Source organism: Massilia sp. CT11-137 (genome assembly GCF_047302885.1).
Taxonomy (GTDB): Bacteria; Pseudomonadota; Gammaproteobacteria; order Burkholderiales; family Burkholderiaceae_D; genus Telluria; species Telluria orientalis.
Window position 1 is genome coordinate 3,080,703 of record NZ_JBKYMP010000001.1, and the last position, 113,889, is coordinate 3,194,591.

Below are 113,889 nucleotides of genomic sequence, written 5' to 3' on the forward strand. Positions count from 1 at the left end.
ATCAAGCTGCGTAACCTGATCAAGTTCCTGGAAGAGGGCGACAAGACCAAGATCACGCTGCGCTTCCGTGGCCGCGAGATGGCCCACCAGGACATCGGCCAGCGCATGCTGGAGCGTCTGCGCGGCGACCTCGAGCCGTATGGCCAGGTCGAGCAGTTTCCGAAGCTGGAAGGTCGCCAGATGATCATGGTGGTCGCGCCGAAGAAGAAGAAGTAATTCTTCGTGCAGTCAAGCCGGGCCAGGCCCGGGCCCGGGGTCGTCCCGTGGCTCGGGCCTGGCCTATTCCGTTTTCGATAACGCGAATGTTTGATGGGCGGGAGAGTCCACCCCTACGGCAAATCCAGCGTAGGGTGAGCACCCCGTGCCCACGTGGCCAAAACTGTGCTAGAATCTGCGGTTCCCATGTTTGCAAGAACGGGGATGCAAGACTGTAGTGGACCCGCTTCCGCTGCAGAGACAAGTGAAAGCAGGCATCCAAGAGCAGCGTTGCTGCCACCTGCAATCCTGTCACATATGAGGCTGCCTGTAAGAGGGCAGAAGACTATGCCGAAAATGAAAACCAAAAGCTCCGCGAAGAAGCGTTTTCGCGTGCGCCCGGGTGGTACCGTCAAATCGGGTATGGCGTTCAAGCGTCACATCCTGACCAAGAAGACCACCAAGAACAAGCGTCAGCTGCGTGGCACCCGTAACATCAATGCGTCCGACGTCCAAAGCGTCTACCGCATGATGCCGTCGGCCGTTTAATCTCACATCAAACTAAGGAGCTACTATGCCTCGAGTAAAACGTGGGGTTACTGCACGTGCCCGTCACAAGAAGGTTCTTGCGCTTGCCAAAGGTTATCGTGGCCGCCGCAGCAAAGTATTCCGTATTGCCAAGCAAGCAGTCATGCGCGCTGGCCAGTACGCATACCGCGACCGCCGCAACAAGAAGCGCGTTTTCCGCGCACTGTGGATCACCCGTATCAACGCGGCTTCGCGTTCGCACGGCATGACCTACAGCGCATTCATGAACGGCCTGAAGAAAGCCGCGATTGAACTGGACCGTAAAGTCCTGGCCGACATGGCTGTCAACGACAAGCCGGCTTTTGCCGCTATCGTGAACACCGTCAAGGCAAAGCTGGCTGCTTAATCAGCGACAGCAAGAAGTACAGCATCGCGCCGCTCCAGGCGGCCGGTGCGCAAAGGACGGGGCAAAGGTTGAAGGACCGATGCCCTGTTTTTGTTTCTGGCGTCTCCCGCCATCAATAGGAAAAGAACACGCATGAACTCGCTGGAAGAACTCGTCGTCTCGGCCCAGTCTGACTTTGGCGCCGCACAAGACGCTGCCGCGCTGGAAAACGCAAAAGCGAAATACCTGGGCAAGACCGGCCAGGTGACCGATCTGATGAAGGGCCTCGGCAAGCTCGACCCCGAACAGCGCAAGGCGCAGGGCGCCCTGATCAACGCCGCCAAAGAAAAAATCGAACAGGCGTTGACGGCTCGCCGCGAGGATCTCGCCAACGCGCAACTGATGGCGCGCCTGAACGCCGAAGCGATCGACGTCACCCTGCCGGGCCGCGGCCGCGCCAAGGGCGGCATCCACCCTGTCATGCGGACCTGGGAACGGGTCGAACAGATTTTCCGCTCGATCGGTTTCGACGTGGCCGACGGCCCCGAGATCGAGACCGACTGGACCAATTTCACCGCGCTGAACAGCCCGGAAAACCACCCGGCGCGCTCGATGCAGGATACGTTCTACATCGAAGGCAACGACAGCACGGGCAAGCCGCTGCTGCTGCGCACCCACACGAGCCCGATGCAGGTGCGCTATGCCCGCACGCACACGCCGCCGATCAAGGTGATCGCGCCGGGCCGCACGTACCGCGTCGACAGCGACGCCACGCACTCGCCGATGTTCCACCAGGTCGAAGGCCTGTGGATCGGCGAAGACATCAGCTTTGCCGACCTGAAGGGCGTCTACCTGAACTTCGTGAAGGCGTTCTTCGAGACGGACGACCTGCAAGTCCGCTTCCGCCCGTCGTACTTCCCGTTCACGGAACCGTCGGCCGAGATCGACATCGCGTTCGGCTCCGGTCCGCTGAAGGGCCGCTGGCTGGAGGTGTCGGGCGCCGGCCAGGTGCATCCGACGGTCGTCCGCAATTTCGGACTGGATCCGGAAAAATTCATCGGTTTCGCGTTCGGTTCGGGCCTGGAGCGCCTGACCATGCTGCGCTACGGGATCAACGACCTGCGCCTGTTCTACGAAGGCGATTTGCGTTTCCTGAAGCAGTTCAACTAAGAACACGTCCGATAAATACCAAGGCAAACGAATATGCAATTCTCTGAAAACTGGCTCCGTTCCATGGTCGATCCGAAGTTGAATTCGGACGAACTCGCGCACCTGCTCACGATGTCCGGCCTCGAAGTGGAAGAGGTCGAACCGGTCGCGCCGCCGTTCTCGAATGTCGTCGTGGCGGAAGTCAAGGAAGTGGCCAAGCACCCGAACGCGGACCGCCTGAACGTGTGCCAGGTCGACGTCGGCACCGGCACGCTGCTGAACATCGTCTGCGGCGCGCCGAACGTGCGCGCGGGCATGAAGGCGATCTGCGCCATGGCCGGCGCCGTGCTGCCGCCGGGTCCGGACGGCAAGCCGTTCGAAATCAAGGTCGGCAAGCTGCGCGGGGTGGAATCGCAGGGCATGATGTGCTCGGCAAAAGAACTGAAGATCTCGGAAGAGAGCAGCGGCCTGATGGAGCTGCCGGAAGACGCGCCCATCGGCCAGAACATCCGCGACTACCTCGGCCTGAACGACCTGAAATTCACGATCAAGCTCACGCCGAACAAGGCGGATTGCCTGTCCGTGCTGGGCGTGGCGCGCGAAGTGTCGGCGCTGACCGGCGCGCCGCTGGCGCTGCCGGCCTTCCGCCCGGCGACCGTGAACACGGACGAAGTGCTGCCCGTTAAAATTTCCGCGACCGACCTGTGCGGCCGTTTCGCCGGCCGCGTCATCCGCGGCCTGAACGCGAAGGCGGCGACGCCGGAATGGATGAAGCGCCGCCTCGAGCGCAGCGGCCAGCGTTCCGTGTCGGCCCTCGTCGACATCTCGAACTACGTCATGCTGGAAGTGGGCCGTCCGTCGCACGTGTTTGACCTGGACAAGATCCACGGCGGCATGGACGTGCGCTGGGGCCGCAAGGGCGAAACGCTGAAGCTCCTGAACGGCAACACGGTCGACATCGACGAGTGGGTCGGCGTGATCGCCGACGAGAAAGAGCTCGAATCGCTGGCCGGCATCATGGGCGGCGATGCCACGGCCGTCTCGCTAGCCACCACCGACATCTACCTGGAAGCCGCATTCTGGTGGCCGAACGCCATCCAGGGCCGTGCCCGTCGCTACAATTTCTCGACGGATGCTGCGCATCGCTTCGAGCGCGGCGTCGACTACGCGACCATCCCCGAGCACCTCGAACGCATCACGTCGCTGATCGTCGAGATCTGCGGCACGGCCGACACGAAGGTCGGCCCGATCGACGACCAGGCCCCGAACCTGCCGCAGCGCAAGCCGGTCACCTTGCGTACCGCGCGCGCCGCGAAGGTCATCGGCGTGCCCGTCACGGACGACATGGTTGCCGACATCTTCACGCGCCTGCACCTGCCGTTCGAACGTGAAGCGGGCCTGTTCCACGTGACCGCGCCGTCGTACCGTTTCGACATCGAGATCGAGGAAGACCTGATCGAGGAAGTGGCGCGCGTGTATGGCTTCGAAAACATTCCCACGCTGCCGCCGGTGGCCCCGTCGGCGATGCTGATCGAGCCGGAGAATACCCGCTCGCTGTTTGCGATCCGCCACGAACTGGCCGACCTGGGCTACCAGGAAGTCGTGAACATGAGCTTCGTCGAGCAGCAGTGGGAAACGGATTTCGCGAACAATACTGACCCGATCCGCCTGCAGAACCCGATCGCCAGCCAGCTGAGCGTGATGCGTTCGTCGCTGATCGGCAGCCTCGTCGCCAACGTCCGCTACAACCTGAACCGCAAGGCCGGGCGCGTGCGCGTGTTCGAAGTGGGCGGCGTGTTCCTGCGCAATGCGGAAGCGCAGGACGGGCCGCTGGCCGTCGCCGGCTTCGACCAGCCCAAGCGCGTTGCCGCCATCGCCTACGGCCCGGCCGCGGACGAGCAGTGGGGCCAGCCGACCCGTGCCGTCGATTACTTCGACGTCAAGGGCGACCTGGAAGCGCTGTTCGCACCGCGCGCCGTACGTTTCAGCAAGACCGAACACCCGGCACTGCACCCGGGCCGCTCGGCCACGGTGGAAGTGGACGGCAAGGTCGTCGGCGTGATCGGCGAGCTGCATCCGCGCTGGCTGCAACAGTACGACCTGCCGCAGGCCCCGGTGCTGTTCGAGGTGGATGCCGACGCGCTGCGCGCGCGCGACGTGCCGCGCTACGCCGAGATTTCCAAGTTCCCGGGCGCCACGCGCGACCTCGCACTGGTGGTGAAACAGGACGTGCCGGCCCAGGCGCTGCTCGACGCTTTCCAGTCGGAACTGGAGTCGAACGCGCTTGGCAAACTCGTGCAAGCCGTTGTTTTGTTTGATGAATACCGCGGCAAAGGTTTGGAACAAGATGAAAAAAGTCTTGCTTTCCGCTTTGGCTTGCAAGATACTCAATCGACGCTGCAGGACGATGCGGTCGAGGCCATCATGGCCGCGCTGGCATCCGCGGCGCAACAAAAACACGGCGCAAAACTGCGCGGTTGATAACGAAGGCCACGTGCCTCGAAGGGGTATCGAGCAACCGTCGCGCAGCAGGTTGATCGAGCCCCCACCAAATCCAGAACTTGAAGGTAGGGCTTAAAATTAACAACAACGACGTTGATTCCGCCGTGCTCCAGGAAGCGCTGGCCGCCGACCTGCATCGTGCGATGCTGGTGGCCCGGGTACGGAAGGAAGCGGAAAAGGAGTTGCCGACCCTGACCAAGGCGGAGCTGGCCGAACTGCTGTTCGAGCAGGTCGGTCTGAACAAACGCGAGGCCAAGGACATGGTCGAGACGTTCTTCGACGAGATCCGCAATGCGCTCGAGCGCGGCGAGGCGGTAAAGCTGTCCGGCTTCGGCAACTTCCAGTTGCGCGACAAGCCGCAGCGGCCCGGCCGCAATCCGAAAACCGGGGAAGAAATCCCCATCACGGCGCGCCGCGTCGTGACGTTTCACGCCAGCCAGAAGCTGAAGGCGATGGTCGAAGAGGCCAATCCGGGCAGCCCGCGCAATCCGGACAGCCCCGACGGACCCGATCATCCTTCCCTGGCGCGTGCAGCCTGATAAAGCCGACACGGCTTGTGAGCGATGAACGACCGACCGAACAAGATGGAACCGACCGTGCTGCCGCCGATCCCGGCGAAGCGCTATTTCACGATTGGCGAAGTCAGCGACTTGTGCGGGGTCAAGCCGCATGTGCTCCGCTACTGGGAGCAGGAATTCACCCAGCTTAAACCGGTCAAACGCCGTGGAAATCGCCGTTATTACCAGCACCACGAAGTGCTGTTGATCCGCCGTATCCGCGAACTGCTGTACGAGCAGGGTTTCACCATCAGCGGGGCACGCAACCGCCTCGATGGGCGCGGCCAGCACGAGGCCGACGCGTTGCCGGAAACGCCACCACCACCGGCCACGCCGACCATCGAGCCGGAAGCATTGCGTGCCGAGCTGCACGCGATTCTCGCACTGCTCAAGCACGGTTCGCCGGCAGTCTGAAGCCCCGCCGAGGGCGCAACGGCCGACGCAGCCAGCTCAGGCGTGCGCGCCTGTTGTTCTGCACCCCGGAGGTGCTAAAATGTCACTTGCAGTTTGCTGACTCAAACGCATGACCTGACCGGAGGCGTGAGGGGCCAGCCTCGGCTCTTTCCTGTATCGGGAAAACTTAAGGGAAGACAATGATACGCGTTGCCATTTGTGACGATCACCAGATAGTTCGAGCAGGTTTCAAACAGATTTTTTCGTCGTCGGGCGAGTTCGAAGTCGTGGCCGAAGGCGCGACGGGACGCGAGGCCCTCGACATCGCACGCCGCGAGATCTGCGACGTGCTGTTGCTGGATATCGCCATGCCGGACCAGAGCGGCATCGATATCCTGCGCACCATTCGACAGGGCCAGCCCAATCTGCCGGTCCTGATCCTGTCCGGCTATCCGGCCCAGCAGTATGCGCTGAACCTGTTCAAGATGGGTGCCAACGGCTACCTGAACAAGGAATGCGACGCGGACGAACTCAAGACGGCCGTCCGCACCGTGTACCAGGGGCGCCGCTACGTCAGCTCGCAGGTCGGCGAATTGCTGGCCCAGAGTTTCGATCGCGATCCGAACACCGCGCTGCATACGGAATTGTCGGACCGCGAATTCCAGGTGTTCCTTCGCCTGGCCAAGGGCGCGACCGTGTCCGACATCGGCAATGCCCTGTCGCTGTCGATCAAGACGGTCTCGACTTACCGTACTCGCATCATGGAAAAGATGGGTCTGCAGTCGAACAGCGACCTGACGTACTACGCCATGAAGAACAACCTGCTCGACTGAGCAGGGTAGGCCGAAAGCCGCGGGGATTCCGCGTCGTTCGGCCTGCAACTGTTTTAGCAATTTGTCATTTGCTATGCAGAATTGTTAATTGCGCGTCGTCATCGCGCCACATTTCCTCGTCCGCAAGCCTAATCGAGCTCCATGGCAACTTTTCCCGGTCTATAATGACTCGGACAGGCCAAGCTGCGAAAGGAACGACCGAGGATGTTTTTCACCACCGACCCCAAGTTCAGGCCGGTTCGCAGCCTTCCGTTGTACCAGACCCTGCTGTGTGTCGTGTGCGTCCTGATCCTGGTCCTCAACGGCGTAAGCCTGGTCCGCAACCTGGACGGGCTCAAGACTGCCAACGCGCGCCAGGCGCAGGCCGATCGTGTGACGGCCAAACTGCAATACCTGAACCTGCTCGTGACCGATGCGGAAAGCGGTCTGCGCGGCTATTACCTGTCCGGTTCCGATACCTACCTGGGCCCGCTGCGCACGGCGGAGCGTGAACTGGACGGCCAGTTCAACAGCCTCAAGACGCTGCTGGCCGACAATCCCTCCCAGCTGAAGAATCTCGCCCAGCTGCAGAATCTCGTCGTCCGCCGCATCAATCTGATGAACCAGGGCCTGGAAGTCTATCGCCACGGCGGCCTCGCGGACATCGTCTCCATCGCGCAGACACAGGAAGACAAGACCCACATGGACGAGATCCGCCTGCAGGTGGTGATCATGACGGGCGAACAGAACGAGACGCTGGCCGCGCGCAGCGCCGTCTTCTACGACCGCTACCGCCTGGCCGCGCTGCGCGGCCTCGGCATCAACGTGGCGGCACTCGTCACCCTCGTCCTGTTCTACAACCTGATCCGCCGCAGCTTCCGCGCGCGCCTGAATGCCGAGCGGGCCTTGCAGCAAACCAATGACCACCTGGAATCGCTCGTCGCGGAACGCACGGAGCAATTGTCCGTACTGTCGCGCCATTTGATCCGCGTGTCGGAAGAAGAAAAGGCGAAGCTGGCGCGCGAACTGCATGACGAGATGGGCGCCAACCTGACGGCCATCGGCATGCACCTCGCGTCGGTCACGGACCGGATCAAGACCACGCACCCGGACCATGCGGAGACGCTGGGCCGCGCCCGTGGCGTGCTCGTCGAGACGGTCGAACTGAAGCGGCGCATCGTGGAAGACCTGCGTCCGAGCCTGCTCGACAACCTCGGCCTGTCCGCTGCCCTGGAGAGTTATTGCGAAGATTTCGGCCGCACGACGGGCGTGGATTGCGAGGCGCTCATCGAGGGCGACATCGACAGTGCCGGTTCCGCGCAGTCGATCGCGCTGTTCCGCATCGCACAGGAGTCGCTGAACAACGTCGCCAAATACGCCCAGGCGCGCCACGTCATCGTGCACCTGGCGCGCGAAGGCGAGGCGTACACGCTCGAGGTCAGCGACGACGGTGTCGGGATTCCGCCCGACGCGATGCGCCGTCCGAAATCGCACGGGCTCCTGGGGATGCGCGAACGGGCGTTGCTGCTGGGAGGGACATTGCGGGTGGATCGCGGCGTGAACGGGATCGGGACCTCGGTTCACGCCATCGTTCCGGTGACGGCGCCAGGGGAGACCGACGCCGGCGGGACCGCGTCAGGCGGTGCCCTGGATATCTCGGCGCTGGCCGTGGCGCCTTCGGCAGATCCGACTGGCGCAGTGCCAGCGGAGGCGGCCGACCTGGCCGAACATCAATTACACAATCATCTACGTGCTGCCCAGTCCCAGTCGCCGCTGGCGACGGCGGGCCGGGACGCGGTGCCGCTCATGCGCGCGACACGTCCATCAGCAGACGGTCATACTCGCTTTTAGCGACCTTGTAGCACTCGCCGGCGTAGTCTTCCAGGCCCTGGCGGTTCAGCACCGTGATGTTGCCGCGACGGTACTGGATCAGGCCTTCGTCCTGCAGCTTGCCGGCGGCAGCGGTGATGCTTTCGCGGCGCACGCCCAACATGATCGAGATGAGTTCCTGGGTGACCTTCAGTTCATTGCTCGGCGAACGGTCGAGGCGGTCCAGCAGCCAGCGGCACAGTTTCTGTTCGATCGAGCTGTGGCGGCCGCCAACGGCGTTCTGGGCCATCTGGGCGAACAGCGCGTTCGTGTAGCGCATCAGCAGCTGGGGCAGGGCGCCGCCCTTGTTGAAGGCGTCGCGCAGGAATTGGGTTTTCAGGCGGTAGCCGTAGCCGGCGCTCTGGACGACGGCGCTGCAGGTGGCGCGCTCGCCCATGAACAGCGACACGCCGACGGCACCTTCATGGCCGACCACGGCGATTTCCGTCGTGGCGCCGTCTTCCATCACGTACAGGAGGGAGACGATGGCGGTGGTGGGGAAGTACACGTATTCCAGCTTGCTGCCGTATTCGAACAGTTCCTTGCCGAAGGGCAGCGGAACCAGTTCCAGGTGCTCGAACAGGGCTTCCAGGTCTTGGCGCGGCAGGGCCGCGAGCAACTCGTTTTGTTGGGTGCCGCTGTAGCTGACAACCGGGCGGGCGGCCAGTTTGATTTCTTCGCTGGTCGAGGGAATCTGATTCACCGATTGCGCCTTTTTCTGGGCGGCATTACCGAGTTGGGCGTTATTCATTTTGTCCTCGTTATCTCTGACATACTTCACTGGGGCGATTGCTTGGATGGGTTTCCTCATCGCGATGTGTGTACATTAATGCCATAGTCTCTTGCCGAACATAAGACTAGCTGTCGCCCCCATGTAGGCTCTATGCATGATGTTATGTAAGCCCAGTCCTACTAGAGAGAAACTTTCAGTAGAGGGCTTTTTTTGTAACTTCGACAATGGTTTGGCGGCATTAAAACGTTTCGACGGCCAGCCTTTTTGCCATTCCGGCCACATCCATACGCCCGTCGGGGCCGCCAAGATTGCTGGCCATTACATGCCGCGCCCGACTGTTCCTACATGGGGCGCGTGCGGCGCGCCGGGAATTGGTTCACACAAGGTACGCTGGACCCGGTAAAATCGAGAGTTTTGCAAGCGCCCCAGGGCGAGACCATGTCCAACGAAATCGACGCAACCACCACCGACATCCAGGAAGCCGCGCTAACCGGCAAGCCCGCCGCCACGATCGCGCGCGAAGTCGCGCGCCGCCGCACCTTCGGCATCATTTCCCACCCCGACGCCGGTAAAACGACGCTCACCGAAAAGCTGCTGCTGTTCTCGGGCGCGATCCAGCTCGCAGGCACCGTCAAGGGCCGCAAGAGCGGCCGCCATGCGACGTCGGACTGGATGGACATCGAAAAGCAGCGCGGCATCTCGGTCGCGTCGTCGGTGATGCAGTTCGAGTTCCGCGACCACGTCATCAACCTCCTCGACACCCCGGGCCACCAGGACTTTTCGGAAGACACCTACCGCGTGCTGACGGCCGTCGACTCGGCGCTGATGGTGATCGACGCCGCGAAGGGCGTGGAAGAACAGACGATCAAGCTGCTGGACGTCTGCCGCATGCGCGACACGCCGATCGTCACCTTCATGAACAAGCTCGACCGCGAGACCCGCGACCCGCTCGAGCTGCTCGACGAAGTGGAATCGGTGCTGAAGATCGAATGCGCACCGGTGACCTGGCCGATCGGCATGGGCAAGAACTTCCGCGGCGTGTACCACCTGCTGAACGACGAAGTCATGCTGTTCAAGGCGGGCGAAGAGAAGGCCGACGGCGCCTACGAGATCATCAAGGGCATCGACAACCCGCGCCTCACCGAGATGTTCCCGCTCGAGATGGAACAGCTCAAGATGGAAGTGGAGCTGGTGCACGGCGCCTCGCATCCGTTCGACCTGGAGCGCTTCCTGTCCGGCGTGCAGACCCCCGTGTTCTTCGGCTCCGCCATCAACAACTTCGGCGTGCGCGAGATCCTGTCGGCCCTCGTCGAATGGGCGCCGGGCCCGCGCGAGCGCGATGCGACCGTGCGCGCCGTACGTCCGGACGAGCAGCCGTTCTCCGGCTTCGTCTTCAAGATCCAGGCCAACATGGACCCGGCACACCGCGACCGCATCGCGTTCCTGCGCGTGTGTTCCGGCCGTTTCGAGAAGGGCATGAAGGTCAAGCACCTGCGCCTGGGCCGCGAAGTGAAACTGTCGTCCGTCGTGACGTTCATGGCCTCGAGCCGCGAACAGGTCGAAGAGGCTTACGCGGGCGACATCATCGGCCTGCCGAACCACGGCAACATGCAGATCGGCGACAGCTTCTCGGAAGGCGAGCTGCTGACGTTCACCGGCATCCCGTACTTCGCGCCGGAGCTGTTCCGCACGGTGCGTATCCGCAATCCGCTCAAGACCAAGCAGCTCCACAAGGGCCTGCAGCAGCTGGGCGAAGAGGGCGCCGTGCAGGTGTTCAAGCCGGTGATGGGCAGCGACCTGATTCTCGGCGCCGTCGGCGTGCTGCAGTTCGAGGTCGTCGCGAGCCGCCTGCTGAACGAATACGGCGTCGACGCCGTGTTCGAGGGCGCGAGCATCAGCAGCGCGCGCTGGGTGTCGAGCGACGACAAGAAGGCCCTGTCCGACTTCGAGACGCAGCTGGCGCACAACGTCGCCTACGACGCCGCCGGCAACCTCGCCTATCTCGCCACGTCCGGCGTCAACCTGCGCCTCACGCAGGAGCGCTGGCCGAAGCTGCAGTTCCACGCGACGCGCGAGCACGCCGCCAAGCTGGATTAACGTAACGATATGCCTCGTGGGCACGGGGTGCCCACCCTGCGAACGCCTCCATTGCCGATTGGTGGGCTCCCCGGGCCCACCAAACGCCCGCGTTCACGCCTCCGGCCTGGCGATCAACGCTTCCACGATACTCCCCACGTAGCACACGGCGAACACGATCCCGGCCAGCGTCACGCTGAACGGCGTGGGCGCATTCGCCAGCTGCGCCTCGATCGCCGCCGGATCCATCGCCATCTTCCCGCTCAACAGCTGGTCGGCGACCGTGTTCGCCTGGTCCAGCGCAAAACTGAAATACAGGATCGCGGCGATGGCGGCCGGCGCCAGGAACAGCAGGGCACGCGTGCGCCGCCCCAGGTAGTACTGGCCCACGCCGGGAAACACCAGGGCCGACAGCAATGCGCCCACACTCTTACGTCTCATCCTGTTCCTCTCACGTTGGCGGGCTTGAGCCAACACAATGGCCAACCCCGGGGGCGGCGTACATTCATTTAATGCACGCCGGAAATACTGCCAGCCAGGAGGAGACCATGACCCATTCATTCCCCCTCGAACTCGTCAATCGGACGACGTCCTGACATGCTGGCCCGTCTGCGCATCGGTCCCAAGCTGCTGCTGGCGCCCGGCGTCGTGCTGCTGCTGCTCGTGCTGCTGTCCTGCGGCAGCTACTACGCGATGGTACGCCAGAATGCGTCGCTCGACAGCATCGTGCAGCGCCGGGCGGCGAACATGCGCGCGGCGGCGGAGCTGTCCGCGGCGGCGCGCAGCGCGCATGCCCAGGCGTACCAGGTCCTGACCTGGATCAGCGGCAGCTTTCCGCACTTCCGCGTCGACCCGCTCGCACTCGACCTGCGGGCCCGGCACGGCGGGGTCGAGCGCGACCTCGCCCAGCTGGCGCGCCTGACGGCCGACAGCCCGGAAGAACAGCGCTACGTCGAACAGGCCCGTGCCGCCTGGGCGCAATACGTGCCGGCCGTGCGCGACGTGATCGAGATCGCGCGCATCGACCAGTCGATCAGCGCCAATGCGATGGTCAAGGCTGAGCGTGCGTTCGCCGTCGTCGCCCAGCGCCTGGCGGAGCTGTCGCGGCGCGAGCAGGCCCTGTCCGAGCAGGCGTCGCGCGATGCGGCCGACGATTTTCGCCTGATCGCGGTGCTGATGCCGGTGGTGATCGTCCTGTCGATCGCCGCCTCGCTGGCGATCACGATGGCGGTGCGGCGCGCGCTGCTGGCCGATATCGGTGCGATCGGCGCGGCCGCCCACGGCCTCGCCAGCGGCGACCTGACGATCCGCGCGCGGACCTATGCGGACGACGAAATCGGCCAGACGGCAAGGCTGCTCGACGCCGGCATCCGCGGCCTGAACCGCCAGTTGCGCACCGTGCTCGAGTCGGCCCGCGCGATCGGCGAGGCGTCGCGCGAGATCACGCTGGGCCGTGCCGGCATGCCGCCGCGCGCGCACGTGCGCGACGCGCTGGACCGCACGACGGCGTCGATGCAGGCGCTGGCGGCGGCGCTCGACGACAGCGCCGCCGGCGCGCACGCCGCGGGCGACCTGGCGGCGCGTGCAGGTGTCGCGGCGGACGAGGGCGGCGTGCTCGCGCACCGCCTGGTGACGACGATGGAACAGGTGCGGCGCGCGGCCGTGCGCATGGACCGCATCGGCGCGGCCATCGAGACCACGCTGGCACGCACGGGCGACGCCGACGGCGGTGCCCGCGAAGCACGCGTCCTGGCCCGGCGCGCCCAGCGCGCGGTACGCGAGGCGCGCACGCTCGCGCGCGAGACCGTGGCCGCGCTCGACGATGGCGGCACCTGCGCGGTCGAAGCCGGCGCGACGATGGCGAGCCTGGCGGGCGCCGTGGAAGACATGGCCGGCATCGTCGACACGATCGGCAGCACGGGCACGGAACGGGCGCGCGAGCTGGCCGGCGCGGCCCAGGCGATCGTGCGCATGGACGAACTCACGCAACAAGGGTCGCGCATGGTGGAAGAAGCGGCGCTGGCCGCGCGCGCGCTGCAGCAGCAGGCGCTGGCACTGGCGCGCACGGTGGCCGTGTTCCGGCTCGACGAGGCCGTACAGGGCTCCAATGAAACGGCCCCGCCGGGGGCGCATCTGCTGCGTCCCGGCAGGGCCGGGCGTTCTTACCTCCGGCTGGCGAGCAGCCGGGGGAAGAATCGCTGACTACTCGGGCGTCGCACGTGGGCACGGGGTGCCCACTCTACGGCTGTGGTCGCACGTGGGCACGGGGTGCCCACTCTACGGCTGTAGTCGCACGTGGGCACGGGGTGCCCACTCTACGGCTGTAGGGTGGGCGGCCCGCCGCCCACGCGTAGCGTCTCACTCGTAGTCTTCGATGGGGGCGCAGCCGCAGAACAGGTTACGGTCGCCATACGCGTTATCCGCGCGGCCGACCGGCGGCCAGTACTTCTTCTTGCGCAGCGACGGCACGGGGAAGGCGGCCACTTCGCGCGAATAGGTGTGCTGCCAGTCGTCCGACGTGACGACTTCCGCGGTGTGCGGCGCGCCCTTCAGCGGGTTGTCCATGCGGTCGTACTCGCCGCGCTCCACTTTCACGATCTCCGCGTGGATGCAGATCATCGCTTCGATGAAGCGGTCCAGCTCCGCCTTCGATTCCGACTCGGTCGGCTCGATCATCAGCGTGCCCGGCACCGGGAAGCTCATGGTCGGCGCGTGGAAGCCGAAGTCCATCAGGCGCTTGGCCACGTCTTCGTTGCTGATGCCGGTGGCATCCTGCAGCGGACGCAGGTCGATGATGCACTCGTGCGCGACGAGGCCGTCGTGGCCCGTGTACAGCACCGGGTAGTGCGGCGCCAGGCGGCGCGCGATGTAGTTGGCGTTCAGGATCGCCGTCTCCGTCGCCGCCGTCAGGCCTTCCGCGCCCATCATCGCGATGTACATCCACGAGATCGGCAGGATCGATGCCGAGCCGTAGGCGGCCGAGCTGACGGCGCCGATGCCGGCTTCGTTCCGCTGGTAACCCGTCGAGGCCTGGTTCGGCAGGAACGGCACGAGGTGTTCGGCCACGGCCACCGGACCGACGCCTGGGCCGCCGCCGCCGTGCGGGATGCAGAAGGTCTTGTGCAGGTTCAGGTGGCTGACGTCGCCGCCGAACAGGCCCGGACCGGCGACGCCCACGAGCGCGTTCATGTTGGCGCCGTCGACATACACCTGGCCGCCGTGCGCGTGCACGATCTCGCACAGTTCCTTGATGCCTTCCTCGAACACGCCGTGCGTGGACGGGTAGGTGACCATCACGCACGCCAGGTTGGCGCTGTGTTCCTCGGCCTTCTTCTTCAGGTCGGCGAGGTCCACGTTGCCGTTGGCGTCGCACGCGGTCACGACGACCTTCATGCCCACCATGTTGGCCGACGCCGGATTGGTGCCGTGCGCCGACGAGGGGATCAGGCAGATGTTGCGGTGGCCTTCGCCGCGCGACTGGTGGTACTTCTGGATGATCAGCAGGCCCGCGTACTCGCCCTGCGAGCCGGCGTTCGGCTGCAGCGACACGCCGGCGTAGCCCGTGACGGCGCACAGCATCGCTTCCAGCTGGCCGATCATCTCGCGGTAGCCGACGGTCTGCTCATCCGGCGCGAACGGGTGGATGTTCGAGAATTCCGGCCACGTCACCGGGATCATCTCGGACGTCGCGTTCAGCTTCATCGTGCACGAACCCAGCGGGATCATCGTGCGGTCGAGCGCCAGGTCCTTGTCGGCCAGCGCGCGCAGGTAGCGCAGCATCTCGTGCTCGGCGTGGTAGCGGTTGAACGTCGGGTGCGTCAGGTAGGCGCTCGTGCGGGCCAGCGCGGCCGGGTAGGCGTCCTGCGCGTCCTTGTCCAGCGTGTCGAAATCGACGTCGGCGCCGCCGAAGATTTTCACCAGCAGGGCGATGTCGTCGCGGCCTATCGTCTCGTCCAGGGAGATGCCCACGTGGCGCGCATCGATGCGGCGCAGGTTGACGCCGTGGTCGTTGGCCACGCGGTGGATCTCGTCGGCGTTGTCGGCGATGACGGTGATCGTGTCGAAATACGATTCATTGGCCAGCTGGAAGCCGAGGCCCTTCAGCGCGGTGGCGAGGATGCCGGTGTAGCGGTGCACGCGGCGCGCGATTCCAGCCAGGCCTTGCGGGCCGTGGTAGACGGCGTACATCGAGGCCATCACGGCCAGCAGGACCTGCGCCGTGCAGATGTTCGACGTCGCTTTTTCGCGGCGGATGTGCTGTTCGCGCGTCTGCAGCGCGAGGCGGAACGCGGGGTTGCCCTGCGCGTCGATGGTGACGCCGGCGAGGCGGCCCGCCATGCTGCGCTTGTACTCGTCGCGCGTGGCCAGGTAGCCCGCGTGCGGGCCGCCGAAGCCGAGCGGCACGCCGAAGCGCTGGCTGTTGCCGACGACGACGTCGGCGCCCCATTCGCCCGGCGGCGCGAGGACGGTCAGCGCCAGCAGGTCGGCCGCGACGACGACCATGGCGCCGGCAGCATGCAGCTTCTCGACGGCGGCGCGGTAGTCGCGCACGTCGCCGTTCACGCCCGGGTATTGCAGCAGGACGCCGAAGCAGGATTCGGCGAGGTTCCCGATCTCGGCGGCGGCGACGGTGCGCACTTCGACGCCGATCGGCAGCGCGCGGGTCTGCACGACTTCCAGCGTCTGCGGCAGCACGTCGTCGGCGACGTAGAACACTTTCGATGGCGACTTGCCGACGCGCTGGATCAGCGTCATCGCTTCGGCCGCGGCCGTGCCTTCGTCCAGCATCGACGCGTTGGCGATGCCCATGCCGGTCAGGTCGGTGATGACCTGCTGGAAGTTCAGGATGGCTTCCAGGCGGCCCTGCGAGATCTCCGGCTGGTACGGCGTGTACGCGGTGTACCAGGCCGGGTTTTCGAAGATGTTGCGCAGGATGACGGGCGGCGTGTGGGTGCCGTAGTAGCCCTGGCCGATCAGCGACTTCATGACCTTGTTCTGCGCCGCGATGCCTTTCAGCTTCGCGAGTGCGGCCTGCTCGGGCAGCGGCTCGAAGAACTGGCCCAGGTCCAGCTTGTCCTTGCGGCGGATGTTGGCGGGAACGACGGCGTCGATCAGCTCGGCACGCGAGGCGTAGCCGAGGGCGGACAGCATGGCCGCCTGTTCGGATGCGGACGGGCCGATGTGGCGCGGGATGAAGCCATCGCGTGCTTCGAGTTGGGTCAGGCTGGTGCGGGTCATGATGGGGGGCGAAAAAAAAGTCGGCGCGTGAGGTACCACTCCGTCGCCCCCGCGCAGGCGGGGGCCCAAGTTCAGCGTGCGCGGCAGCTCGAACTTGGATTCCCGCCTCGGCGGGAATGACGGTCAATCAAATCAGCCTTCGGTGGCCTTGCCGTAAGCAGCCGCATCCAGCAGGCCATTGACGGCGGCCGGATCCGACGGCTGCAGCTTGAACAGCCACGCATCGTAGGCGTTCGCGTTGATCGAGTCCGGCGCGTCGGCCGTGGCCTGGTTCACCGCGGTGACGGTGCCCGAGACCGGGGCGTAGATGTCGCTGGCGGCCTTGACGGACTCGACGACGGCGGCGTCATCGCCGGCGGTGAAGGCCTTGCCGACCTGCGGCAGTTCGACGAACACGATGTCGCCCAGGGCGTCCTGCGCGTATTCGGTGATGCCCACGGTCAGGGTGCCGTCGGCCTCCTGGCGGACCCACTCGTGGGACTCGGTGTACTTCAGGTCGGCTGGGATGTTCATGTGCGTAACTCCGTAGTGATGGATGGTGCGGTAAGTATAGTGTTGTTTGTTCAGGACGCGAGGATCTTGCCGTTACGCACGAACGGCAGTTTAACGACGGATGCCGCCAGTTTCTTGTCGCGGATTTCCACGTGGACCGTGTCGCCGATGGCGACGTCGACCGGCACGCGCGCGAGCGCGATCGCCTGCTGCATCGACGGGCTGAACGTGCCGCTCGTGATTTCGCCGGCATTGCCGGATGCGGCCACGACTTTCTGGTGGGCGCGCAGGATGCCGCCTTTTTCGCGCAGGATCAGGCCGACGAATTGCTGCGTCTGGCCGTTTTTCCGTAGGGCGGATTTGCCGATGAAGTCGCGCTCGGCGTTGAGGTCGACGGTCCAGGCGAGGCCGGCGTCCAGCGGCGAGACGCTGTCGTCCATATCCTGGCCGTACAGATTCATGCCCGCTTCCAGGCGCAGCGTGTCGCGCGCGCCGAGGCCGGCCGGCTTGACGCCGGCGGCGGCGAGGGCGTTCCACAGCGCCTCGACCTGGCTGGCCGGCACGCCGATCTCGAACCCGTCTTCGCCCGTATAGCCGGTGCGCGCGACCATCAGTTCGCCGAACGGGGTGTCGTGCACGATCACGGCGTTGAACGGCTTCAGGCCTTCCGACGGGGCCTGCGTCTGCGGCACGACCTGCCACACTTTCGCGCGGGCGTTCGGGCCCTGCACGGCGACGAGGGCGATGGCGTCGGCGCTCAGGTCGGCGCGGCGCGGGGTGATCGTCAGGCCGCTATCGGTGGCGTCGTTCTGCTGGCTTATCCAGGCGATGTCCTTCTCGGCCGTGCCGGCGTTGACGACGAGGCGGAACCAGTCTTCGGCGAAGTAGTAGACGATCAGGTCGTCGATGACGCCGCCCTGCGGGTTCAGCATGCACGAGTACAGGGCCTTGCCCGGTGCCTGCAGCTTGTCGACGTTGTTGGCCAGCAGGCCGCGCAGGAAGGCGCGCACGTTCGCGCCTTTCAGGTCGACCACGCACATGTGCGACACGTCGAACATGCCGGCATCGCCGCGCACGGCATTGTGTTCTTCGATCTGGGAGCCGTAGTTGACGGGCATGTCCCAGCCGCCGAAGTCGACCATCTTGGCGCCGGCGGCACGGTGTACGGAATTGAGCGGGGTCGCTTTGAGCGTCATGGATGGTTCCTCGGCAGAAAATGGGTTCGCGCATGCGGATGCCCGCATGCTCTCGCACCCCTCTGTCCTCGGTACCTGAGAGATAGCGACAAGGTGTTGTCGCCTGCCCCTTCGGTGGGCCGGTGAAGGCCGCTCTCCAGAGTTGGTCCACTGCGCGTTGCGCAGCAGCCCCTGACCGGTCCGGTTGCCTGAGAGTTTTTGGGTAATGCCCCTTCGGCGGCAGCCTGCGCTGCGCTCTCCCGGTCAAGACTGCGAAGTCTATGTCAGTGGTGACGGGAAGTCAATCGGCCGGGGGAGGCCTCACACGATTGCCATGAGGCACCACGGACATGCGGACGTGTTTTGTTACACTTGCTCTACGACCTTTCTGACGGAAGAGACCCACTATGAGCGAAGATCCTGGAAAACAGAAAGTAGGGTGGTTCACCCTGTCCGGCGACGTGAACAGCGACATGGTGCATCGTGTCTTCGAGGCGGTGGCCGGCATGAACGACGACGGCATCGAGACGGCGCACATCCTCCTGCAGTCGAACGGGGGCTATGTCAGCGACGGCCTGTGCCTGTACAACTTCCTGGCCAATGCCCCCGTCAATTGCGTCATGTACAACGGCGGCGCCGTCGCGTCGATCGCGGTGATCCTGTTCCTGGCGGGCCAGCAGCGCTATGCGAGCGAGACGGCGCGCTTCATGATCCACAAGTCGCATGCGACAGCTTCGCCCGGCTCGCGTCCGGATGCGCTGAACATCATCGTCGAGGGCCTGCGCGCCGACGATGCGCGCACGGAATCCATCCTGCGCAAGCACATCGAGCTGACGCCCGAACAGTGGGGCATCCACCAGTACGGCGACCTGCACCTGAACGCGCGCGACGCCAAGGCGGCGGGCATGATCGACGAGGTGCGCGATTTCGCGCCGCCCAAGGGCTCGTACCTGCGCAACATCTGATAAACAAAGAGCCTGTCGCGGTCGTCCCGCGCCAGGCTCTTTCGACCTCCCGGAAAGCGCTGCAATCAGCGCTTGTTGTCGTTCTTGTGGCTTTGACGGCCAGCCTCGGCATGCTGCTCCGGGGTGCCGCCGCGGGTGCCGCCCGAGCCGCCCGAACGCGAGCCCGAACCGGAGCCCGACTGCTTGTTGCCGTCGTTCTTGTGGCTTTGCTGGCCAGCCTTGACGTGTTGTTCGTGGGAGCCGCCCTGGTTACCCGAGCGCGAAGAATTCTTGTTCGAAGCCATGATCATTCCTTTCGAGAGTGGAGATGTCCTGCTTACCGAAGCGATTTCGGTATTGCAATGATGCGAGCGCGACAATTGAACGGGTATCGGATCACCTCTTGACCACTTGTAGGACTACAGGCATTACGCTAGCAATAATTTTCTTCGCTAACACGTATTTTGCATATTCTTATTCGCCGGCAATCGTATCTTGCGACGCGGCATAGCGTTTTTTGTCGATCTATGGTCTCTTCAATAGCATAAGCATTTTCCTGGACGTGGCGCTGGCCGATCGATTTTAATTGCCACTTGGAAATTATGTGCCACAATAGAACAACCATGTCTTCCAGCCCCGTCCAGACCCCGGCCGCCCGCAAGGCCGCGTCGTCGCAGCAGGCGACGCTGGATGCGCTCGCCGGTATCGCAGACACCTGGGTCAAGGAGCAACTGACCGCGATGACGGCCCGCATGGCCGCGGCACTGGGCGACCTGACCCGTCACAACGGCGACCCGCAGGACGTCCAGCGGCGCGTGAAGGCGGCCCGCCTGCTGAAGGACAATGCGTACGCCTTCTTCCACCTGGCATCCGGCGCGACCGCCCTGGCGGTGCGGCGCGAGCTCGACCGCCTGGCGCCGCGGGCCGCGCCGATGCGCATGACGGCGGCGTCGTTGGACCTCGTGCCGCTGGAAGAGGTCGACAGCCGCCTCGCACTGGGCGCGCTGGCCCGACCCTTCGACATCCGGTACGCCGACCCGCTCGCCACGCTGGCCGTCCGCCTCGGCATGCTGCTCGGACGCGGCGTGCTGCGCGCGGACAGCAATCCCTTCCGTCCCGAGATCTTCCTCGGCGCGCTCGACGAGGCGTGGCGTGAATTCGAACCGGAAACGGATGTCCATGGCCTCATCCAGCCCCTGCTGCGGCCGGACATCGTGTTCGACCTCGCCCCGCTGTACGACTCCCTCGTCGCCGCGCTGCGCAAGGAGGGCCAGCCGGGTTCCGTGGGGGCTTACCGCATCCAGAAGACGGATGGCGGCGCCGCCGCGAAGGCGGCCCGCGCCGCCCAGCGCGCCGCCCTTGCGGAGCAGTTGCGCAAGCTGTTCGGCGACGATGGCGGCGAGGATGGCGTCCCGCTGATTCCCGACCTGCCCGCCTTGCCGTCCAGCGGCGGCGGCTGGCGGCCGAGCGGAGCGGGGACGTTCGCGGCGACGCCGGTCAAGGACCGGGCTGCACAACCGGCGGCTGGCTTCATCGCCCCGTCCGGTGCGGCAGCCCAACCCGGCGCCGGCTTCGCAGCGGGAACGGGGCAGGCCGAGTCCGGCTGGTCGGCCGCCCTGCAAGGCATGCTGGCGCAATCCGGCGGCACGGCGCCGCTGATGGACCTGCTGGCGCGCATCGAGCCGGCGCCGGCGCAAGGAACGCAAGCGGCCGCCACGCCGCATAACGTGTTCTACCTGCCGCGCCTGAAGCAGAGCCTGCCCCAGGGCAGCCTGCCGCGCCGCGACGAACGTACGCTGGACCTGCTGTCGCGTGTGTTCGAGACCGTGTTGCTGGACGATAGTATCCCGCCGCGCACGCGCGAACTGCTGCAACTCCTGCAGGTTCCCGTGCTGAAGGCCGCTCTGCTCGACAACAATTTCTTCTTCGAGCAAGACCATCCGGCGCGCCGCCTCGTCGACCTGATGTCGCGCGTCGGCTGGGAGCAGAGAGACGATGTGGACGACCCGCTGTTCCAGGCGATGCGGCGCAGCGTCGCACGCGTGGGCGAGGCGCGGCCGGAGGCGTTCGCGAATGCCGTCGCCGAGCTGGAAGCGGGCATCGCCGCCGACGAGTCGGCCCAGGTAGCCGCGCTCGCCGCACCGGTCGCCAGCGCGCTGAAACGGGAAAAGCACGAGGTCGCGGCGCGCCAGGCCCGCGACGCCATCGCCCTGCGGGTGCAGGCCGGCGACGTCGACGAGGTCGTCAGCGGCTTCCTCGAGCAGCGCTGGACGACCGTGCTGACGTTCGCGTGGACGATCGAGGATGCGCGCCCGGGCGCCGTCGACAACGCCACCCGGGCCATGGACGACCTGATCTGGAGCGTCAAGCCGAAGGCCACGCCGGAGCAGCGCAAGGCCCTGATCGCCCGGCTGCCGCGTCTGCTGCAGACGCTGAACAAGTGGCTCGATGCGATCAAGTGGCAGGACGCCGAGCGCCTGCAATTCTTCGCCCGCCTGGCCGAATACCATGCTGCCATCGTGCGCGCGCCCATCGAGCTGTCGCCGGAGCGCCAGCTGGAACTGGCCACGCAGGCGGCCCAGCAGGATGCGCTGCGCAAAATCGAGATGGAAAACGCGGCCGCGGAACAGGCGGCGGCGCGGGTGGCCAAGGTGTCCGCCGTCGACGGCCTGGAGCGCGGCATGTGGCTGGAATTCCGCACGGGCGAAGGCGTGCGCAAGGTCAAGCTGGCGTGGGTGAGCCCGCTGCGCACGCTGTTCATCTTCTCCGGCGCCGGGCGGCGCGAAGCGTTCTCGCTGCCGGCCGACAAGCTGGCCGCGGTCCTGAACGACGGCAGTGCGCGCGTGCTCGCCATCGACGGCGTCGTCGGGCAGGTGCTCTCCGACGCAATGGCCCAAGGGGCCGTCAACGATTCGAATATATCGGCCGTTGCCGTGACGTAGGGCGGGCTCCCCGAGCCCGCGCGAACGCCGGCACGCCGCATGCGTCACGCGTGGGCACGGCGTGCCCATCCAACGTGTTGGTATCGGTTACGTGACCGGGTTATAGTCGAGCGTCGTCATCCATCACCGAATCCAACATGCTCTGGTGGTCCCATCTTTCCGCGCTGGGCGGCCTCAACGTCACGGCGCTGCTCGCCGTCGGCGTGGCGGCCTGGCTCGTCGGCGCGCGCTGCTGGCGGCTGGCGCTCGTCTGGTGCGCCGTGTTCGGCGGTGCCATGCTCGTGGCGGCCGCGAGCCAGGTAGCGTTCATCGGCTGGGGCGTCGGGATCCGTTCGTTGTCGTTCACGGGCTGTTCCGGCCATGCGGCCCGGGCCGCGGCCGTGTTTCCCGTCGCCTTGTTCCTGCTGGTGGAGCGCGGTTCGCCGCGCCTGCGCCGGGGCGCCGTGGCCGTGGGCGGCCTGCTCGCCGTCGCGGTGGCGCTGGCCCGGGTGCAGGTCGGCGCCCATTCCGCCAGCGAAGCCCTGTCCGGCTGTGTACTCGGCCTGGGGGCCGCCGCGCTGTTCCTCGCGCGCGCCCGCGCCGCGCAGGACTGCTCGCCGCAGCCGCTGCTGGTGGGCCTGCTCGCGGCGACGATCCTGTTGCCGCGCGCCGATCCCGCCTACTCCCACCAATGGCTGACGGCCGTCGCGCTGAAGCTGTCCGGGCGCGACCGGGTCTACCTGCGCAACGACTGGCAGCCGGCGCAGGGGCCGTACGTCCCGCCATGCGCCCCGGACCGGCTCCGTTTTGCCGTCCTCTGCACCTGAACCTGCGCGCACGACGGCTAAAACTTGGCCGAAAAGCAAGGCGCAGATGGTATGATGCAGCCTTTATCGACTTCTCCCCCTACCGTAAGCGAACGTGCGTCTATCCTCCATCAAATTGTCGGGATTTAAGTCTTTCGTCGATCCCACCAATTTCCAGGTGCCGGGGCAGCTGGTCGGCGTGGTCGGCCCGAACGGATGCGGCAAATCGAACATCATCGATGCCGTACGGTGGGTGCTGGGCGAATCGAAAGCGTCCGAGCTGCGCGGCGAATCGATGCAGGACGTGATCTTCAACGGTTCCACCAACCGCAAGCCGGCCGGGCGCGCGTCCGTCGAACTCGTGTTCGACAACAGTGCCGGCAAGGCGGCCGGGCAGTGGAGCCAGTACGCCGAGATCGCCGTCAAGCGCACGCTCACGCGCGACGGCACGTCGACCTATTACATCAACGGCCAGCCCGTGCGCCGGCGCGACATCCAGGACATCTTCCTCGGCACGGGCTTGGGGCCCCGCGCCTACGCCATCATCGGCCAGGGCATGATCTCGCGCATCATCGAATCGCGCCCGGAAGAGCTGCGCGTGTTCCTGGAGGAAGCGGCCGGCGTCTCGAAATACAAGGAGCGCCGGCGCGAGACGGAAAACCGGCTGTCCGACACGCGCGAGAACCTGCTGCGCGTGGAAGACATCCTGCGCGAGTTGAATGCCAACCTGGAAAAGCTGGAGGCGCAGGCCGCCGTCGCCAACCGTTTCCACCAGCTGCAGGCCGACCAGGAAGAGAAGCAGAAACTGCTCTGGCTCCTGCGCCGCAACGAGGCCAGGGCCGAGCAGTTGCGCTGGTTCCAGGAGATGGAGCAGGCGCAGACCGGACTCGAATCCCAGAACGCGCAGCTGCGCAACCTGGAGCTCGAGCTGGAACGCATGCGCCAGGCGCACTACGAGACGGGCGACCGCCTGCACGTGGCGCAGGGCGCGCTGTACCAGACCAATTCCGAGATCGGCAGCCTGGAAGCGCAGATCAAGTTCGTCGTCGAGTCGCGCACGCGCCTGCAGAACCAGATCGGGACGCTCACGGCCCAGCGCGAGCAGTGGCTGAACCAGGCGGGCGAGACGCAGGAGCAGATCGAGGAAGCCGAGTTCCGCCTGGAAGAACTGGCGGCGCGCGTGGAAGGCGCGCAGATCGCGGCGGAGGCGCAGAACGAACGCCTGCCCGACCTGGAGGCCGCGTGGCGCGACGCGCAGAACAGGTCGACCGAGTCGCGCGCCCGCATCATGCAGATCCAGCAGCGCATCGAGCTGTCGTCCGCGCACCAGCGCAATGCGTCGAACATCCTCGCGAGCCTGGCCACGCGGCGCGAGCGCCTGCAGCAGGAGCGCGGCGGACTCAATCTGCCGGACGCCGGCCACCTCGACAACCTGCGCATGCAGCTGGAAGAAAAGCAGCTGCAGCTGGAAGAACAGAACCTGATGCTGGAAGAGGCGGCGAGCCGCCAGGAAGCCGTCGAGCAGGAGCGGCGCGACGCGCATGCGCAGGTCCAGCAGGAGACCGCCTCCAACGCCAGGCTGGAAGCGCGCTTGACCGCGCTGCGCCAGCTGCAGGAACGCGTGCAGACGCAAGGCAAAGTCCAGCCGTGGCTGCAGAAGCACGAACTGGATAAACTGCCGCGCCTGTGGCAGAAGCTCGACATCGAGACGGGCTGGGAGACGGCGCTGGAATCCGTGCTGCGCGAGCGCACGGGCGCGCTGGAAGTGTCGAACCTCGATTGGGCGCGCGGCTTCTTCGGCGATGCGCCGCCGGCCCGCATGGCGCTGTATTCGCCGGCACCGGGCAGCGCGGGCGCGCAGGATCATCACGGCCTGAAGCCGTTTGCGAGCCTGTTGAAACTGAACGACCCGGGCCTGCGCGGCCTGCTGGACGACTGGCTGACCGGCGTCTACGTGGCCGACGATCCGGGCACGGCGCTCGCGCAGCGTGGGAGGCTCCCACAGGGCGGCTGCTTCGTCACGCCGCAGGGCCACATGGTCACCGCGTCGAGCGTGCGCTTCTACGCGGCGGACGCCGAGCAGGACGGCGTGCTCGCGCGCCAGCACGAGATCGACAACATCGGCAAACAGTTGCGCGCGCAGGCGCTGCTGCTGGACGAGGCCCGCACGCGCGCCACCCGCGCCGACGCGGCGGTGTCCGACCTGCAGCGCCGCCTGCAGGACGGCCGCCAGAAAGTCGCGACCTTGCAGCGCGACGTGCATGCGCTGCAGATCGACGTGGTGAAACAGGCCGAGGTCGAGGCGCGCTTCAACCAGAGGAGCGGCCAGATCGCGGCGGACCTCGACGAGATCGCCGCGCAGGAAGCGGAGCAGCGCCAGGCGAAGGCCGAGGCGGAAGCGCAGTTCGAAGAGCTGGACATGGAACTCGCCGAACTGCAGGGCGCGCACGAGGATGGCCAGGTCGAGTTCCAGGAACAGGAGCGGATCCTTGCCGAAGCGCGCAACCGCCTGCGCGACCTGGAACGCGCGGCGCAGGAAGCCGTGTTCGCGGAAAAGACGCAGCGCACGCGCATCGAGGAACTCCGCCGCACGATCGCCACCGCCCAGCAGCAGGCGCAGCAAGTCCTGGAAAGCATCGCCGCCGGCAAGCTGGAACTGGAAGCGCTGGAATCCGGCGCGGCGGCCGAGGGCCTGCAAGACCTGCTGGCAAGGCGCACGGAGCAGGAACGGCTGCTTTCCGATGCGCGCCACGAACTGGACCAGCTCACGCAGCAGCTGCGTGCGGCGGAAGAAGCCCGCATGGCGGCGGAGCGCGGCCTGCAGCCGCAGCGCGAGCGCATCACCGAGATGCAGCTGAAGGAACAGGCCGCGCGCCTGAACCAGGAACAGTTCGCGGAAGCGCTGGCGGCCACGGGCGCCGACGAGGCCGCGCTGTCCGAAAAGCTCGATCCCGAGCTGAAGCCGTCGTACCTGCAGGGCGAGGTCACGCGCCTGACGAATGCCATCGCGTCGCTCGGTGCCGTCAACCTCGCGGCAGTGGAAGAGCTGGCGCAGGCGACGGAGAGAAAGCGCTTCCTCGACGCGCAGAACAACGACCTGCTGGAGGCGATTTCGACGCTGGAAGGCGCGATCTCCCGCATCGACCGCGAATCGCGCGACCTGCTGCAGGACACGTTCGACCGCGTCAACCTGCATTTCTCGGAACTGTTTCCGATTCTGTTCGGCGGCGGCCAGGCCAAGCTCGTGATGACGGGGGACGAAATCCTCGACTCGGGCGTGCAGGTGATGGCCCAGCCGCCCGGCAAGAAGAACGCGACGATCCATCTGCTGTCCGGCGGCGAGAAGGCGCTGACGGCGACGGCCCTCGTGTTCTCGATGTTCCGCCTGAACCCGGCGCCGTTCTGCCTCCTCGACGAGGTCGACGCGCCGCTGGACGACGCCAATACCGAGCGCTTCTGCCGCATGGTGAAGCGCATGTCGGACCATACCCAATTCCTCTTCATCTCGCACAACAAGATCGCGATGGAGATGGCCAACCAACTGATCGGTGTGACGATGCAGGAGCAGGGCGTGTCGCGCATCGTCGCGGTGGACATGGAGTCCGCCGCGAATTTCGCTACTGAGGCACAAGCAGCATGACAGACTTTCAAATGAGCCTGATCGCGGCCGGCGGCGTCTTCGTCGTCGGCGTCATTAGTTACAACAAGTGGCAGGAGTACAAGGCCCGCAAGAGCGTCGAGCGCGCGTTTTCGCACGACCACGACGACGTGCTGATGAAGGGCGGCTCGAGCGAGCGCGCGGAACCGCACGTCCAGCGGCACGAGCCCGTTCTGGACGGCGGCCCCGTGCCGGATCACGACGTGCTGATCGAGCCGGGCATCGTCGCCGAGCCGTTCCAGCACGCCGCGCCGGGCCCCACACCTGCGGCCGCGCCGGTGCCCGCGGCCGCGGCCGCGCTCGACCCGGCCGCCGAGCTGCCGGCCGTGAAGCCGGATACGCCGCCCGCGCAACTGGCCGAGAACCTCGTCGACCCGCTGATCGACTGCCTGATCCCGCTGAATTCGGAAGGCCCGCTGCGCGGCGACCGCATCCTGCCCGCGCTGCTGAAGTTGCGCCGCGTCGGCAACAAGCCCGTGCACTTCGTCGGCCTCGCGGTGAACGGCGACTGGGAACCGATCGTGCACGGCGGCGTGTACACGAAGCTGCAGGCCGGCGTCCAGCTGGCCACGCGCACGACGGCGCTGAATGAGCTGGAGTACTCGGAGATGGTCACGCGCCTGCGCGCCGTCGCCGACGAGATTGGCGCCGAGCCGGAAGTGCCGGACATGATCGAAGTGATGAGCGAAGCGAAGACGCTGCACCGCTTCGTCGCCGGCCACGATGCGCAACTGGGCGTGAACCTCGCGTCCAAAGGCGCGCCGTGGGCAATGGCCACGTTGATCGGCGCGCTGGAAAACGCGGGCTTCGACGTGCGCCCGGACGGCAAGTTCGTCATGCTGGACAAAGAGGAGGGCGGCGGCACCCTGTTCACGCTGTCCACGAACGTCACGCTGGGCGCCGATACGACGTCGCGCCTGACCCTGCTGCTGGACGTGCCGTGCGTGCCCCCGGTCCGCGACGGTTTCGGCAAGATGGTCGCCTGCGCGAAGGACCTCGAGCAGCGCCTGGATGCTGCCATCGTCGACGACTTCGACCAGCCGCTGACGGACGCGGCGCTGGAAGAGATCGCGGGCCAGGTGCGCGAGTTCTACCAGGAGATGGACACGGCCGACGTCGCCGCCGGTTCCACCCGCGCGCTGCGCCTGTTCAGCTGAGGTGAGCATGGCCGACCTGGAACGGATGGCGTGGCTCGTCAAGGAACTGAACCACCACATCTACAACTACCACGTGCTCGACGCGCCGACGATTCCCGACGCCGAGTACGACAAGCTGTTCCGCGAACTGCAGGCGCTGGAAGCGCAGCATCCCGAAGCCGTGTCGGTGGATTCGCCGACGTCGCGCGTGGGCGCCGCGCCGATCCCGGAATTCAGGCAGGTCACGCATGCGGTGCCCATGCTGTCGCTGAACAACGGCTTTTCCGATGAAGACATCGACAACTTCGACCGGCGCGTGCGCGATGGCCTCGGCCACGCACAGGTGCATTATGCGGCCGAGTTGAAATTCGACGGCCTCGCGATGAGCCTGCGCTACGAGAACGGCGTGTTCGTGCAGGCCGCCACGCGCGGCGACGGCTACACGGGCGAGGACGTCACCGCCAACATCCGCACGGTGAAGGTGATCCCGCTACGCCTGCGCGGCGACGATATTCCGGCGGTGCTGGAAGTGCGCGGCGAAGTCCTGATGTTCAAGGAAGACTTCGAACGCCTGAACCAGCGCCAGCGCGACGCGGGCCAGAAGGAATTCGCGAACCCGCGCAACGCGGCCGCGGGCAGCCTGCGCCAGCTCGACGCGCGCATCACGGCGCAGCGCCGCCTGCGCTTCTTCGCGTACGGCATCGGCCTGCTCGAAGGCGCGCCGCTGCCGGAATCGCATTCGAAGGCACTGGACTGGCTCGACCAGCTTGGTCTCCCCGTGTCGAAGGAACGCGCGGTGGTCACCGGATGCGAAGGCCTGCTGGGCTACTTCCACGACATCGGCGCGCGCCGCAAGTCGCTGCCGTACGAGATCGACGGCGTCGTGTACAAGGTCGACCGCTTGTCGGACCAGCGCGAGCTGGGTTTCGTCTCGCGCGCGCCCCGTTTCGCGCTTGCGCATAAATTCCCCGCCGAGGAGGCGCTGACGACGGTGTCCGCCATCGACGTGCAGGTGGGCCGCACCGGCGCGATCACGCCGGTGGCGCGCCTCGTGCCCGTCTCGGTCGGCGGCGTGACCGTCACGAATGCGACCTTGCACAACGAGGACGAGGTGCGCCGCAAGGACGTGCGCGTGGGCGACACGGTCGTCGTGCGCCGCGCGGGCGACGTCATTCCCGAGGTGCTGTCCGTCGTGCTGGAACGCCGCCCGACGCCGGTACCGCCCGTGTACGAACTGCCGAAGACGTGCCCCGTGTGCGGCTCGCACGTCGTGCGCGAAGAGGGAGAGGCCGTTGCGCGCTGCTCCGGCGGCCTGACGTGCGCCGCACAGCGCAAGGAAGCGATCCGCCATTTCGCGGGCCGCCGCATGATGGACATCGAAGGGCTGGGCGACCGCTATATCGACAGCCTCGTGGAAGCGAATTTGATCCATGGCGTGGCCGACCTGTATCGCCTCACCCTGGACGACCTGCTGAAGATGAAGCGCCTCGCGGACGAACGCGACGGTACGACGCCGGAGACGGTCAAGCAGGGCAAGGTCGCGACGAAGTGGGCGGACAACCTGCTGGCCGCCATCGCCGCCAGCAAGCATCCGCCGCTGGAGCGGCTGCTGTTCGCGCTGGGCATCCGCCACGTGGGCGAGTCGACGGCCAAGACGCTGGCCGACTGGCTCGGCAGCCTGGCGCTCGTGCGCCGTGCGCCGGCCGCGCTGCTGCGCGTACTGCCCGACATCGGCGGCACGGTCGCGGAAGCGATCGCCGACTTCTTCGCGGAAGAGAAGAACCAGCAGGCGCTGAACGATTTGCTGGCCGCCGGCGTCGCGCCGCAGGGCGAGCATCCGGCGCGCGCGCAGCTGCGCGAAAAACTCGACGACGTGGGCCTGCTGGCCGCGCTCGGGATCCCGAAACTGACGGAGCCGCGCGCGCGCCAGTTGCTGGCCGACGGCCGCACGCTGGACGACCTGGCGCACCTGAAGATATTCAGCGTGTTCGGCCTGCCGGAAGGCGTCGTCACGGCGCTGGAGCAGTGGATGGCGGTGCCGGGCAACCGCGCGATGCTGGCCGCGCTGGCGGCGCTGCGCACCGAGCTGCTGGCGCTGCTGCCGCAGGATGCCGTCGACGCGGCCGGTCCGCTGGCCGGCAAGACGTTCGTGCTGACCGGGACATTGCCGACGATGTCGCGCGATGCCGCGGGCGCGCTGATCGAACAGGCGGGCGGCAAGGTGTCCGGGTCGGTGTCGAAGAAGACGTCTTACGTCGTCGCGGGCGCGGAGGCGGGCAGCAAGCTGGAAAAGGCCGAGCAGCTCGGCGTGACCGTGCTGGACGAGGCGGGCCTGCTGGCCCTGCTGGGTGCACAGAATTCAATTCAATCATCAGACGGAGCTTCACAATGACCGCAATCAAGAAAGCCGTATTCCCGGTCGCAGGCCTCGGTAGCCGCTTCCTGCCGGCCACCAAGGCGCAGCCGAAGGAAATGCTGCCCATCGTCGACAAGCCGCTGATCCAGTACGCGGTCGAGGAAGCGGTGGCCGCCGGCATCACCGAACTCGTGTTCATCACGGGCCGCAACAAGCGCGCCATCGAAGACCATTTCGACAAGGCCTACGAGCTGGAATCGGAACTGGAAGCGGCCGGCAAGCAGGAACTGCTGAAGCTCGTGCAGCAGGTCATTCCGAAGAACGTCAACTGCATCTACATCCGCCAGCCGGCCGCGCTGGGCCTGGGCCATGCCGTGCTGTGCGCCCGTCCCGTGATCGGCAACGAGCCGTTCGCGGTGCTGCTCGCGGACGACTTCATGGACACGGCCGACGGCCACAAGCCGGTGCTCGCGCAGATGACGGACCTGTACGCGTACGAGAAGTGCAGCGTGCTCGCCGTACAGGACGTGCCGCGCGCGAACACGCGCCAGTACGGCATCGTCAGCGCGCGCGCCTACCGTCCGGACCTGGAGCTCGTGTCCGGGATCATCGAGAAACCGAAGCCCGAGGATGCGCCGTCGACCCTGGCCGTCGTGGGCCGCTACGTGCTGTCCGGCGCCATCTTCGAACACCTGGAAAACCTGGGGACCGGCGCCGGCGGCGAAATCCAGCTGACCGACGGCATCGCGTCGCTGATGTCGCGCGAACGCGTGCTCGCGTACCGCTATGCCGGCACGCGCTACGACTGCGGTTCCAAGCTGGGCTACCTGAAGGCGACGGCCGCCATCGGCATGAAGCACCCCGAGACGGCCGAAGGCTACCGCGAATTCCTCACGCACCTGTGCGCGGACCTGCCGAAATGACGATCCGCGAGATCCTCAAAATGGGCGACCCGCGCCTGCTGCGCGTGGCGGAGCCCGTGCGCGCGTTCGACACGCCCGAACTGCACGCACTCGTTGCCGACATGTTCGAGACGATGCACGCCGTCGACGGCGCTGGCCTGGCCGCGCCGCAGATCGGCGTCAACCTGCAGCTGGTGATCTTTGGCTTCGGCAAAAACCAGCGCTACCCGGACGCGCCCGCCGTGCCGGAGACGGTGCTGATCAACCCGGTGCTCAAGCCTCTGTCGGAAGAAATGGAAGAGGGCTTCGAAGGCTGTTTGTCGGTGCCGGGCCTGCGCGGCAGCGTGCCGCGCTACACGCGCCTGCATTACGAGGGCGTCGACCAGTACGGCAAGCCGATCAGCCGCGACGTGGACGGTTTTCACGCGCGCGTCGTGCAGCACGAGGTGGATCACCTGCTGGGCATCCTGTACCCGATGCGGATCCGCGACTTCACCCGCTTCGGCTTTACGGAAGTGATGTTCCCCGATCTCGATCCGAAGGCCGACGATTGAAAACGCGCGCCCTTTTCGCCTTGCTGGCGCTGCTCGGCGGCGGCGCCCATGCCGACGACCTGTTCACGAAGATCGACGCCGGTCCGAAGAGCGAACTGTGGATCGACAGCGGCTTCGCGACGTACCACTTCGACCGCGACAAGAACCTCAACGGCGGCAACCGCGGCCTCGGGTTCGAATACCGTTTCTCCGGCACGATGGCCGCGGCGGCGGGGCGCTTCGTCAACAGCGACCGCTATTATTCGAATTACGCGGGTGTGCTGTGGCAGCCGTATGCGCTGGGCCCCGTGCGCCTTGGCGCGGCGATCGCGATGTTCGACGGGTACCCGAAGATGCGCGACCGCGGCTGGTTCCCGGCCATTGTGCCCACGTTCACGTACGAGTATCAACGCGTGGGCGTGAATGTCGGCGTGATCCCGTCGTACAAGGATCGCCTGTACGGCGGTATCTCGGTGCAGTTGAAGCTGAAGTTGTTCTGACGTTCGCGTGGGCGCGGGGTGCACACCGTAACGGTATTCCGGCGTTCGCGTGGGCACGGGGTGCATACGGTAACGGTATTCCGGCATTCGCGTGGGCACGGGGTGCATACGGTAACGGTATTCCGGCGTTCGCGTGGGCACGGGGTGCATACGGTAACGGTATTCCGGCATTCGCGTGGGCACGGGGTGCCCACCCTACGGCTTTCGGGGAATCGTAGGGTGGGCTCCCCGAGCCCACGAAGCGCATCAGTTAGCGGTTATTTTGACGGTGGGTAGCGAATCGTAGGGTGGGCTCCCCGAGCCCACGAAGCGCATCAGTTAGCGGTTATTTCGACGGTGGGTAGGGCGACTTCCCGCCGTCCGCGATGAACGTATCGATCCGCGCCTTCAGCACGGGCAGCGGCACGGCCCCGAGCTGCAGCACCGTGTCGTGGAACGCGCGGATGTCGAACCTGTCGCCCAGCGCCGCCTCGGCCTTCCGGCGCGACTCGACGATCGCCATCTCGCCCAGGTAGTACGACAGCGCCTGCCCCGGCCAGGAGATGTAGCGGTCGACTTCCGTCTGGATCTCGTGGTCCGACAGCGCCGTGTTGTCGTGCAGGTAGGCCTGCGCCTGTTCGCGCGTCCAGCCCAGCGCGTGGATGCCCGTGTCGACGACGAGGCGGCTCGCGCGCCACGCCTGGTAGCTCAGCATGCCGAACGTTTCGTACGGCGTCTCGTACATCCCCATCTCGCTGCCCAGGCGCTCGCAATACAGCGCCCAGCCTTCGCCGTACGCGGAAATGTACGCGCGGCGGAATGGCGGCACGCCCTGCTGTTCCAGCGCCACCGGCATCTGGAACGCGTGGCCCGGTGCCGATTCGTGCAAGGTCAGCGCGGGGAGGCTGTACAGCGCGCGCGCCGGCAGGTTGTACGTGTTGACGAGGTAGATGCCCGGGCCGCCGCGCGCCGACGTGTAGTACGGCGCCTGGTCCGGCGGCACCGGCACGATGGCGAAGCGGCGGCGCGGCAGGTAGCCGAAGTACTGGTCGGCCTTGCCGTCGAATTTTTTGGAAATCCACGCCGCGCTTTTCAAGAGTTCTTCCGGCGTCTTTGCGTAGAACTGCGGATCGCTGCGCAGGAAGGCGAGGAAGGCGGGCAGGTCGCCCTTGAAGCCGGCCTTGACCATCGTCTCCTGCATTTCGGCGCGGATCTTCGCCATCTCGGACAGGCCGATCTCGTGGATCTGCTGCGCCGTCATGTCCGTGGTCGTGTACTCGACGATCTTCGACTGGTAGTACGCCTTCCCGTCCGGCAGGCGCTCCGCCGCCAGCGTCGTGCGCGCGTTCGGCACGTACTCGTCGCGGAAGAATTGCAGGGCTTGCGCGTACGCGGGTTTCACGGCACTGTCGATCAGCGCGATGCCCTGCGTGCGCAGGCGCGTCTGCTCGTCCATCGGGATCGTCGCCGGCATCTCCTTGAATGGCGTGTACCACACCGTCTCTTCCGGCGTCTTCGCGTTGACGATGTTCAGCAGCGGCGCATCGCGGCCGGCCAGCGTCACCCGCGGCGGCGTGAAGCCGCGCGCGAGGCCGGCCCGCATATTGTCCAGTTCTTCGCCGAAGTAGCGGGGCAGGTCGGCCAGCTGGGCGAGATAGGCGCGGTATTCCTCCGCATTTTTCAAGGGACGGCGCGCGATGTAGGCGATGTCGGACCAGAACGCGCTGTCCGCGTTCACGGGCTGCTCGTATTCGCGGAAGCGCTGCGCGGCGACGAATGCGGCGATCTGCGCGCGGTACACGGCATAGTTGATCTGCTCGGCGCGCGAGAGGTCCGCCGCGCGGATACCGTCCAGCTGGCGCAGCACGCCTTCCCACATCGCCAGGCGCGCCGCCTGCGTGCGCGCGTCGACCTTCGGCAGCGCGTCGCGGACGTCGCGCGGCTCGTCCTCGTCCCATGCGATCCGCTGCTTGATCCGCCACTGCCACTCGGCCTTGTAGATGGCCTGGAAACGCGCATCGGCTTTCGACGCCGTTTTCGTGGCGGCGGGTGCGGCGATGGCGGCGACCGGCGCGAACTGCGCGGACAGGGCGAGGGAAAGGGCGGCGGCGAGCAAGGTCTGCTTCATGGTGGTCCTGTGGTCGAGGTGTCGTGAGCGGAGGCGGGGTGTTGCCTCAACTCGCGATATTACCCGGCCATACCACGGCAGGCCAGTCGCATTTTGGTAACCCTTCAACGCTTTACCTTGCCGTACGCCTCGCCCGCCTTCCAGGTCGGCATCGTCGGCGCATTCGCGACCGCATAGCCGAGGTTCAGGGTGAACTGCGCCTGCTGCACCATGCCGGACAAGTCCCAGGCCGGATCGTACTGGTCGCTGACCTGGTGGTAGTCCTTCGTGAACGCGCGCATCTTCGCGCCTTCCGCGGACTGGTCGTGCTCGAAATCGAAATGGCCGTCGCCCGAGAACACGGCCGAGCCGACGTTGAACGCGGGGACGCCGGCCTTGGCGAAGTTGAAGTGGTCGGCGCGGAAGTAGGCGCCGCCGAGGTCCGGCACCGGTGCGGCCAGGCGCAGGCCCATCGCCTTCGCGACCGTGGCGGACGTCGCGTACAGCGAGCTGCGCTCGGCGCCGGCCACGCCCATGTCGCGCGTGCGGCCGACGAAGTTCATGCTGTCCAGGTTCAGGTCCGCCGCGGTCTTCGCCAGCGGCCACACGGGATGGCGCACGTACGCCAGGCTGCCCAGCAGGCCCTGTTCTTCCGCGCACGGCCACAGGAAGATCTGCGTGCGCCTGGCCGGACGCTTGACGGCCGCCTGCGCCATCGCGAGCAGGGCCGCGGTGCCGGAGCCGTTGTCGATGGCGCCGTTCCAGATGTGGTCCGGCTTGCCGTTGTCCGGGTCGATGCCCAGGTGGTCCCAGTGCGCGGAATAGATCACGGCCTGGTCGCGCAGCTTCGGATCGGTGCCGGGCACGATGCCGGCCACGTTGTACTCGACGACAGTGCGCACGGCACTCTTCACGTCGGCCTCGACGCTGGCCGCGAGCGGCACCGGCCTGAAGCCGCGCACTTCGGCGGCGGCGCGCAGGCGGTCGAGGTCCTGGCCGCTGGCCGCGAGCAGTGTCCGCGCCATGTCTTCGCTGATCCAGCCCTGCAGCGCGTTGCCTTTGCCCGCCAGGTGGAATTGCTCGTGCGAGAAGCTGTTGAGGGGGACGCTCCACGGATACGACGCGGACGGTGTCGTGTGGATCAGCAGGATGCCGGCCGCGCCCTGGCGCACCGCTTCCTCGAATTTATAGGTCCAGCGGCCGTACCACGTGAGCGACTTGCCGCCGAAGCGGTCCGGCTCCGCCCCGGTCGGCTGCGGATCGTTGACCATCGCGACGAGCACCTTGCCCTTCACGTCGGCGCCGAGGAAATCGTTCCAGCGTTCGTCGGGCGCGTCGATGCCGTAGCCGACGAACACGAGGGGCGCCGACACGCGCGTGGCCGCGCTGCCGTTGGCGTTGCCGAACACGACGTCATGGCCGAACGTGACGGGCAGCACCCGGCCGCCGGCCACGAAACGGAGCGTGCTGCCGGGCAGCGTCTTCTGGCCGACCAGTTCGACTTTCTGGCGGTAGCCGCCGTCCGCCAGCGGCTTCAGGCCCAGCACGGCGGCCTGGGTCTCGAGGTAGCGCACGGTGAGTTCGCCGCCGCGCTGGCCCGTGCCGCGGCCTTCCAGCAGGTCGTCGGCGAGGAAGGACAGATGGGCGCGCAGCGGTGCCTCGGCCACGGGCGGGGCGGACTGGGCGTGCGCGGCGCAGGTGGAGGCGAGGAGCAGGGAAGCGGCACAGGTACGGAAAAACATGGTGAACGGCTCATGACTGATACAAAAACGCGATGGTAGCACCGCGTGTCGCACATTGTCCGTATTGACACTCTATTAAAAAAATTGACCTTACATTCACGCTATAATCGGTAGAACGGACGTGCCAAGCCGAGGCCACGCCGCATGGCATGACAACCCCGACACCACCCCTGCATGGATAAAGACGAAAACCGAGCGCAACCGGCTCCCGCCGATCATGCCGCGCCGCTGATCCGGCCCTGGTCGCGCCTGGGCCGGCAACTGGTGCCACTGATCGGCGAAGGCGGTTTCGTCGCGTTGTTCACGCGCTCGGCGCGCCTGCTGGCGCCGCCGCGGGCGTGGCTCAGCGTCGACGCCACGCGCCGCACGAGCACGCTGCTGCTGACCGCTCTTGAGCGAGACCTGGCGGCGGCGGACCCCCAGGAAGCGGCCGCGACACACGATGAATTGATGGGTCTGTTCGTACGGCAGCTGGGGACCCTCATCGGCCCCGCGTTGACGGCACGGCTGCTGTCCGAAACCGGTGCGGACGGCACGCCGCAAAAGAATCAAGAGGAGCACAAGCAATGAGCGAAAAAGTAACCCTGGAAAAACTGAGCACCGGTGTGCCAGGGCTCGATGTGCTTCTGGGCGGCGGCCTGACCGAGTTTTCGTTCACGCTGATCGCGGGCGCGCCCGGCAGCGGCAAGACGACGCTCGCGCACCAGATCATGTTCGCGCTCGCGAGCGAACGGCGGCGCGCGCTGTTCTTCACGGTGCTGGGCGAACCGCCGCTGAAGATGCTGCGCTACCAGCAGCAGTTCTCGTTCTTCGACATGGACAAGGTCGGGCCCGCCGTCCGCTACGTCAACCTGGCCGACGACCTGCGCGCAGGCGATTTCAGCGGCGTGCTGGAACGGATCATGCGCGAAGTGGAGGACTTCGGCCCGAGCCTCGTGTTCGTCGATTCGTTCCGCTCCGTCGTGCAGACGGCGCGCAGCGGCAACGAGGGCCTGTGGGACCTGCAGCACTTCGTCCAGGAGCTGGGTTCGCGCATGGCCACGTGGCAGGCGACCACGTTCCTGATCGGCGAGTACAGCCAGGCCGACGTCGAGGCCAATCCGATCATCACGGTGGCCGACGGCATGATCGCGCTGTCGCACAACCTGGACGAGGACGCGGTGGTACGCAAGATCCGCATCGTCAAGATGCGCGGCCAGGCCCACATGGCGGGCGCGCACACCTTGCGCATCACGGACGACGGCATCCGCGTCTACCCGCGCCTGCTCACGCCGCAGCCCGAGGCCTACCTGACCATCGCCGCCGATCCGGCCCGCATTCCGACCGGCGTCGCGGGCCTGGACGACATGCTGCACGGCGGCCTGCCGCAGGGCCACACGATGCTCGTTTCCGGCCCCACGGGGATCGGCAAGACGATCCTCGGCACGCGCTTCCTGCAGGCCGGGGCGGCGCGGGGCGAGAAGGGCGTCGCCGTGTTCTTCGAAAAACACACGGCGCGCCTGCACAACGCGGAACTGATCAAGCTCGTGCAGGGCGGCCAGGTGACGGTGCTGCAATCGCTGTCGCTGTCGCTCACGGTCGAGGAATTGCTGGACCAGCTGACGGAGGCGATCGAGCGCACGGGCGCGACGCGCGTCGTGATCGATTCGCTGTCGGAGATCGGCCTGTACCTCGCGCCGGAATTCCGCTACGACCTGCGTCTGTCCGTGCTCCGCACGCTGTCGCTGCTGGCGCGGCGCGGCGTCACCGCCATCGTCACCGTCGGCTACGAGGACAATACGCCGAACTGGCGCTTCTCGATCGACAACCTGTGCTTCCTGGCCGACGCCGTGCTGTCGATGCGCTTCGCCGAAATCGAGGGACACGTCTGCAAGTTCATGACGGTGGTGAAAGTGCGCGGCACGGACCACAGCAACGAGCTGCGCGAATACCGCATCACCGACAAGGGCATCGAGGTCGATCCGCATGCGACGGAATTCGATGCCCTGATGTCCGGTTTCCCCACCCGGCGCCGGCCGCGCGACTGAGGACGACGATGGGAACGTACGAGCAACAGCCGCCTGTTTCGGAACAACGTTCCTTCGATGAGTCCGCGCTGCTGGACCGGATCCGCGCGCTCGAAGCGGACGTGGCCAGTCTGCGCGAAGCGAACGAGCACCTCGTGCTGGCCACCGTCGACGCCCAGTACCAGCGCGAGGATGCCGAGGCGGTCAATCGCCGCCAGAACGAATTCCTCGCGATGCTGGCGCACGAGCTGCGCAACCCGCTGTCGCCGCTGGCGATGGCCGCGTCGCTGCTGGAACGCGACGCGGACGCCGCGCCGCAGCAGCTCAGGCTCGCGCGCGTGATCGCGCGCCAGGTCGACCACATGGCGCGCCTGCTCGACGACCTGCTCGACGCGGCCCGGCTCAGCAGCGGCAAGATCAAGCTGACGGTCGAGACGCTGGCGCTGGCCGACGTGCTGCGCCACGCCGTCGAAACGGTGCAGCCGCGCGTCCTGGAGCGAGGCCAGGTGCTGGACGTCGAACTGCCGGCGGCGACGGTCGCGGTGGAAGGCGACAAGGTGCGCCTCGCGCAGGTGTTCACGAACCTGCTCGGCAATGCGTCGAAGTACACGGGCGACGGCGGCCGGCTGCGGCTCGCCGCCCAGGCAGGATCCGACGAAATCGTGGTGACCATCGCCGACAACGGCACCGGCATCGCGCCCGAGGTGCTGCCCTACATCTTCGACCTGTTCACGCAGGGCCCGCGCTCGCTGGCCCGGTCCGAGGGCGGGCTTGGCGTGGGCCTGAACGTCGTGCGCAACCTCGTGGGCATGCACCGCGGACGGTGGAGGCCCACAGCGACGGCCCCGGCCGCGGCAGCCGCTCCCCGGGGCGCCGGCCGCGCGCCGCCGGGCTGCCCGCGGCGCCGGTCCGGCCCGAGCCGGCCCAGGCCACGCCGCGCCGCCGCATCCTGCTCGTGGAAGACAATGCGGATGCCAGCGCCACGCTGGCCGACATCCTCGCGGCGGAAGGACATGACGTCGTCTGTGCCGGCGACGGCCGGGCAGGCCTGGCGCGCGCGCTCGCGGAGCGGTGGGACGTGATCGTGTGCGACATCGGCCTGCCGGAACTCGACGGCCTCGAGCTGATGCAGGCCCTGCGCGCGCAGCAGGAAGGCGCCCGTCCTTACGCGATCGCGCTGACGGGCTACGGCCAGCCGGACGACGAGGCACGGGGCTTCGAGGCCGGATTCGACCGCTATCTCGTCAAGCCGGTCGGCGCCGCGGCGCTGCTGGCCGTCGTCGCCGACGCGCCGGCCGACGTCAGCGCCTGATCAGTGCCGCCAGGCGGTCGACCGCCTGTTCGATCCGCTCGTACTTCGTCGCGTAGGAAAAGCGTACGTGCTGCTTCGGCGCGGCGAACCCGAAGTCGTCGCCCGGCACGAGCGCGACCAGCGCGTCGCGCAGCACGGCCATGCCGAACGCGCTGCTGTCGTGCGCCAGCGCGTGGTTCACCTGCGTGATGTCGGCGTACACGTAGAACGCGCCGTCCGGCAGCACGGGCACCTGGAACCCGAGGTCGCGCAGCGCGGGCACGAGGAAGTCGCGGCGGCGGCGGAATTCCCGGCGGCGCTCCTCGAAGATGGCGATCGCGTCGTCGTGGAAGGCGGCCAGCGCCGCGTGCTGGGCGATGGCGGGCGCGCAGATGAACAGGTTCTGCGCCAGTTTTTCGACGGCCGGCACGAGCGATTCCGGCAGCACCAGCCAGCCCAGGCGCCAGCCCGTCATGCTGAAGTATTTCGAGAAGCTGTTGACGGTGATGACGTCGTCGCCGAAGGACAGGGCGCTCGTCGCGCGGTCGCCTTCCTTGTCACCGTAATAGAGACCCTGGTAGATCTCGTCGACGATGGAGAATCCGCCGCGCGCGCGGACGGCCGCGACGACGTCGCGCGTCTGCTCCGGCGTCATCGACGTGCCGGTCGGGTTCGACGGCGACGCGACGATCACGCCGCGCGTGCGCGCCGTCCAGCGCTCGGCCACCTGGGCCGCCGTCAGCTGGTAGCGTTCGGCGGGGCCGGACGGCACGAGGACGGCCCGGCCGCCGAACGCGCTGACGAAATGGCGGTTGCACGGATAGCTCGGGTCGGGCATCAGGACTTCGTCGCCGTCCGCCACGAGCGCCGCGCAGGCCAGCAGCAGGCCGGCCGACGCGCCCGCCGTCACGACGATGCGCTGCGGGGAGATGTCGAGGCCACAGGCGCGGGCATAGTGCGCGGAGATGGCCTCGCGCAGGGCGGGAAGGCCCAGCGATTCGGTGTACTGCGTGGCGCCGCGCTGGATCGCGTCCATGGCGGCGCGGGCGACCAGGTCGGGGGCCGTGAAGTCGGGTTCGCCGACGCTCATGCTGATGACGTCCTGGCCGGCGCGCACCATGCTGGCTGCGGCCTTGACCATTTCCATCACGCGGAAGGGTTCGATGGCGTCGACGCGGCGCGCCACCTGGAGGGGATTGTGAGACATCGTGGGATAGTCGAAACGGTGGAATCCCTCCAGTTTAGCCGATCCTAGGCAATCGCGGTCCCGGCCAGCAGCGCTTCGCACGCCTGGGCCGGCACGGGTCGGCTGACGTAATAGCCCTGGATCTGGTCGCATCCGTACTGTTCCAGTTCGCGCAGCTGGTCCACGTTCTCGACGCCCTCGGCCACGACCTTCAGGCTGAGGCTGTGCGCGAGCCGGATCACGGCCTTCGTGATCGCGGCGTCGTCCGGATCGTCCGGCAGGTCGCGCACGAAGGTGCGGTCGATCTTGAGCGCGTCCAGCGGGAAGCGCTTCAGGTAGGCGAGGCTCGAATAGCCGGTGCCGAAATCGTCCACGGACAGGCGTATGCCGAGGGCCTTGATGCGCGCGAGGATCTCGACGGCGGCCTCCGGGTTCGCCATCAGCATCGATTCCGTCAATTCGAATTCCAGCAGCGCCGGGTCGACGCCGGCGCGCGCGACGATGCGCTCGACGGCGCCGGCGAGATCCGCCTGCTGCAGCTGGCGCGCGGACAGGTTGATCGCTACCGGCTGCACGGCCATGCCCTGCGCCTGCCATGCCTTCAGCTGGCGGCACACTTCGCCGATCACCCATTCGCCGACGGGCAAAATCAAGCCCGTGTCCTCGAGGATGGCGATGAATTCCAGCGGCGGCACGAGACCGCGCTGCGGATGGTTCCAGCGCAGCAGCGCCTCGAAGCCGCTGATGGTGCCGGTCGCCAGGTCGAGCTTCGGCTGGTAGTGCAGCAGGAACTCGGCGCGCTCCAGCGCCTGGCGCAACTGCGTTTCCGTCTGCAGGCGCTGCGTGGCGTTCTCGTGCATCTCCGCGACGTAGAACTGGTAGTTGTTGCGGCCGCCGTTCTTGGCCCCGTACATCGCGGTGTCGGCGTTCTTCAGCAGGGTCTCGGCGTCGCGGCCGTTCTCGGGATACGTGGCGATGCCCACGCTGGCCGACACGAACAGCTGCTGGCCTGCGAGATAGAACGGCTGCGCCAGCGCCTCGATGACGCGGGCGCCGATGCTGGCGGCGATGCCGTCGTCGTCCAGCGCGGGCAGCACGAGCGCGAATTCGTCGCCGCCCAGGCGCGCCACGACGTCGTCGGCGCGCGCGCAGGCCGACAGCCGTTTCGCCGCCTGCACGAGCAGCTGGTCGCCGACGCCGTGGCCCAGCATGTCGTTGACGTTCTTGAAGCGGTCGAGGTCGATGAACATGACGGCCGCGCGGCCCTGTGCACGCGCGGCGGCGGCGATCGCGTCTTCGAGGCTGTGCGCGAGACGGCGCCGGTTCGGCAGGCTCGTGAGCGGGTCGTACTGCGCCAGGTAAGTCAGGCGGTTGCGCGCTTCCTGGCGCTCGACGGCGGTGGCGACGATGTTGGCCACGCCGTGCAGGAAGCTGGCGTCGTCGGCCCCGAAACGGCGCGGGTGCGCGGCGTACACGCCCAGCAGGCCGAAGGTGCGCTCGCCGCACACGATGGCCGTGTCGATGCCCGTGTCGATGCCGTGCAGCGCCGCCAGCGGCGCGAACCAGGGCCGCAGCGCAGCGTCGATGCCAGGCGCGTCGCCGTGCTGGCAGGCCAGCTGGAGACCCGTCGACTGCGCCAGCCGGCCCGCGCCCGCGCGCACTCGCATGCCGTCCGGCCCCGTTTCGAACAGCGCGGCGCAGGCCGCGCCGAGGCCGCGCGCGGCGGCGTCGGCGGCGTCCGCGAACAGGTCGTCGAGGCCGTTCGCGGCCAACGCCTTGCGCCCGAGCTCCGCGATCAGGGTCTGGCGCTGCGCGTTCTCGACGATCGTGCGCTCGAATTCCTTGCGTTCCGTGATGTCGATGTCGATGCAGATGTAGCGCTCGACCGTGCCGTGCGCCGCGAACATCGGCACGATGGTGCGGTACCAGTGGCGCCGGCCGTGGCGTCCCGCGATCACGACCTCGCCGTTCCACACGCGGTCCGACGGCTGCCACGGCAGGCGCGCGCCGGCCGGGCGGCCCACGTCGCCCAGGCGCTGCCCCACGACCTCGGAGCGGGTGAAGCCGCTGCTCGTCACGAACAGGTCGTTGACGCCGGTGATCACGCCGGCCGCGTCGGCCTCGCACACGATCGCGGCCTGGTCCATCGCGCTCTTGTGCTGCATGAGGGAGTTCATCAGCGAGTCGATGCGCTGGCCGAACTGGTCGCGCAGGCTCGCCGCGCTGCGGTTCACGGCGCGGATCGCTTCCTGGATCTCGGTCGGCGCGTCGGCCAGCAGCGCCGCCTCGGCCGTGACGCGGCCCGCGGCCACGTCGTGCTCGAACGAGCGCAGCCGGCCCAGGTTGTCGAGCCAGCGGCGCACGAGGGTGCGCATGAGGACGAGGCTCGCGACGAACACGACGAACGCCACGCCGGCGGTCTCCAGCACGAGGCTCCACACCTGGGCCGCCAGCTTTTCCTCGTCGAACTGCAGGCGCACGACGCCGTAGTCCTTGCCGCCCACGTTGGCGATGCGATTGACGTCGTACAGCTTGGCGGCGATGCAGGCCGCCAGCCAGCGCGGCGCCAGCGCGCGCGTCACGCGCGGCGCGTCCACGCGGATCGTGCCGCCGCCCACGTCGATGAATTCGGCGCGCTTGAACGGCGACTGGAACAGCATCTTGCCCAGGGTGCGCTTGACCGTGTCGTAGTCGCCGATCACGACGCTGTCCTCGATCGTCTGCGTCGCCACCTCGACGAGCGTCAGCGCGGTGTCCTGCGTTTCCTCGATGTGCTGCAGGAACTGGTAGCGGTAGAACAGGCCCAGGCCCGTCCCCATCGACAGCAGCAGCGTGAGGCTGAACACGGTGAACACGCGGCCGACGAGGGAGCGGGGCAGCGCGGGAATGATGCGCATGACGCGCAGGAATGGGGAGAATGTCATCGCGTCAGCGCACGTTCGACGGCGCTTCCGCGTAGAACGCGCGGTAGCCGGCATAGTCGGCGTCGCTGGCCGCGACGAAGGCGAGCGGCACCGCGGCATGCACGAGTTCCGTGGCAGCCGCGAGGATGCGGCGGCCTTCCGGGTCCTGGTCCATGCCGATGAAGGCCTGGGCGACGGCGCGGACCTGGTCGGCCGGCACCCGCGGCGACGCCATCAGCGCGAGATCGTTGAACGGTTCCGAACTCCACAGCACGCGGAACGATTTATGTTCGCGCCGCTCGTAGTTCTGCACGAGTTGCGAATTGGCGCCGGCCGCCATCGCCTTGCCCGCGAACATCTGTGCAAAGGCGGCATCCATATTGCCCGCAAAGACGACGTCGACGGGGATGTTCCGGTGCTGCAACTGGGCATACGCCACCTTGTACGCGAGTATCGCTTCCGGCCCCGGGAAGGCGACGGACTCGCCGGCCAGTTGCGCCAGGGTCATCACGTGCGAATCGGCCGGCACGACGATCTGCGCCCGCACGGGCGGCGCGTCGCGGCGGCCGAACACCGTCCAGCCCATCCTGGCGCGGTCGGGGCTGAACAGGTGATTCGTGAACGCGAAGTCGACTTCGCGCGCGAGCACGTAGCTCGTCGTATCGGCCGACGTGCGGCCCAGCTTGAGATTCAGCCGGACGCCGCTTTTCTGCGACACGTAGCGGATGATCGGGTTCCAGAAACCGGCCGACACCTGCAGGTTGTACTGGTTGACCGGCGAAAAATTGTAGGCCGGCGGCGGCGCGGCACGCACGGCGCCGGCGGCGGACACGCAGGCCACGACGGCCAGGAGAGGGCGGACGAAGTAAGGACGATACATGGCTCGTTGACGTGGCGCCGGCGGAGTGTCGGCCGGCATGTCGCAAATATAACATATTTCCGGTTTGCAACAAGCCGAAACGTTTTGCCAAGGTTGTCGTCACGTCGTATTGATGGGTTCCTCATGAACAATGCGGTGCTTGAGATCCATGCGGTCAGTTGTGGGCGTGGTGGGTGGCCGACAGCTTGCGCATCAGGGGCAGCACGGCCAGCGCGATCGCCGTGCAGACGAGCGCGCCTATGCCCAGCCTGTTGAACAGGCTCGTGTAGATGGGCAGGGTCTGCACGGGGTCCGTCACGTCGCCCGGCACGCTGGCCAGGTTGGCGACGACGCCGCCCAGGTATTGCGAGATCCCGGTGGCGACGTAGTACGCGCCCATCATGAAGCCGCTCATGCGCACCGGCACGTAGCGCGCGACCATCGCGAGGCCGAGGCCGGAGACGAGCAGTTCGCCCAGCGAATACAGGCCGTAGCCCGCGACCATCACCCACGACGACGTCTTGCCGCCGACGGCGAACGTGCCCGCCACGCCGTACGCGAAGAAGCCGAGCGCCACGGCGAAGAAGCCCAGCGCGAACTTGCCGGCGATCGACAAGTCCCTGCCGCTGCGGCCGGCGGTACTGTAGGCCCACGCGAGCACGGGCGACAGCACCATGATCCAGATGGCGTTCAGCGCCTGGAACTGGGCCGGCGACCAGTCGAACAGGTGCGCGCCGAGCAGGTTGAATTCCAGGTCGACATTGCGCAGCGCGAACAGCGACAGCGACGTCGACATCTGCTGGTAGAAGATGAAGAAGAACACGGACTGCAAGGTGAGCACGAGCGCCGCCGTCAGGCCGGCGCGCTCGTTCGGCGCGCTCCTGCGGATCAGGTGGATGAAGATGCCCAGCACGACGAGGCCGGCCAGGTAGACGAAGATGCGGGCCAGCGTCTGGTATTCGAGGATCACGGCCGACACGCCGACCATCACGACGCCGCCCGCCAGCACGGCGGCGAGCTTGCCCACGGCGAGCGGGCGCTCGTCCGGCAGCGAGCCCACGTGGGCGATCGTCGCGCGCATGAGGAGCACGTTGAACAGGCCGACGACGAGGCCGACGCTGCACGCGCCGAACGCGATGTGCCAGCCCACCTCGCCGCCGTACGTCGCGTTGACGTAGTCCTTGATCCACGGCGTGGCCAGCATCGAGATCGTCGAGCCGACGTTCACGGCCATGTAGTACAGCGTGAACGCGCTGTCGATCTTCGAATCGTCGCCTTCGTAGATCTTGCGCACGAGGTTTGCCGTGTTCGGCTTGAACAGGCCGTTGCCGACGACGACGACGCCCAGGGCGCAGAACAGGAACCACGTGTTCTCGGTGGGGACGGCCATCAGCGCATAGCCGACCGTGAGGACGAGGGCGCCCAGCACCATCGAGCGCTTGGTGCCGAGGACCTTGTCGCCGATCCAGCCGCCGATCGCGGGCGAGACGTAGATCAGCGCCGCGGCGGCGCTCCAGACCAGGTTGGCGCGGCTGTCGTCGAAGCCGAGGCGCTGGACCATGAAGTACACGATCAGCGCCTGCATGCCGTAGTAGCCGAAGCGTTCCCACATCTCGATCAGGGCGATGGTGAGGAACGAACGGGATTGCGTGGGGAGGGGAAGGATTTCGGTTTTCATGGAAAGGGTCGGGCAAAGCGTGGATGCTACGCCAGAGACAGGCGGCATGCAACACGCATATCGCCTGTACTGACAGGCGTTATGCGCTTTTTTGCGCGTGCGCGAGCTGTTTCAAACTTGCAGAAGTCGCAATCAGAAGATTCGGATTTTCGTGATCGGAAACCATGAGAGTGTGCACGCATTTGGCCCTGCTGGCGCGCCGGCCGACCTGCACCTGAAACAGCTCGCGCGGCTGGACGAACTGGAGCGCGCGCTGTGCGAACCCGACCCGGTGCGCTGATCGTGCGCAATCATCGCGAACACAATGAAAATTTTCACGCCGCCTGTTATCGCTATCTTCTTTATATCGTGAAGCGGGAAGGTGGCCGTTCAAATACCTTGATTTGGCGGGCGGACCACCATTTCGTTCGTCGTTGCCCCGGAATTCGTTAAATATTGTTAAACATGGCGGGCACGATTGAAATTCGATTGGCACTGATCGGATTGTCAAGTAATCTGGGGTTGCAGGGTGTGGGCAACCAAGACTCGACGACTATGGCCGACTCGACATTTGATGCAGCGACCGGAGCCCGCGACGACGAGGTCGTCGAAGCGGTATTGCGCGAACGCGCGGCGCACCTGCCCGCGCGCGACGGCGCGGCGGAGAGCGTCGTGCTGGCGCGGCTGGCGCAGGCGCTGGCCGACACGCCGGAGCACGTGCTGCAGCACCTGGCCGATGCCGTGCGTGCGCTGTGCGGGGCCGATGCGGTCGTCGTGGCGGTGCGCGATGGAGCGGACGGGAGCGACGGCGGCACCGTGCGCTGGTGCGTCGTCTCCGGCGCGCTTGCCGGGCACGAGGGCGAGCGCTGGGGCCTGGACGAGTGCGCCTGCGGCACCGTCATCCGCGCCGACGGCGCGGTGCTGCTGGAGCAGCCGGCCGACACGTACCCTTCGCTGCGCGCCAGCGGGGTGCCGGTCGCCGAGTTTCTCGGCGTGCCGTGGCACCTCCACGGCGGCGCCGCCGGCGCGCTGGCGGCCGTGCTGGCCGATGACGGCGCGCATTTCGACGCCGAGGACCTGCGCCGCCTGCGCACCTGCGCGGCGTTCGCCGCGGCCGCGCACCAGGCCGGCGGCGGCGAGATCGAGCGCAAGGTCGAGGAACGCCTGCGGCCCGTCCTTGAAACCAAGGAGCACCTGGAGCGCGAGGTCGAGGAAAGCCGCGCGGCCGAGCGCCTGCTGCGCGAACACAAGGCCCTCATCGACGCCACCCTCAGCATCAGCACCGTCGGCGTGCTGTATTTCGACATCGACGGCACCGTGCGCGACGTCAACGCCGCGTTCGAGCGCATGACGGGCTACACGCGCGCCGAACTGCGCACGATGCCGAACTGGCGCGACATGACGCCGGCCGAGTTCTGGGACGTGTCGGCGCGCGCGCTGCGCGACCTCATCGACAAGGGGGTGACGCTGCCGTACACGAAGCAGATGAAGCGCAAGGACGGCAGCCGCTGGTGGGGCCTGTTCGCGCCCGCGCGCATCTCGGGCGACGGCGCGAACGCGCGCTGCGTGCTGTTCGTCATCGACGTCACCGAGAACCAGGAGACGGAGGCGCGCCTGGCCGAGAGCGAGGAACGGTTCCGCGCGATGGTCGAGGGCTTCGCGCAGACCGTATGGGAGTCGGATGCGCACGGCCGCGTCGTCACCGGTTCGCCCAGCTGGACGGCCTACACGGGCCAGGCGGAATCGGCGTCGCTGGGCGTGGGCTGGATCGAGGCCGTGCATCCGGACGACCGCGCCTACGCGCTGCGCGAATGGCGCGCGGCCGTCGGTACGCGCCGCGTCCTGAACGCCGAGTTCCGCGTGCAGATGGCGTCCGGCGGCTGGCGCTGGACCAATGCCCGCGCGGCGCCGCTGTTCAACCGCGACGGGAGCGTCCGCAAATGGGTCGGCATGCACATCGACGTCGACGAGCGCCGCCGCACCCAGGCCGCGCTGGCGGAGAGCGAGCGGCGCTACCGCATGCTGTTCGAGGCGATGGACGAAGGTTTTCTCCTCGCGACCGTCCGCTTCGACGACACGGGCCGGCCGGCGGGCCTCGATTACGCGGAAGCGAATCCGGCCGCCGTGCGCATGGCCAACATCGCCTACGTGGGGCCGGGCCAACTCCGCATGCGCCCGGAGCACGAGCCGTGCTGGCTGGACGCCTGCGCCCAGGTCGTGCGCACCGGCGTCTCCAGCCGCTCGCAATGCTTCTCGCAGCCGCTGGGCAACTGGTACGACTTCTTCGTGTACCCGGTCGGCGGGCGCCAGGTGCCGCGCGTGGCGATCCTGTTCCACGACATCACCGTGCGCAGGCGCGCCGAGGATGCGCTGCGCGAGAGCGAAGGCCGGTTCCGCGCGCTGGCCGATGCGTCGCCCGCGCTCGTGTATCAGTTCGACGTGGACGGCAACGTCATCTACCTGAACCAGCGCTGCGTGACGAACGACGTGTCTGCGGAAGACGGCAGGACCGGCTGGAAGAGCATCGCGCGGCCGGACGACATGGACGGGTACCTGCGCGACGTGTACGACGGGATCCGCACGCGCGGCGCCTACACCCAGCGTGTCCAGACGGTCGTGAAGGACGGCAGCCGGCACTGGTTCGAATCCCATGCGTCGCCCTGGCATTCGGGCGACGGCGAACACCGTGGCTATGTCGGCATCTCGCTCGACATCACGGGGGCCGTGCAGGCCGAGGAGGCCCTAAAGGAGGCCGATCGTCGCAAGGACGAGTTCCTTGCGACGCTGGCCCACGAACTGCGCAATCCCCTGGCCCCGATCAGCAACGCGGTGCAGCTGATGCGTCGTCCCGACGGCCGGCGCCAGTCCGACCGCGTGGTCGAGATGGTGGGGCGGCAGGTGAAGCAGATGGCGCGCCTCGTCGACGACCTGCTGGAAGTGTCGCGCATCACGCGCGGCAAGATCGACCTGAAGCTGGAGCGGGTGCCGTTCGCCGAGATCGTCCACGGCGCCGTCGAGACGAGCCAGCCGATGATCGACCGCGCCGGTCACCAGCTCGCCGTCGCGCTGCCGGAGCCGCCGCTCGTCCTCGAGGCCGACCGCGTGCGCCTGACGCAGGTGTTTGCGAACCTGCTCAACAACGCCGCCAAGTACACGGACACGGGCGGGCGCATCTGGTTCGACGCGCGGCGCGAGGACGGCCAGGTCGTGGCCATCGTGCGCGACACGGGCATCGGCATTCCGGCTGACGCGCTGCCCTGCGTGTTCGACATGTTCGCCCAGGTTCACCGGTCCGCTGGACGGGGGCAGGGCGGCCTCGGCATCGGCCTGACGATGGTGCGCAGCCTCGTCGAGATGCACCACGGCACCGTCGAGGCGCGCAGCGCCGGACCGGGCCAGGGCAGCGAATTCATCGTGCGGCTGCCGCTCGCGCCCGAGCGCGACGTCGACGACGACGCGCCTCCCCTGGGCCAGGCGCGTCCCGCCGCACCATTCCACGGCCAGCGCATCCTCGTCGTGGACGACAACCGCGATGCCGCCGACACGCTCGGGCTATTGCTCGAAGCGGATGGCGCCGAGGTCCGCGTCGTGTACGACGGCCGCGCCGCGCTGGCGATGGCCGAATCGTTCCAGCCGACCAGTGTCCTGCTCGACCTGGGCATGCCCGGCATGGACGGTTACGAAGTCGCGCGCCGGCTGCGCCAGGACGAACGCTTCACCGGCGTGCGGATCGCGGCGCTGACCGGCTGGGGGCAGGACGCCGACCGGCGCCAGACCCGCAACCGCGGTTTTTCCCACCATCTGACGAAACCCGTCAGTCTCGAGGAGTTGCACCAGATTCTTGTCTGAAACTGATCATACGACGTTGTTGAAACAATAAGTTACAAAATTGTGACATATGCGAACTGCATTTGGTTCCGCTATGTGCGTTAGCGAACGTCAATGTGCCTGCCGCCTAAGTAGACTGAAATCAACGTCAACCGATGTTGGGAGGCAGCGATGGCGTGGATTTCACAATTCGTCAGATACCTGGGCGTCTTCAACGACCCCCAGTTACACCCCGAAACGATTTCGGACCTCCCACCGTTTGCACTGCGCCAGACGCTCGAAGCGCTGCTGCGGACCGGCTGGATGAAGACGTTCGAATACGATGCCGAGGATGCATGGGTCGATTACGCCCGCGTGGACTTGCGCCGGGGTCGATCGAAGCTGAGGCTGGAGTGGGACCAGGACAGCGGCGGTACCGTCGAGGCGCCGCGGGCCGTGCTCGCTGAACTGCGCGTGCTCGATCCGTGGATGCAGTTGCGGCACGCGCATTGATGTTCGAGGAATGCTGCGTGGGCACGGGGTGCCCACCCTACGGCATCGACGGATCGCAGGGGGGGCTCCCCGAGCCCGCCAAATCGCACCGTTGACTCAAAACCTCTCGTCCGCGCCCAGGTAGCGCCACTGCCCGGGCGGCAGTTCGCCGAGCTTCACGCGCCCGATACGCACGCGCTTGAGGCCGATGACTTTCAGGCCGACCATGTCGCACATGCGGCGGATCTGGCGCTTGCGGCCTTCCCTCAGTGTGAAGCTGAGCTGGTCGTCGTTTTGCCAGCGCACCTTCGCGGGCAGCAGCGGTTTGCCGTCCATCCACAGGCCGTGGTTCAGCTTCTTGAGGTCGGCGTCCGGCAGGCGTCCCGGCTTCGTGTACTGCACGCGTACGAGGTATTCTTTTTCGATGGACGTGTCTTCGCCGATCAATTGTTTGGCGATGCGGCCGTCCTGCGTGAGCACGAGCAGGCCGACGGAATCGATGTCCAGTCGTCCGGCCGGCACGAGGGATTTCAGCTGCGTGGGGTGGAACTGCTCGGGCGACGGATCGTCCGCCCAGCGGTTTTCCGGCTTCACGAGCACGACGGCCGGCTTGTAGCCGTCTTCGGCCTGGCCGCTGACGTAGCCGACCGGCTTGTTCAGCAGCACGGTGACGCGCTTCGCCTGCTGGGCGGCGGCCTGGCGCTCGACGGTGATCTTCTGGTGCGGCAGCACTTTGCTGCCGAGCTCGGAGACCACCTGGCCGTCGACTCTCACCCATCCTTTTGCGATCCACTCGTCGGCCTCGCGGCGGGAGGAGAGGCCAAGTTCGGACATGCGTTTGGAGAGGCGTACGGGTTCGGTCATGGTGACTTCAGATAAATACGAAAACAAAAAACACCGTCGTTCCCGCGGAGGCGGGAACCCATGCTGAAGCGCCGAAGTCACTCCGGTGACAGGCTGCAGTCGATTCCGAATGACAGAATTCTGTGGCTCAGTATGGATTCCCCCTTTCGCGGGAATGGCGCTTTAACTTAGATTTTTACGGCATCCAGCAACTCGGTCTCGAGTTGCACCTGCACCCGCTGGTTATTGAGCGCCTGCCCGTCGATGAGGAACACGTCCTCGACGCGCTCGCCCAGGGTCATGATCTTGGCGGTGTGCAGGTTGATGCGATAACGCGCCAGCACGCTCGCGATCGAGTACAGCAGTCCGTTGCGGTCGTTGGCACCGATGGACAGCACCCAGAACTGGCCGCGCTCGTCCGGGCGCATGTCCACGGTCGGCGTGATGGGGAAGTTGCGCGACATGCGCGACAGCCGGCCCCGCAGCGGCGGGCACAAGGGTTCCTGGTGCACGAGCACCTCGCACAGCTCGTGCTCGATCAGGTTGATGATGTCGCGGTAGCTGTTGGCGAAATGCTCGTCCGTGATGAGGAACGTGTCGAGCGCGTAGCCATCCTTCGTCGTGTGGATCTTGGCGTCGAGGATGGAGAAATTCTTGCGGTCGAAATAGCTGCAGATGCGCGCGAACAGGTCGGGCTGGTCCTGCACGTACACCGTCACCTGCAGGCCTTCGCCGATCGGCGCCAGGCGCGATTTCACGACGGGCTTGTCGCGGCCCAGCTTGTCGATCAGGCAGCGCGTCTGCCAGGCGATGTCGGACGCGTCGTGGCGCAGGAAATACGCCATGTCGAGCTGCTTCCACAGCGCCTCGTGCGCATCGGACGGCAGGCCGAACAGGCGCAGCGTCGCCAGCGCTTCCTGCTGGCGCGCGCGCAGTTCGCGGTCGGCCGACGGCGGCTCGCCGCCCAGCACGCGCAGCGTCATCTTGTACAGGTCTTCCAGCAGCTTCGCCTTCCACGCATTCCACACCTTCGGGCTCGTGCCGCGGATGTCGGCCACCGTCAGCAGGTACAGCGCGGTCAGGTGGCGTTCGTCGCGCACGAGGCGGGCGAAGGACTGGATCACGTCCGGATCGGACAGGTCCTGCTTTTGCGCCACCACCGACATCGTCAGGTGGTGCTCCACGAGAAACACGACCAGTTCCGTGTCTTCCTCGGACAGTGCGTGGTCGCGGCAGAATTCGCGCGCATCGACCTTGCCCAGTTCCGAGTGGTCGCCGCCGCGGCCCTTGGCGATGTCGTGGAAGAGGGCGGCCACGTACAGCAGCCAGCGGTCGCGGAAATTCGCGATCAGCTGGCTGCAGAACGGGTATTCGTGCGCGTGCTCCGTCATCGTGAAGCGGCGCATGTTGCGCACGACCATCATGATGTGCTGGTCGACCGTGTACACGTGGAACAGGTCGTGTTGCATCTGGCCGATGATGCGGCGGAAGTTCGGCAGGTAGCGGCCGAGGATGCCCATGTCGTTCATGCGGCGCAGCGCGTGCACGAGGCCCACGGGCGCCTGCAGCACGCGCAGGAACAGGGCGCGGTGCTGCGGACTCGCGCGGAACGCGTCGTCGATCAGGGTGCGGGCGTGCCACAGGGCGCGCATCGTGCGTGCGGTCATGCCCTTGATGTCGGGGCGCTCCGTCATCAGCACGAAGATTTCCAGCACGGCGGAAGGCGTGGATTCGAACGTGTCGTCCGCGGCGATGTCGATGAAGCCGCCCACTTCGTTGAAGCGCGGGTTGATCGGCACCGGCTGCGACGGCGTGGGGAACAGGTAGGCTTCGATGTTCTGCAGCAGGATCGTGTTCAGCTGGGTCACCGTCTTCGCAGCCCAGTAATATCTCTGCATCAGGAATTCGCTGGCGCGGCGCGCATCGAGGCCTGCGCCGGTCGACGTGAGGCCGAACGTTTCCGCGATGGCCGTCTGGACGTCGAACACGAGGCGGTCTTCGCGCCGGTTCGTCTGCAGGTGCAGGCGGATGCGGATGTCCTTGAAGGCGCGCTCCTTTTCCATCAGCTGGCGCGCTTCCTCGCGCGTGATCAGGCCGCGGATCGCGAGCTGGCTCCAGGAATTCGCGAGGCCGGCCGCCTTGGCCACCCACAGGATCACCTGCAGGTCGCGCAGCGCGCCCGGGCTTTCCTTGACGTTCGGCTCCAGCGAGAACGGCGTGTATTCGTATTTCGCGTGACGCAGGCGCATCTCGGCCGTCTTGGCCTGGAAGAAGGCCTGCGGGTCCATCGCCTCGTCGTAGCGGCGCAGCAGCTCGTTGAACACGGCTTCATTGCCCGTCACGAGGCGGGCTTCCAGCAGGCTCGTCTGCACGGTGATGTCGGCGGCCGACTCCGTCATGCATTCGTCCACCGTGCGGATGCTGTGACCGATCTCCAGGCCCAGGTCCCACAGCAGCTGCACGAAGTTTTCCAGCTTCGCCTGTGCGATCGCGTCGGGCGGGTTGCCCAGCAGGATCAGCAGGTCGACGTCGGAATTCGGGAACAGCTCGCCGCGGCCGTAGCCGCCCACGCCCACGAGCGCCGCGTCAGGCGGGAGACCGGCCGCGTGCCACGCATCCGCCAGCACGCCGTCGACGCTGTGGCGCAGGCCGCGCAACAGTTTTTCCGGCTTGCCGTTCTCGCGGAACTCGGCAATGACGAGCTGGCGCTCGGCTTTCAGGCGCTGTTTCAATTGCAGCGGCTGCAGGGGTTGCGGCGGCGGGGCGATGGTGGCAGTGGACATGGTGGCGGATCAGGCGGCGACGGTGTCTTTCGGCTGGATGATGGCGGGCGGCGGCGGGGTACCGGCCGACGTCGTCAGCACTTCATAGCCCGTCTCCGTCACGAGGATCATGTGTTCCCACTGGGCCGACAGGCTGCGGTCCTTCGTCTTGATCGTCCAGCCGTCCGGCATTTCGCGGATCTCGCGGCGGCCCGCGTTGATCATCGGCTCGATCGTGAAGATCATGCCGGCTTTCAGTTCCTCGCCCGTGCCCGGGCGGCCGTAGTGCAGCACCTGCGGTTCCTCGTGGAACACCTTGCCGATGCCGTGGCCGCAGAATTCGCGCACGACGGAGTAGCCGGCGTTTTCCGCATGCTGCTGGATCACGTGGCCGATGTCGCCCAGGTGCGCGCCCGGTTTCACCTTGCTGATGCCCAGCCACATGCATTCGTAGGTGATGTCCGTCAGGCGGCGCGCCAGCTTCGACGGTTCGCCGATGAAGAACATGCGGCTGTTGTCGCCATGGTAACCGTCCTTGGTGATGACGGTGACGTCGATGTTCACCACGTCGCCATTCTTGAGCACCTTGTCGCCCGGAATGCCGTGGCAGATCACGTCGTTGACGGAGGTGCAGACGGCTTTCGGGAACGGCGGGTAGCCCGGCGGCGCATAGTTCAGCGGGGCGGGGACGGTGCCTTGCACGTTGACCATGTATTCATGGCACAGGCGGTCCAGTTCGCCGGTGGTCACGCCCGGCTTGACGAAGGGCGTGATGTAGTCGAGTACCTCGGCGCCGAGGCGGCCGGCGATGCGCATGCCCTCGATGTCTTCCGGGGTCTTGATGGAAATGGCCATATTGATCCGTTCTGCAATAAGTTCTGTGCCGGTCATTATATGTGATTCATAACGCCGCCGGGCCGGTCGCCGCCGCCACTGTTGAGAGCCGTATGCGTGCGCGAGCTTGAAATTCGTGTCGAATCCCGCTAGAATCTCGGGTTGCTCGTGTCCATATCGAGCAATTTGTGAATGTAAATCGCGAATGCGGCCGACAAGGGTGCCCGGAAACGGGTGTACCGGCCGTCATTCAAGACCCAACCCTGGAGAATACAATGTCTGTCACTATGCGCGAAATGCTGGAAGCCGGTGTTCACTTCGGCCACCAGACCCGTTTCTGGAACCCGAAAATGGCCCCGTTCATCTTCGGTCATCGCAATAAAATCCACATCATCAACCTGGAAAAAACCATGGCGATGTACCAGGATGCGATGAAGACCATCAAGCAGATCGCCGCCAACCGCGGCACGATCCTGCTGGTGGGCACGAAGCGCCAGGCCCGCGACATCATCGCCGCCGAAGCACAGCGCGCCGGCGTGCCGTACGTCGACCAGCGCTGGCTGGGCGGCATGCTGACCAACTTCAAGACCATCAAGACCTCGATCAAGCGCCTGAAGGACATGGAAGCTGCCATCGAGTCGGGCGAAGTCGAGAAGATGAGCAAGAAAGAAGCGCTGATGTTCTCGCGCGAACTGGAAAAGCTGCAGAAGTCGATCGGCGGCATCAAGGACCTGCAGGGCGTGCCGGACGCGATCTTCGTCGTGGACGTCGGCTACCACAAGGGCGCCGTCACCGAAGCCGGCAAGCTGGGCATCCCGGTCATCGGCGTGGTCGATACCAACCACTCGCCGGAAGGCGTGTCGCACGTGATCCCGGGTAACGACGACTCGTCGAAGGCCATCACCCTGTACGCACGCGGCGTCGCCGATGCGATCCTGGAAGGCCGCGCCAACGCGACCAACGAAGTCGCCGAGATGGTCAAGTCGGCTGACGACTTCGTCGAAGTTTCCGAGCAAGCTTAATTGCCCGCGGGTCACGGCCCGCTGAGCTGTAAAGGGGGCGCCGAGCCTAAGATCGAGCGCCCCTTTTTGTAAGCAATTCCTGAACAGATTAATAATATGCAAGACGCCGAAGACGGCGGCTTGCTCCTACTTTTAGGAGAATGAACATGGCAGCGATTACTGCAGCGATGGTTGGCGAACTGCGCGCCAAGACCGACGCACCGATGATGGAATGCAAGAAGGCACTGAACGAAGCCGAAGGCGACATGGCGCGTGCCGAAGAGATCCTGCGCGTCAAGCTGGGCGGCAAGGCATCGAAAGCGGCAGCCCGTATCACCGCTGAAGGTGTCGTGACGGCTTTCGTCGCCGGCAACGTCGGCGCGCTGGTCGAAATCAATAGCGAAACCGACTTCGTCGCCAAGAACGACGAGTTCATGGCCATGGCCAACCTGGCTGCCAAGCTGGTCGCCGAGAACAACCCGGCCGACGTCGCCGCCCTGGCCGCCCTGCCGGTCGACGGCAAGACGTTCGACGACGTGCGTACGGCACTGATCGGCAAAATCGGCGAGAATATGACCGTTCGCCGCTTCCAGCGCTTCGAAACCACCGGCAAGCTGGCATCGTACCTGCACGGCAACCGCATCGGCGTGATCGTCGACTACGACGGCGCCGACGAGCAGGTCGGCAAGGACGTCGCGATGCACATCGCCGCGATGAAGCCGGTCTCCCTGTCGGCAGAGCAAGTGCCGGCCGAGCTGATCGAGAAAGAGCGTTCGGTTGCTCAGCTGAAAGCCAAGGAAGACGCCGACAAGGCCGTCGCCGAAGGCAAGCAGCCGCAATCGGCCGAGATCGTCGCCAAGCGTATCGACGGGTCGGTGCAGAAGTACCTGAAAGAAGTGTCGCTGTTCAACCAGGCTTTCGTGAAGAACGACAAGCAAAGCGTCGAGCAGATGCTGAAGGCCGCCAACACCACCGTGAAAGCATTCACGATGTACGTGGTCGGCGAAGGCATCGAGAAGAAAGTCGACGACTTCGCAGCGGAAGTGGCAGCCCAGATGGCTGCTGCCAAGCAGTAATAAAGAGAACGGGCCGCAAGGCCCGTTTTTACAACCGGTTGCAAGACGCCGGTAGGGTGGGGCAATTCAAGCCAAGTGGCGCGAATTGCGTGCCCGCCATGCGTTCACGTGACGCATGCAATGGTGGGCACGGGGTGCCCACCCTGCGTCCGCCGGGGGCGACCCCTCCGGCTGGCGCAACGCACGGGCGCATTCCCCGGGCGCTGAAACAGAATCAAACACATCTATACTTAGGAGCCCCATTCATGACAAAACCAGCCTACCAACGAGTCCTCCTCAAACTGTCTGGCGAAGCGCTGATGGGCGACGATCCGTTCGGCATCAACCGCGCCACCATCGAGCGCATGGTCGCCGACGTCGCGGAGGTGTCGAAGCTGGGTGTGGAACTGGCAGTGGTGATTGGCGGCGGCAATATCTTCCGCGGCGTCGCGCCGGGTGCGCAGGGCATGGACCGCGCGACGGCCGACTACATGGGCATGCTGGCCACCGTGATGAATGCGCTCGCGCTGGCCGACGCCATGCGCCAGCAGGGCATCACCGCCCGCGTGATGTCGGCGATCGGCATCGAGCAGGTGGTCGAGCCGTACGTGCGCCCGAAGGCGCTGCAATACCTGGAAGAGGGCAAGGTCGTCGTGTTCGCAGCCGGTACCGGCAACCCCTTCTTCACCACCGACACCGCAGCCGCACTGCGCGGTTCGGAAATCTCGGCCGAAATTGTATTGAAGGCAACCAAGGTCGATGGCGTATATACTGCCGATCCGAAGAAGGATCCGCACGCGACCCGCTACGAACAGATCTCGTTCGACGAAGCGATCGCGAAACACCTGCAGGTGATGGACGCCACCGCGTTCGCCCTGTGCCGCGACCAGAAGCTGCCGATCAAGGTGTTCTCGATCGTCAAGCCGGGCGCGCTCAAGCGCGTGATCATGGGCGAGGACGAGGGTACACTCGTACACGTTTAATCAATAGTTAGAAATACAGGAGAGCAGCATGTCCGTAGCTGACGTTAAAAAAAGTGCCCAGGACAAGATGGCGAAATCCATCGAGACCCTGAGAGGCAACCTGGCCAAGGTTCGCACCGGCCGCGCCCACACCGGCATCCTGGACCACGTGATGGTCGACTACTACGGTTCGCCGACCGCGCTGCCGATGGTCGCCAACCTGACCCTGATCGATGCCCGCACGATCGGCGTCCAGCCGTATGAGAAGAAAATGCTGAACGTCATCGAAAAGGCGATCCGCGAGTCCGACCTGGGCCTGAACCCGTCGACGTTCGGCGAGCTCGTCCGCGTGCCGACCCCGGCGCTGACCGAAGAGCGCCGCAAGGAAATGGTCAAGCTGTGCAAGTCGGAAGCGGAAGACGCGAAGATCGCCGTCCGCAACGTGCGCCGCGACGCCAACGAACAGCTGAAGAAGCTGGTCAAGGACAAGGCGATCTCGGAAGACGACGAGCGCCGCGCCCAGGACGATGTCCAGAAGATGACCGACAAGGCCGTCGTCGACATCGACAAGCTGGTTGCCGAGAAAGAAAAAGAAGTGATGACGGTGTGATCCGTATTGCGGCATGATATGCCGCATATCGTCGTGGACGTCGGACCGGCAGGCCAGGCTTGACCGGTCCGTTCCGCCTTTTGTTGTAGCCGCCATTTGGCCAGATTTATGATTTTCAAAAGTTCGACCACCGCAGTCCCCGAAGCGCCGACGGTGCCGCGCCATATCGCCATCATCATGGACGGCAACGGCCGCTGGGCGACCAAACGCCTGCTGCCCCGCGTGGCCGGCCACGTCAAGGGCGTGGACGCCGTGCGCAAGATCGTCGAAGCCTGCGTGGATCGTGGCGTGGAATACCTGACGCTGTTCGCGTTTTCGTCGGAAAACTGGCGCCGTCCGGCCGACGAAGTGTCCTACCTGATGGGCCTGTTCGTCACCGCGCTCGAGCGCGAAGTGTCGAAGATGCATGCGAATAACATCCGCCTGAAGGTCGTGGGCGACCTGTCGCGCTTCGATGCGAAGCTGCAGGACATGATCGCCAACGCCGAGCGCCGCACCGCCAACAACACCCGCCTGACCGTCACCATCTGCGCCAACTATGGCGGCCGCTGGGACATCATGCAGGCGACGGGCAAGATGGTTGCGGCCAACCCGGGCGTGACCGAGTACACCGAAGAGATGCTGGCCGAGCACCTGGCCATGGCCTATGCGCCGGAGCCGGACCTGTTCATCCGCACCGGCGGCGAAGAGCGCATCTCGAACTTCCTCCTGTGGCAGCTCGCGTATTCGGAGCTGTACTTCACCGACACCTTCTGGCCGGACTTTTCGCGCGACTCGCTCGACACGGCGATCGCGTCCTACCAGAGCCGGGAACGCCGCTTCGGCCGCACCGGCGAACAGGTCGCCAACAAGGCTAAACAAGGCTAACCGCTGATGCTCAGAACCCGCGTCATTACCGCCGTCGTGCTGCTGGCAATATTGCTGCCAGTCCTTTACTTCAACAACTACACGGCGTTCGCGGTCGTGGCGACGGTGTTCTTCGGCGCCGCCATCTGGGAATGCTTTCGGCTGTTCAATCCGGAAACGCACAACGCCCACGTGATCGCGCTCGTGTGGGCCGCCGTATTCGCGATGTCCGTGTTCACGGGCCACACGAATCTGTCGTTCTGGGCCGCGCTGAGCGTGGCCTTGTGGATCGCCCGGTTCGCGCCGTCGCTGAAGATCGGCCTGCCGCCGCTGGGCACGCCCGCGAACACGGTGCTGTCGCTCGTCTACGCGTTCGCCGTGGTCGGCTGCTTTGCCGCCATCGTCGACCTGTATTCGCACTCGCCGCTGTTCCTGCTGTCCGTGCTCGCGATCGTGTGGGTGGCCGACATCGGCGCCTACTTTTCCGGCAAGGCGTTCGGCAAGCACAAGCTGGCTCCATCGATTTCGCCGGGTAAATCGTGGGAAGGCGCGATCGGCGGCGGCATCGCCGTGCTCGTGCTGGGCGGCCTGTCGGTCCAGTTCGGCGGCGACGCCTTCGCGAACACCTTCGCCGTGCGCGTCCAGCACACGTACGGCTGGCCCGTGCTTGCCGTCGTGCTCGTACTGATGACGGCCGCCAGCATCGTCGGCGACCTGTTCGAGTCCCAGCTCAAGCGGCGCGCCGGCATGAAGGACAGCAGCAACCTGCTGCCCGGCCATGGCGGCGTGCTGGACCGCATCGACGCACTGATCCCCGTGCTGCCCCTCGCCGCGCTGATCGGCTCGCGGCTGTAAGACACAGGCCGTTCCAACGCGGGCGGCGCGCCGCCTTCGCGCGCGCCGTGCCAGAATGACTCGGCGCTGGCGGTGGTCTGCAACCCGCCCCGCCCATGTTGGAACGACCTTGAAAATGGAACGCAACATGCAAAGCATCACTATCCTTGGCGCCACCGGTTCGATCGGCGTCTCGACCCTCGACGTGCTGGCACGTCATCCCGACAAATACCGTGTGTACGCGCTGTCCGCGCACGAGCGCGTGGATGCGCTCGCCGCGCAATGCCGCGTGTTCCGTCCGCAGCGTGCCGTCGTCGGTTCGGCGGAAAGCGCGGCGCGCCTGCGCGACCTGCTGGCCGGCCTCCCGATCGACGTGGCCCACGGCGAAGCGGCCTTGTGCGAGATCGCATCGAGCCCGGACACGGACACGGTGATGGCCGCCATCGTCGGCGCCGCCGGCCTCGCGCCCACGCTCGCGGCCGCGCGCGCGGGCAAGAAGATCCTGCTGGCGAACAAGGAAGCGCTCGTGATGTCCGGCCAGCTGTTCATGGACGCCGTCAAGGAACACAAGGCGACCCTGCTGCCCATCGACTCCGAGCACAACGCCATCTTCCAGTCGCTGCCCGGGACGTATGCACGTTCGCCGGACGTGGCCGGTGTCGCCAGGATCCTGCTGACGGCGTCCGGCGGCCCGTTCCTGCAGCGTGCCGTCGAGACGCTGGAACATGTCACGCCAGAAGAAGCCTGCAAGCATCCGAACTGGTCGATGGGCCGCAAGATCTCCGTCGATTCCGCCACGATGATGAACAAGGGCCTCGAAGTGATCGAGGCGCACTGGCTGTTCGGCGCGCCGGCCGACAGGATCGAAGTCGTGATCCACCCGCAAAGCGTGATCCACTCGATGGTGTCGTACGTGGACGGCTCCGTGCTGGCCCAGCTCGGCAACCCGGACATGCGCACGCCGATCGCGCACGCGCTCGCGTACCCGGAACGCATCGCGTCGGGCGTCGACCAGCTCGACCTGACGACGTTCGCCGCGCTGCAATTCCACAAGCCGGACTTCGACCGCTTCCCGTGCCTCGCGCTCGCCTTCGACGCCTTGCGCGCGGGCGGTACCGCGCCCGCCTTGCTGAACGCGGCGAACGAAATCGCGGTCCAAGCCTTCCTGGAGCGCCGCATCGGCTTCCGCGACATCGACCGCGTCGTACGTCGCGTGATGGACGAGAACCCGCATGGCGCGGCGACCAGCATCGAGGCCGTGATGGCCCAGGACGCGCGTGCCCGCGACGCGGCCGGATGCATCGTGCATGCGCTGCGCACTTGAACAACGCGGGCCCTGACGGGAGAGTGTCATGAACCTGATCCACACCGTGCTGGCATTCCTGCTGGCCCTGGGGCCGCTGATCGTCTTTCACGAACTGGGCCACTACGTCGTCGCGCGCCTGTGCGGCGTGAAGGTGCTGCGCTTCTCGATCGGCATGGGGCGCATCGTCTGGTCGCGCCGCTTCGGTCCGGACCAGACGGAATGGGCGATCTCGGCGCTGCCCATCGGCGGCTACGTGAAGATGCTCGACGCGCGCGATCCCTCGACCGCGCCGACCAATGACGCGGACCTGCCGCGCGAATTCACGCGCCAGAACGTGTGGAAGCGCATCGCCATCGTGGCGGCGGGCCCCATCGCCAACTTCATCCTCGCCATCGTCGTGATGGGCGCGCTGTTCATGCACGGGAAAGAGGAGCCGGGCACGCGCCTGCGCGCGATGCCGGAGGCGTCGGCCGTGTACAAGGCGGGCGTGCGCGGCGGCGACGTCGTCACGGCCGTCAACGGCAAGCCCGTGCAGTCGTGGACGGAGCTGCGCTGGGAGATCGTGCGCGCCGCCATCGACAAGCATGCGGCCGAACTGACCTTGCGCGGGCCGAGTCCGAACTCGGCGCCATACCGCGCCGTGCTGCCCGCGGACCGCATGGCCAGCCTGGACGTCGACAGCGACGTACTGGGCGTCCTCGGCATGCAGCTGTGGCGCCCGCGGCCCAGCGTCGACAAGGTGCTGCCGGACGGCGCCGCCGCGCGCGCGGGCCTGCGCCAGGGCGACCTCGTGACCTCGATCGACGGCAAGAACATCGTCGACGGCATCGCCTTCATCGAAGCCGTGCGCGGCGCCCCCGGCAAGACCCTCCAGGTGGGCGTGCAGCGTGGTGACCAGTCGCTCGTGCTGCCCCTCACGCCGGACCGCGATCCGCAGTCGGGCAGGGGCCTGGTGAAGCTGATGATCGCGCAGGCGCCCGAGATGGTGACCGTGAAGGCGGGGCCGCTGGAGGCGCTCGCGAAGGGCGCGCAGCGCACGTGGGAGACGAGCGCGATGACCGTCAAGATGATCGCGAAGATGATCGTGGGCGAGGTCTCGCTGAAAAATGTAACCGGCCCGATCACGATCGCGGACGTGGCCGGACAGACCGCCCGCTCTGGCCTGGAGCCGTTCCTGGAGTTCATCGCCTTCATCTCCATCAGCCTGGGTGTAATGAATCTGTTACCAATTCCCGTTCTGGACGGTGGCCATTTGCTGTATTATTCGCTGGAAGTTTTGACCGGGCGCCCCTTGCCCGCGCGGATCGGCGAGATCGCGCAGCGTGCCGGGGTCGGCCTGCTGTTCATGCTGATGGCGCTTGCCGTCTTCAACGACCTGGTGCGACTGCTCTGAACACACGGCACTCCGAACTGTACGCCGCGCCTGCGGCGGGCATCGGAGTGTTCGGCCCAGGCAGGACAAGCCCCGGCGAAGAACACGTAACGTTGTCCAATGACTGACCCATTGATCTAACCGATGAATTTACAACCCGAACGTTTTGCCCAGCCGCGTTTTGCCTTGCCCTCCCGTCGCAGCATGATCGGCGCAGCCGTGCTGGCCCTGTGTGCCGGTCACGCCGCCGCCGTCGCTCCCTTCGTCGTGAAGGACATCCGGGTCGAAGGCATCCAGCGGACCGAGGCAGGCACGGTGTTCAGCTACCTGCCGGTGCGCGTGGGCGAGACCTTCGACGACGAAAAAGGCACGGCGGCGATCAAGGCGCTGTATGCCACCGGCTTCTTCAAGGACATCCGCCTGGAAGAAGAAAACGGCGTGCTCGTGGTCCTGGTCGAGGAACGTCCGGCCATCGCCTCCGTCGACTTCACCGGCACCAAGGAATTCGAAAAGGACATGCTCGTCAAGGCGCTGAAGGACATCGGCGTCGGCGAGACCAAGATCTTCGACAAGGCCTCCGTCGACCGCGCCGAGCAGGAGCTCAAGCGCCAGTACCTGTCGCACGGCCTGTACGGCGTCAAGATCACCACGACCGTCACCCCGATCGAGCGTAACCGCGTCAACGTCATGTTCAACGTGGACGAGGGCGACGTCGCCAAGATCAAGCAGATCAACATCGTCGGCAACAAGGCGTTCTCCGACAAGGAACTGCGCCAGCTGCTGCAGCTGAACACCTCCGGCTGGTTCACGTGGTATTCCAAGGCCGACCAGTACTCGAAGCAGAAGCTGACGGGCGACCTGGAGACCATCAAGTCGTGGTACCTGAATCACGGCTACCTGGAAGTGAACGTCGAGTCCACGCAGGTCTCGATCACCCCGGACAAGAAGGACATCTACCTCACCATCAACATCACGGAAGGCGAGAAGTACACCGTCTCCGGCGTCAAGATGGATGGCGAATTGTTCGGCCGCGGGGAAGAACTCAAGAACCTGATCCTGCTGAAGCCGGGCCAGACGTATTCCGGCGACCTGCAGGAAGCGTCGAACAAGCGCATCGCCGACCGTCTCGCGAGCTTCGGCTACGCGTTCGCGAACGTCACCGCGAACCCGGAGATCAACCGCGAGAAGCGCGAAGTCGCCTTCACGTTCTTCGTCGATCCGGGCAAGCGCGCCTACGTGCGCCACATGACCATCTCGGGCAACACGATCACCCGCGACGAAGTGATCCGCCGCGAATTCCGCCAGTTCGAGAGCTCGTGGTACGACCCGAACCGGGTGAAGCTGTCGCGCGACCGGGTCGACCGCATGGGTTATTTCAAGGACGTGACGGTCGAGACGCCGGAAGCGCAGGGCACCAACGACGCCGTGGACGTGAACATCGCCGTCGTCGAAAAGCCGACCGGTAACTTCATGGTCGGCGGCGCGTTCTCGCAGGCGGAGAAATTCACCTTCACCGCGTCCGTCACGCAGGCCAACTTCGCCGGCAGCGGCAACACGGTCGGCATCGAACTGAACACCAGCCGCTACAACCGCACGATCTCGTTCGCGCAGACGAACCCGTACTTCACCGACGACGGCATCTCGCGCGCGTTCCAGCTGTACCTGCGCACGTCGCGTCCGCCGGCGCTGAACATCGGCTCGTACACCGTGCGCCAGCAGGGCGGCAACCTCACGTTCGGCGTGCCGTTCTCGGAAATCGACACCGTCTACTTCGGCGCCGGCCTGGAAAAGACCCGCCTCGAGACGGACGAGAGCTCGCCGACGCTGTACCAGCAGTTCGTGATGCAGAACTCGAAGGACCCGGTCGCGAAGGCGACGGGCGTGGGCGAGGCGACGACGAATGCGATCCCGCTGACCGTGGCCTGGGGCCGCGATTCGCGCGACTCCGCCATCACGCCGACGCGCGGCCGCTACCAGCGCGCCAACCTGGAAGTCGACGTCCTCGGCGACTCCAAGTACTACCGCGTGGTGTACGAACACCAGTGGTACCGCCCGATCACGCGCTGGATGACCCTCGCGCTGAAGGGTGAGCTGGACTACGGCGCGGGCCTCGGCGGTCACGCGTACCCGGTCTTCAAGAACTTCTACGGCGGCGGCATCGGTTCGGTGCGCGGCTACGAGAGCTCGTCGCTCGGTATCGTCGACCCGCGCACGTACGACGCCCTGGGCGGCGCCAAGCGCGTGATCGGCAACGCCGAGCTGCAGTTCCCGTTCCCGGGCAGCGGCCAGGATCGCTCGCTGCGCTGGTTCACCTTTGCCGACGGCGGCCAGATCTACCAGGAGCACGAACCGATCCGCACGTCGCAGCTGCGCTACTCGGCGGGTATCGGCCTGTCGTGGATTTCCCCGGTGGGCCCGCTCAAGTTGAGTTATGCTAAGCCCTTGAACGCGAAGGAGGGCGACCGCCTTGAGCGCTTCCAGTTCCAGATGGGTACCGGTTTCTGACCGGGTCCGTCGTCGAAACAAGGATTGCGAAGAATATGTTGAAAAAATCGTTAGCCGCGCTGCCGCGTAGCCTGGTGCTGGCGCTGCTGTGCGCCGGTGCGATGGCGCAGGCGTCCGCGCAGAGCGGGATGAGCCGCATCGGCTTCGTCTACACCGAGCGCCTGATGACCGAGTCCAAGCTGGCCAAGGCGGCGGACGCGAAGCTGCAGTCGGAATTCTCCAAGCGCCAGAAACAGCTCGACGACGCAGTGCAGAAGTACAAGGTGAGCCGCGAGAAATTCGACGACGAAGCGCCGAAACTGTCGGACGTCGACCGCACCAAGCGCACGCGCGAACTGCTCGACATGGAGAAGGACGTGCAGCGCATGCAGCGCGAGTACAACGAGGACCTGTTCCAGCGCAAGAACGAGGAGCGCGCCGCCATCGCGCAGAAAGCCTATAAACTGATCGAACAGGTGGCCGAGCAGGAACACCTCGACGTCGTGCTGCAGGAAGCCATCTGGACCAGTCCGCGCATCGACATCACCGACCGGATCCTCAAGCTGCTCGACAAGTAAGCATGTGAGCATGTGAGCCAACACGCTTCCCTGACGCCGGCCGGCTTGATGAGCGGCCGGCAGTTTTCACTTCTTTTACGGAACGACCACGATGGGCACTCGACTGGGTGATTTGGTCGAACGCTTCGGTGGCCAGCTGGTAGGTGACCCGGACCTCGAGGTCCAGGGCATCGCACCGCTCGACAGCGCCGGCGCTTCGCACATCAGCTTTCTCAGCAACAGCAAACTGCGCGCGCTGGCCGCGCAAAGCGGCGCCGCGGCGCTGATCGTCTCGCCGCTGGACGACGCCACCGTCGCCACGACCTATGCCGGCGCACGCATCGTCACCACCAATCCGTACGCCTATTTCGCCCGCGTCGCGCAGTATTTCGTGGCGCTCGAAGAGATCGTGCCGCCGCCTGGTATCCATCCGAGCGCCGTCGTGCACGAGACGGCGCGCGTCGCACCGACCGCGCATATCGGCCCGAACGTGACGGTCGAAGAGGGTGCCGTGATCGAGGCGGGCGTCCGCATCGACGCTGGCTGCTTCGTCGGCCGCGAGGCGGAGATCGGGGCGGACACGCATCTGTTCGCGAACGTGACCTTCCACGCGCGCTGCAGGATCGGCAAGCGCGGCATCCTGCACTCGGGCGCCGTGATCGGCACCGACGGCTTCGGCTTCGCGCGCGAGAACGGCGTGTACATCAAGATCCCGCAGACGGGCCGCGTGCTGCTGGGCGACGACGTCGACGTCGGCGCCAACACGACCATCGACCGCGGCGCGCTGGACGACACGATCATCGAAGACGGCGTGAAGCTCGACAACCAGATCCAGATCGGCCATAACTGCCGCATCGGGGCGAATACCGCCATGGCGGGCTGCGTGGGGGTAGCCGGCAGCGCGCAGATCGGCAAGAATTGCACGTTCGGCGGCGCGGCGATGGTGCTGGGGCACCTGGAAATCGCGGACAACGTCCATATCTCCTCGGGCAGCATGGTGTCGCGCTCCGTGCTCGAGCCGGGGCAGTACACGGGCTTCTATCCGCTCGCCAAGAACGCCGAATGGGAAAAGAGCGCCGCCATCGTGCGCAACCTGTCCTCGCTGCGCGAGAAGATGCGCAGCCTCGAAAAACAGATCAAACAATTGACCGAACCATCAGAACAAAAATGACGACTGAAGCCACCACCGCGACCAACAAGACCCTGGGGATCAACGAGATCAAGGAATACCTGCCGCACCGCTACCCGCTGCTGCTGGTGGACCGCGTGGTCGACTATGAGCTGGGCAAGACCATCACCGCCATCAAGAACGTGACCGTCAACGAAGAATTCTTCAACGGCCACTTCCCGCACAAGCCCGTGATGCCGGGCGTGCTGATGATCGAGGCGCTGGCGCAGACCGCCGCGATCCTGTCGTTCATGACCATGAACGTCAAGCCGGACGAGAACTCCGTCGTGTACTTCGTCGGCATCGACAACGCGCGCTTCAAGCGTCCGGTCGAGCCGGGCGACCAGCTCAAGATGGACATCGAGATCCTGCGCACCTCGCGCGGCATCTGGAAGTACAAGGCTGTCGCCAGCGTCGACGGCAAGGTCGCCGTCGAAGCTGAGCTGATGTGCACCATCCGCGCGAACGAAAAGGCGGGACAGTGATGAGCAAGGTCCACCCGAGCGCGATCGTCGATCCGAAGGCGGAGCTGGATTCCACCGTCGAAGTCGGCCCGTATTCGATCATCGGGCCGGACGTGCGCATCGGCGCGGGCACGGTCGTGGGTCCGCACGTCGTCATCGAAGGCCACACGACGATTGGCCGCGACAACCGCATCTTCCAGTTCGCGTCGCTGGGCGCCGCCCCGCAGGACAAGAAGTGGGCCGGCGAACCGACCCGCCTGGAGATCGGCGACCGCAACACGATCCGCGAATTCTGCACGTTCAACCTCGGCACCGTGCAGGATGCCGGCGTGACGCGCCTGGGCGACGACAACTGGATGTCCGCGTACACGCACCTGGCGCACGACTGCCAGGTGGGCAGCAACACGATCTTCTCGAACAATGCGCAGCTCGCGGGCCACGTGCACGTGGGCGACTGGGCGATCCTGTCGGGCTACTGCGGCGTGCACCAGTTCTGCAAGATCGGCGCGCATGCCTTCATCGGCATGTACACGAGCCTCACGCAGGACGTGCCGCCGTTCGTCCTCGTCTCCGGCAACCCGGCCGAGGCGCACGGCGTGAACATCGAAGGCCTCAAGCGCCGCGGCTTCACGCGCGAGCAGATCAACGCGATCCGCACCGCGTACAAGACCATCTACCGTTCCGGCCTGACGCTGGAAGAAGCCAAGGCCAGGCTGGCGGAAGAGGAAGCCGCCGCCGGCGACGCCGCACAGCACATCCGCGCGCTGCGCGACTTCCTCGACAACGCGAGCCGTGGCATCGTCCGCTGAATCCGTGAAGCTCGCGCTGGTCGCGGGCGAAGTGTCCGGCGACCTGCTCGCGGCGCGCCTGATGGCGGGGCTGAAGCCGCGCCTGCCGGGCGTGGCCTTTTCCGGCATCGGCGGTCCGCGCATGCTGGAGCAGGGCCTTGCGTCGGACGTCCCGATGGACACGCTCACCGTGCGCGGCCTGCTGCCCGTGCTGCTGCGCTACCGCGAACTGAAGGGCATCCAGAACCGCCTGCGCGACCGCCTGCTGGCCGAGCGTCCGGCCGCGTTCATCGGCGCCGACTACCCCGGCTTCAACCTCGGCCTGGAAGAGCAGCTGCGCGCGGCGGGCATCCCGACCGTGCACTTCGTCGGCCCGCAGATCTGGGCGTGGCGCGGCGGGCGCATCAAGAAGATCCAGCGCGCCGTCTCGCACATGCTCGTGATCTTCCCGTTCGAGGAAGAGATCTATCGAAAGGCGGGCGTGCCCGTCACGTACATCGGCCATCCGCTGGCGGAGACGATCCCGCTGGTGCCCGACGTGCATGCCGCGCGCCGCCAGCTCGGCCTGCCGGAGAACGCGCGCGTCGTGACCGTCATGCCGGGCAGCCGCATGTCGGAAATCAAGTACCTGACTGAGCCCTACGTCCGGACAGTCCAACTGCTGGCGGCGCGGGATCCGTCCGTGCGCTTCATCGCGCCGATGGCGGGCGAGCGGCAAAGAGCGTATTTTATGGAGCTGCTGGCGAAGGCCGGTTTGCAGGACGTGCCGCTTCAGCTCGTCGACGGCGAATCGCATGCGTGCATCGCGGCGGCCGACGCCGTGCTGGCCGCGTCGGGCACCGCGACCTTGGAAGTGGCGCTGTACAAGAAGCCGATGGTGATCGCCTACAAGGTCTTGCAGGCCGAGTGGCTGCTCATCCGGAACATGGGCTACCTGCCGTGGATCGGGCTGCCGAACATCCTGGCGCGCGACTTCGTCGTGCCGGAGTTCCTGCAGCACGCCGCGACGCCGGAAGCGCTGGCGGACGCCGTCTGGTTCCAGCTGACGGACGAGAACAACCGGGTGAGGCTGCAGGAGCGCTTCACCGAAATGCATCACAGCCTGCTGCGCGACAGCGCGCGCGAAAGCGCCCGCGCCGTGCTCGAGGTGATAGGCAAAGCATGAGAAAAACGAGAACGAAGGCGGTGGATTTCTACCCGGGCCTCCCGCCGAAGAACCGGCCGTTCACGCTGGACGACATCGTCTGCGGCGTGGACGAGGCCGGGCGCGGCCCGCTGGCCGGCCCCGTGTTCGCGGCCGCCGTGATCCTCGATCCGGCCCGTCCGATCGAGGGCCTGCGCGACTCGAAAAAGCTGACGGAAGCGCGGCGCGACGAGTTGGCCCCGCTGATCAGGGAGCACGCGCTGGCGTGGGCCATCGCCGAGTGCTCGCATGCGGAAATCGACACGCTGAACATCCTGCAGGCGACGATGCTGGCGATGCGCCGCGCCGTCGAACAGCTGGCGACCGTGCCGACCATCGCCCTCATCGACGGCAACCGCTGCCCGCAATTCGCGCCGCACATCCGCGCGCATGCGGTGGTGGAGGGCGACGACAAGGTGCACGCGATTTCCGCCGCGTCGATCCTCGCGAAGACGGCGCGCGATGCGGCGCTCGTCGCGCTGCATGACACGTATCCGCAGTATGCGTTCGACCAGCACAAGGGCTATTCGACGGCGCTGCACCTCGCGCGCCTGCGCGAGCACGGTCCGAGCCCCGTGCACCGGCGCAGCTTCGCGCCCGTGCGCGCGTTGCTCGAACCCGACCTGTTCGGGGCGCTGGCATGAAGAGCATCACGTCGCGCGACAACCCGTTTTACAAGGAACTGAAACACCTCGCGGGCAGCAGCCAGGCCCTGCGCAAGGCCGGCCGTTCGCTGCTGGACGGCGTGCACCTGTGCCAGGCGTACCTGGACCTCGTCGGACAGCCCGTGCACTGCATCGTCTCCGAAGGCGCGCTGGCGAATCCCGAAGTGGCCGCCATCGTCGACCGCGTGACGGCGCCGGCCACGTCGCTGCCGGACGCGCTGTTCGGCGCGCTGTCGCAGGTCGAACACGGCATCCATCTGCTGTTCCTCGTCGAGACGCCGCGGCCTGTTCGTCCGGACGCCCTGGTGCGATCGGCCGTGCTGCTGGACGGCGTGCAGGACCCGGGCAATGCCGGCTCCATCCTCAGGAGTGCGGGCGCGGCGGGCATCAGGCAGGTGTATTGCAGCCCCGGCACCGCCTCGATCTGGTCGCCGAAGGTGCTGCGCGCCGCGATGGGCGCCCATTTCGTGCTGGAGATCTTCGAGAACGTCGACCTGGCGGACCTGATCCGCAAGGCGGCGGTGCCCGTGCTGGCGACGAGCGGCTATGCGAGCGAACGGATCTACGACGTGGACCTGTCCCGCCCCGTCGCCTGGCTGCTGGGCCATGAAGGGCAGGGCGTGTCGGATGCGCTGCTGAACCTGGCCACGCACCGCGTCGTCATCCCGCATGCGGGCGCCGTGGAATCGTTGAATGTGGCCGCGTGCGCGGCCGTGTGTTTCTTCGAACAGCTGCGCCAACAACAGCAGGCGTAGACGCGATAAGCCCGTTCGGTTACGCTTCGTGCACGTTATGACGGAGTCGAGATGGACATGGGGCAAACGCAGTTGCACTCTTTGCACTTCCTGGTCGCGGAAGCGGACCCGGTGCAGCGCCGCGCGCTGATCGAAGCGCTCGGCCAGGTGGGCGCCACGCGCGTTACCGACGTGCCGGACGGCCCGATGGCGCTGCGCACCCTGCAGGCGGGTTTTACCCCGAAGATCGACGTCGCCGTCATCGACCTCGACCTGGGCGGCATGGATGGCCTGGAGCTGCTGCGCGCGATCGCCGCGCTGAAGTCGGACGCGCGGCTGATCGTCGTCGGCGCCCAGCCGGCAAGCGTGCTGTTCTCCGTCGAGAGCCTCGCGCAGGCGCATGGCGTCGACCTGCTGGGCACTGTCGCCAAGCCCGTCACGAGCACGAAACTCAAGGCCTTGCTGGACAATTACCAGGCGCCGCGGCGCGCGCCGGCGGCAGCGCCCGGCCCCAGCTTCACGTTCGCCGAAGTGGGCGTGGGCCTGCAGAAGCGCCAGTTCGAGCCGTTCTTCCAGCCCAAGATCGAACTGGCGACGGGCCAGGTGAAAGGCCTGGAGACGTTCGCCCGCTGGCGCCATCCCGAGCACGGCGTGCTGGGTCCCTCCGCCTTCATCGGCGCGCTGGAAGCGAACAACCGCATCGACTTCCTCGACTGGACGATGCTGGAAATGTCGGTGGAGCGGTGCCGCCGCTACCACGACCAGGGCATCCCGATCTCCATCTCGCTGAACCTGGCGCCGGAGACGCTGGCGCATCCGAACTTCATCCGCCAGGTGACGTCGACGATGCAGCGCCACGGCGTGCTGCCGGACTACCTGACGTTCGAGATGACGGAATCCTCGATCCTCAGCTTCGACGCCGACTTCATCGAACGCCTCGTGCGCTTGCGCATGCTGGGCTTCGGCCTCGCGATCGACGACTACGGCACGGGGCGCTCGAACCTGCAGATCCTGGCGCGCATCCCGTTCTCGGAACTCAAGATCGACCGTTCGTTCGTGGACGGCGCGTCGAAGAAGCGCCAGCTGGGCACCGTGCTGAAATCGTGCCTCGGGCTGGCGCACAGCCTCGATCGCATGTCCGTCGCCGTCGGCGTGGAGACGCGGCAGGACTGGGATTTCCTGCAGGGGCTCGGGTGCACGTATGCGCAGGGGTACCACATCGCCAATCCGATGCCGGCCGACGAATTTCCCGGCTGGCTGGAAGATTGGCGGCATTTCTTCTAGAGGGGTCAGAGCCCGGTGTTGCTGGTTGGGCTCTGACCCCGGTGGTCAATTGCGCCGCGCATTAGCACCGGGGTCAGAGCCCCTAAAAGAAGAACCGGGCTCTGACCCCTAGTATTCACTAAAAGAAGAACCGGGCTCTGACCCCTAGTATTCACGCCGGTCCGGCTTGATCTCCTGGAGGATGGTCGTCGCGATCTCCTCGATCGACTTGGTGGTCGACGACAGCCACCGGATCCCCTCGCGCCGCATCAGCTGCTCGGCCTCGTTCACCTCGTAGCGGCAGTTCTCCAGCGACGCATACTTGCTGCCCGCGCGCCGCTCGTTGCGGATCTCGGACAGGCGTTCCGGCGTGATCGTCAGGCCGAAGATCTTGTGCTTGAACTGCGGCAGCGCCGACGGCAGCTTGTTGCGCTCGAAATCGTCCGGGATCAGCGGGTAGTTCGCCGCCTTGATCCCGTACTGCATCGCGAGGTACAGGCTCGTCGGCGTCTTGCCCGAGCGCGACACGCCCACGAGGATCACGTCCGCGTCCGCCAGGTTCTTGTGCGACTGGCCGTCGTCGTGTGCCAGCGAGAAGTTGATGGCCTCGATGCGGTTCTTGTATTCCTCCGTGTCGACGACGTTGTGGATGCGGCCGATCGTGTGCGTCGACTTCACCCGCAATTCCTGCTCGAGCGGGGCGACGAAGGTCTGGAACAGATCCATGTGCATGCCCTGGGCGGCGCGGATCACGGCCGACAGGTCGTGTTTCACCAGAGTCGAGAACACGATCGGGCGCTGGTTGTCGGCGATCGCGGCGTCGTTGATGCGGCGGGCGGCCGCGTAGGCTTTGTCGATCGTGTCGATGAACGGCAGGCGGATCTGCCGGAAGCGCATCTCGAACTGGCTCAGCACCGCGTGGCCGAAGGTTTCCGCCGTGATGCCCGTGCCGTCGGAAACGAAGAAAACGGTGCGCGCGGCGCCCGGACTGCCTGGGGTGTTAGCGAAAGACATGATGTTTTTTAGACAGATAATGACAAAGTTGCAGCTGGTTGGGCTGTGAAACCCGGTCGCGCGCGGTAAAATGCTTGGGAACGGGTTGTTGGATTGTGCTTTACGACGCCAAGAATAACAAGAAATCCCCCGGAAACTCGACCAGCCTGCCGCGCGAAGCCCGCCTTGAGCAACGATTGCTCGGCGCGCCGCCGCTGCCTAGCCAGGCTCGTCCGTCATCCGGCCGTCGGCGCATCCGCCGTACAGATTTCCATCATCAAAAAGGTGTTTTATCATGACTAACCTGTCGAATGCAGTATTGAAGGCGCCCGATCCCACGGCGGCCGGCGCGAGCGAAGCGGTCTACGTCGCCTCGTTTGAAACCCTGCGCATGACCGACGTCGAGTCGGTCGGCGGCAAGAACGCGTCGCTCGGCGAGATGATCAGCCAGCTGGCCGAGGCCGGCGTGCGCGTGCCGGGCGGCTTCGCCACCACGGCCCAGGCCTTCCGCGACTTCCTGAACCACTCGGTCGACGGCGGTCCCTCTCTCGGTGACCGCATTGCCCGGCGCCTGGAAGGCCTGGACATCGACGACGTACGTTCACTGGCCACCGCGGGTGCAGAGATCCGCCAGTGGATCATCGACACCCCGTTCCAGCCGCGCCTGCAGGCCGAAATCGAAGCCTTCTACGACCGCCTCGTGGCCGATTCGGACACGGAAGTGTCGTTCGCCGTGCGCTCGTCCGCCACCGCGGAAGACCTGCCGGACGCCTCGTTCGCGGGCCAGCAGGAAACGTTCCTGAACGTCGTCGGCATCGACAACGTGCTGGAAGCGATGAAGCACGTGTTCGCGTCGCTGTACAACGACCGCGCGATCTCGTACCGCGTCCATAAAGGCTTCACCCACGCCGAAGTCGCGCTGTCGGCCGGCGTGCAGCGCATGGTCCGTTCCGACACGGGCGCCGCCGGCGTCATGTTCACGATCGACACGGAATCCGGCTTCAAGGACGTCGTGTTCGTCACGTCGAGCTACGGCCTGGGCGAGACCGTCGTGCAGGGCGCCGTCAACCCGGACGAGTTCTACGTGCACAAGCCGATGCTGGAACAGGGCAAGAAGCCCGTCATCCGCAAGAACATCGGTTCCAAGCTGATCAAGATGGAGTTCACGAAGGAAGCCAAGGCCGGCCGCTCCGTGCAGACCGTCGACGTGCCCATCGAAATGCGCAACCGCTACTCGCTGCTAGATGAGGAAGTCGTCGAGCTGGCGAAATATGCCGTCATCATCGAGAAGCACTATGGCCGCCCGATGGACATCGAGTGGGGCAAGGACGGCCGCGACGGCAAGCTGTACATCCTGCAGGCCCGTCCGGAAACCGTGAAGTCGCAGCAGAAGGCGACGGATTCCCAGCAGCGCTTCAAGCTGAAGGGCACGGGCACCGTGCTGACCTCGGGCCGCGCGATCGGCCAGAAGATCGGCGCCGGTCCGGTCCGCGTCATCAACGACCCGTCCGAGATGGAAAGAGTGCAGCCGGGCGACGTCCTCGTCGCCGACATGACGGACCCGAACTGGGAACCGGTGATGAAGCGCGCCTCCGCCATCGTGACGAACCGCGGCGGCCGCACGTGCCACGCGGCGATCATCGCCCGTGAACTGGGCGTGCCGGCCGTCGTCGGCTGCGGCGACGCGACGGAAACGCTGAAGGACGGCACGTTCGTGACCGTGTCCTGCGCCGAAGGCGACGAGGGCCGGATCTACGACGGCCTGCTGGAAACGGAAGTGACGGAATCGGCGCGCGGCGACCTGCCGGCCATCCCGACCAAGATCATGATGAACGTCGGTAACCCGCAGCTCGCGTTCGACTTCCAGTCGATCCCGAACGGCGGCGTGGGCCTGGCCCGCCTGGAGTTCATCATCAACAACAACATCGGCGTCCACCCGAAGGCGATCCTCGAGTACCCGAACATCGACAACGACCTGAAGAAGGCCGTCGAGTCGGTGGCGCGCGGCCACGCGTCGCCGCGCGCGTTCTACGTCGACAAGCTGGCCGAAGGCGTCGCGACGATCGCCGCCGCGTTCTGGCCGAAGCCCGTCATCGTGCGCCTGTCCGACTTCAAGTCGAACGAGTACAAGAAGCTGATCGGCGGTTCGCGCTACGAGCCGGACGAGGAAAACCCGATGCTGGGCTTCCGCGGCGCCGCGCGCTACCTGGCCGAGGACTTCGCCGAATCGTTCGAGATGGAATGCATGGCGATGAAGCGCGTGCGCGACGAGATGGGCCTCACCAACGTCGAGATCATGATCCCGTTCGTGCGTACCTTGGGCCAGGCCGAGAAGGTCATCGCGCTGCTGGCGAAATATGGCCTGAAGCGCGGCGAGAACGGCCTGCGCGTCATCATGATGTGCGAAGTGCCGTCGAACGCCATCCTGGCCGAGCAGTTCCTGGAGTACTTCGACGGCTTCTCGATCGGTTCGAACGACCTCACGCAGCTCACGCTGGGCCTGGACCGCGACTCCGGCATGGAACTGCTGGCCAAGGACTTCGACGAGCGCGACCCGGCCGTGAAAGCCATGCTGACCCTGGCGATCAAGGCCTGCCGCGCGAAGGGCAAGTACGTGGGCATCTGCGGCCAGGGGCCGTCGGACAACCCGGACTTCGCCGTGTGGCTGATGGAGCAGGGCATCGAATCGATGTCGCTGAACCCGGACTCGGTGATCGATACGTGGCAGAAGCTGGCGTCGATGCAATAAGCCGTTGAGCTTCCGATGAAAGACCGCTGCCTCGGCAGCGGTTTTTTTTTGCACATGTCACGTCTCGGCGTTGCGCGTGGGCTCGGGGAGCCCACCCTACAGCAATGCAACCGTAGGGTGGGCACACCGTGCCCACGCGGACATGTGCAACAAGTTGACGTCAAGCGTGCACCACGGTTCGGTGCAACCGATCGAACGCCCGCTGGAACTCGTCGAGATGGCGTGTAAAAGGCGGCGCCGAAACGGCCCGTAGGCGCCCCAGCAGCGCCTCGCCTTCGGCCACGCGCTCCGTTTCCAGGCAGGCGCGCAGCAGGTGGAAAGCGGCCTGCGGACCGTGCCGGGTAGGGTCGTAGACGGGTCCGACGAGCGTGACGATCAGGCCCGTGTGGCCATACTGCCCGAGGTCGGCCGCCAAAGTCACCAGGGCGCTGCCGTCCACGTCCTCCTCGGCCAGCACGGCCGTGTACTGCTCGCGCGCCGCCGGGAGGTCGCCGGCGGCGAGATGGTGCCGGGCCAGCAGGAGCCGCGCGCGCCAGCTGCGGGGGAGGGCGCACGCTTCCCGCAGCGCCTGCAGGAAGCCCGCTTCGCCCGCGCGCGCGCGCTCGACGGCCAGCCAGCCGTTCAACCCATGCTCGAAGTTCGGGTCGAGCCGGATGGCGCGCCGCAACAGGTCGGACGCGCCGGCCGAGTCTTCCCGGTCGTGCTTCACCTTGGCGAGGTTGGTGAGCAGCGCGGCCGTTTCGCCGCAGGTCCGGATGCCGGCCTGCAGCACGGCCTCGGCCTCGTCGTGCCTGCCGCTTTCCAGCAGCACGATGCCGTGCGTGACATGGCTGCGTTCCGGCAGGCCGTCGATCTCGACGAGGCGTGCGGCCGCCGTCAGCAACTCGGGCGCGAAGCCGTCGGACAGCGCGGTAAGGATGGTGCCGTACAAGGCGTCCGCCGTGTCCCAGTGCTGCTTGAGTTGCGGATGCAGCACCTTGTCGCGCCATTCCTCCCGCGCCATGACCAACTGGCGGCCGTGTTCGTCACAGGCCGTGATGACATCGTCGATGGCGGGCGCCGGGGCGGCGGCGGTCGTGCGGGTGCGGAAGGCGGCGAGCAGACGTCTGAACATGGCGGATCTCCAGAAGGCGATGCACCGCATTATTGGCGTTGATTTCCGCATGGCAATTGATCTGCCGCGGCAAGCGGGTCACGGCGCGATATGCATCAACGCGGGCACGATGTTGAGCCTGAAGCAACAAGTTGTTGACTTGTTACTGAAAAACGTTACACTTTGGCAAATAGTTTTGTCGAGGATGTGAATGAAGCGCCTGGCCTGGTTGACAATCATGATGGGAGCACTGTGGGCAAGCGCGGGTCATGCCGCCGATGCAAGCCTGTGCAAGTCGATGTGCAGCGCCGAGAAGCGCGAATGCCGGGGGAATGCGGAGGGGCTGGCGCGGGAAGACGGCGGCTCGCTGCTCGACCTGCCCGAGAAAAATCCGATGGCGCGCGCGGCACAGGAGCAGGTGCCTTCGGAGGCGGCGCGGGCGCTCGGCAATGCGGGCACGCAAGCGCGCCGGATCGGCAAGGCGGGCAAATGCGACGACGCCTACCTGCGCTGCACCCGCGCCTGCGCCGCGCCGGCCGACGCCGTACTCGTCAGGCCGAAGCAGGACCGTTGACTCCGCGCACAGACGCGCTAGACTGGCGATAACGATTTGATCACCGACACGATCATTGAACCCGATATCAATTACGCGACCCTCGTCACCCGTAGCGGGCGGCGGGGGTTTTTTATCTTTCGATCCGACCACGGAGGAAACCATGGCTGACTGGATGGGCTGGCTGGTAGCGGCCGGCGTGCTCGTGATCCTGGAGCTGTTCACCGGGACGTTTTACCTGCTGATGATCGCCATCGGTCTCGCGGCCGGCGGCATCGTCGCGCTCGCCGGCGCCGGCGGGCCCGGGCAGGCGATCGCCGCCGCCGCGGTCGGCGTGCTCGCGACGTGGCTGCTGCACCGCTCGCGCTTCGGCCATCCGGCGCGGGCGGATGCCCAGCGCGACCGCAACGTCAACCTGGACATCGGCCAGCGCGTGACCGTGCCCGCCTGGGACAACGGCCGCGCGCGCGTCATGTACCGCGGCGCGCTGTGGGACGTGGAGCTCGGGCAGGGCGTCGCGCCGCATGCGGGCGAATTCCGCATCGTCGAAGTGCACGGCAGCCGGCTCGTGGTGGGCAATCCATGACCAAGAAGCACGTCCTGACCCTGCTGGTGGCGTTGACCCTCGTGTTCGGCGTCGTCGACGCGCGCGAGATGGCACTGGGTGTCCAGTCGAACGGCTGGGCCGTCCTGTCGACGGTGCTGTTCAGCTTCCTGAGCTTTTGCTGGTACCGCCTCGACAGCGACGCCTACCACTACCGCCGCACGGCCCTGCTCAACGTGGGCATCGTGATGTTCGCGGTCCTCGCCGTGCCGTATTACCTCGTACGCAGCCGTCCGTCCGGCCAGAAGGGCCGCGCCCTGCTGCGCCTGGCCGGCTTCTGCCTCGTGCTTGTCGTCGCGGCGGGGCTCGGCAGCGTCGCCTACGAACTGCTCGCCTGACCATCACCTTTTTCAAGGAAGGAAACCCATGGAATTCACGTTCGGAACCGTCGCGCTGGTGATCTTCATCGTCGCCATCGTGTTCGTCATCAAGACCATCAACGTCGTGCCGCAGCAGCACGCATGGGTGGTGGAGCGGCTCGGCAAGTACCACGCTACCCTGGCGCCGGGCCTGAACATCGTCGTGCCCTTCGTCGACCGCATCGCCTATAAACACAGCCTGAAGGAGATCCCGCTCGACGTGCCGCCGCAGGTTTGCATCACGAAGGACAACACGCAGCTGCAGGTCGACGGCATCCTGTATTTCCAGGTGACGGACGCCATGCGCGCGTCGTATGGCGCGTCGAACTACATCCAGGCCATCACCCAGCTGGCGCAGACGACCTTGCGCTCCGTGATCGGCCGCATGGAACTGGACAAGACGTTCGAGGAGCGCGACCACATCAACACGACGATCGTCAACGCGATCGACGAATCGGCCGCCAACTGGGGCGTCAAGGTGCTGCGCTACGAGATCAAGGATCTCACGCCACCGGCCGAGATCCTGCACTCGATGCAGCGCCAGATCACGGCCGAGCGCGAGAAGCGTGCGCTGATCGCCGCGTCGGAGGGCCGGCGCCAGGAAGCGATCAACATCGCGAGCGGCGAGCGCGAAGCGGCCATCGCCCGCTCGGAAGGCGAGAAGCAGGCCGCCATCAACCGCGCGCAGGGCGAGGCTGCGGCCATCATCGCGCTGGCCGAGGCCAGCGCCAGCGCGCTGCGCCAGGTGGGCGAGGCGATCCGCTCGCCGGGCGGCATCGATGCCGTCAACCTGCGCGTGGCCGAAGAGTACGTGCACGCCTTCGGCAACCTGGCCAAGACGAACAACTCGGTCATCGTTCCGGCCGACATGGGCGACATGAGCGGCCTGATCGCGTCGGCGCTGACGATCGTGAAGTCGCAGAAGGCGTGATGATGATCAACGGCAACTCCAGCCGATTCCGTAAGCTGTCCGACGTCATCAAATCGCGCTGACGGATTCGCCGCGGCGCAAGGAGCCGCGATGAGTCACCAGCGTGTCGTGTTGTGGATCATGGTCCTGATGGCCGGCACGGGCCTGCTCGATGCCGGCCATGCCGACGCGGCAGCGCAGCTGCACCTCGTCGTCGGCGTCGCCGTCAGCTACCTGGGTTTTTTATGGTACCGCGGCGACAGCGATGCGCGCGGGTTCCGCAGGTCGCGCTGGCTCAGCGTGGCGGTCGTGGCGCTCACGGTCGCCACGATTCCGTACTATCTCGTACGCAGCCGCGATGAAGCGGAGCGCGGGCGTGCCCTGGTGGCGTACGCCGCCTGCCTCGCGGCGGCGGCATTCGCCGTGTGGGTAGGCATGGCTATCCACATCGGCCTGACGTGATGACGCCGGCGATTGGTGGGCACGGGGTGCCCATGCGTGAACGTTAGAAGTCGACCGTCGCCGACACCGTGAACGTGCGCGGCGCGCCGAGCACCAGATAGCCGTAGCCCGGATAGCCGCCCGCCGACGCCCAGTAATTCCGCCCGAACGCATTGTCCACGCGCGCCCGCACGGTCACGTCGCGGTCGAGCACGCGCGTCGCATACGTGGCGCCGAGGTCGAGGCGCGTCCACGACGGCAACTGCTGCGTATTGGCCGCATCCGCGTACTGGTGCGACGTGGCGATGGCGCGCGCGTTCAGCGACAGGCCCGCCACCTGCGGCACGTCCCAGTCGGCGTCGAGATTCAGCTGCGTGCGGGGCACGCCGATCGCATCGTTGCCGTCGTTGACGCCGCCGGCCGTGCGGCGCTGTTCGGCGTCCAGCAGCGTGAGGCCGCCGAGCACGCGCAGGCCGTGCATCGGCAGGCCGAACACGGACAGTTCCAGGCCCTGGTTGCGCTGTTCGCCGAATACGCCGAACACGCCGTTCTCGATATGGCCCAGCGGCTGCGCCGTCGAGAACAGCGCGGCGCTCATGCCCAGCTTGCCGCTGTCGTACTTCACGCCCACTTCCTTCTGGCGCGACGTGTACGGTGCGAAGATCTGGCCCTGGTTGACGACGTTGACGCCCGATGCGGTCGGCCCCTGCTGCAGCGCCTCGATGTAGTTCGCGTAGATCGACACGTTTTTCACAGGCTTGTAGACGACGCCCGCGACCGGCGTGTTGGCGCTTTCGTCGTAGGCGCTGTTCTGCGCGCCCGTGTTGTAGTCGTAGCCGTAGGACTTGATGCGCTGGTGGCGCACGCCGGCCGTCACGCGCACGGTGTCGTCCAGGAACGACAGCGTGTCCGCCACCGCATAGCTGGACAGGATGCTCTTCGCCGTCAGCAGCGGATTCGCGAGCGAGCCGCCGGTGAAGGCATTGGCGCCAGGTGCCGCGACGTCGACGGGCCGGACCAGGTTCGAGCGCCAGCCGGCGAAGTCGCCGAACGCATAGGCATTGTCCGACTTCGATTCGAACGTGGACGCGGTGGCGCTGACCGTGTGTTTCACGGAGCCGGTCGCGAAGTCGCCGCGCACGCCGATCTCGCCCGTGCGCACATTGTCCTTGCGCTCGTTGTCGAAGCGCGTCATCACGGTGCCGCCGTCGTTGTCGGTCGTCGTCGGCGAGGAGATCACGTTCGATTCGCGGCCTTCGCGTGCGCCCAGTGCCGCCCACGCGACGACGTGCGGCGCGAGGTCGACTTCGCCCCGCAGGGTGCCGAACGTGTCGCGCTCGTTCGAATGTGTCCACGGCTGGGCGAAGTTGCTGTCGGCATCCGGTGCGGCCGGGATCGCGAGGCCGGAGCCCACGGTCACGCTGGGGCGGCCGTTGCGCAGCTGGTGGTCCTGGTAGCCGACGTCCGCCGACACGCGGTAGTGGTCGCCACGGTAGTCCAGGCCCACGGAAAACACGGACAACTCGCGCTGTTCGCGGTCGACCGCCGTGTCGCCGTCGCGGCGGACGGCGTTCACGCGGATGCCGGCGCGGTTGTCCGGGCCGAAGCGGCGCGCCACGTCGGCCGCGACGTAAGCCTGGCCGCCCGATTCGACGCCGGCCGTCACTTCGTTCAGGGGCGCGTTCGGCGCGCGCTTGGGCAGCAGGTTGATCATGCCGCCGATGCCGCCGCCGCCCGGCGCCGCGCCGTTGATGAAGCTGTTCGCGCCGCGCAGCACTTCCACGCGTTCCAGCAGCTCGCTGGCCACGAACTGGCGCGGCAGCAAACCGTATAAACCGTTATACGCGAGGTCGTCCGAGTTCACCGCGAAGCCGCGGATCACGTACAGCTCCTGGTAGTTGCCGAAGCCGCGCGCCACGCGCACCGACGGATCGTTCTGCACGACGTCCGCGACGCTCCTGGCCTGCTGGTCCTGGATCAGCGCGTGCGTGTAATTGGTGGCGTTGAACGGCGCGTCCATGATGTCCACGTTCCCCAGCAGGCCGAGACGCCCGCCGCGCGCCACCTGGCCACCGGCATAGGCGGACGGCAGGCCCTGCGCCGACGCGTCGGCGGACGCGGTGACCACGACGGTGGCGATGCCGTCGTCGGTGGTCTGGGCCGAGGCGGAGGCGGCGAGGAGGAGGGCGCCGAGGGCGATCGGCGTGAGGATGGTGCGGGGAAACGGTGCGGACTTCATGGTAACGTTGTTTGTTGAATGAGAATAATTCTCATTATACGGAGCGTTCTTGCGTTCGTAAATGAGAACTATTATTATTTGGCCTCAGCCGCAACAATCCCGCCCCGTTTCCCGCTCATGTCTCCCGCACACCTCCGCCGCTGGTCCTGGATCCATACCTGGAGCAGCCTCATTTGCACCGTCTTCATGCTGCTGCTGTGCCTGACGGGCCTGCCGCTGATCTATCACCACGAGATCGGCCACCTGCTCGGCAACGACATCGAGGCGCCGCAGTTGGCGGCGCCGCAGGCGCCGGCGCGCCTCGACCGCGTGATTGCCGCCGGCCAGGCGCGCTATCCCGACAAGGTCATGATGTACATGTCGCAGGAGCCGGACGAACCGTCGCTGTGGTTCCTGACGATGGGCGCCCACGCGAACGACCCGGATTTCAAGAGCATCGCCATCGATGCGCGCACCGCGCAATTCGTCGGCGAGCCGCCGATCGAGGGCGGCGGCGTGATGCAATTCCTCTTCCACCTGCACGTCGACCTGTTCGCAGGCGTGTGGGGCAAGCTGTTCCTCGGCTTCATGGGATTGCTGCTGCTCGTGGCCATCGTGTCCGGCGTCGTGCTGTACGCGCCGTTCATGCGCAAGCTGGAATTCGGCACGGTGCGCCAGGGCCGCACGGCGCGCCTGAAATGGCTCGACCTGCACAACCTGCTGGGCATCGTCACGCTTGCGTGGGCGCTCGTCGTGGGCGCGACGGGTGTCGTGAACACGCTGGCCGACGTGCTGCTGAAGGTGTGGCAAGTGACGGAGATCGCCGAGATGACGAAGCCTTACGCGGGCCAGGCCGCGCCCGTGACGCTCGCGTCGATGGAGGTGACGGTGCGCCATGCGGAAGCGGCGGCGCCCGGCATGCGCGTCGGCTTCATCGCGTTCCCCGGCACGCCGTTCGCGACCCCGCACCACTACGGCGTGTACATGCATGGCGACGCGGCGCTGACGTCGCGCCTGTACCAGCCGGTGCTGGTCGACGCGCAGACGGCCGCCGTGACGGACCGCCGGGAGCTGCCGTGGTACCTCAAGACCCTGCTGCTGTCGCAGCCGCTGCACTTCGGCGACTACGGCGGCGCCGGCATGAAACTCGTGTGGGCGCTGCTGGACGTGGCGACGATCGTCGTGCTGGGCAGCGGCCTGTACCTGTGGCTGCGGCGCGGGCGCGCGGCGGCGCGGACCGCACGCGCGCAGGCGGACGCCGTGCCCGCGCTCGCACGTGAAGGAGAGGTGCGATGACGGCGCCGTTGCGCCGCGTGTGGGGCATGCCGCTGCTGCTGGGCGCGGCGACCGTGTTCGGCCTCGTCGCGGGGCTGCTGGCAGACGGTGTGTGGGATGTGATCGCCGCGGCCGCGCTGGCGCTGCCCGTGCTGGTCGGGGCCTGGTACGCGCTCAGGCCCGCGCTCAGGCCCGCGCGACCTGTCGATCCGGCGAGGTGACGGCCGCGCCGGCCCGTGCGACCATCGCCATTCCGATTCGACGGGGAGGTGGCAGATGGCGGGTTCGATTCCACGGCTGGCGAGGCGTGGCGCTTCTTCCGCACGAAATCCAGGTGACGCGGCGCGCATGCATACGGGCGGCTTAATTCTCGGTTAAGGCAAGCCGCGTATAACATCGGCAGAGCGACAAGAACATTCCACGAGCGGGAGACCTGAATGAAGAACTGGGCGCGCAACAACAAAGGCTTTCTGGCGTTTCTCGTCCTGTTCGGCGTGTTCCGCACGGCGGTCGCGGACTGGAATCCGATCCCGTCCGCGTCGATGCATCCGAACCTGCTGGAAGGCGACGTCGTGCTCGTGAACCGCCTCGCGTTCGACCTCAAGGTGCCGCTCACGAACGTCGTGCTCGCGCACCTGGGCGAGCCGCAGCGCGGCGACATCGTCACGTTCCGCTCCCCGCGCGACAACACCCTCTTGATCAAGCGCGTCGTCGCGCTGCCGGGCGACGTCGTCGAGATGCGCAACGAACGTTTGTACATCAACGGGAAGGGTGCCGACTACCGCGTCGTCGAACACTCGCTCGATTCCGTCGGCGGCACCGCGATGCGCGCGCTGCAGCTGGCCGAGACGTGGGGCGACAAGCCCGCGCGCGGGCCGCGCCACATCCAGATCATGCCGGACGTGCTGGCGCCGCGCACCTTCGGCCCGGTCACGGTGCCGCAGGGCGAATACCTGATGCTGGGCGATAACCGCGACAACAGCGCCGACTCGCGCGTGATCGGCCTCGTGCCGCGCAAGCTGCTCGTGGGCCGCGCCGAACGCGTGCTCGTCTCCGCCGACTACCAGGGCAACTGGATGCCGCGCACGGAGCGTTTCGGCATGTCGCTGTACCATCCCGACTGATCGCGTGCGCGCAGGCGGCACTGGCTGCGCCTGCGTGCCCTCGGTGTTCCGGCGCGCCGCCTTATGAACGGCGGCGCGCTGCACGGTTGATCCAAATCCCGCTACAATTTCGTCCTTCGGACGCTCGCATCCTGCAGAGCCGATGTTTTATTCAAGGCATGCATATGCAAAGACTCCTCACCGTCATCCTCGCCTGCCTCGGCATGGTCGGCGCGCTCGCCATCGACACCTATCTGCCGTCGATTCCCGCCATCGGCCGGGCATTCGACGTCGGCCCCGTGGCCGTGCAGCAGACGCTGTCGGTCTTCCTCTTCATGTTCGCGTTCATGATGCTGTTCTACGGGACGCTGTCCGATTCGTTCGGCCGCCGTCCCGTGATCATGGTCGCGCTGACGGTCTACACGCTGGCCTCGGCCGGCGCCGCGCTCGCGCCCACGTTCGGCTGGCTGCTGCTGTTCCGCGCGCTGCAGGGCATGTCGGCGGGGGCCGGCTCCGTCATCGGCCAGGCCATCGTGCAGGACCGCTTCACGGGCGCGGACGCCCAGCGCATCATGTCGCACATCATGATGGTGTTCGGCCTCGCGCCCGCGATCGCGCCGGTGCTGGGCGGCTGGCTGCACGTGACGTTCGGCTGGCGCGCGACGTTCGTGTTCCTTGCGCTGTTCGGCACCGTGATGCTGCTCGCGACCTGGAAGCTGCTGCCGGAAAGCCTGCCGCGCGAGAAGCGCCACGCGTTCCACGGCGTGGCCATCGCGCGCAACTACCTGAAGGTGCTGGGGCATCCGCAATTCGTGCTGCTGTCGCTGTCCGTGGGCCTCGCGTTCGGCGGGCTGTCGCTGTACATCGGCTCCGCCGCGAACTTCGTGATGGAGATCCTGAACCTGCCCGAGACGGCGTTCGCGTGGATGTTCATCCCGCTGATCAGCGGCATGGTGATCGGCTCCGCGTGGGGCGGCAAGCGCGCCGCGCGCATCCCGGCGCCGCGCATGCGCGCCATTGGCTTCGGCACGATGCTCCTCGCGTGCGTGCTGAACGTCGGCTACACGGCGGCCGCCGGCGACGCGGTGACGATCCCGTGGGCCGTGCTGCCGCTGATGGTCTACACGTTCGGCCTCGCCGTCGCGATGCCCGCGATCCAGGTGAGCGCGCTGGGCCTGTTCCCCGACAACCGCGGCCTCGCGTCGTCGATGCTGGCGTTCATCCAGATGATGTCGTTCGCACTCGTCTCCGGCCTCGTCGCGCCGCTGCTGTTCGACAGCGCCTTCAAGCTTGCGTGCGGCGTGGCGGTGGGGCTGGTGGCCAGCTTCTGCGCGTGCCAGCTGGGCAATGCGATGGCGCGGGAGCGGGTGGCGGCGGCCTGACGAACCTTACGAATCCGTAAGTGGTCAGGCGGGATCATCCCGGCAATAATTCCTCATTCACTTCCGTGGAATGGGGAAACGATGCATCGAACGATACTGGCGGGGCTGGTTGCGGCGGCGTTGTTGAGCGCTTGCGGGGGCGGAGGAAGTAGCGGCGGCGCCCCGGCGCAGGCGGCGGCAACGGTCACTTACCGTTTCGTGCCGCCGAAAGCGGGCGCGCATCTCGTCTATGCCGACCAGCAGGCCGACACCCTGAACAACACGTTACACCGCACGGCGGACGACGACGTCACGGCGGTCAATGCCGATGGCACGTTCGCCGTGCACGAAGAAGATCCCTCGCACAACCGCGTCGTGTCCGGCGCGGTCGACCAGACCCTGTACCCGACGGACTTCCAGTACGACGCGGCCGGGCAGGTGGCCGCGATGACGATCGATAAGGGCACGGCCGTCACGCACTGCACGTACCAGGGCAGCCAGGGGGCACCGGCAACGCTGGCCGTCGGCGCCGGCTGGGCCACGCAATACACCGAGACCTGCAACGGCGGTGCCGGCGTGACTTACACGCAGAACGGCACGCTGTCCGGCATCGAGACGATCACGATCGCCGCGGGCACGTTCAGCGCCTACAAGTTCGTCTCGACGACGACCTGGACCGTCAACGGCATCACGCGGACGGAAAGCGCCACGCGCTGGCGCGATGCGTCCGGCGGCGACACGCGCACCCTCAAGATGGTGCGGGCGATCGCCTACAGCGGCGGTACGCCGGCCGCGGGCTCGCTGGTGACGGGATCGCGGGAATTGCAGAGTTATCGGTAAAGCCCTGCGCGGGGCGCGGAACGGATCGGCCTCGGTGCTGTCCAACGGCTGTCATGAACCGGCATGGTCGCCGAAAGGAGCATCCAATGCGTGTCTCCGGACGCCAGGCGCTTGCGTCCAGGGTCTTGGGCCTGGGCATCCCACCCGCGATCTGTTGCATGCTGGCGGGCTGCGCTTCGTCGACATCGCCTGCGTCACGGCGGTGGACGCCGGCCTGTACACGTTCACGTATCGGTGGGAAGGCGGGAAATGGCTGATCACGAGCCACCATTCGTCGGCCATGCCGGAGCCACAGCCGCACTGATCGGCATCAGCGGCGATGCTGCTTCATCGCCTTGTCGACCTCGCGCTTGGCGTCGCGGTCTCTCTCGGTATCGCGCTTGTCGTGCTGTTTCTTGCCCTTGGCGAGGCCGACTTCGCATTTCACGCGGCCCCCCTTGAAGTGCAGGTTGAGAGGGACGAGCGTGTAGCCGGAGCGCTCGACCTTGCCGACCAGTTTGTCGATCTCGGCCTTGTGCAGCAGCAGCTTGCGCGTGCGCAGGGCTTCCGGATGGCTCCAGGCGGAGGCGGTCGTGAGGGCGCTGATGTGCGCGCCGAACAGGTACAGTTCGCCGTTGCGCACGACGACGTACGCTTCCTTGATCTGCACGCGGCCGTCGCGGATCGCCTTCACTTCCCACCCTTCCAGCACGAGGCCGGCCTCGTAGCGGTCCTCGATGAAGTAGTCAAAAAAGGCTTTTTTATTGTCAATAATACTCATGAAATCGCTAATTTCCGCGCGTCGGTTAAACTACCGTCGTCGCGCTTCTGAAATGCCGAGCGCGACGCAACGTAACCAACATCATAACAAACGGTTGACCAATGGCAGTAGTGCACAAATCAGTTTTCCTCGGGTACAGCGCGGAACAGATGTTCGATCTGGTCGCGAAAGTCGAGGACTATCCGAAATTCCTTCCCTGGTGCAGCGGCGTCAAAGTGCTCGAACGCAGCGATGAGAAGCTGGTGGCCTGCCTGCAAATCAACTTCCACGGGGTCAAGCAGAGCTTCACCACATCGAATCACAACCAGCGTCCGGGCCAGATGAAGATGCACCTCGTCGACGGCCCTTTCAAGATGCTGGAGGCCACGTGGAACTTCAAGTCCCTGCGCGCCGACGCCTGCAAGATCGACTTCGACATGCAGTACGAGTTCTCGAGCATTATCCTCGAGCAGCTCGTCGGACCCGTGTTCGGCATGATCGCCAACACGATGGTCGATTCGTTCTGCAAGCGTGCCGAGGTGATCTATGGCTGAGCAGGCGGGATTGCAAGTCTACGTCATGTACGCGTTGCCGCAGAACGAGTTCATCCGGCCGCTGCGTGTCGCACCCGGCACGACGGTCGGGCAGGCGATCGAGCAGAGCGGCGTGCTGGCCGCGTTCCCGGACATCAATCTCGTGACCCAGCCGGTAGGCATCTACGGCAAGAAAAAGACGCTGGAGACCGCGCTGCGCGACCGCGACCGCGTGGAAATCTATCGCCCGCTCGTGGCCGACCCGAAGGATTCGCGGCGCAAGCGCGCGGCCAAAAAGCAGACCGCCGCGTAGGGTGGGCACCCCTGTGCCCACGCGCAACGCCAACACACCGCATACGTCACGCGTGGGCACGTGGTGCCCACCCTACCGGGACGGACAGTCCGCCAGCACGCGCCGGGCCTGAACCAGCCGGCGCGCCTTTTCTTCGTCCGTCACGAAGACGCGCTCGCCCTTGTCATCCATCTCCGCGATGCGCACGCCCGACGTCAGCACGGCCTCGCTGCGGCGGGCCGCGGCGCATTGCGCGGCGCCGTCGGTCTTGCGCTGCGCGTCCTCCGTGGCCTTGCGTTCGTCCGCATCGCGCTCGGCCGCGCGCTTGCGGAAGTCGGCGTCGCGGTCGGCCAGGGTGGGGGCCGCGGGCCTGGTGGCCTCGGCCGGCGTGGCCTCGGTCGACGCCGCGCCGCGCGGCGTTTTCAGGATGCGCGACGGCGGCGTGCCGGGCGGCGGCGGGCGGTCCGAAAACACGCGGGTGCCGTGGTCGTCGATCCAGGAGTACTGGGCGAGGGCGGGCGCGGACACGGCGACGGCCGCCAGCAGCAGGAGAGAGTAACGGTTCATGGTCCGATTTCGCCATGCCGGACGGCCACTGTCAATCGCCGCCCATGGGTGATTTCAGTCGTTTTTTGCCAAGCTTGCGACGTTTTCCTGGAGTTTCTGTATAATTCGCTTTTGCGCCTATAGGAAATAAACTATGCGTCTCCTCCAGAAAGCACTCACGTTCGATGACGTGCTGCTCGTCCCGGCCTACTCCAACGTCCTCCCGGCCAACACGTCACTGCGCACCAAGCTGACCCGGAATATCTCGCTGAACATTCCGCTGCTGTCCGCCGCCATGGACACCGTGACCGAAGCCCGCCTCGCGATCGCGATGGCCCAGGAAGGTGGTATCGGCATCATCCACAAGAACCTCCGTCCGGCCGACCAGGCGCGCGAAGTGGCGCGCGTGAAGCGTTTCGAAGCCGGCGTGCTGCGCGATCCGATCACGATTCCGCCGACGATGAAGATCCGCGAAGTCCTGGCCCTGGCCCAGCAGCATGGCATCAGCGGGTTCCCGGTGGTGGAGGGCAAGCAGGTGGTGGGCATCATCACCAACCGTGACCTGCGTTTCGAAGAGGACCTGGACGCCGAGGCGCGCGCCAAGATGACCCCGCGCGACAAGCTCGTGTACGTCAAGGAAGACGCCGGTACGGAAGAGGCCAAGCGCCTGATGAACAAGTTCCGCCTGGAGCGCGTGCTGGTCGTCAACGACGAGTTCGAACTGCGCGGCCTCATCACCGTCAAGGACATCCTGAAGTCGCACGAACACCCGAACGCGTCGAAGGATGCGCAGGGCAAGCTGATCGTCGGCGCGGCCGTCGGCGTGGGCGACAAGGACAAGGAACGCGTGGACCTGCTGGTGAAAGCCGGCGTCGACGTGCTGGTGGTCGACACGGCGCACGGCCACTCGCAAGGCATCCTCGACCGCGTGAAATGGATCAAGACGACGTACCCGCACGTGGACGTCATCGGCGGCAACATCGCGACGGCCGCCGCCGCACGCGCGCTGGTGGAAGCGGGCGCCGACGCAGTGAAAGTCGGCATCGGCCCGGGCTCCATCTGTACGACGCGTATCGTGGCCGGCGTGGGCGTGCCGCAGATCACCGCGATCTCGAACGTGTCCGAAGCGCTGGCCGGCACAGGCGTCCCATGCATCGCCGACGGCGGCATCCGCTACTCGGGCGACATCTCGAAGGCGCTGGCCGCCGGCGCGCACACCGTCATGATGGGTTCGATGTTCGCCGGCACGGAAGAAGCGCCGGGCGAAGTGATCCTGTACCAGGGCCGCAGCTACAAGGGCTACCGCGGCATGGGTTCGCTGGGCGCGATGGCCGAAGGTTCCGCCGACCGCTACTTCCAGGAAGCGTCGAGCAAGGCCGACAAGTTCGTCCCGGAAGGCATCGAAGGCCGCGTCGCCTACAAGGGCAGCGTGCTGGCGATCATTTATCAGCTGGTCGGTGGCGTGCGCCAGTCGATGGGCTACTGCGGTTGCGCGACGATCGAAGAACTGCGCGAGAAGGCGGAGTTCGTCGAGATTACGTCGGCCGGCATGCGTGAATCGCACGTGCACGACGTGCAGATCACCAAAGAAGCGCCGAACTACCGCACCGAATAAACGCGCTGCGGCCTGGTGGGCACGGGGTGCCCACCCTACCAATACCGTCCGACGTAGGGTGGGCACCCCGTGCCCACCATTCACATCACCATATACATGCACTCCAAGATCCTCATCCTCGACTTCGGTTCCCAGGTTACCCAACTGATCGCCCGCCGCGTGCGCGACGCCGGCGTGTTCTCCGAGGTCTATCCCTACGACATCGGCGACGATTTCGTCCGCAACTACGGCGCCTCCGGCGTGATCCTGTCCGGCAGCCACAACTCCACGCTGGAAGGCGATTCGCCGCGCGCGCCGCAGGCTGTGTTCGAACTGGGCGTGCCCGTGCTGGGCATCTGCTACGGCATGCAGACGATGGCCGCGCAACTGGGCGGCAAGGTCGAGAACGGTAAAGTCCGCGAATTCGGCTACGCCGAGGTGCGCGCCCGCGGCCATACGAAGCTGCTGAACGGCATCAACGACTTCGTCACGGACGAGGGCCACGGCATGCTGAAGGTGTGGATGAGCCACGGCGACAAGGTCCTCGACATGCCGCAGGGCTTCAAGCTGATGGGCTCGACGCCGAGCTGCCCGATCGCCGCGATGGCCGACGAAGAGCGCGGCTTCTACGCGCTGCAATTCCACCCGGAAGTGACGCACACGACACAGGGCGAAGCCATCATCGGCCGCTTCGTGCACGAGATCTGCGGCTGCAAGAGCGACTGGAACATGCCGGACTACATCAGCGAGGCCGTCGAAAAGATCCGCGCGCAAGTCGGCAGCGATGAAGTGATCCTCGGCCTGTCGGGCGGCGTCGATTCGAGCGTGGCCGCCGCGCTGATCCACCGCGCCATCGGCGATCAGCTGACCTGCGTCTTCGTCGACCACGGCCTGCTCCGCAAGGACGAAGGCAAGATGGTCATGGACATGTTTTCGAAGAACCTCGGCGTGAAGGTGCTGCGCATCGACGCGTCCGACCAGTTCATGGGCCACCTGGCCGGCGTCAACGACCCGGAGCAGAAGCGCAAGATCATCGGCCGCGAATTCGTCGAAGTGTTCCAGGAGCAGGCCAAGCAGCTGACGGCGGCCCGCTGGCTCGCGCAAGGCACGATCTACCCGGACGTGATCGAATCGGCCGGCAAGGGCAAGAAGGGTCAGACGATCAAGAGCCACCACAACGTGGGCGGCCTGCCGGAAACGCTGAACCTGAAGCTGCTGGAACCGCTGCGCGAATTGTTCAAGGACGAAGTGCGCAAGCTGGGCGTCGCCCTGGGCCTGCCGCACGACATGGTCTACCGCCACCCGTTCCCCGGCCCGGGCCTGGGCGTGCGCATCCTCGGCGAGGTGAAGCGCGAGTACGCCGACCTGCTGCGCGAAGCGGACGCGATCTTCATCGAAGAACTGCGCAAGACGCCATTCGAAGTGCCGCACGTGCCGGGCATCGACGCGGGCAAGGCGCCGACCAACTGGTACGAAGCGACGTCGCAGGCATTCGCCGTGTTCCTGCCGGTGAAGTCCGTCGGCGTGATGGGCGATGGCCGTACCTATGAATACGTCGTCGCGCTGCGTGCGGTGCAGACGCTGGACTTCATGACGGCGCAGTGGGCGCACCTGCCGCATGAGTTGATGGGCAAGGTCTCCAACCGGATCATCAACGAAGTGCGCGGGATTAACCGTGTCGTGTATGACATTTCGGGGAAACCGCCGGCGACGATCGAGTGGGAATGATTCCCAGCCCGGCAGTAGCTGGCGCCCTCAGGCAACTCAACTGACCCAAGCCCCTGATTTCAGGGGCTTTTTTCTTGCCGGAACCAGCAGAGTTTGGCATTTTCTGGCAAAACGAAGCAGCAAAGTTTGATGGTATCGACAATGGTGCAGCTTCGGACCAGTACCATAAGGGCATGCTCATACCATGTTGCTGCTGCTCATTCAAACATGGTATCAGTTCTAGGTAAGTCTTTGAATCTAAACGAGGAAAAGGCAAAAGTGCCCACGTTCTCGGTCATGGTACGGAGAGTTTCCAATGCTGACAGACACCATGCTGCGAAACCTGAAACCGAAGGAGAAGGGATACAAGGTGTCCGACCGGGACGGCCTCTATGTGTACGTCCTGACGTCCGGTACCATTTCGTTCCGCTACAACTACGCGATCAATGGCAGGCAGGAGACGCTGGTGATTGGCCGTTACGGCCCCGGCGGGTTGAAGCTGAGCGAAGCGCGCGAACTGCTGCTCGAGGCTAAAAAAACAATTGCGGCTGGCAGGTCACCTGCTCGCCAGAAGGCGACAGTGACAGCCCGCCGACGCGAAGAGAACACGTTTGGCGAGTGGGCCGAGGAATGGCTGGAACGATACATGATGGCGGAGTCAACGCGCGACATGCGCCGCTCGGTGTATGAGCGTGACCTGAAGCGCCCGTTCGGAAAACTCAAACTTGACGAGGTCACGTCGGACGAGTTGCGCCGCTTATGTGATCGCATCGTGGACCGGGGCGCGCCGGCAACTGCGGTCCACGCACGCGAGGTGGTGATGCTCGTGTACCGGTATGCGAAGGATCGCGGGCAGAAAGTTGCCAACCCGGCCGACGAAGTGCGGCCCAGTTCGATCGCCCGGTTTCAGCCGCGCGACCGCGCTTTGAGCGCGGAGGAGGTAGGGCTCGTGTTTCGCTACCTGGAAAAGGTAGCCGCAAGTCCTACACTTCGCCTCGGGGTAAAGCTGCTGTTGCTGACGATGCTGCGGAAGTCGGAAATGGCGGAGGGTGAGTGGTCCGAGGTAAATTTTTCGGACCGTGTCTGGACGATTCCGGCTGTACGCATGAAGCGCCGTAACCCCCATAACGTCTATCTGTCGGAGCAAGCACTCGATATCCTCGTCGCGCTGAAGACATGTGCGGGCGGTTCCCCGTATATTTTCCCTTCGCGATATGACGGGGACCGGCCAATCAGCAAGGCAACGCTGAACCGGATAACCATGGCCGTCATTGAGGAAGCACGTGCCGACGGAGTCCTACTTTCAAATTTCACGCCACATGACTTTCGACGTACCGCGTCTACGGTCCTGCATGAAGCCGGCTTTCAGTCTGACTGGATTGAGAAATGCTTGGCCCACGAACAGCGAGGTGTGCGCGCGGTGTACAACAAGGCCGAGTATGCGGAGCAGCGTCGGCATATGATGCAGGCGTGGGCCAATATGGTCGAGCAATGGTGTACCAGTATTACCTAGTACCGGGCGCCGGCTGCTGGACGCCGGCGGTCTGATGACGCGCGATCCAGTCATCAACCTCCATTAGATCCCAGGCAACCAGCCGAGGGGTAACCGAAAACCGCTTCGGGAAATCGCCACGTTTTTCCATGTTAAGAATGGTTCGTTCGCAGAGAGGAACCTTCTTGAGTAGTTGCTTCCGATTGATCAGGACGCGACCTAGCGCACGTGCATTGGTATCGACGACTTTCATCTGTTCTCTCCTTTTTACTCGAAGAAATTCTACTACCTAGCTGGTTTCGATATGTCGAACAGATTCAGTATCGTCGCCGTGGTGGGAACTAGGAAGGCAAACGCGTTCGTTATTACGGATGCATCAATGCTTCAGCTGATTGACGTGAAGCCGTGAGTGCTGCAGACGGGAACGACTATCTCACGAGGTAGAGTGCCCGAGCCCACGCGGCGAATCGTGATGCACGCCCGACTGTGGGACGAAACTTTAGCGGCTAAATCGACGTTATCTCGGACGAGCCGTATCGTATGCACAGTCGCTTGGAAGCGATTTAACTTGAAACACACAAATATCGGTAGCGCCAGCTCGAATCGCAGCATCCGTGGGACTCAGTAGAAGTTCCACCAGCTCCAAGATGCGAAAGAATGCCGTCGAAACACGATTTTTTCGTCTGTTCCAAAGGGATGATCGTGGCAAACGGCGCATCTCTGCATGTTAAGACTATGGTCGACTAGTAAATCTTAGGTAGCGCGCTTGATTTTGCCATGATCCTCGAAGTATGAAAATCAGTATGCAAAAAGGATTATTTCAGCAAATCTCAAGTGTCTTGAAAAATAGATAAGATTCATGTTAGTCTTAGTTGCCTGCTGAACACAGCAGTCATGGCGATCAAAAGGAGAAATAAATGGCTGATAAAAGCAATGACCAATGGAAAGCGTGGATTAATGTAATGCCTGGTAGTGCACACACGCTACACGTCGTAGGGACGGTTGATGTAGGGAATGAACACGACGGTTTAACGATTGAGTTTGATAGCGAGGAAAAGTCTAACCCACCGATCCTTGTGCTGAAAATAGCTTCTGTAGAAATATTTATTCCACGTCAACCAGGTGATACGAAGGTAACGCTGCACTATCAAAAAGCCGCAACAGTTGGTCAGTACGCAGGAGTCGCTGTGATATATCCCGACGGCAGTCAGAGGGAAATTGGTTTTATCGGGATCGCCAATTAAATCAAGCCTCAGCGCTCGACATTAAGCGCGACGCGACCCATCCAATTACGCCCAAGCGATGGCTGGTCCAAGACGTGCAGAACAAGCAATATTATTACCAGCCGTCGCGTATCCAATATCGTTATTATCCTGTGAAGCAGAATCCTGCTGATTGAAGAACCCGGATCAATAGCGCTGAGCAATGCATGAATGGAGCAGCTCATGTGGAGGGTAATATGAACACGCACATTTGCTACACCCATAGAAAGCGGCGTTCAGTTGAGACACAGCTTACGCCTTTCTTCAATCTTATCTTAGTCTCCCAAGCAACCTTTACGCTCAATGTCCCCGGTATGCAATCCGTAGCTGATCTCGCCGACCGAGTAGTCCTAACACATTCCTCTAACCATTATAATATTCACTCATGATCCAGGCAGATGATCGACCCTGAAGTTTGATTGGGGTGCAGGGAACTATCCCCTTCTTGATCGCTCCGTAGACGCTACTCCGAGATTTATCGCAAATCGCGAGAACTTTTTTCAAACGCAGAAAAATTTCGAACCGGATCCTTGTATCGTCGTGATGTCGTGTACCGGAAAGTGAAAAACGTCGGCTATATCAAGTCGGATAAACGTCTGGCGGCCTTGCGGTGGAGTGGAACGAAGTCACTAAGTAGTCATGCAAAATTTATCGTGAACTTGCTGCCGAAGCCTCTCATCAAGGATTGAATCTCGTCGAGCAAATCGGCGCCGTTCCTGGCAACGAAGCGGCGCCAGAAGTGCTTGGCATGCTTCCACAAGATTTCGATTCGATTGAGTTCCGGGCTGTAGGGAGGCAAATAGTACAGATACAGCCCGTGTTTGGCCCACTGGCGCCGCTTCTTCTCCATCAGGTCACCCTTATGAATACCGGCATTGTCGTTCAAGACAATGCGTGGAACCGAGTGAGACTGGAGCGCAATCTGATCGAAGAATGCGATCACATCGTCGCGTGTCGTCGGCCGCTGCTGAGTGCTCCAGGTCAGTTGGCCGTCATGACGCAAGGCTCCAAGCACATTCACGCGCTGTCGGTGCGCGAGTGGTTCGACGGCCCGGGTCTCGCCGATCCTGCCCCAGCCGTACTGCACGGGAGGATTTGGACTGAAGCCTGATTCGTCGAAGTACAGCAACTCGCAGCGTTGTTCATGGTCGAGCGTGGCCAGTGCGTTAATCACTTTTCTGGCGTGCTCGAACGCCACTTGATTTCGCTTTTTTTTAGACCGTACCGATAGCGCTTGTACGTGAAATTCATCTCCTTGAGATACCGTTTGGCTGTGCTTTCGCTGATCGGCGCATGGCCCTGGCATTGCTCGATCTGGCGCAGCAGTGCGACCACGCTCCCTCCCACGGAATGCGCTAACTCGCCAAGAGCCTGCTGTTGCTGGGGCGTCCACTTCCTCGGTCGACCGGTATGACGTCCCTCGTACAATCCGGCCAAGCCAAGCTTGTTCCAGCGTTGCCACCACTGCTCGACGCTGTTCAGGTGCACCCCGAACTCATCCGCCGTTTTCTGCAGCGTCAATCCCTGGCTCAACCGCAAAATTCCTTGTGCGCGCATCCGTGTCCGCGGATGTGGGTGGAACACGCCCATCTCACGCAGCGTACGCCGCTCGTCTTCGGACAACTTCAAGTGCTTCATCGCCCAATCCCTGCTGCCTGATCAATTTAGCTTTGACAGCAAAAATTGGGCGACTACTTAGTTGTTGTGATCAGGTGCTGCATATCCGAGTAGTAGTTCTGCGGTACACTAAAAAGTCAAACAATCCTGTGCTTAACTAAAACTATTAACACTCAATTGTCTTACCGTATCAGGAGATGCAAACTTTAGCGGCTAAACCTGTTCACCCTGTCGGAGCCTGCGTGTACAACCTCATCCTTCTAACGAATATCCTGCGTATCCTGGACGACATAGGGATGACCAAGAGCGAGCTGGCAAAAAAGGCTGGCATGTCGGTATCATTCCTCTCTGACCTGACCAATGACCAAGCTAACCCGTCACTGCGCATCATGGAAGCGATCGCGCACGCGCTCGACACGCCGCTGCCTGCACTGCTTGAAACAACCGACTTGGATAGGCAAACCCTTGAGGAGCTCGCTGGTGGTGCCTCAAGGCTAAGCCTGCCGGAGGGATACGTTCGCATTGCAGCGATTCTCACGGAATTCCAGGCATTTACGGTCCGGCAGTGGGACCAAGAGAACCGCAAGCGCCTTGAGGCCGCCAAAGTACGGCGGAAGCCTATCCCTGCCAAAAAGATTTAGTTCGGTCAATCGTCAATTCTTCAGCTACTTCTTGAAGTCGCAAATAGTTTGTTGAGCCGCTGGCTGCCATTGACTCTTGACGTTAGGCAATCCGTTTGAGATCACGCAAGCAAGTTCGGTTTAGCGTAGCGGTCCACGTATCCTTTGTTTTAGATCGTTTCGGTATATCCCCGGTCACGTAGCATCGCTCGGCATAACCTAGAGCGAGCAATCATGACCGACCGCGATGACATCGTTGCAACCATGAAGACGCGAGCCAAGGAAAGGCTAATGCGCGACATGGGGCCGGAGCTCCTGGGCGTGCTCGCTGATTCCCGTACGGTTGAGATCATGCTCAACGCCGACGGCTGCCTGTGGCAGGAACGGCTGGGGGAGGGGATGCGCCGCATTGGCGAGATGCGGCAGGCAAAGGCTGAAGCCATCATCAAGACCGTGGCCGCGGCCCTAGATCAGGTGGTCAACAAGGCCCATCCGTTGGTCGAAGGCGAACTACCGCTTGATGGTTCGCGCTTCGCCGGCCAACTTCCGCCGATTGTCTCGGCACCGACCTTCGCGATTCGCAAACGCGCCATTGCCGTCTTCACGCTCGACCAGTATGTCGAGGCAGGAATCATGAAGACCCGTCATTGCGAAGCCCTCAAAGACGCGGTTCGTCAGCATCGAAATATTCTCGTCACCGGCGGGACTGGTTCCGGCAAGACCACGCTCGTCAACGCGATCATCAATGAAATGGTATGCGCGAACCCAGACGAGCGAGTGTGTATCATCGAAGACACTGGCGAGATCCAGTGTGCAGCCACGAACTGTATCCAGTACCACACCGCCCTCGACGTCCCGATGACGACGCTGCTAAAGGTCATCCTGCGCATGCGCCCCGACCGGATCCTGGTCGGCGAGGTGCGCGGGGCCGAGGCACTCGATCTTCTCGACGCCTGGAACACCGGACATGAAGGCGGCGCCGCGACCCTTCATGCCAATAGTGCCCTCGCTGGCCTCACACGCTTGAAATCGCTCATCACTCGTAACGAGGCTGCACCTTCCGAAATCGAACCCCTGATCGGCGAGGTCGTCCACCTCGTCGTGCACATCGCCCGTGTTCCCGAAGGCCGCCGCGTGCAGGAGATCCACGAGATCTCCGGCTACGCGGCAGGCCGCTATCTCTCTAAAACCCTCTAGGAGTGTCAAATGGAGCCGATCCGCTTTGCCCCGCAGTCCCCGTTTACCCGCGCCTTGCTGCCTTACCTGTTCCTGGCGCTCCTGCTCGCGTACCTGCTGCTGGCACCGCGGTACGCCTTCGCGTCGGAGGGAACAGGTGGTTCACTCCCATACGAATCATGGCTTGGCAACCTTCGCAACAGTGTGACCGGGCCGGTGGCATTCGCCCTGTCGCTCGTCGGCATTGTCGTATCCGGAGGTACCCTGATCCTGGGCGGTGACCTGAACGGTTTTTTCCGCACGATGCTGTTCGTGGTGCTGGTGATGGCCCTGCTGGTCGGCGCACAGAACATGATGAGCACCTTCTTCGGCCGCGGCGCGGAAATCGTTGCAGTGAGTGACGTCATAAATACGCACGGCGGGCTTGTGGCTGCAATGGTGACCCGATTGGTGGGCTAGCCATGGCCCTGCGCACAATTCCGATCCGCCGCGCAGGTAACAGACACAACCTGTTCATGGGTGGCGACAGGGAGCTGGTCATGATGGCCGGGCTGCTGGCCTTTGCGCTGATTTTCCAGGCGCAGGAGCTGCGAGCGACGGTGGTCGGACTGCTGCTATGGTTCGGCGCGCTGTTTGCGTGCCGGCGCATGGCCAAGGCCGACCCCCAGCTGCGCTTCGTCTACATGCGCCATCGCCGCTTTCAGACGTACTACCCAGCGCGCAGCACACCCTTCAGGATGAACACCAGAAGTCAGGGGAGGCAATACAAATGAACGGCTTACTGGCAATCGCGTTTGCCCTCGCAGGCTGCGCGATGCTGCTCCTGCTATACCTGCGGATCCGCGCCGCGAACGGCGCGCTGCAATTGAAGCGGCATCGCGCGACCGGCGCCGGGTTCGCCGACCAGCTCAACTACGCGGCCGTGGTGGACGACGGCGTAGTCGTCTGCAAGAACGGAGCCTTCATGGCGGCCTGGCTTTACCAGGGCGACGACAACGCCAACAGCACCGACGAGCAGCGCAACATGACATCGGTCCGGATCAACCAGGCGCTCTCGAACCTCGGCAACGGCTGGATGATGCATGTCGACGCGGTGCGTCGTCCTGCACCGGAGTACCCGGAAGAGCAGCTGTCGCACTTTCCCGACCCGGTATCGGAAGCGGTCGACGAGGAGCGGCGCCTGCTGTTCCAGGGCCTCGGCACGATGTACGAAGGCTATTTCGTGCTAAGCGTGACGTATTTTCCGCCTGTTCTGGCCGAGCGCAAGTTTGTCGAATTGATGTTCGACGACGAAGACGTCGCATCCGACCACCATTCGCGCACGCTGGGGCTGATCGACTACTTCAAGCGCGAGTGCGTCAACATCGAGTCGCGCCTGTCCGCGGCGCTTACGCTGACGCGCCTGCGTGGACAGAAGATCGTGCAGGAAGACGGTTCGAGCGTCACGCACGATGATTTCCTGCGTTGGCTGCAATTTTGTGCAACAGGGAAGAATCATCCAGTGATGCTGCCCAGTCATCCGATGTATCTCGACTGCCTGATCGGTGGCATAGAACTGTGGAGTGGCGTGGTACCGCGCGTGGGCCGCAAGTTCGTCCAGGTGGTCGCGATCGACGGTTTCCCCCTCGAGTCATCGCCCGGCATCCTGACCGCTCTTGCCGAGCAGGCTTGCGAATACCGCTGGTCGTCGCGCTTCATCTTCATGGAGCCGCATGAGGCGGTTGCGCACCTCGAAAAGTATCGTAAGAAGTGGAGGCAGAAAATCCGCGGCTTCTTCGACCAGGTCTTCAACACCAACAACGGTGCGATCGACCAGGATGCCCTGTCGATGGTGGCCGACGCCGAGGCGGCAATCGCTGAGGTCAACTCAGGCTTGGTGGCGCAGGGCTACTACACGAGCGTCGTCGTGCTGCTGGACGAGGATCGCGACCAATTGGAGCGGTCGGCGCGCATGATCGAGAAAGCGATCAACCGGCTCGGCTTCGGGGCGCGTGTCGAGACCGTCAATACTCTCGATGCCTTCCTCGGCAGCCTGCCGGGCCACGGCGTCGAGAACGTGCGTCGGCCGCTGATCAACACGATGAACTTGGCCGACCTTCTGCCGACCAGCACGATCTGGACCGGTCTGGATCATGCGCCGTGTCCGATGTATCCGCCGAACGCGCCGGCGCTGATGCAGTGCGTGACGCAGGGCTCGACGCCGTTCCGGCTGAACCTGCACGTGCGCGACCTTGGCCATACCCTCATGATTGGACCGACGCGCTCCGGCAAATCGACCCACCTGGCGTTGATCGCTTTGCAGCTGCTGCGCTACCCCGGCATGTCGATCTACGCCTTCGACAAAGGCATGTCGATGTACCCGACCACGAAGGCCGTGCGGGGTCATCACTTCGAGGTCGCAGCTGACGACCGCCTCAGCTTCTGTCCGTTGCAGTTCCTCGCGACGAAAGCCGACCGCGCCTGGGCGATGGGTTGGATCGATACGATCCTCGCGCTCAACGGTGTCCAGACTACGCCGGCGCAGCGCAACGAGATCGGCAACGCCATCATGAACATGCACGAAAGCGAGGCGAGAACATTGTCCGAGCTGTCGCTGACGATCCAGGACGAAGAGATCCGCGAGGCGCTGAAGCAATACACCGTCGATGGCATGATGGGCCACCTGCTCGACGCCGAGGAGGATGGCCTTGAGCTGTCGCGGTTCACGACGTTCGAAATCGAAGAGCTGATGAACCTGGGCGAGAAGTACGCGCTGCCGGTGCTGCTGTATCTGTTCCGTCGTATCGAGCGGAGCCTGCACGGCCAGCCTGCGGCGATCCTGGTCGACGAAGCCTGGCTGATGCTCGGCCATGCTGTGTTCAGGGACAAGATCCGCGAGTGGCTCAAAGCCTTTGCCAAGAAAAACTGTCTCGTGCTGCTGTCGACGCAAAGCCTGACCGATGCCGCAGGGAGCGGAATCCTCGACGTGATCGTGGAATCCACCGCCACCAAGATCTTCCTGCCGAACCTGAACGCACGCGACGAAGATACGGCGGCGCTGTATCACCGCATGGGCCTTAACAATCGTCAGATCGACATTCTGGCCGGGGCGATCCCGAAGCGCCAGTACTACTGCGTCACCGAGTCGGGGCGGCGCCTGTATGACACCGCCCTCGGCCCGCTCGCGCTGGCGTTCGCTGGGTCGACCGACAAGGATTCTATCGCCGTTATCAAGCGGCTGGAAGCCAAGCATGGCGATGGCTGGGTGCACGAGTGGCTGGCCAGCAGGGGCTTGCGCCTGGCCGACTATCTGCCTGCGTCGAGCGTACCGAACGCATTCTCGAATGAGGCCTCCACCAATGACGAGGTGACGACATGAACATCAATATTGGCCCCATGTTCAAGCGTCTGAAACAGAGCAAGCCGGCGGACGATCCGCGTCGAGGTGGCGGGCGGCTGGATGGCGGCCGCCGGCCGGGCGAAAGCGAGAGTCCGTACCTGGCCGCGCGTCGCACCTGGAACGACCATGTCGGCGGCTTGGTCGCGAGCCGCCAGATGGCCGTGCTGGGCGGTGCACTGTGCCTGCTGATCGCGCTGGCAGCGGTTGGCGGCATGGCCTATATCGGAAGCCAGTCGAAATTCATCCCAATGGTCGTCGAGGTCGACAAGCTCGGGCAGTACGCTGCCGTGAAGCCGCTCGACCGAGCGCAGCCGGCCGACCCGCGCGTTGTGCGCGCAAGCGTGGCGTCGTGGATTGCCAATGCGCGATTGGTTACGCCCGACGTTGCGCTGCAGCGCAAGGCCGTGCTTCAGGTGTACGCGATGCTGGCCCCAAACGATGCGGCCACGGCCAAGATGAATGAGTGGTTGAACGGTACCGAGACCAGTTCGCCGTTCAAGCGCGCCGCCAACGAGACCGTGAGCATCGAGGTCGAGACGACGCTGCAGCAGACTGGCGAAACCTGGCAGGTCGACTGGATCGAGACTACGCGCGCCCGCCAGGGCGTGCTCAAGTCGGCGCCCCAGCGCTGGCGCGCCCTGGTGACGGTGTACACGGTCGAGGCAACGGCGGAAACGACGGAAGTGCAGATGCGTGACAACCCGCTGGGCATCCACGTGCGCGACTTTACGTGGGCAAAACAACTTTAAGGGGCATGCCATGAAAAAGCATTTGATAGCAGCGACCCTTTGCACTCTGCCTCTTGCCGCCCTGGCTGGCGAAACGGGCACGGCCACCGCGGAGCGCAAGGCCGCCGACGCATACTTCTCGAAAGAGAACGGGAAGCTGACCAGCCAGGAAAAGGCGGCGCTCGCCGTGGCCCAGCGCTGGCAAGCCAGCGGCGACGCCATTAAACCGGTTCCTGGCCCCGACGGGATGGTGCGCTTTGTCTACGGTGCCCAGCGGATCACCGTCGTGTGCGCGGTACTACAGGTGTGCGACATCGAACTGCAGGCCGGCGAGCAGGTCAACAACATGAACGTCGGCGACACCCGCTTCACGGTGGAGCCGGCGATCAGCGGCAGCGGCCCGACGGAGGTCCAGCACCTGGTCGTCAAACCAATCGACGTTGGGCTGGAGACATCACTGATCGTCGCCACCAACCGGCGCACCTACCACATCCGCCTGCGCTCGCACCGGACCGACTACATGCCACGCGTCGGCTTCACGTACATGGAGGACGATGCGGCCAAATGGGACGAAGTCCGGATGCGAGAGGCAAGGCTCAAGCAGGAGCGTACGCTTCCAGGCACGCAGGAAGACGTGCGCGATCTGAGCTTCAACTACGAGGTCAAGGGCGCGACGGCGTGGAAGCCGGTCCGTGTCTACAACGATGGCACCAGGACTGTGATCCAGATGCCTGCCACCATGAACCAGACCGAAGCGCCGGTCCTGCTGGTAGTGCGCAAGGAGGGTGGCTGGCTAAGCGGCGACGATGAGACCGTCACCGTCAACTATCGCGTGCAGGGCGACCGCTACATCGTCGACAACGTGTTCCAGAAAGCGATCCTCATTGCCGGCGCCGGCAAGAACCAGGAGCGCATCACGATCACGAAGGAGAAATGACATGCGCAAGATCGCTCTCCTGGTGCTGCCGGCGGCCTTGGCCGGCTGCGCGGCGACTCCCAAGCCCGTCGGCTACGGCCGCTTCGCGATGGCCAGTGACGCCATCGACAAGAAAATGGTCGATGACACCGTCAAAAAGCTGGTCACGCTGTACCCGCCGGCCGGCACCCGCTTCGAGCTGCAGCATGGCGCCACCGATCCGTTCGGCACTTCGCTGGTGGCCACGCTGAGGGAGCAGGGCTACGCGCTGCAGGAACACATGCCGGCGTCCAGGTCCGGTGCCGACGACAAGGGCAAGCGCAGAACGCTGGCCTATGTGTTCGACCAGCCGTCCGAAACCGATCTGTACCGGGTCACGCTGACAATCGATGCTCAAAGCCTGTCGCGCGTGTACCTGGCCAAGGACGGTAGCGTGGCGCCGGCCGGCTATTGGGTACGGAAGGAGTAGGGCCATGAGCGGCGTGCCAGAACACGACATGTCGCCGGACGCCTCTCCGGGGCAGCAGTCGAAGAGAGCCGGCGTCCGGCGCGTAAACAATGTGCCGCTGTACATCCTTGGCGGCGCCATGACGACGTTCCTGGTGATCATGGCGTCGGTCGCGGCCAACCGCGCCCGCCAACAGAATGAACCGATCGAGAAGGTGCCGCAGAAGGCCGGCAATGCGACGATGTTCGCGAACGCAATCGTGGGCGAGCAGAAATACGGCATGGTCCAGGCGGCAGCGGTGGCGCCGTCGATTCCCGCGCCACCTGAATCGACCGACGCGAGCCACACTGCGTTGGTAACCGCCAGACCCGAGAATCCGGACCTGCCGCCAGCGCCACCGACCTCGACACAACAGCAGTGGACGCAGGATCAGCAGATGGCGGCGCAGGGTGGAACGCGCAGTCCGGCTGAAGACGAGGCCGCACGTATCCGAACTATCAAATTGCAGCAGCTCGACGAGGCGGCGAGGGCACGTTCGAGCCTGCAGGGCGTGGCACCGCGCAGCGCCGCTTCGAGCGCAGTCCCTGGTCCCGCTTCGAACCCGTTCGCCGGCACCATGCCGGCCAGCCGAGACGAGGTCCTGGCCAAGTTGGCAGTCGTGCGCCAGCAGATCGAATCGGCGGCCACCGACGATCCGACCGCGGCGTACAAAGGTCGCCTGCAATTGCTGCGCGCAAGCCAGTCTGCCCAGGAGTCGGGTATGTCTGGCATTTCGCCGCCGGTGCAGGCCGGCGGTGGACGCAACGACGTGGCACGGTTCGCAGGAGGGCAGGGCGACCGCTGGCGGCTCGATGCTCAGCCGGAAGCGCCACGTACACCCTACGAGCTGCGCGCAGGTTTCGTGATTCCGGCGATTCTGATCTCGGGCATCAACTCGGAGCTGCCTGGTCAGATCATGGCGCAGGTCAGCCAAGACGTGTACGACACGCCCCGTAGCAAATGGAAGTTGATACCGCAGGGCTCGCGCCTGGTCGGGGCCTACTCCAGTGATGTCGCCTACGGCCAGGCAAGGGTGCTCGTCGCATGGCAGCGCATTGTGTTCCCGGATGGGAAGGCAATGAACATCGGCGCTATGCCGGGCGTGGACAGCACCGGATATGCGGGCTTTAACGACAAGGTGAACAACCATTACTGGAAGACCTTCTCGTCTGCCTTCCTGATGTCGGCCGTGACGGCGGGGATCGCGACCAGCCAGCCCGAGAACAGCGGATATGGCCGTCCAAGTCTTGGCAGCGCGATGAGCGAGGCGGTCGGGCAGCAGTTGGGCCAGGTGACCGCGCAGCTCGTCGCGAAGAACCTCAACATCGCGCCCACGCTTGAGATCCGACCCGGCTATCGCTTCAACGTCATCGTCACCAAGGACCTGACGTTTTCCAAGCCGTATGAACCGTTCGATTATTAACGCAAGGAGAAGCCCATGAACACCCCGCGCAGCACCATTTCGGCCGCTAAAGTTGCATCAGCCCTGGCGTTCTCCGTTGGGGTGGGATTGACTGCGCCAGCCTCCGCCCAGTGGGCGGTCATCGACGCCGCGAACGTGGTGCAGTCCACAATCACTGCGAGAGAAAGCATTTCACAGACCTTGAAGCAAATCCAGCAGTACCAGACTCAACTGCTGCAGTACGAGAATATGCTGCGCAACACGGCGGCACCGACCTCGAATATCTGGGATCAGGCGCAGTCCACCATGAATCAGCTGCGCGCTTCGATCGACACGCTGGTCTACTACAAGAATACCCTCGGCAGCGTCGATACCTACCTCGGCAAGTTCAAGGACATGAGTACTTACCAGGCGTCGCGCTGCTTCTCGTACAACGGCTGCACTCAAGCTGAGTGGGAGATGATGCAGGCGTCCCAACGTCTCGGATCGGAGGCGCAGAAGAAGGCCAACGACGCTCTGTTCCGTGGTCTCGACCGCCAGCAGGATGCCATGGTCGCGGATGCACGCCAGCTCGAGCGGTTGCAAGCATCGGCCCAGGGCGCGCAAGGCCAAGTGCAGGCGATCGGCTACGCGAACCAGCTGGCCAGCCATCAGGCGAACCAGTTGCTGCAGATCCGGGCGTTGCTCATCGCGCAACAGAACGCGGTTGCTACACGAGACCAGTTCCTTGCAGATCAGGAAGCGAAAGAAGCTGCCGCTGCCGTCCAGCTACGCGCGGGAAAGTTCCTGCCAAGCCCGGCCCGCACTTGGTAAAGGGAGATCTCAGCCATGAAAGCGACGCAGTTTTTTGTGGTGTTTTTTCTTGGTGCCGAAGCATTGAGCGCTTGCAGTGACCGGGCAGATACGGCGGCAAGTCCGAATTGTGCTGAGCTGGCCACAGGAAAGTTAAGCGAGGCGCAGCAAATCGAACTCGCGAAGAAATGCCCGCGTGCTGGACCTCCCTTTAAGCCGAGCCCAGCAAGGAATTGGTGAGGCTAACATGAGACAGCCGGTCAACCTGAGATACCTGTTGCTGTTAATGCTCTCTTCGCTCGCACTGTTTTCGGCGCGAGCAATGGCTGCCGTCGATAACAGAGGAATTCTTGATAGGGTCCTCGACCGCTATTCAGCCGCAGCGGCAACGTGGGGCTCGCTGGTCACTACGCGTGCGAGCTGGCTGTTTTGGACCTTGGTTGTCATCAGCATGGTTTGGACTTTTGGAATCATGGCAGTACGTAAAGCTGACCTGGCCGAGTTTTATACCGAGTTCGTGCGCTTTACTATCTTTACCGGGTTCTTTTGGTGGGCATTGACGAATGGTCCTACTTTTTCTAACTCAATCACCAGCTCACTGCGTCAAGTAGCTGCTGAGGCCGCAGGCGTACCGAATACCTTGGCCCCGTCAGGAATTGTCGACATAGGTTTTGATATTTTTTTCAAAGTGCTCGATATGTCGACCGTTTGGAAACCCATCGATAGTGCCACCGGACTGGTTATCAGCGGCATTGTGCTCGTTGTTTTTGCCCTGGTGGCCGTCAACATGCTGCTTCTTTTGGTCAGCGGATGGATTCTGGCCTATGCAGGCGTTTTTTTCTTGGGCTTTGGCGGCTCGCGCTGGACCTCTGACATGGCAATTGCATATTACAAGACGGTCCTCAACATTGCGGCACAACTCTTCACGATGATCTTTCTCGTTGGAGTAGGGAAATCGTTTGTCGACCTTTATTACGCTGGAATGAGCACGGGGCTCACGCTCAAAGAGTTGAGTGTGATGCTGGTCGTAGCCCTGGTCCTGCTTCGCCTTGTTGAAACCGTTCCCGGTCTCATTGGCGGCCTTGCGGGAGCTGGCAACCCTGCTTTGGGAAGCGGGTTCGGAACTGGAGCCGTGATCGGCGCAGCTGCGTTTGCAAGTGCCGGCATGGCTACGGCCGGGGCCGCTCTTGCTTCTGGCGCTGCAGGTCTTGGGGGAGGAGCTCAAGCGTTGATGTCAGCTTTCTCCAAAGCGAATGCTGCGGAAAATGCTGGTGGAACAAGCTCGTTGCAAAGCGCGTTCGGAACTTCAGGACAAAGCGCGTCCGGAACTTCAGGAAGTGGCGTCGATAGTCCGCTGGCGGCAGCAATGGGCGAAGGGCATGCTAGCGTGGCCAACTCCGGTAGCGGGAGCCCGACGTCGACGGATGTCTTCAAGGCAGGTCTCGGAAGTTCAGGTGGAGGGGCAACAATAGGGAAAATGCCTTTAGGAGTCCAAACCTCGGCAACGGGCTCCGGAAGGGATGAGGGCTCTCCTGGCGAAGTAAAACGTGGTGCAGCCATCAAAGCACTTGGCTCAATCGCGGCTAAGGCGGGTAAGGTAGCTGTAGGGACGGTCGGTAACTTAGCAGTCGGTTCGTGGGATGTCGCCAAGGACAAAGTTGGCGACATGAAAACGAATGCGCTCGACCGTATTCGAGAAACAACTGGCGGCAAAATCGCTACCGCGATTAAGGCGCGAGAAACCGCTGACAAAGCAGTCTCTTTCGGTGCAGATAGTTTGTCCGCCGCCGATGGGGCGGCTGACCGTGAATCAGAGGTAGCTGCTTTCCGCGATCGTTCGTAAGAGATCTGGCCATGTTCGCTCTCGACTTCCGGCAAGATCTGCTGGAAAGTGTCGCGTGTTCCATCTCCGCCGTTGTCCAACCAGCAGTTAGGGCTGAGGATTCGGCCCCTTCTTTACCAAGTCATAGCTGGTACTGCGCCCACCGGCTCCAGAACGCTGCAGGACTCCCTGGGTTACCAGTTCCTGGATGTCCCGTAGCGCGGTATCGGGCGAGCATTTGGCCAGCGCGGCCCATTTGCTACTGGTGAGTTTGCCTTCGAAATCATCGAGCAGGCGGTTGAGGACCTTTACCTGACGTTCGTTAAGCGCGATTCCCGACAGCCGCTGCCACAAACGGGCCTTGTCCAGCACCGCATCGAGAGCGTGATTGGCCAGCCGCACGGCCTCGCCAAGCATCTGCAGGAACCACAGGAGCCACTCCGTCACATCCAGGTTCCTCTTCTGGGTGCGCTCCAGGATCTCGTAATAGGCTTTGCGCTCACGCTGAATCTGCGCCGACAGGCTGTAGAAGCGCTGAGGACTGCCATCCGCCCGCGCCAGCAAAAGATCGCCAATTGCGCGCGCGATGCGGCCGTTACCGTCGTCGAACGGATGCAGTGTGACGAACCACAGGTGTCCCAGTCCGGCGCGGATCAGCGCTGGCTCTACCTGGAGCGGCGCATTGAGCCATTCCAGGAAGCGCTCTACTTCGTCGGACAGATGCTCGGCAGGCGGTGCCTCGTAGTGCACGCGCTGGCGGCCAATGGGGCCGGAGACCACCTGCATCGGGCCTTGGGCATCGTCGCGCCACCTACCGATGGCGATCCTGCTCAGGCTGGAATAGCCGGTCGGGAAAAGAGCAGCATGCCACGCAAAAAGACGTGTCTGCGTGAGTGGCGATGCACTGTTGATCGTCGCGTCGAGCACCATTTCGACCACGCCTTCCACGTGCCGGTCTACCGGCGCCAGGGAGCCGATATCAACGCCGAGGCGACGCGCGATGGACGAGCGTACCGATGCAACGTTCAGATGTTCGCCCTCGATTTCGCTGGTCTTGATGACGTCATCGGTCAGCGCGGCTAGACTGGCGTGGTCTCGCAAACCCAAGCCAATATCGGTGAGCCGACCCAGCAAAAGTCCCTGTGCCTGGCTGACCTGCGCGAGAGGCGATGCCAGTGCCGTCAGATCGTAGCGCCAGTTCGGCCAATCAGGAGCTTGCCAGATATAAGAATAATCTCCGCATTTCATGCGGTGATTGTAAGTCGTAATCGCCGCATAAGCAATCTAAACAACGCAGAAATTGCGGTGATTACTCCGGTGTTTCCCGCAGTGACTTTCGCTATCTCTACAACGGAACGACTCGTGGAACCGTTGTGCTGGCGTTTGACAGTCGAGAGTTTTCCTTGGACGCTCGTCCACCCTTCAGTTGCTTTTGGGTATGGAGCACATCACCGTTGCTAAGTCAAACCAAGGCGACGGCGACACGGGAACATCGAAACGACCTGTTGTTGCAATGAGGACACTATATTAGAATGTCAGCAATTCGCAGAAGCTTCATTTTGTCGCTGTAGCACACTAGAGCATTTCAATGAGAATCATAAATAGTCATTTGTTTTCCCATACCTTTGCTTCCATCGCGATCTGTGCTCCGCTCGCCGCAGGCGCCATGCCGCTTCTGCAGGTTAAAGATGGCATTCTGAAGGGCGCCAAAAATGTTGTAGTGAACGCCCAGAATTATGATGTAACGTTCAACGGCGGTAGCTGTACCGAAGTATTTGGCGTGTGCGCGTTGTCCAGCTTTTACTTCCGAGATTTCGACACCGCGCAGGCAGCTTCACAAGCGCTCATCGATCAAGTCTTCGTAGACAGTGCGGCAGGTGTATTCGAACGCGATTCCAGCTTAACAAATGGCTGCCAAGCGTACACATCGTATTGCTACGTGCTCACTCCAGTTGCCATAGATGGCAGCGTTGTAATCGGCGGGATGGCGACGAATTATTCAGGAGGAGCCCGTAGCGAAACCGCGCGTATGTTTTACCGATATACCAACGAAGCGTCGGTCAACCTGTCTTACGCCCGTTGGACAGTGGCGCCTGCCGAGCTTCCCGAACCCGGTTCGGTCGCGCTTCTCGCCATCGCTTTCGCTGGCATGCGCTTTTCTCGCCGCCGGCATTTCTCGAACTAACGTCTTCTAGCGACTGCAATAACAAAAATCTTTGTTATTGTGCTCATGCGTTTCCTGTCGTCTTTCTATTTCGACTGATCCAGTCGAATTAATAAGATCCACGGCACGCATGATCATTTCACTCGGATCTCTGCCATACAATCCACACGAGCTCTCGTGCACACTCGAGATCTCTAGCGCAGTCTACTCATGTGTTTTTTGTCCGATCTTTCGAAGCACGACATGAATGGTCGAGAGATAAAAATAGAACATCCAACTGAGCCAGATGCTGGCGTCATACGCAGTGCGCTGCTTTTCATTATGGTGCCGCACGCCAAAATTGTTTGCGATGTTGAAGAGATCTTTTTCGTCAGCACTTGTGAGAAATGTTTTAACCTGAGGTCGCAGATATTCAAGCACGTCCGAAAGGTCTCGAACTGCTTGACGCCTGTCATCAAGTGTCGATCCATGTCGCCGATACCGTAACGTGGCGGCACTGACGCGTGATACAACGTTTTGATCTTTCGAAGGCAAGTCAGCATCAAAAATGGGCTCGAATCCCGCTTCCGGTTTATGAAGCACCTCTCCGCTCACCGACAATTCATAGCGCTGCTCGTAATGCGTGAGTAGAGAATTTATTTTTGATCGAAATTCCTCTTGCCCCAGGACCTTATTGAAAGTCTCCCAGTGCATGCCACAGTGGCCATAGGAGTGCATCGTTCCATCGATCGGTTTTGAAACGTAAAGGTATAGAAACTCAATAACATCGAAGAGATCGTCTTCGCTGTAATATGGTGCTTTCTCGAAAATCGGCCATAAACCGGTCTTCCGTATCGTCAGCAGCATTTCTAGTTCGGGATCACGAACTGTGCCAGATACTTCTCCTGCGTCGACGCAGATATAACCGAACGCTTCGTGGAAATACCCGTCTTCATTCATTTGGTTGTACAGTCGGACTAGCAGTCCAAGAATCTCTGATAACGGAAGGCCGCTAAGATTTGGATTTGTACCTTTACGGAGCGAATAAAACTGACGAACCATGACGTTGGAAGCCTTGTTAAGGTTGTACCGCTACCATGCTATCACGTGAGGGACCTCAAGCAACGTTGGCCCAGCGGGTCAGGGACCGCTCTTGGCCGAACCCGGCCGTTCGTAAGGCTCAGTGTACGGCCGTGTTGCTCTGAAAGCAAGCACGTGGTTTTGTTAGAGATACTTAGAAGCACGCCTCAGGATCGGTTTACGCAACGGTCGAGTATTCTAGTAATGATGACGTTATGACTGGCCGGACCGCCTATACAGCGCGGCCCGGAAACTTCGACTCAGGCAATCGTAGCGGCCTTCCGGCGTCGCTTAGGTTTCTGCTCCTGTGCCGTGTCTTGTGCCAGTTGGCGGATCCGCTGCACTTCCTGTTGTTCGACGGAGTCACCGTTGGCGACCGAGGAGTTGCACGCAGCTTTTACCTGGCGCTCGATGCCATCCCGACCGAGCACGCTGCGGTTCGCGAGATCATTGAAGTCAGTGAACTGCTTCATGCGTTCGAGCGCCGCTAGCTGTTCCTCGCTCAGTGTCGCGCCGGTTCGTTGGTGCTTGCGAAACAGTTCGGGTGTTACAGGGGCAAGCCCCGCTGGGTAGGCATTCTCGCCGGGTGCGAAGATCGGCAGCAGGGCGGTTCCACCCACCAGTCTTGCAGCTTCCTCGCCCTTGCCGCGGCCCGGGTTCACACCTTGGGTCAGTTCGAGATAACGGTCGTCGTCGCACGCGACGACGACCGGCTTGTCCGGATATTTCCCGTGCAGCGTCTGCGCCACCGGCGCGAGATTGCCGGAGTCGAAAGCCGACACGGTCGCATATCCCAGCGTCTGGCGCAGCGTGGCGGCGGTCGCGTAACCCTCCGCGATCACGATCGCCGGCACGTTGGCCAGTTCATCCAGACCTTGGCCGATCACGTGGAAGCAGCCTTCCTTTCTGCTGTCTTTCGCAAATCGTTTCGTACCGTCCTCGCCGATGTATTGCATTGTCCATTGCTTGCCGTTCGTATCGATCGCCGGAAGGCAGGTCTTCTTGCCATCCTTGTCGGTGAACGTGCCTGGCTGCGGCCCGAGTCCCTTCGCTACCATGTACGGCGTCGGTTGGTCGGCCGGCACCAGCTTGGCCAACTGGGCGGCCACCCGCTTTGCTGCCTGTTCATGGCGCTGCGCCAGATCTGCTTCGCGTTCCCGCAGCTTTGCGGCCGCTTCGGCGGCCAGACGGGCTTTCTCCTCGTTGCCCAGTACGTAGCCCATAGCCTTCCAGTTCTCCTCGCGCCCGGTCTTGTTGTTCTTGGCGTAGCCGGCCGGGTGTCCGTCCAGATGCCCGACATAGAAGCCCGAGCCGGCATTGGCGCTGTGTTTTTCGCCCTCCACGCTGATCCGGTGCGACTTTCCGTCCATGATCGGATGCTCGCCGCTGATCACGCAGCCGAGCGACTTCAGGAACCCGGCGAATTCCTCCCGTGGCGTCATCGAAGGATCCTGCTGTGCCGCGACGTTCTCTGGACGCCACTTGGCAAGTGCGGCCATGTTCTCCTGTGGTCCGACATACCATGAACCGGCAGCCTTGTCCCAGAGCGCACCGGCGGCTCTGGCTTCGCCCCGTTCGCTGTACGGCACGGCCAGGTAGACGCGGCCAATCTCTGTTTGCATGCTCGTAGCGGCAGATGACGCCACTTTTCCGGCCTCTGGCCCGCCGGTTTGCGACCACTTCGAGAACGGCGCCGGGTCCATGCCGGCGGGCACATACCACGACTGCCGCCGCCGGTCCCATCTGGCTCCCAGCGCTTTAGCTTCGTCCTTTTCCTTGTATGGCACGACGATAAGCATTTTCGCGGTGTCCAGAGCGTCTTGTTCAACGGCTTCGCGACCACGCTCGCGTTCGGCATGCTCGATGCGTCGCTGCAGATCGGCGTCGTGCAAGGTCATGTTAGCCTCGGCACTCTTGCGTGCCTCCTTCGCCGCCACGATGTCTGCGTCCGTGCTGTCCGGGGAGCGTGTTACTCGCGCTTCGTGGATGCGCGCAAACTTGGCCGCCTTCTCATATTCGCTGAGCGTCGAATGCGCGTCGATCCGCGCGAGCCTTTCGGCCGTGCGCTCGGCTTCGGCTTCGGTTGTCTGATTCGCGAGCCATTGATAGCTGCCGTCGCTGCGCCGGGCATACACACCCCATGCTTCGGGCGCGCGCCCGGAGGCATCTGCTGGAACGACCTTCCGCTGGCCGTTGGCATCCATCGTGACGGTTCCCTCGACGCGTACGTCGCCCGTCCAGTCGTGCGGCAGCGTGAACCCAAGCGTGCCTTCGGTTTCACCGGCGAAGGTGGCGGCGTCCGCATTGGTCTCCCGCCCGAAGGACTGCCCGGTAATCAGCGCCAGCCGGGTTGCCGCCACCCGCATGTCCAACTGACGTATGGCCACCGCTGCAAGCGCCTGGTGGATCTGCTCCTCCAATTTCTCGACGTCCGACGGAAGCGCGTGCCTTTCCCAGAACGGGTTATTCGGTTCCGTCGGCTGCATTGCGGTCAATGCGTGCTCGACGCGCTTGAGTTGCCCGAGCGAGGCCTTGTCGAACGCGCGCTCCTGCGTTCCTTGTACAAGATTGCTAAGAGTCCATGCTTCGGCGCGACGTTGGCGTTCGACGCGGTCGGTCTCGGCCGTTTCCAGCGCCTGCAGGGGCGCCGCAGCCCTGTCGGTTCCATTCATATTCCTCTCCTGATTGGTGACGTGGACGAGCCGATACGCTGCCCCTGCGAATGCCTGCGCAAGCCGGGCGCACTCCAGGTACGCAATGTCCGCACCGGTGCCGCCGGGTTTGAGACCAAACATGGCCGACAGACGGTCCTCGGCCGTCTCGTGGAATGTCGCCGGGACGCTGCCGGTTACGCTGGCGATGGATGTCAGATGCCGGCTGCGCATCGCCGCTTCCAGACTCTCGCGCTGGTAGCCTTGATAGGGGGCGAGGGACGAGTCAACGTCGTCCAGGACCTGACGGATGTCGACGGCCAGCACCTGTACGCATGCTGCCTCGGCTTCGGCATCCTGGTATTCGCTTGCCGCCAGCACCGTGAAGGAACGTTCGCCGCCTTCGTTGCCGACATACCAGAACGCTCCCTGGTTCTTGACGACACCATGCCAGTCATCGGGTACCACGGCGCCTGAGTCCCAGTCGCACAGCGTTCCATCGGGCTGCACGAATGCCTCGGGATGCGCCGCTTCCGCTGACTGCGACGTGTGTTCGGGGGACAGATCCTGCAACTGCTTCTGTTCGAGCCCGAGCACGTACTCGCACATCTTCTCGGCATCGGCGGCGGCGCGGAAGATCTCAAGCGGGTCATCCCGCAGCGCCTTGATCCAGCTGCCGACGTAGGCCGCGTGCCGCTCGGATCGTGGCCGATTCCGATTTCGTTCCCGAGCATCATGCTGGTAATCTCGGCACGCAGCTCTTCGCGCGCGTAGCCTTCGCTGCCAAACGGA

101 protein-coding genes, 2 pseudogenes and 2 riboswitches (2 of these 105 running past the window's edge) are annotated in these 113,889 nt (G+C 64.8%); of the genes and pseudogenes, 75 read left to right on the forward strand and 28 right to left on the reverse strand.

Annotated elements, in window-relative coordinates; translation table 11 throughout:
* The 9 genes from infC to ACEN98_RS14050 all read left to right on the forward strand — a co-directional run.
* Positions 1–216: the 3' portion of a translation initiation factor IF-3 gene (gene infC / locus ACEN98_RS14010; RefSeq protein WP_413338916.1), read on the forward strand. Its footprint begins 336 nt before the window's first position; 216 of the gene's 552 nt are visible here — the last part of the coding sequence; its start codon lies off the left edge, out of view; its stop codon occupies positions 214–216.
* 327 nt (positions 217–543) lie between these two features.
* Complete coding sequence (gene rpmI / locus ACEN98_RS14015) at positions 544–744, forward strand: 50S ribosomal protein L35 (protein ID WP_036228503.1); 201 nt, start codon at positions 544–546, stop codon at positions 742–744.
* 25 nt (positions 745–769) lie between these two features.
* Positions 770–1,129 carry a 50S ribosomal protein L20 gene (rplT, locus tag ACEN98_RS14020; protein ID WP_056135339.1) on the forward strand — a complete coding sequence of 120 codons (360 nt, stop codon included), beginning with the start codon at positions 770–772 and terminating at the stop codon, positions 1,127–1,129.
* Positions 1,130–1,261: 132 nt separating this feature from the next.
* Positions 1,262–2,278: a phenylalanine--tRNA ligase subunit alpha gene (pheS, locus tag ACEN98_RS14025; protein WP_160407640.1), complete on the forward strand. Its 1,017-nt coding sequence runs from the start codon at positions 1,262–1,264 to the stop codon at positions 2,276–2,278.
* 33 nt (positions 2,279–2,311) lie between these two features.
* Complete coding sequence (gene pheT / locus ACEN98_RS14030; protein ID WP_413385268.1) at positions 2,312–4,738, forward strand: phenylalanine--tRNA ligase subunit beta; 2,427 nt, start codon at positions 2,312–2,314, stop codon at positions 4,736–4,738.
* A 164-nt stretch (positions 4,739–4,902) separates the two neighbouring features.
* Entirely contained in the window at positions 4,903–5,298 is a 396-nt protein-coding gene (locus ACEN98_RS14035) for an integration host factor subunit alpha (RefSeq protein ID WP_056135976.1), read from the forward strand.
* Positions 5,299–5,322: 24 nt separating this feature from the next.
* Positions 5,323–5,730, forward strand: a complete 408-nt coding sequence (locus ACEN98_RS14040) for a MerR family transcriptional regulator (protein WP_413385270.1) — start codon at positions 5,323–5,325, stop codon at positions 5,728–5,730.
* Between the two features lie 179 nt (positions 5,731–5,909).
* A complete protein-coding gene (locus ACEN98_RS14045; protein ID WP_036228513.1) occupies positions 5,910–6,542 on the forward strand; it encodes a response regulator transcription factor in 633 nt (210 codons plus the stop codon).
* Between the two features lie 204 nt (positions 6,543–6,746).
* Complete coding sequence (locus ACEN98_RS14050; protein ID WP_413385272.1) at positions 6,747–8,372, forward strand: CHASE3 domain-containing protein; 1,626 nt, start codon at positions 6,747–6,749, stop codon at positions 8,370–8,372.
* On the opposite strand, the gene ACEN98_RS14055 is transcribed toward ACEN98_RS14050, so the two are convergent.
* The gene (locus tag ACEN98_RS14055) at positions 8,326–9,141 is read right to left on the reverse strand and encodes a Crp/Fnr family transcriptional regulator (protein ID WP_258815292.1); all 816 of its coding nucleotides are present in this window, start codon (positions 9,139–9,141) and stop codon (positions 8,326–8,328) included. The genes ACEN98_RS14050 and ACEN98_RS14055 overlap by 47 nt on opposite strands.
* Positions 9,142–9,561: 420 nt before the next feature.
* Between ACEN98_RS14055 and ACEN98_RS14060 the strand changes: the two genes are divergently transcribed.
* Positions 9,562–11,220, forward strand: coding sequence for a peptide chain release factor 3 (locus ACEN98_RS14060; RefSeq protein ID WP_413385275.1), 1,659 nt, complete (start codon positions 9,562–9,564; stop codon positions 11,218–11,220).
* Between the two features lie 93 nt (positions 11,221–11,313).
* On the opposite strand, the gene ACEN98_RS14065 is transcribed toward ACEN98_RS14060, so the two are convergent.
* Positions 11,314–11,640, reverse strand: coding sequence for a hypothetical protein (locus tag ACEN98_RS14065; protein ID WP_413385277.1), 327 nt, complete (start codon positions 11,638–11,640; stop codon positions 11,314–11,316).
* A gap of 156 nt (positions 11,641–11,796) precedes the next feature.
* On the opposite strand from ACEN98_RS14065, the gene ACEN98_RS14070 reads away from it, so the two are divergent.
* Positions 11,797–13,401: an MCP four helix bundle domain-containing protein gene (locus tag ACEN98_RS14070; protein ID WP_413385279.1), complete on the forward strand. Its 1,605-nt coding sequence runs from the start codon at positions 11,797–11,799 to the stop codon at positions 13,399–13,401.
* A 156-nt stretch (positions 13,402–13,557) separates the two neighbouring features.
* Here ACEN98_RS14070 and gcvP read toward each other — a convergent pair whose 3' ends face one another.
* The 3 genes from gcvP to gcvT form a co-directional block, all read right to left on the reverse strand.
* Positions 13,558–16,437, reverse strand: coding sequence for an aminomethyl-transferring glycine dehydrogenase (gene gcvP / locus ACEN98_RS14075; RefSeq protein ID WP_413385281.1), 2,880 nt, complete (start codon positions 16,435–16,437; stop codon positions 13,558–13,560).
* A 132-nt stretch (positions 16,438–16,569) separates the two neighbouring features.
* A complete protein-coding gene (gcvH, locus tag ACEN98_RS14080) occupies positions 16,570–16,950 on the reverse strand; it encodes a glycine cleavage system protein GcvH (protein WP_036228522.1) in 381 nt (126 codons plus the stop codon).
* Positions 16,951–17,000: 50 nt separating this feature from the next.
* Positions 17,001–18,125, reverse strand: a complete 1,125-nt coding sequence (gcvT, locus tag ACEN98_RS14085) for a glycine cleavage system aminomethyltransferase GcvT (protein ID WP_413385283.1) — start codon at positions 18,123–18,125, stop codon at positions 17,001–17,003.
* A gap of 52 nt (positions 18,126–18,177) precedes the next feature.
* A riboswitch (glycine riboswitch) is annotated at positions 18,178–18,275 on the reverse strand.
* Positions 18,276–18,291: 16 nt separating this feature from the next.
* Positions 18,292–18,377: riboswitch (glycine riboswitch) on the reverse strand.
* Between the two features lie 134 nt (positions 18,378–18,511).
* On the opposite strand from gcvT, the gene ACEN98_RS14090 reads away from it, so the two are divergent.
* Positions 18,512–19,069, forward strand: coding sequence for an ATP-dependent Clp protease proteolytic subunit (locus tag ACEN98_RS14090; RefSeq protein ID WP_413385285.1), 558 nt, complete (start codon positions 18,512–18,514; stop codon positions 19,067–19,069).
* 65 nt (positions 19,070–19,134) lie between these two features.
* Here the strand turns inward: ACEN98_RS14090 and ACEN98_RS14095 are convergent, their stop codons facing one another.
* Positions 19,135–19,353: a hypothetical protein gene (locus tag ACEN98_RS14095; RefSeq protein ID WP_056135972.1), complete on the reverse strand. Its 219-nt coding sequence runs from the start codon at positions 19,351–19,353 to the stop codon at positions 19,135–19,137.
* Positions 19,354–19,671: 318 nt separating this feature from the next.
* On the opposite strand from ACEN98_RS14095, the gene ACEN98_RS14100 reads away from it, so the two are divergent.
* The 8 genes from ACEN98_RS14100 (at position 19,672) to ACEN98_RS14135 (ending at position 31,860) form a co-directional block, all read left to right on the forward strand.
* Positions 19,672–21,990 (forward strand): DUF1631 family protein, encoded by a 2,319-nt coding sequence (locus ACEN98_RS14100; RefSeq protein ID WP_413385287.1) that lies wholly within the window; start codon positions 19,672–19,674, stop codon positions 21,988–21,990.
* A 137-nt stretch (positions 21,991–22,127) separates the two neighbouring features.
* Positions 22,128–22,796 (forward strand): phosphatase PAP2 family protein, encoded by a 669-nt coding sequence (locus tag ACEN98_RS14105; RefSeq protein ID WP_413385290.1) that lies wholly within the window; start codon positions 22,128–22,130, stop codon positions 22,794–22,796.
* 94 nt (positions 22,797–22,890) lie between these two features.
* On the forward strand, positions 22,891–26,415 hold the full coding sequence (gene smc, locus ACEN98_RS14110) for a chromosome segregation protein SMC (RefSeq protein ID WP_413385292.1): 3,525 nt from the start codon (positions 22,891–22,893) through the stop codon (positions 26,413–26,415).
* Positions 26,412–27,590, forward strand: coding sequence for a cell division protein ZipA C-terminal FtsZ-binding domain-containing protein (locus ACEN98_RS14115; RefSeq protein WP_413385294.1), 1,179 nt, complete (start codon positions 26,412–26,414; stop codon positions 27,588–27,590). The genes smc and ACEN98_RS14115 overlap by 4 nt, the downstream gene beginning before the upstream one ends.
* 7 nt (positions 27,591–27,597) lie before the next feature.
* A complete protein-coding gene (gene ligA / locus ACEN98_RS14120) occupies positions 27,598–29,961 on the forward strand; it encodes an NAD-dependent DNA ligase LigA (RefSeq protein ID WP_413385296.1) in 2,364 nt (787 codons plus the stop codon).
* A complete protein-coding gene (gene galU, locus ACEN98_RS14125; protein ID WP_413342295.1) occupies positions 29,958–30,848 on the forward strand; it encodes a UTP--glucose-1-phosphate uridylyltransferase GalU in 891 nt (296 codons plus the stop codon). The genes ligA and galU overlap by 4 nt, the downstream gene beginning before the upstream one ends.
* Complete coding sequence (def, locus tag ACEN98_RS14130; RefSeq protein WP_413385298.1) at positions 30,845–31,381, forward strand: peptide deformylase; 537 nt, start codon at positions 30,845–30,847, stop codon at positions 31,379–31,381. Before galU ends, def begins: the two co-directional genes overlap by 4 nt.
* A complete protein-coding gene (locus tag ACEN98_RS14135) occupies positions 31,378–31,860 on the forward strand; it encodes a hypothetical protein (protein WP_413385300.1) in 483 nt (160 codons plus the stop codon). Before def ends, ACEN98_RS14135 begins: the two co-directional genes overlap by 4 nt.
* 325 nt (positions 31,861–32,185) lie before the next feature.
* Here ACEN98_RS14135 and ACEN98_RS14140 read toward each other — a convergent pair whose 3' ends face one another.
* Complete coding sequence (locus ACEN98_RS14140; protein ID WP_413385302.1) at positions 32,186–33,967, reverse strand: DUF885 domain-containing protein; 1,782 nt, start codon at positions 33,965–33,967, stop codon at positions 32,186–32,188.
* 104 nt (positions 33,968–34,071) lie between these two features.
* Positions 34,072–35,688, reverse strand: a complete 1,617-nt coding sequence (locus ACEN98_RS14145) for a M28 family peptidase (protein ID WP_413385305.1) — start codon at positions 35,686–35,688, stop codon at positions 34,072–34,074.
* A gap of 174 nt (positions 35,689–35,862) precedes the next feature.
* Here ACEN98_RS14145 and ACEN98_RS14150 point away from each other — a divergent pair, with 174 nt between their 5' ends.
* Genes ACEN98_RS14150 through ACEN98_RS14165 form a run of 4 tightly spaced genes read left to right on the forward strand, consistent with a single transcriptional unit; the run spans position 35,863 to position 39,006 of the window.
* A complete protein-coding gene (locus tag ACEN98_RS14150) occupies positions 35,863–36,258 on the forward strand; it encodes a hypothetical protein (protein WP_413385307.1) in 396 nt (131 codons plus the stop codon).
* Positions 36,255–37,715: an RAD55 family ATPase gene (locus tag ACEN98_RS14155; RefSeq protein WP_413385309.1), complete on the forward strand. Its 1,461-nt coding sequence runs from the start codon at positions 36,255–36,257 to the stop codon at positions 37,713–37,715. The genes ACEN98_RS14150 and ACEN98_RS14155 overlap by 4 nt, the downstream gene beginning before the upstream one ends.
* A gap of 8 nt (positions 37,716–37,723) precedes the next feature.
* On the forward strand, positions 37,724–38,776 hold the full coding sequence (locus tag ACEN98_RS14160; protein ID WP_413385311.1) for a sensor histidine kinase: 1,053 nt from the start codon (positions 37,724–37,726) through the stop codon (positions 38,774–38,776).
* A complete protein-coding gene (locus tag ACEN98_RS14165) occupies positions 38,689–39,006 on the forward strand; it encodes a response regulator (RefSeq protein WP_413385990.1) in 318 nt (105 codons plus the stop codon). The genes ACEN98_RS14160 and ACEN98_RS14165 overlap by 88 nt, the downstream gene beginning before the upstream one ends.
* Here the strand turns inward: ACEN98_RS14165 and ACEN98_RS14170 are convergent.
* The 4 genes from ACEN98_RS14170 to ACEN98_RS14185 all read right to left on the reverse strand — a co-directional run bounded on the left by ACEN98_RS14170 (position 38,996) and on the right by ACEN98_RS14185 (position 45,611).
* The gene (locus ACEN98_RS14170; protein WP_413385313.1) at positions 38,996–40,192 is read right to left on the reverse strand and encodes a pyridoxal phosphate-dependent aminotransferase; all 1,197 of its coding nucleotides are present in this window, start codon (positions 40,190–40,192) and stop codon (positions 38,996–38,998) included. The genes ACEN98_RS14165 and ACEN98_RS14170 overlap by 11 nt on opposite strands.
* 44 nt (positions 40,193–40,236) lie before the next feature.
* A complete protein-coding gene (locus ACEN98_RS14175) occupies positions 40,237–43,095 on the reverse strand; it encodes an EAL domain-containing protein (RefSeq protein WP_413385315.1) in 2,859 nt (952 codons plus the stop codon).
* Between the two features lie 4 nt (positions 43,096–43,099).
* On the reverse strand, positions 43,100–43,954 hold the full coding sequence (locus tag ACEN98_RS14180; RefSeq protein ID WP_413385317.1) for a phosphate/phosphite/phosphonate ABC transporter substrate-binding protein: 855 nt from the start codon (positions 43,952–43,954) through the stop codon (positions 43,100–43,102).
* A gap of 154 nt (positions 43,955–44,108) precedes the next feature.
* The gene (locus ACEN98_RS14185; protein ID WP_413385319.1) at positions 44,109–45,611 is read right to left on the reverse strand and encodes a peptide MFS transporter; all 1,503 of its coding nucleotides are present in this window, start codon (positions 45,609–45,611) and stop codon (positions 44,109–44,111) included.
* Between the two features lie 534 nt (positions 45,612–46,145).
* Between ACEN98_RS14185 and ACEN98_RS14190 the strand changes: the two genes are divergently transcribed.
* Together ACEN98_RS14190 and ACEN98_RS14195 are read left to right on the forward strand one after the other, a co-directional pair.
* Positions 46,146–49,439 carry a PAS domain S-box protein gene (locus ACEN98_RS14190; protein ID WP_413385322.1) on the forward strand — a complete coding sequence of 1,098 codons (3,294 nt, stop codon included), beginning with the start codon at positions 46,146–46,148 and terminating at the stop codon, positions 49,437–49,439.
* Between the two features lie 150 nt (positions 49,440–49,589).
* On the forward strand, positions 49,590–49,910 hold the full coding sequence (locus ACEN98_RS14195; protein WP_413385325.1) for a hypothetical protein: 321 nt from the start codon (positions 49,590–49,592) through the stop codon (positions 49,908–49,910).
* A 96-nt stretch (positions 49,911–50,006) separates the two neighbouring features.
* Here ACEN98_RS14195 and ACEN98_RS14200 read toward each other — a convergent pair whose 3' ends face one another.
* The 3 genes from ACEN98_RS14200 to map all read right to left on the reverse strand — a co-directional run bounded on the left by ACEN98_RS14200 (position 50,007) and on the right by map (position 54,349).
* Positions 50,007–50,753 (reverse strand): pseudouridine synthase, encoded by a 747-nt coding sequence (locus ACEN98_RS14200; RefSeq protein ID WP_413385328.1) that lies wholly within the window; start codon positions 50,751–50,753, stop codon positions 50,007–50,009.
* A gap of 167 nt (positions 50,754–50,920) precedes the next feature.
* Positions 50,921–53,515 carry a [protein-PII] uridylyltransferase gene (locus ACEN98_RS14205; protein WP_413385330.1) on the reverse strand — a complete coding sequence of 865 codons (2,595 nt, stop codon included), beginning with the start codon at positions 53,513–53,515 and terminating at the stop codon, positions 50,921–50,923.
* Positions 53,516–53,524: 9 nt separating this feature from the next.
* Positions 53,525–54,349 carry a type I methionyl aminopeptidase gene (gene map / locus ACEN98_RS14210; protein WP_413339906.1) on the reverse strand — a complete coding sequence of 275 codons (825 nt, stop codon included), beginning with the start codon at positions 54,347–54,349 and terminating at the stop codon, positions 53,525–53,527.
* Positions 54,350–54,603: 254 nt separating this feature from the next.
* On the opposite strand from map, the gene rpsB reads away from it, so the two are divergent.
* The 17 genes from rpsB (at position 54,604) to ACEN98_RS14295 (ending at position 71,641) form a co-directional block, all read left to right on the forward strand.
* Positions 54,604–55,350 carry a 30S ribosomal protein S2 gene (gene rpsB, locus ACEN98_RS14215; protein ID WP_036228556.1) on the forward strand — a complete coding sequence of 249 codons (747 nt, stop codon included), beginning with the start codon at positions 54,604–54,606 and terminating at the stop codon, positions 55,348–55,350.
* 146 nt (positions 55,351–55,496) lie between these two features.
* A complete protein-coding gene (gene tsf, locus ACEN98_RS14220; protein ID WP_371762385.1) occupies positions 55,497–56,405 on the forward strand; it encodes a translation elongation factor Ts in 909 nt (302 codons plus the stop codon).
* Between the two features lie 245 nt (positions 56,406–56,650).
* Positions 56,651–57,367, forward strand: coding sequence for a UMP kinase (gene pyrH, locus ACEN98_RS14225; protein WP_036228558.1), 717 nt, complete (start codon positions 56,651–56,653; stop codon positions 57,365–57,367).
* Between the two features lie 28 nt (positions 57,368–57,395).
* A complete protein-coding gene (gene frr, locus ACEN98_RS14230; RefSeq protein ID WP_036228560.1) occupies positions 57,396–57,956 on the forward strand; it encodes a ribosome recycling factor in 561 nt (186 codons plus the stop codon).
* Between the two features lie 108 nt (positions 57,957–58,064).
* Entirely contained in the window at positions 58,065–58,823 is a 759-nt protein-coding gene (gene uppS, locus ACEN98_RS14235; protein ID WP_413339903.1) for a polyprenyl diphosphate synthase, read from the forward strand.
* Between the two features lie 6 nt (positions 58,824–58,829).
* A complete protein-coding gene (locus tag ACEN98_RS14240; RefSeq protein ID WP_413339901.1) occupies positions 58,830–59,657 on the forward strand; it encodes a phosphatidate cytidylyltransferase in 828 nt (275 codons plus the stop codon).
* Positions 59,658–59,784: 127 nt separating this feature from the next.
* On the forward strand, positions 59,785–60,960 hold the full coding sequence (gene ispC / locus ACEN98_RS14245; RefSeq protein ID WP_413385333.1) for a 1-deoxy-D-xylulose-5-phosphate reductoisomerase: 1,176 nt from the start codon (positions 59,785–59,787) through the stop codon (positions 60,958–60,960).
* A 28-nt stretch (positions 60,961–60,988) separates the two neighbouring features.
* Positions 60,989–62,335, forward strand: coding sequence for an RIP metalloprotease RseP (gene rseP / locus ACEN98_RS14250; protein ID WP_413385335.1), 1,347 nt, complete (start codon positions 60,989–60,991; stop codon positions 62,333–62,335).
* A 123-nt stretch (positions 62,336–62,458) separates the two neighbouring features.
* Complete coding sequence (gene bamA, locus ACEN98_RS14255; RefSeq protein ID WP_413385337.1) at positions 62,459–64,819, forward strand: outer membrane protein assembly factor BamA; 2,361 nt, start codon at positions 62,459–62,461, stop codon at positions 64,817–64,819.
* Between the two features lie 35 nt (positions 64,820–64,854).
* Entirely contained in the window at positions 64,855–65,376 is a 522-nt protein-coding gene (locus ACEN98_RS14260) for an OmpH family outer membrane protein (protein WP_082577389.1), read from the forward strand.
* Positions 65,377–65,467: 91 nt separating this feature from the next.
* Positions 65,468–66,526, forward strand: a complete 1,059-nt coding sequence (gene lpxD / locus ACEN98_RS14265) for a UDP-3-O-(3-hydroxymyristoyl)glucosamine N-acyltransferase (RefSeq protein ID WP_413339631.1) — start codon at positions 65,468–65,470, stop codon at positions 66,524–66,526.
* Positions 66,523–67,008, forward strand: a complete 486-nt coding sequence (gene fabZ, locus ACEN98_RS14270; protein WP_371760538.1) for a 3-hydroxyacyl-ACP dehydratase FabZ — start codon at positions 66,523–66,525, stop codon at positions 67,006–67,008. Before lpxD ends, fabZ begins: the two co-directional genes overlap by 4 nt.
* A complete protein-coding gene (lpxA, locus tag ACEN98_RS14275; RefSeq protein ID WP_056135241.1) occupies positions 67,008–67,796 on the forward strand; it encodes an acyl-ACP--UDP-N-acetylglucosamine O-acyltransferase in 789 nt (262 codons plus the stop codon). Before fabZ ends, lpxA begins: the two co-directional genes overlap by 1 nt.
* Positions 67,780–68,940, forward strand: coding sequence for a lipid-A-disaccharide synthase (lpxB, locus tag ACEN98_RS14280; protein WP_413385339.1), 1,161 nt, complete (start codon positions 67,780–67,782; stop codon positions 68,938–68,940). Before lpxA ends, lpxB begins: the two co-directional genes overlap by 17 nt.
* On the forward strand, positions 68,937–69,602 hold the full coding sequence (gene rnhB, locus ACEN98_RS14285; protein WP_413385341.1) for a ribonuclease HII: 666 nt from the start codon (positions 68,937–68,939) through the stop codon (positions 69,600–69,602). Before lpxB ends, rnhB begins: the two co-directional genes overlap by 4 nt.
* On the forward strand, positions 69,599–70,378 hold the full coding sequence (locus tag ACEN98_RS14290; protein WP_413385343.1) for a TrmH family RNA methyltransferase: 780 nt from the start codon (positions 69,599–69,601) through the stop codon (positions 70,376–70,378). Before rnhB ends, ACEN98_RS14290 begins: the two co-directional genes overlap by 4 nt.
* Positions 70,379–70,429: 51 nt before the next feature.
* Complete coding sequence (locus ACEN98_RS14295) at positions 70,430–71,641, forward strand: EAL domain-containing protein (protein WP_413385345.1); 1,212 nt, start codon at positions 70,430–70,432, stop codon at positions 71,639–71,641.
* Between the two features lie 144 nt (positions 71,642–71,785).
* On the opposite strand, the gene ACEN98_RS14300 is transcribed toward ACEN98_RS14295, so the two are convergent.
* Positions 71,786–72,634, reverse strand: coding sequence for a pyruvate, water dikinase regulatory protein (locus ACEN98_RS14300; protein ID WP_056135226.1), 849 nt, complete (start codon positions 72,632–72,634; stop codon positions 71,786–71,788).
* 370 nt (positions 72,635–73,004) lie between these two features.
* Between ACEN98_RS14300 and ppsA the strand changes: the two genes are divergently transcribed.
* On the forward strand, positions 73,005–75,362 hold the full coding sequence (gene ppsA / locus ACEN98_RS14305; RefSeq protein ID WP_413385991.1) for a phosphoenolpyruvate synthase: 2,358 nt from the start codon (positions 73,005–73,007) through the stop codon (positions 75,360–75,362).
* Positions 75,363–75,522: 160 nt separating this feature from the next.
* Here ppsA and ACEN98_RS14310 read toward each other — a convergent pair whose 3' ends face one another.
* Positions 75,523–76,476, reverse strand: a complete 954-nt coding sequence (locus ACEN98_RS14310) for a tetratricopeptide repeat protein (RefSeq protein WP_413385347.1) — start codon at positions 76,474–76,476, stop codon at positions 75,523–75,525.
* On the opposite strand from ACEN98_RS14310, the gene ACEN98_RS14315 reads away from it, so the two are divergent.
* The 6 genes from ACEN98_RS14315 (at position 76,475) to ACEN98_RS14340 (ending at position 79,343) form a co-directional block, all read left to right on the forward strand.
* Positions 76,475–76,666 carry a hypothetical protein gene (locus ACEN98_RS14315; protein ID WP_413385349.1) on the forward strand — a complete coding sequence of 64 codons (192 nt, stop codon included), beginning with the start codon at positions 76,475–76,477 and terminating at the stop codon, positions 76,664–76,666. The genes ACEN98_RS14310 and ACEN98_RS14315 overlap by 2 nt on opposite strands.
* Before the next feature lie 27 nt (positions 76,667–76,693).
* Entirely contained in the window at positions 76,694–77,029 is a 336-nt protein-coding gene (locus ACEN98_RS14320) for a hypothetical protein (RefSeq protein ID WP_413385351.1), read from the forward strand.
* A 142-nt stretch (positions 77,030–77,171) separates the two neighbouring features.
* Positions 77,172–77,594: an NfeD family protein gene (locus ACEN98_RS14325; protein ID WP_413385353.1), complete on the forward strand. Its 423-nt coding sequence runs from the start codon at positions 77,172–77,174 to the stop codon at positions 77,592–77,594.
* Complete coding sequence (locus ACEN98_RS14330) at positions 77,591–77,950, forward strand: hypothetical protein (RefSeq protein WP_413385355.1); 360 nt, start codon at positions 77,591–77,593, stop codon at positions 77,948–77,950. The genes ACEN98_RS14325 and ACEN98_RS14330 overlap by 4 nt, the downstream gene beginning before the upstream one ends.
* A gap of 28 nt (positions 77,951–77,978) precedes the next feature.
* Entirely contained in the window at positions 77,979–78,902 is a 924-nt protein-coding gene (locus ACEN98_RS14335; RefSeq protein ID WP_413385357.1) for an SPFH domain-containing protein, read from the forward strand.
* Positions 78,903–78,992: 90 nt separating this feature from the next.
* Positions 78,993–79,343 (forward strand): hypothetical protein, encoded by a 351-nt coding sequence (locus ACEN98_RS14340; protein ID WP_413385359.1) that lies wholly within the window; start codon positions 78,993–78,995, stop codon positions 79,341–79,343.
* A 43-nt stretch (positions 79,344–79,386) separates the two neighbouring features.
* On the opposite strand, the gene ACEN98_RS14345 is transcribed toward ACEN98_RS14340, so the two are convergent.
* Positions 79,387–81,561: a TonB-dependent receptor gene (locus ACEN98_RS14345; RefSeq protein ID WP_413385361.1), complete on the reverse strand. Its 2,175-nt coding sequence runs from the start codon at positions 81,559–81,561 to the stop codon at positions 79,387–79,389.
* Between the two features lie 117 nt (positions 81,562–81,678).
* On the opposite strand from ACEN98_RS14345, the gene ACEN98_RS14350 reads away from it, so the two are divergent.
* The 6 genes and pseudogenes from ACEN98_RS14350 to ACEN98_RS14375 all read left to right on the forward strand — a co-directional run.
* Positions 81,679–82,836, forward strand: coding sequence for a PepSY-associated TM helix domain-containing protein (locus tag ACEN98_RS14350; RefSeq protein ID WP_413385363.1), 1,158 nt, complete (start codon positions 81,679–81,681; stop codon positions 82,834–82,836).
* Positions 82,833–83,036 carry a hypothetical protein gene (locus tag ACEN98_RS14355; protein ID WP_413385365.1) on the forward strand — a complete coding sequence of 68 codons (204 nt, stop codon included), beginning with the start codon at positions 82,833–82,835 and terminating at the stop codon, positions 83,034–83,036. The genes ACEN98_RS14350 and ACEN98_RS14355 overlap by 4 nt, the downstream gene beginning before the upstream one ends.
* A gap of 216 nt (positions 83,037–83,252) precedes the next feature.
* Positions 83,253–83,939 (forward strand): signal peptidase I, encoded by a 687-nt coding sequence (gene lepB / locus ACEN98_RS14360; RefSeq protein ID WP_413385367.1) that lies wholly within the window; start codon positions 83,253–83,255, stop codon positions 83,937–83,939.
* Positions 83,940–84,103: 164 nt separating this feature from the next.
* Positions 84,104–85,300 (forward strand): multidrug effflux MFS transporter, encoded by a 1,197-nt coding sequence (locus ACEN98_RS14365; protein ID WP_413385370.1) that lies wholly within the window; start codon positions 84,104–84,106, stop codon positions 85,298–85,300.
* Positions 85,301–85,381: 81 nt separating this feature from the next.
* Positions 85,382–86,119, forward strand: coding sequence for a hypothetical protein (locus ACEN98_RS14370; protein ID WP_413385372.1), 738 nt, complete (start codon positions 85,382–85,384; stop codon positions 86,117–86,119).
* A 172-nt stretch (positions 86,120–86,291) separates the two neighbouring features.
* A pseudogene (locus ACEN98_RS14375) lies at positions 86,292–86,423 on the forward strand (DUF4440 domain-containing protein); the annotation flags it as partial.
* Between the two features lie 6 nt (positions 86,424–86,429).
* Here ACEN98_RS14375 and smpB read toward each other — a convergent pair.
* Positions 86,430–86,879, reverse strand: coding sequence for an SsrA-binding protein SmpB (gene smpB, locus ACEN98_RS14380; RefSeq protein WP_056435493.1), 450 nt, complete (start codon positions 86,877–86,879; stop codon positions 86,430–86,432).
* Between the two features lie 101 nt (positions 86,880–86,980).
* Here smpB and ACEN98_RS14385 point away from each other — a divergent pair, with 101 nt between their 5' ends.
* Both ACEN98_RS14385 and ACEN98_RS14390 read left to right on the forward strand, forming a co-directional pair.
* Complete coding sequence (locus ACEN98_RS14385) at positions 86,981–87,412, forward strand: type II toxin-antitoxin system RatA family toxin (protein ID WP_413344034.1); 432 nt, start codon at positions 86,981–86,983, stop codon at positions 87,410–87,412.
* A complete protein-coding gene (locus tag ACEN98_RS14390) occupies positions 87,405–87,704 on the forward strand; it encodes an RnfH family protein (RefSeq protein ID WP_413385374.1) in 300 nt (99 codons plus the stop codon). The genes ACEN98_RS14385 and ACEN98_RS14390 overlap by 8 nt, the downstream gene beginning before the upstream one ends.
* A 72-nt stretch (positions 87,705–87,776) precedes the next feature.
* Here ACEN98_RS14390 and ACEN98_RS14395 read toward each other — a convergent pair whose 3' ends face one another.
* Positions 87,777–88,250 carry a DUF4124 domain-containing protein gene (locus tag ACEN98_RS14395; RefSeq protein ID WP_413385376.1) on the reverse strand — a complete coding sequence of 158 codons (474 nt, stop codon included), beginning with the start codon at positions 88,248–88,250 and terminating at the stop codon, positions 87,777–87,779.
* A 133-nt stretch (positions 88,251–88,383) separates the two neighbouring features.
* Between ACEN98_RS14395 and guaB the strand changes: the two genes are divergently transcribed.
* The 3 genes from guaB to ACEN98_RS14410 all read left to right on the forward strand — a co-directional run bounded on the left by guaB (position 88,384) and on the right by ACEN98_RS14410 (position 93,043).
* Entirely contained in the window at positions 88,384–89,844 is a 1,461-nt protein-coding gene (guaB, locus tag ACEN98_RS14400) for an IMP dehydrogenase (RefSeq protein WP_413385378.1), read from the forward strand.
* 96 nt (positions 89,845–89,940) lie between these two features.
* On the forward strand, positions 89,941–91,551 hold the full coding sequence (gene guaA / locus ACEN98_RS14405) for a glutamine-hydrolyzing GMP synthase (RefSeq protein WP_056135177.1): 1,611 nt from the start codon (positions 89,941–89,943) through the stop codon (positions 91,549–91,551).
* A gap of 295 nt (positions 91,552–91,846) precedes the next feature.
* The gene (locus ACEN98_RS14410) at positions 91,847–93,043 is read left to right on the forward strand and encodes a tyrosine-type recombinase/integrase (RefSeq protein WP_413385380.1); all 1,197 of its coding nucleotides are present in this window, start codon (positions 91,847–91,849) and stop codon (positions 93,041–93,043) included.
* Here ACEN98_RS14410 and ACEN98_RS14415 read toward each other — a convergent pair.
* Entirely contained in the window at positions 93,036–93,275 is a 240-nt protein-coding gene (locus tag ACEN98_RS14415; protein WP_413385383.1) for a helix-turn-helix transcriptional regulator, read from the reverse strand. The two genes, ACEN98_RS14410 and ACEN98_RS14415, sit on opposite strands and share 8 nt — an antisense overlap.
* 664 nt (positions 93,276–93,939) lie before the next feature.
* Here ACEN98_RS14415 and ACEN98_RS14420 point away from each other — a divergent pair.
* A complete protein-coding gene (locus ACEN98_RS14420; protein ID WP_413385386.1) occupies positions 93,940–94,266 on the forward strand; it encodes a hypothetical protein in 327 nt (108 codons plus the stop codon).
* Between the two features lie 381 nt (positions 94,267–94,647).
* On the opposite strand, the gene ACEN98_RS14425 is transcribed toward ACEN98_RS14420, so the two are convergent.
* The 3 genes from ACEN98_RS14425 to ACEN98_RS14435 form a co-directional block, all read right to left on the reverse strand.
* Complete coding sequence (locus tag ACEN98_RS14425; RefSeq protein WP_413385389.1) at positions 94,648–94,788, reverse strand: helix-turn-helix transcriptional regulator; 141 nt, start codon at positions 94,786–94,788, stop codon at positions 94,648–94,650.
* Positions 94,789–94,921: 133 nt separating this feature from the next.
* Positions 94,922–95,482: an IS630 family transposase gene (locus ACEN98_RS14430; RefSeq protein ID WP_413385393.1), complete on the reverse strand. Its 561-nt coding sequence runs from the start codon at positions 95,480–95,482 to the stop codon at positions 94,922–94,924.
* Positions 95,455–95,922, reverse strand: a complete 468-nt coding sequence (locus tag ACEN98_RS14435) for a helix-turn-helix domain-containing protein (RefSeq protein WP_413385396.1) — start codon at positions 95,920–95,922, stop codon at positions 95,455–95,457. Before ACEN98_RS14435 ends, ACEN98_RS14430 begins: the two co-directional genes overlap by 28 nt.
* A 221-nt stretch (positions 95,923–96,143) precedes the next feature.
* Between ACEN98_RS14435 and ACEN98_RS14440 the strand changes: the two genes are divergently transcribed.
* From ACEN98_RS14440 to trbL, 12 genes are all read left to right on the forward strand, one after another.
* A complete protein-coding gene (locus ACEN98_RS14440) occupies positions 96,144–96,542 on the forward strand; it encodes a transcriptional regulator (protein ID WP_413385399.1) in 399 nt (132 codons plus the stop codon).
* Positions 96,543–96,755: 213 nt separating this feature from the next.
* Entirely contained in the window at positions 96,756–97,718 is a 963-nt protein-coding gene (gene trbB, locus ACEN98_RS14445) for a P-type conjugative transfer ATPase TrbB (protein ID WP_413385402.1), read from the forward strand.
* A gap of 9 nt (positions 97,719–97,727) precedes the next feature.
* Positions 97,728–98,156: a conjugal transfer system pilin TrbC gene (gene trbC, locus ACEN98_RS14450; protein ID WP_413385405.1), complete on the forward strand. Its 429-nt coding sequence runs from the start codon at positions 97,728–97,730 to the stop codon at positions 98,154–98,156.
* 2 nt (positions 98,157–98,158) lie between these two features.
* Positions 98,159–98,470, forward strand: coding sequence for a conjugal transfer protein TrbD (locus tag ACEN98_RS14455; protein WP_413385408.1), 312 nt, complete (start codon positions 98,159–98,161; stop codon positions 98,468–98,470).
* Positions 98,467–101,055: a VirB4 family type IV secretion/conjugal transfer ATPase gene (locus ACEN98_RS14460; protein WP_413385411.1), complete on the forward strand. Its 2,589-nt coding sequence runs from the start codon at positions 98,467–98,469 to the stop codon at positions 101,053–101,055. Before ACEN98_RS14455 ends, ACEN98_RS14460 begins: the two co-directional genes overlap by 4 nt.
* Complete coding sequence (locus ACEN98_RS14465) at positions 101,052–101,825, forward strand: VirB8/TrbF family protein (RefSeq protein ID WP_413385415.1); 774 nt, start codon at positions 101,052–101,054, stop codon at positions 101,823–101,825. The genes ACEN98_RS14460 and ACEN98_RS14465 overlap by 4 nt, the downstream gene beginning before the upstream one ends.
* Positions 101,826–101,835: 10 nt before the next feature.
* Positions 101,836–102,741, forward strand: a complete 906-nt coding sequence (trbG, locus tag ACEN98_RS14470; protein WP_413385418.1) for a P-type conjugative transfer protein TrbG — start codon at positions 101,836–101,838, stop codon at positions 102,739–102,741.
* A gap of 1 nt (position 102,742) precedes the next feature.
* Positions 102,743–103,189, forward strand: coding sequence for a conjugal transfer protein TrbH (locus ACEN98_RS14475; protein ID WP_413385421.1), 447 nt, complete (start codon positions 102,743–102,745; stop codon positions 103,187–103,189).
* Between the two features lie 4 nt (positions 103,190–103,193).
* Positions 103,194–104,630, forward strand: a complete 1,437-nt coding sequence (locus tag ACEN98_RS14480; RefSeq protein ID WP_413385424.1) for a TrbI/VirB10 family protein — start codon at positions 103,194–103,196, stop codon at positions 104,628–104,630.
* 15 nt (positions 104,631–104,645) lie between these two features.
* Complete coding sequence (gene trbJ, locus ACEN98_RS14485; protein WP_413385427.1) at positions 104,646–105,422, forward strand: P-type conjugative transfer protein TrbJ; 777 nt, start codon at positions 104,646–104,648, stop codon at positions 105,420–105,422.
* 15 nt (positions 105,423–105,437) lie between these two features.
* Positions 105,438–105,641: an entry exclusion lipoprotein TrbK gene (gene trbK / locus ACEN98_RS14490; protein ID WP_413385430.1), complete on the forward strand. Its 204-nt coding sequence runs from the start codon at positions 105,438–105,440 to the stop codon at positions 105,639–105,641.
* A gap of 7 nt (positions 105,642–105,648) precedes the next feature.
* Positions 105,649–107,244 carry a P-type conjugative transfer protein TrbL gene (gene trbL, locus ACEN98_RS14495; protein WP_413385433.1) on the forward strand — a complete coding sequence of 532 codons (1,596 nt, stop codon included), beginning with the start codon at positions 105,649–105,651 and terminating at the stop codon, positions 107,242–107,244.
* Between the two features lie 87 nt (positions 107,245–107,331).
* Here trbL and ACEN98_RS14500 read toward each other — a convergent pair whose 3' ends face one another.
* Positions 107,332–108,471: a Fic family protein gene (locus tag ACEN98_RS14500; RefSeq protein ID WP_413385436.1), complete on the reverse strand. Its 1,140-nt coding sequence runs from the start codon at positions 108,469–108,471 to the stop codon at positions 107,332–107,334.
* Positions 108,472–108,811: 340 nt separating this feature from the next.
* Between ACEN98_RS14500 and ACEN98_RS14505 the strand changes: the two genes are divergently transcribed.
* Positions 108,812–109,408, forward strand: coding sequence for a PEP-CTERM sorting domain-containing protein (locus tag ACEN98_RS14505; RefSeq protein ID WP_413385439.1), 597 nt, complete (start codon positions 108,812–108,814; stop codon positions 109,406–109,408).
* Between the two features lie 183 nt (positions 109,409–109,591).
* Here ACEN98_RS14505 and ACEN98_RS14510 read toward each other — a convergent pair whose 3' ends face one another.
* The 3 genes and pseudogenes from ACEN98_RS14510 to ACEN98_RS14520 all read right to left on the reverse strand — a co-directional run.
* The gene (locus tag ACEN98_RS14510; protein WP_413385442.1) at positions 109,592–110,326 is read right to left on the reverse strand and encodes a hypothetical protein; all 735 of its coding nucleotides are present in this window, start codon (positions 110,324–110,326) and stop codon (positions 109,592–109,594) included.
* A gap of 380 nt (positions 110,327–110,706) precedes the next feature.
* Positions 110,707–113,565 (reverse strand): DUF5710 domain-containing protein, encoded by a 2,859-nt coding sequence (locus tag ACEN98_RS14515; protein ID WP_413385992.1) that lies wholly within the window; start codon positions 113,563–113,565, stop codon positions 110,707–110,709.
* 96 nt (positions 113,566–113,661) lie between these two features.
* Positions 113,662–113,889: pseudogene (locus ACEN98_RS14520) on the reverse strand (ArdC family protein); its annotated part runs 668 nt beyond the window's last position; the annotation flags it as partial.

Excerpts from the sequence above, each read along its gene's own strand:
- guaA (WP_056135177.1), top strand. The coding sequence starts at position 89,941 with ATGCACTCCAAGATCCTCATCCTCGACTTCGGTTCCCAGGTTACCCAA.
- ligA (WP_413385296.1), top strand. The coding sequence starts at position 27,598 with ATGGCCGACCTGGAACGGATGGCGTGGCTCGTCAAGGAACTGAACCAC.
- frr (WP_036228560.1), top strand. The coding sequence starts at position 57,396 with ATGTCCGTAGCTGACGTTAAAAAAAGTGCCCAGGACAAGATGGCGAAA.
- ACEN98_RS14260 (WP_082577389.1), top strand. The coding sequence starts at position 64,855 with ATGTTGAAAAAATCGTTAGCCGCGCTGCCGCGTAGCCTGGTGCTGGCG.
- ACEN98_RS14455 (WP_413385408.1), top strand. The coding sequence starts at position 98,159 with ATGGCCCTGCGCACAATTCCGATCCGCCGCGCAGGTAACAGACACAAC.
- ACEN98_RS14390 (WP_413385374.1), top strand. The coding sequence starts at position 87,405 with ATGGCTGAGCAGGCGGGATTGCAAGTCTACGTCATGTACGCGTTGCCG.
- ACEN98_RS14310 (WP_413385347.1), bottom strand. The coding sequence starts at position 76,476 with ATGTTCAGACGTCTGCTCGCCGCCTTCCGCACCCGCACGACCGCCGCC.
- ppsA (WP_413385991.1), top strand. The coding sequence starts at position 73,005 with ATGACCGACGTCGAGTCGGTCGGCGGCAAGAACGCGTCGCTCGGCGAG.
- ACEN98_RS14415 (WP_413385383.1), bottom strand. The coding sequence starts at position 93,275 with ATGAAAGTCGTCGATACCAATGCACGTGCGCTAGGTCGCGTCCTGATC.
- ACEN98_RS14460 (WP_413385411.1), top strand. The coding sequence starts at position 98,467 with ATGAACGGCTTACTGGCAATCGCGTTTGCCCTCGCAGGCTGCGCGATG.
- ACEN98_RS14420 (WP_413385386.1), top strand. The coding sequence starts at position 93,940 with ATGGCTGATAAAAGCAATGACCAATGGAAAGCGTGGATTAATGTAATG.
- ACEN98_RS14395 (WP_413385376.1), bottom strand. The coding sequence starts at position 88,250 with ATGAACCGTTACTCTCTCCTGCTGCTGGCGGCCGTCGCCGTGTCCGCG.
- ACEN98_RS14340 (WP_413385359.1), top strand. The coding sequence starts at position 78,993 with ATGAGTCACCAGCGTGTCGTGTTGTGGATCATGGTCCTGATGGCCGGC.
- ACEN98_RS14160 (WP_413385311.1), top strand. The coding sequence starts at position 37,724 with ATGGGAACGTACGAGCAACAGCCGCCTGTTTCGGAACAACGTTCCTTC.
- ACEN98_RS14140 (WP_413385302.1), bottom strand. The coding sequence starts at position 33,967 with ATGAAGCAGACCTTGCTCGCCGCCGCCCTTTCCCTCGCCCTGTCCGCG.
- ACEN98_RS14105 (WP_413385290.1), top strand. The coding sequence starts at position 22,128 with ATGCTCTGGTGGTCCCATCTTTCCGCGCTGGGCGGCCTCAACGTCACG.
- guaB (WP_413385378.1), top strand. The coding sequence starts at position 88,384 with ATGCGTCTCCTCCAGAAAGCACTCACGTTCGATGACGTGCTGCTCGTC.
- trbJ (WP_413385427.1), top strand. The coding sequence starts at position 104,646 with ATGAACACCCCGCGCAGCACCATTTCGGCCGCTAAAGTTGCATCAGCC.
- ACEN98_RS14095 (WP_056135972.1), bottom strand. The coding sequence starts at position 19,353 with ATGGCTTCGAACAAGAATTCTTCGCGCTCGGGTAACCAGGGCGGCTCC.
- ACEN98_RS14345 (WP_413385361.1), bottom strand. The coding sequence starts at position 81,561 with ATGAAGTCCGCACCGTTTCCCCGCACCATCCTCACGCCGATCGCCCTC.
- ACEN98_RS14035 (WP_056135976.1), top strand. The coding sequence starts at position 4,903 with ATGCTGGTGGCCCGGGTACGGAAGGAAGCGGAAAAGGAGTTGCCGACC.
- ACEN98_RS14175 (WP_413385315.1), bottom strand. The coding sequence starts at position 43,095 with ATGACATTCTCCCCATTCCTGCGCGTCATGCGCATCATTCCCGCGCTG.
- ACEN98_RS14205 (WP_413385330.1), bottom strand. The coding sequence starts at position 53,515 with ATGTCCACTGCCACCATCGCCCCGCCGCCGCAACCCCTGCAGCCGCTG.
- pyrH (WP_036228558.1), top strand. The coding sequence starts at position 56,651 with ATGACAAAACCAGCCTACCAACGAGTCCTCCTCAAACTGTCTGGCGAA.
- ACEN98_RS14155 (WP_413385309.1), top strand. The coding sequence starts at position 36,255 with ATGAGCGAAAAAGTAACCCTGGAAAAACTGAGCACCGGTGTGCCAGGG.
- fabZ (WP_371760538.1), top strand. The coding sequence starts at position 66,523 with ATGACGACTGAAGCCACCACCGCGACCAACAAGACCCTGGGGATCAAC.
- pheS (WP_160407640.1), top strand. The coding sequence starts at position 1,262 with ATGAACTCGCTGGAAGAACTCGTCGTCTCGGCCCAGTCTGACTTTGGC.
- ACEN98_RS14410 (WP_413385380.1), top strand. The coding sequence starts at position 91,847 with ATGCTGACAGACACCATGCTGCGAAACCTGAAACCGAAGGAGAAGGGA.
- lpxD (WP_413339631.1), top strand. The coding sequence starts at position 65,468 with ATGGGCACTCGACTGGGTGATTTGGTCGAACGCTTCGGTGGCCAGCTG.
- ACEN98_RS14115 (WP_413385294.1), top strand. The coding sequence starts at position 26,412 with ATGACAGACTTTCAAATGAGCCTGATCGCGGCCGGCGGCGTCTTCGTC.
- ACEN98_RS14170 (WP_413385313.1), bottom strand. The coding sequence starts at position 40,192 with ATGTCTCACAATCCCCTCCAGGTGGCGCGCCGCGTCGACGCCATCGAA.
- rpmI (WP_036228503.1), top strand. The coding sequence starts at position 544 with ATGCCGAAAATGAAAACCAAAAGCTCCGCGAAGAAGCGTTTTCGCGTG.
- ACEN98_RS14385 (WP_413344034.1), top strand. The coding sequence starts at position 86,981 with ATGGCAGTAGTGCACAAATCAGTTTTCCTCGGGTACAGCGCGGAACAG.
- trbG (WP_413385418.1), top strand. The coding sequence starts at position 101,836 with ATGAAAAAGCATTTGATAGCAGCGACCCTTTGCACTCTGCCTCTTGCC.
- ACEN98_RS14195 (WP_413385325.1), top strand. The coding sequence starts at position 49,590 with ATGGCGTGGATTTCACAATTCGTCAGATACCTGGGCGTCTTCAACGAC.
- rplT (WP_056135339.1), top strand. The coding sequence starts at position 770 with ATGCCTCGAGTAAAACGTGGGGTTACTGCACGTGCCCGTCACAAGAAG.
- ACEN98_RS14100 (WP_413385287.1), top strand. The coding sequence starts at position 19,672 with ATGTCTTCCAGCCCCGTCCAGACCCCGGCCGCCCGCAAGGCCGCGTCG.
- ispC (WP_413385333.1), top strand. The coding sequence starts at position 59,785 with ATGCAAAGCATCACTATCCTTGGCGCCACCGGTTCGATCGGCGTCTCG.
- ACEN98_RS14180 (WP_413385317.1), bottom strand. The coding sequence starts at position 43,954 with ATGTATCGTCCTTACTTCGTCCGCCCTCTCCTGGCCGTCGTGGCCTGC.
- rseP (WP_413385335.1), top strand. The coding sequence starts at position 60,989 with ATGAACCTGATCCACACCGTGCTGGCATTCCTGCTGGCCCTGGGGCCG.
- rpsB (WP_036228556.1), top strand. The coding sequence starts at position 54,604 with ATGTCTGTCACTATGCGCGAAATGCTGGAAGCCGGTGTTCACTTCGGC.
- ACEN98_RS14090 (WP_413385285.1), top strand. The coding sequence starts at position 18,512 with ATGAGCGAAGATCCTGGAAAACAGAAAGTAGGGTGGTTCACCCTGTCC.
- ACEN98_RS14185 (WP_413385319.1), bottom strand. The coding sequence starts at position 45,611 with ATGAAAACCGAAATCCTTCCCCTCCCCACGCAATCCCGTTCGTTCCTC.
- gcvH (WP_036228522.1), bottom strand. The coding sequence starts at position 16,950 with ATGAACATCCCAGCCGACCTGAAGTACACCGAGTCCCACGAGTGGGTC.
- ACEN98_RS14500 (WP_413385436.1), bottom strand. The coding sequence starts at position 108,471 with ATGAAATGCGGAGATTATTCTTATATCTGGCAAGCTCCTGATTGGCCG.
- ACEN98_RS14505 (WP_413385439.1), top strand. The coding sequence starts at position 108,812 with ATGAGAATCATAAATAGTCATTTGTTTTCCCATACCTTTGCTTCCATC.
- ACEN98_RS14050 (WP_413385272.1), top strand. The coding sequence starts at position 6,747 with ATGTTTTTCACCACCGACCCCAAGTTCAGGCCGGTTCGCAGCCTTCCG.
- galU (WP_413342295.1), top strand. The coding sequence starts at position 29,958 with ATGACCGCAATCAAGAAAGCCGTATTCCCGGTCGCAGGCCTCGGTAGC.
- ACEN98_RS14065 (WP_413385277.1), bottom strand. The coding sequence starts at position 11,640 with ATGAGACGTAAGAGTGTGGGCGCATTGCTGTCGGCCCTGGTGTTTCCC.
- ACEN98_RS14045 (WP_036228513.1), top strand. The coding sequence starts at position 5,910 with ATGATACGCGTTGCCATTTGTGACGATCACCAGATAGTTCGAGCAGGT.
- ACEN98_RS14145 (WP_413385305.1), bottom strand. The coding sequence starts at position 35,688 with ATGTTTTTCCGTACCTGTGCCGCTTCCCTGCTCCTCGCCTCCACCTGC.
- gcvT (WP_413385283.1), bottom strand. The coding sequence starts at position 18,125 with ATGACGCTCAAAGCGACCCCGCTCAATTCCGTACACCGTGCCGCCGGC.
- ACEN98_RS14355 (WP_413385365.1), top strand. The coding sequence starts at position 82,833 with ATGACGGCGCCGTTGCGCCGCGTGTGGGGCATGCCGCTGCTGCTGGGC.
- ACEN98_RS14240 (WP_413339901.1), top strand. The coding sequence starts at position 58,830 with ATGCTCAGAACCCGCGTCATTACCGCCGTCGTGCTGCTGGCAATATTG.
- trbB (WP_413385402.1), top strand. The coding sequence starts at position 96,756 with ATGACCGACCGCGATGACATCGTTGCAACCATGAAGACGCGAGCCAAG.
- ACEN98_RS14510 (WP_413385442.1), bottom strand. The coding sequence starts at position 110,326 with ATGAATGAAGACGGGTATTTCCACGAAGCGTTCGGTTATATCTGCGTC.
- map (WP_413339906.1), bottom strand. The coding sequence starts at position 54,349 with ATGGCCATTTCCATCAAGACCCCGGAAGACATCGAGGGCATGCGCATC.
- ACEN98_RS14200 (WP_413385328.1), bottom strand. The coding sequence starts at position 50,753 with ATGACCGAACCCGTACGCCTCTCCAAACGCATGTCCGAACTTGGCCTC.
- ACEN98_RS14330 (WP_413385355.1), top strand. The coding sequence starts at position 77,591 with ATGACCAAGAAGCACGTCCTGACCCTGCTGGTGGCGTTGACCCTCGTG.
- ACEN98_RS14365 (WP_413385370.1), top strand. The coding sequence starts at position 84,104 with ATGCAAAGACTCCTCACCGTCATCCTCGCCTGCCTCGGCATGGTCGGC.
- ACEN98_RS14325 (WP_413385353.1), top strand. The coding sequence starts at position 77,172 with ATGGCTGACTGGATGGGCTGGCTGGTAGCGGCCGGCGTGCTCGTGATC.
- ACEN98_RS14465 (WP_413385415.1), top strand. The coding sequence starts at position 101,052 with ATGAACATCAATATTGGCCCCATGTTCAAGCGTCTGAAACAGAGCAAG.
- def (WP_413385298.1), top strand. The coding sequence starts at position 30,845 with ATGACGATCCGCGAGATCCTCAAAATGGGCGACCCGCGCCTGCTGCGC.
- ACEN98_RS14070 (WP_413385279.1), top strand. The coding sequence starts at position 11,797 with ATGCTGGCCCGTCTGCGCATCGGTCCCAAGCTGCTGCTGGCGCCCGGC.
- ACEN98_RS14480 (WP_413385424.1), top strand. The coding sequence starts at position 103,194 with ATGAGCGGCGTGCCAGAACACGACATGTCGCCGGACGCCTCTCCGGGG.
- ACEN98_RS14190 (WP_413385322.1), top strand. The coding sequence starts at position 46,146 with ATGGCCGACTCGACATTTGATGCAGCGACCGGAGCCCGCGACGACGAG.
- trbL (WP_413385433.1), top strand. The coding sequence starts at position 105,649 with ATGAGACAGCCGGTCAACCTGAGATACCTGTTGCTGTTAATGCTCTCT.
- ACEN98_RS14060 (WP_413385275.1), top strand. The coding sequence starts at position 9,562 with ATGTCCAACGAAATCGACGCAACCACCACCGACATCCAGGAAGCCGCG.
- ACEN98_RS14475 (WP_413385421.1), top strand. The coding sequence starts at position 102,743 with ATGCGCAAGATCGCTCTCCTGGTGCTGCCGGCGGCCTTGGCCGGCTGC.
- tsf (WP_371762385.1), top strand. The coding sequence starts at position 55,497 with ATGGCAGCGATTACTGCAGCGATGGTTGGCGAACTGCGCGCCAAGACC.
- ACEN98_RS14435 (WP_413385396.1), bottom strand. The coding sequence starts at position 95,922 with ATGAAGCACTTGAAGTTGTCCGAAGACGAGCGGCGTACGCTGCGTGAG.
- ACEN98_RS14040 (WP_413385270.1), top strand. The coding sequence starts at position 5,323 with ATGAACGACCGACCGAACAAGATGGAACCGACCGTGCTGCCGCCGATC.
- bamA (WP_413385337.1), top strand. The coding sequence starts at position 62,459 with ATGAATTTACAACCCGAACGTTTTGCCCAGCCGCGTTTTGCCTTGCCC.
- ACEN98_RS14300 (WP_056135226.1), bottom strand. The coding sequence starts at position 72,634 with ATGTCTTTCGCTAACACCCCAGGCAGTCCGGGCGCCGCGCGCACCGTT.
- ACEN98_RS14290 (WP_413385343.1), top strand. The coding sequence starts at position 69,599 with ATGAAGAGCATCACGTCGCGCGACAACCCGTTTTACAAGGAACTGAAA.
- ACEN98_RS14055 (WP_258815292.1), bottom strand. The coding sequence starts at position 9,141 with ATGAATAACGCCCAACTCGGTAATGCCGCCCAGAAAAAGGCGCAATCG.
- lepB (WP_413385367.1), top strand. The coding sequence starts at position 83,253 with ATGAAGAACTGGGCGCGCAACAACAAAGGCTTTCTGGCGTTTCTCGTC.
- rnhB (WP_413385341.1), top strand. The coding sequence starts at position 68,937 with ATGAGAAAAACGAGAACGAAGGCGGTGGATTTCTACCCGGGCCTCCCG.
- trbK (WP_413385430.1), top strand. The coding sequence starts at position 105,438 with ATGAAAGCGACGCAGTTTTTTGTGGTGTTTTTTCTTGGTGCCGAAGCA.
- ACEN98_RS14320 (WP_413385351.1), top strand. The coding sequence starts at position 76,694 with ATGATGGGAGCACTGTGGGCAAGCGCGGGTCATGCCGCCGATGCAAGC.
- pheT (WP_413385268.1), top strand. The coding sequence starts at position 2,312 with ATGCAATTCTCTGAAAACTGGCTCCGTTCCATGGTCGATCCGAAGTTG.
- gcvP (WP_413385281.1), bottom strand. The coding sequence starts at position 16,437 with ATGACCCGCACCAGCCTGACCCAACTCGAAGCACGCGATGGCTTCATC.
- lpxA (WP_056135241.1), top strand. The coding sequence starts at position 67,008 with ATGAGCAAGGTCCACCCGAGCGCGATCGTCGATCCGAAGGCGGAGCTG.
- uppS (WP_413339903.1), top strand. The coding sequence starts at position 58,065 with ATGATTTTCAAAAGTTCGACCACCGCAGTCCCCGAAGCGCCGACGGTG.
- ACEN98_RS14295 (WP_413385345.1), top strand. The coding sequence starts at position 70,430 with ATGGACATGGGGCAAACGCAGTTGCACTCTTTGCACTTCCTGGTCGCG.
- smpB (WP_056435493.1), bottom strand. The coding sequence starts at position 86,879 with ATGAGTATTATTGACAATAAAAAAGCCTTTTTTGACTACTTCATCGAG.
- ACEN98_RS14335 (WP_413385357.1), top strand. The coding sequence starts at position 77,979 with ATGGAATTCACGTTCGGAACCGTCGCGCTGGTGATCTTCATCGTCGCC.
- ACEN98_RS14370 (WP_413385372.1), top strand. The coding sequence starts at position 85,382 with ATGCATCGAACGATACTGGCGGGGCTGGTTGCGGCGGCGTTGTTGAGC.
- ACEN98_RS14315 (WP_413385349.1), top strand. The coding sequence starts at position 76,475 with ATGGCGGATCTCCAGAAGGCGATGCACCGCATTATTGGCGTTGATTTC.
- ACEN98_RS14350 (WP_413385363.1), top strand. The coding sequence starts at position 81,679 with ATGTCTCCCGCACACCTCCGCCGCTGGTCCTGGATCCATACCTGGAGC.
- trbC (WP_413385405.1), top strand. The coding sequence starts at position 97,728 with ATGGAGCCGATCCGCTTTGCCCCGCAGTCCCCGTTTACCCGCGCCTTG.
- ACEN98_RS14150 (WP_413385307.1), top strand. The coding sequence starts at position 35,863 with ATGGATAAAGACGAAAACCGAGCGCAACCGGCTCCCGCCGATCATGCC.